Here is a 115,343-nt window from a genome sequence, read left to right on the forward strand (position 1 = left end):
CCTTGAAGACGACGAGGTAGATAGGCTGGGGGTGGAAGTGCAGCAATGCATGGAGCTGACCAGTACTAATCGGTCGAGGGCTTATCCAATATGCAAGTTATAAATCGCACATTTCGTTTCGGATCTAGTTTTCAGAGAATAATCTCTGAAATGAAAATCGGTACATCACAGAATGTGTGTATGATTTTCAGTTCTACAATGATTTCAAGAAGCTATGCTTCGACAAATCGCGTTTGGTGGCGATGGCGGAGGGGTTCCACACGTACCCATCCCGAACACGACCGTTAAGCCCTCTAGCGCCGATGGTACTTGGACCGCAGGGTCCTGGGAGAGTAGGACGCCGCCAAGCAATCAAAAGACACGATCGTAGATAAGCGATCGTGTCTTTTTCTGTTATTATGATCATGGGAATGAATATAACTCCTGTAGGCTGTTTTATATATCTTGGTCTTAGAGATAAAACTCATTTTATACATAAAATACTGGCCTTCCCATCATCCAAGCTGTGATACAATAGGTGGGGTCTATATAGAAACGGAAACACGCATGAGTACGAGGAGGAACTGAATCACGATGAAATCAGCCCCGTTTATTGCCGTGGAGGGTCCGATTGGTGCGGGGAAAACAACGTTAGCAACGATGCTTTCTCAGGAATTGAACCTTCCGCTGGTCAAGGAAATTGTAGAAGAGAATCCCTTTTTGGCTTCCTTCTATCAGGATATAGATGAGTGGAGCTTCCAGCTTGAAATGTTTTTTCTGTGTAACCGGTTTAAGCAACTGGAAGACACAGGCGTGCACTACATTAAGAAGAATACACCCGTCATTTCGGACTATCATATCTATAAAAATATGATTTTTGCCGATCGTACCTTAAAGGGCACGAAACGGGACAAATACCGTCAAATCTATCACCTCTTAACGGATGATCTGCCGAAACCCAATCTGGTGCTCTATATTGAGGCTGAGCTCGATACATTGATGAACCGGATCAACAAACGTGGACGGTCTTTTGAGCAGGATATGGACCCCGCTTATATGGAGCAGTTAATTGCAGATTATAAAACAGGTATGGACTACCTGGCTAGCAGCCCGAATCCGCCAATTATCATTAAGGTGAATGCGGAGCAGCTCGATTTTGTAGAACATCCCGAACATTTCAAACAGATTGTTAATCAGGTAAAGGAGTACATCACATGAACAATTATGGCATTCCGGCCAATGCATTAATTACGGTAGCAGGTACCGTTGGGGTGGGCAAATCCACTCTGACAGCGGCACTGGCAGACCGTTTGAGCTTCAAGACTTCGCTCGAGCAAGTCGACCACAATCCATATCTGGAGAAGTTCTATCATGACTTTGAACGCTGGAGCTTCCATTTACAGATTTATTTCCTGGCAGAGCGTTTCAAGGAACAGAAGAAAATCTTTGAACTGGGCGGTGGATTTGTACAGGATCGTTCCATCTATGAGGATACAGGTATCTTTGCACAAATGCATGCGGATCAGGGCACAATGTCGGTTACGGATTTCGAGACGTACAGCAGTTTGTTTGAAGCTATGGTGATGACACCGTATTTCCCTCATCCGGACGTACTGATTTACCTGGAAGGCAGCCTGCCATCCATTCTGAATCGGATTACGGAACGCGGACGGGAGATGGAGATTCAGACCGACCGTTCCTACTGGGAGCATATGCATGAGCGCTATTCGGTATGGATTAATCAATTTACGGCCTGTCCGGTACTGCGTTTGAACATCGATGAGTATGATGTGAATGACCCAGCATCGGTGGATGCCATTTTGGCGCAGATTGCTGCTGTCATTAATCCCTCCAACGCGACGCAATTATAAACATTAACTTATCTAAGTATGTTATTCATAGGTTAATAAAAGAGTTATTAAATTAATAAGATTAAATGAGATCCCCTCTCTGCCAATTCAAGGCTGATAGAGGGGTTTTTTTGCGTTATTTTGAGATAAAAGCATTGGTGCAGAACCTATTTTAATGATTATAAGATATTAGAAATTTGTTGAATAAAAGGAGTATTTGTGGTTTCATAGGAAAGGTGAATTCTGGAAAATAAGCATAAGCATGACTCAGGAGGGAAAGACAACGTGGAAGAGAAACAAGGGATCAAGATCGGCATGCCAATCGTTGGTGGATTATTGGCAGCAATTGTAGGAGGAATTGTGTGGGCAGTAATCGCTGCCATGACGGAAAGGGAGCTAGGGCTCATTGCTATCGTCATTGGGGCGCTCACAGGCTACGCGGTTGTATTGTTCTCGAACAAACGGATCGCGACGGCACATAAAGCCATTGCAGTTATCTTTGCACTTATCGGCATTTTACTTGGGAAGTATCTGACGGTGGTGTATTTTACTTCCGGTTGTTCAGCGATGCGAGCATGATGAATCTGGTGTTCGATGGTGAGATGGTAAGTGCATTTGTAGATACCTTTACGGATTATTTCAGCGAGCCAGTTGACCTGTTATTCATCGTACTGGCGATCGTATCGGCATGGCAGATTCCAGGACGGATGGCGAAGACCAGTCTGGCATCGGATGCTTCTTCGTCTGATCACGCTCCTAGAGCTTAACCGATGGCTAGCAGGAAGCAAAACCTGTGTAATACAGGGATTGCTCCATTAAAAAAAGTACTCAGAGTGAATAACTGTAAATGGCTTATTCACATTGCGGCTGAGATACTAAAAGAGGGACGTGACGCCTTAGGGCGTGCGTCCCTTTTTGTGTAAACTGAGTAATTGTTGAATCCTGGGCTGTCCAGCACATTGCATGAACACGGAAAAGATGTGACAGAACGGAGTTCTATTTAATACGAGCATATTGCCTATAACGAGAGAGCAAGATTTCATTAGCAAAGCAATAGAAAGATCGAAATGGAACTACTTGTCTACAACGTATACCTGATTGCGAGGGGAATCGGATAATGTTATAGGTGGAATCAATGTAGGCCTAGATTAGCTGTTTCGATCAGCAAACACAGCCATGGCATCCCTCATAAATACAGCCAAGCCTTCGCCGAATTGATCAATATTACGTGTAAAACGTTCGTCGTCTACGTACATTTGGCCTAACCCTCTGAAGACTTCAGGAGAATAATTGCCCATGTTGTTCAGATAGCTGTACCATTCCGAGATTCCGGCTTGAGCTTCGGCACAGTTTGGATCCGTGTGACGAATTGCTGCAAGACGAGAGTAGATTGAATTCATTTGATCGGATAGAGCTTCTTGCTCCCCAGTAGACTGGATGTGTAACTTTTGATTAGCATGATCCACTGCTTGGTCTCCCCAACGTTCCCGCGCTTCCTGCTCATACGGATTATGACTGAAATTAAACCCTTCAAATTGTTCTTTGGCTGTCATCTTAATTTCTCCTCTCACGTGTTGAACCGATTTATCAATGGTGGCGATCATTTGGTCCAACCGCTGGCGTTTCTCCAGCAAAATACGGCGATGCATATTCAGGGCTTCTTCTCGATCGAACGATGGATTGTTTGTAATCTCCTTGATATCTTTCAGAGAGAAATCGAGTTCTTTAAAAAATAAAATCTGCTGCAGCATTTCCAGATTGGCATCTGAATACAGTCGATATCCGGCAGAAGTCACTTCGTCCGGTGTTAACAGTCCGATCTCATCATAATGATGCAGTGTGCGCACACTGATCCCGACAAGTTCGGCCACTTCTTTTACTTTCATGGCCATGATGGAAACCTCCTTACACTACCGATTGTACAGCGTCACGTTACGTGAGAGTCAACAGGTGAAAATGAAAAAAATAAGATGCAGGCACGGAAGCTGCATCTTGAGAATAACTGAGTGTGCTGCACCATCTATCTGGTGCAGCACACGGGCTGGCGGTGCAGGGAGCGCATGGCTACGCCTGCATCCCGCGCACCGCCGCAGCGAACTGCGCAGCCGCTGCGCGCACCTCGGCCGCGCCCGCGATGGCGGAGATGACGGCTACGCCGTCGGCTCCTGCCGCCATCACGGCGGCCGTGGTATCGGGCGTAATGCCGCCGATACCCACCACCGGAACTGCGATGCCTGCGGCGCGCAGTTCGGCAACCCCAGCGGGGCCCAACACAGCGTGGGCATCCGCTTTGGACCGCGTCGGGTACATTGGCCCGACGCCAAGATAGTCGGCGCCCGCCTGCACCGCACGGCGGGCTTCCAGCGCGGAGTGGGCGGATACGCCAAGCATCCGCCCTTCTCCGATGCGGGCGCGTACCAGCGCCGCGTCCGCATCGTCCTGGCCGACATGTATGCCGTCGGCCTCCACCACCACAGCCAGCTCCACATCATCGTTCACGATGAACGGTATCCCGTGCTGGCTGCACACCTCGCGAAGCCGCATCGCAAGCGTGATGCGTGCTTCGCCAACCAGAGCGCCAGTTCCTTTTTCACGGAACTGGAACAGCGTAATGCCGCCAGCGATGGCTTGGCGCAGCACTTCCACGGGGTCACGCGTCGTATTCACGCTGCCCATTACCAAATACACCTGCATCGCATGCCGTACCGCTTCTGCATCCAGTGGGCGCATTACTGTTCACCCCGCAGTCTGCGCTGATAGGCAAAATGATTCGTCGGCCCATGTCCGGCCCCAATCCCCAGCTCATCTTCGATGGCTGCCTGAATGAATGCTCGCGCGGTGGTGACGGCAGCCGGCACAGCTGAGCCTTTCGACAATTCGGCAGTAATGGCCGCAGAATACGTACATCCCGTTCCATGGGTATGCCTTGTCACTACCCGAACGTTCTCCAGATAATGAAAAGACTGACCATCATAGAGCACATCAACAATGATGCCATTTCCCTCATCATGACCACCTTTCACCAAAGCATACGTGGAGCCCATCTGCACGATCTGCCTTGCGGCTTCTTCACGCTGACTCAAATTCATAATAGACATTCCTGTAAGAAGCTCGGCTTCCGGAATGTTCGGCGTCGTGATCAGTGCATGAGGCAGCAGCTCCGTAATTAGCGCTAGAACGGCCTCCTGTTGCAGCAGGGGAGCGCCGCCTTTGGCAACCATAACCGGATCGATGACCAGATTGGACCAGCCGTATTGCCGCCATTTCTCGGCAACCAGTTTAATTATTTCAGCACTGTAGAGCATGCCCGTCTTCACGGCTGTAGGCTGAAAATCATCACCGGTCGAATCCAACTGTTGAGCAATACCTTCATATGAAATAGGGAAGACGCCCTGCACACCTGTTGTATTTTGGGCAGCAATAGCTGTAATCACAGTCATGCCGTATACACCGAGCTCCTGAAAGGTCTTCAGATCAGCTTGAATTCCGGCGCCGCCACCATTATCGGAACCAGCAATCGTCAAAGCCTGTGTAATACTCATTGCGCACCTCCATCAATCTGGCGAACCTGTGCCCGCTGCGCGAGAACGTCAGGTGTCACTTGAGCCAGTTGATTCAGCAATTCGATCTGGAAGCTGCCCGGTCCCAGGTCAGCGGTACGTTCCGCCGCAATCTCTGCTGCAACGCCATAGAAAACGAGTGCCTCCACAACACTGCTCAGCAAGTCGTCTCCTGGTTTCGCAATGGCTGCAAAAGCACCAATTATCGAGCTGAGTAAGCAGCCTGCACCCGATACTTGGGTAAGCAAGGCATGTCCATTACTCGTCAGGAACGTCGTTTGTCCATCCGTAATGACATCCTCGCGTCCGGTAATGACGACCACACAGCCGAGTTTTTGTGCTGCCCGTTCCGCTATTCCGATTCGATCTCCATCGCCTTGACCTGCATCCACACCTTTGATGCTCCAATGCTCACCGATGACATTCGCGACTTCTGCCACATTGCCACGCAATATCGTGAGGCGAAGCTCACGAACGAGCATCTGAACGGTTTCCGTACGATAGGCGGTTGCGCCAGCTCCAAACGGATCGAGCACAACAGGCACGTTATTTGAATTAGCCGATTGCCCAGCCAGGCGGATCGCCTCAACTACCTTTTCGTCCAGAGTACCAATGTTCAGTACAACCGCTCCCGACATCTTGGCAACATCTGCGACTTCTTCATGCGCATAGGCCATAAAGGGAGATGCACCTAGTGCGAGCAAACCGTTTGCCGTAAACGGAGCGACGACAATATTCGTAATGTTATGAACAAGCGGGTTTTGTGTACGAACACGTTCCAGATAAGACATATGAGTTCCTCCTTATAAATAAGCAAATTAATCAATAAAAGTGTCAGGGCAGGGTGGGCCATTAAATTCATGGGAACTAAAAGTTATTCTCGGATAGCTGGAAAGTCCATATAGAAAGCTTAATTAAAGAGTCCTTATCCTCGATAAAGATTCTAATCGTACAGTTATTGAATTCCGTAACTACTCATGTGGGCGACATCTGATAATGAATTTACAACTTTCAAATTTCCCTTGATCTCGTCCAGTAATCGATTTTACTTACTCACCCTGCAAGTTGATAAAAGCATCCTCAGCCTTTACGGAATCCGGAATCAGTTCACTTTGAACCAACCATGCACGTACATTTTCCCAAGAAGAGGCGTCCTGCCTGCCAAACGGCTGACCTTCTTCATTCATCAGTGGCAGTAAAATGTTTAGACTTTTGATTTCGATCTCCGGGTCAAGTGGAGACGTTTCGTTCTCATGTGCGAGCAGAATGTTCAGCGCGTCCTCGGGGTGCTCTGTTACATATTTCTGTCCTTCCTGCATCGCTTTGATGAAGCGGGTAAGCTGATCTTTCTTCGCTTCAATGCCCGCATCACTTGCAGTGAGGATCAGTTCATAATAATCAGGTACGCCGTAATCGACGGGATTGATCGCTTTCATGGCATGGCCTTCCTTTTCCAGAATCAATTGTTCATGGTTAATAAAACCACCCATAATGGCATCTGCCTGCCCGGAAGCAAGGGAAGGGATCAGGTCAAATCCCACATCCACCAAATTCATCTTGTCGGGATTACCGCCATCCTGGCTGATCATGGTACGCACCATTGCTTCATACAAAGGGATTGAGGAATAGCCGACCGTCCTCCCTTCAAGATCTTTTGGCGATTTCACTTTACCGTCTGCTTCAGTCAACAGATGCACGAGCGGATGGCGAACGACGGCTGCAATCGAACGTACAGGAATGTTCTCCCCACGCGCGAGCAAAATTTGCGGCTGGTAGCTTAGTGCAAGATCGATTTTCCCGGCGGCAACAAGTTTGAGTGCATCATTCGTATCGGCAGGCATCTGGATATCGACATCCAGACCTTGATCCGCGAAGTAACCATTCTCCTGAGCAACATAGATGAAGGAATGCACTGCATTTGGGTACCAATCGAGCATGATGGACAGCTTGTCTTTGGATGTCGATGGCCGTTCGGCCAAAGATGATTCTGTATCTTTTGCTTTGGAAGCTGAATCTGTAGCAGGTGTATTGGTACCCGTATTTCCACATCCGCTGATAATCAGTAACATAGATATGAGCAGAATGGGGAGTAGGGAGTAGATATGTTTTTTCTTCATAGCTTCAAATTCCTCATTTCCGTTTATCTGTTTTTGAAATCCGAAAGTTATCCAGTTTTTCTTCTACCTGCATGACGTGGTGTACTGAATCTTCTCTCCATCCATGCAATGAGTACAAACAGGGCGATACCGAGCAGGGATAACAGCACAATGGCGGCGAACATTGCATCCGTGTTCATATTGCTCGACATTCTGCGGCTGAAGTAACCGAGACCCTTGCTTCCACCGAGCCATTCACCGATCGTTGCACCGACCACACAATACACCACAGACATTTTCAGTCCCGAAAAGAAGGAGGGAAGGGCAAGTGGAATCTGGAGTTTGCGAAAAATATCCCACTTGCTGGCCCCCATCGTCAGCAGCAGTTCACGCTGCTCCGGATCACCCTGGCGCAGGCCATCGTAGGTGCTTACTACAATCGGGAAAAATGCGATCAGGAACACCACCGCGACTTTACTCCACAAGGTGTAGCCAAACCATAGGATGAAGACGGGGGACAAGGCAATCAGCGGGATCGTCTGACTGATCACGATGAAGGGATATAACGCTTTTTCAATCGACCGATTCATATACATACCCGTTGCAAGTGCAATTCCGGCACCAATGGACAAGCCAAAACCAACGACAACTTCCATCAAGGTAGCGGGCAGATGTGTAGCCAACAAGAGGCGGCGATGTTCATACAGCGAAATGGCAATCGCCGTCGGGGCTGGAATGATGAAGGAAGGCACCCACCCCATACGCACAATCCACTCCCAGATGACAAGCAGCAAGATCATGAGCAAAAGAAACAGACCATAACGGGCAAGCCAACCTCTTATGCTATGCTTCATGCTATCTCTCAAGTTACCGTCTTGCATGCAATTGTTCCTCCAGTTGTCGTCTCATCTGAACGAGAGCCGGTTCGTAGATCATGTCCGAATGTCTTGGACGTGGCAAAGGTACCGACAGATCCTGCAGCTGTTGACCTTGGCCCACCGGAGTTAACAGGATAATCCGATCACTGAGCAGCAGGGCTTCTTCAATGTCATGTGTGATGAACAACACGGTTTTGCCCAGGCCTTCCCATAGCTCCAGCAGCCAGCGATGCATATCCCGTTTGGTCAGGGCATCGAGTGCGCCGAATGGTTCATCCAGAAGCATAAGTTGGCCACCTGTCAGCAAAGTACGAAGCAGCGCGACACGCTGGCGCATGCCACCTGAAAGCTCGTCCGGGTAAGCATGCGCGTGGCCGGATAAGCCAAATCTGTCGAGGCCAGCCAGGATATCTGCTCGAATCCTTATCTTATCCTGCCGACCTGCAGCCAGTTCAGAGGGAAGCATGCAATTCCCCATGACGGTTCTCCAGGATAACAGGAGGTCCTTTTGTGGCATGTAGGCCACCTGCCCCAGTCGCTTTCCTTCTTGAACCCAAGGAATGTCAATGGTTCCGTGTGTTGGCTCAAGCAAGCCTGCCAGCAGCTTGAAGAGGGTACTTTTACCGGAGCCGCTGGAACCGATGAGCGAAACGAATTCTCCTTTGGCTACAGTCATCGACACATTGGAGAGCACGGGGGAATCCCTTTTTCCCGGGAAAGCGTAGCTCATGTTGTGAATGGTTATATCGTTATCCATCTCGTTCCGTCCCCCTTGTATTCATAATTCAACTTCAAACCGCGGGATCTTTAATTACACCTTCTGATCTGCTCGCAGAACGCGAAAAAGACCCACCCATTTCCGGAGAAATGAGTGGGTCTGTAAGTTCAATTCACATTAAATTTCATCATCAACATGAAAAAATCCGCTTACTGAGAGGCCGCTCCACTTCCCTCCGCTGGTATGATCCAGATCAGGTTCAAAGGGTCCGAATCGTTCGATTCGTCTCAGCCGCAAGGCTCCCCTAGTGCAATGTTCAAGATATGCAGTTGTGTGTTCAGCATATATCACATGCAAGTGGAATGTAAAGAGGGCGGCTTAAAAGAAGTGTGCGTAATGTGAGTTAGGAAAGTAACTAGGATCTAATCGTTTGAATGTAACAGTGAATCAAGCTCCCCGATCAGACGGGCAATCTGCTCCGGTGTACCAATCGTAATCCGAAGCCAGGTAGGCATACTGAATTCGGCACCGCCGCGGACAGAGATGCCTCTGTTCAACAATTCTTTGGTAATCGGGCCACTATCCTGCAACAGATCAACCATGATGAAATTTGTTTCGGAAGGGATGTAGGGTAAGTTCCACTGATCAAAGGACTGCATTAACGTTTCCCTTCCTTGACGATTGTAGTGCAGGCAGTGAGAAACAAATTCATGATCATCCAGGCTGGCCAAAGCAGCGGCTTGGGATGTGGCTGTCAGACTGATGGGCAGCTTGACCCGGTTAATGCCTTCAATAATGCTTTCATTCCCGATGCCATATCCAATTCGCAGGCCAGCAAGTCCATATATTTTGGAGAAGGTCCGCAAAATAATCAGATTATTATACTGCTCCAGCAGCTTAACCGTATCAGGATAATCTTCACTTTCCGCGAATTCATAATATGCTTCATCCAGGACAACCACGACATGGGAGGGAACATGTTCGAGTAAACCATGTAGGGCATCTGCCGTGAAAATGGTTCCGGTTGGATTATTCGGATTGCACAGCCAGATGATTCGGGTAGAAGCATTGATCCGTTGCCGGAATTGCTCCAGGTTCAGTGAATGGTTGACCAACGGCACTTCATGGATGACACCGCCTGCCAGCAGTGTAGCGCCCTTATACCAGTTAAAGGAGGGCACTGGAATGAGTGATTCCTCGCCGGGATTAAGATAGGCTTGGGCGGTAAGGGTAAGGAGCTCGAATGAACCACTGCCAAATACCAGTTGGGAGGTACGCACACCCAGACGGTCCGCAAGTTTGTCACGCAGCAGTTGGCTGGAACCGTCGGGGTATTGAGCCAAAAGATCGGAACCCAGCGATCTGACCGCTTCCGCTGCCAGGGGAGAAGAACCGAACGGATTCTCGTTCGCTGCAAGTCGATCTACACTTTCCAGTCCCAACTCCCGCCGGATCTGTTCCATGGATTTGGCAGGCGTATAAGCCGGAATTTGAGTTAAAAGGTCTTTAACAGGTGGAGAGGGAACGGGTGAGAGGGATTGCATAATCATGCCTTCTTTCCAGTGGAATTAGATCGAGAATGATATCTGTTTCTGGGCAATCTGCTGTGGTGTCTCTTGTGGCGGAGTCAACAAGCGATTCAGAATCAGGTTTTCAAAATGAGCAAACCCGCTGTCCCGAACGCGTGGCCGCTCCAGCGTAATTCGGGTATCCATCGTTATATGACCATCCTCAATTAACAGCACTCTGTCTGCCAGCGCAATCGCCTCACTGACATCATGCGTGACCAGAATGACAGTCAGATCTTCTTCTACCCACAAGCGTTCGATTAATTGCTGCATCTCAATTCGTGTCAATGCATCCAATGCACCCAGCGGTTCATCCAGCAGCAGTAAGCGTGGATGACTTGCGAGTGCCCGTGCCAAGGCGACACGTTGTTTTTGTCCGCCAGATAATACCCCCGGCCAATCACCTTCACGCTCTCCAAGTCCTACATTGCGAAGCGACTGGCGTGCATCTTCCTTGTTCTTGTCGGGGATGCCCAGTCGTACATTGTCGAGCACGGATTTCCAAGGCAGCAGCCGGGCTTCCTGAAACAGAAACCGTGTCTCGGGTGCTGTACTGCCAAGCTTTCTGTTGCCCAGCATAATGCTCCCGGAAGAGGGGGGTTCCAGCCCGGCGATCAGACGCAGCAAAGTACTTTTGCCACAGCCGCTTCGTCCAACGATGGCTACAAATTCCCCTTGTCTTACATTGACGTTGATGTCGGATAGAATCGTCCGCTGATCATACGATTTCTGAACCCCATCTACTTGAAGAAAAGGACTGATCTGACTTGTGCTCATGGATCAATTCACACTCCTTTGCTTTACTTGCGGGATAGGGCCGGGTTCCAGCGCAGCCAGCGCCGTTCCAGCCATTTGGCGATGGTATCGGACAGCTTGCCCAGCAGGGCATATAGCAGAATGCTTAAGACAATTACGTCCATCTGCATGAATTCCCGCGCGTTCATCGCCATGTATCCAATCCCCGCATCCGCCGCAACCGTCTCGGCTACGATAAGTGTCAGCCACATAATGCCAAGTGCATAACGAATGCCCACCAGAATGGAAGGCAGTGCACCAGGCAGGATAATGTCCTTATAAAGGGACCAACGGCTGAGGCCATATACTTTGCCCATTTCAATCAGACCCGGATCGACCGATCGTATGCCGTGGAACGTATTCAGATATACCGGAAAGAATACACCCAGGGAAACGAGGAATAATTTTGCTTCTTCACCGATCCCGAACCACACAATAACGAGGGGGATCAAGGACAGATGCGGAATGTTGCGGATCATCTGCACCGAGGAGTCGGCGATCTTTTCCGCAAGGGAGGAGATGCCGTTCAGCACACCCAGCAGGAAACCGAGACCCCCACCAATGAGGAATCCTCCCAAAGCTCGTCTGGCGCTAATACTGATATTGTTCAGTAGTTCACCGTTACGAAGCAGACGAATGAAGGCCTCCAGTACCTGAGCGGGTCGGGGCAAAATATTGGCTGCAACAACTCCAGATGCAGTCAGCCATTGCCACAGAGCCAGAATGAGTAGTGGTACAACAAAAGGAATGAACTGGTTAAACCATGCCCGGTTAAAGGTTTTGGACCGCACGTTATGCCTACCTCCTTGCTTCCTTCGTTATTGGCTACCTGGAGCTGGAAGTTGATCTTGAAGTGCATCACTCCAGAATGTGCTCACATCGACTGCCTGCTCAAAAATTCCCGCTTGCTGAAACGTATCCGCTACGTCCTGTTCAGACTTGATGGCCTCTTCAGTAATGGCAACAATACGTGATGGGCGTTGTGCTTCTCCATCCGTGTAGGTTTTAAGGGCTTGATCCACGGGCTGGTGGGTGTTGTCTGCTGTAATTTGAGCCCACGCATCCTTATTGGCACGAGCCCAATCATTGAATTTGTTGATTCGCTCCAGATAATCGGCAAGGGCCTCTTTCTGTTCCGCATTTGCAATAGCCTGATCGGAGGCGGCTACAAGGAAGCTGCCTGACAGGATATCTTTGGCGCTGGCGAGCGTTGTTGCTTCATTCTGATGTGCGGAGATGATGGCATTGCCGTAACTGGCAAGTGCATCCACTTTCCCGCTTATCAGGGCGCTGAGTCCATCGGCTGTTGAAAGTTCGACCGGACTGATGTCACTCCAGGTTAATCCGGCTTCTTCCAGCATTTTGAGCAGGAAATAGTGGGCCGTTGTATTTTTTACGAAAGCAACTTTCTTGCCTTTCAGGTCAGCAACCGATTTGATCGATGAATCTTTGGGAACAACGACCTCCTGATTTAAGGTGCTGCCTTGTTGTACCGCAATAATTTTGAAGCTTCCACCATTGGCAGCCTGAGATGCAAAAATGGGCGGAATTTCACTGGTTACACCAAAGTCCAATTGATTTGCAGCCATCGCTTCGAGGATCAGGTTACCTCCCTGAAATACGTTATAAGTGACTTTATAGGGGGTGTCATCGAGTCCGGCGGCTTTCAGTCCCAATTCGAGATTGCCCCATCCGGTCTGACCAACACGAATGGTAACGTCTCTATTCGAAGCAGCTGATGCCGCTGTCGGTGTTGTGCCTGTACCCGCAGCCTGATTGTCAGTTCCAGCAGAGCAGCCGGAAATCAGCAACAACAGAAGCGCGCTCAGAAATGCAGTTAAGGCAAGAGTGTGCTGGCGGTTTGGACGGATCATAGGGAGGAAACCTCCTTGGTGTATGAGCTGTTCTCATTGGACTCAACGGACTCAGTGAATTTAGTGATAGATACATTGGACTCAATAGAATTACTGGATTCAATAAATGCCTGGCCGATACGGTCTGCCTGAAGAATGGCTTCAGTTACCTGCGCTGTGCTAACTCCGAAGGAGAGGTGTGCCGCACTACCTTCCCGCAGCTGTAATCCTGCTGCAATGCGTGCAGCAGCTTCCTGAGGCTGTTGTTGTATGCCGAGTTGGGCAAGAGTGATAGGCAGATTCAGCTTATGTAACAGCGTGGTCAACTCATGAAGCTCATCCCCTGCTTTGCCTTCAAGAATCCACTGGGTGAAGAGTCCAAAGGCTACCTTTTCTCCATGTAGCGAAGCGTGTGTTTCGGGTAATTTGGTGAGGCTGTCATGCAGCCCGTGAGCAATCGCGGCATGAAGTGATCCATCACTAATGCTGCCTACAAGGCCGGCGAGTACAATAATGGCATCGGCAACATCACGGAATTGGGGTGTACTGCCGGTTGTATCGGTGGATTCATAGACTTCGATGGCGTGCGCTTCAAGAATATCGAGTGCAAGCTTGGCAGTGCTGACACTGTTTCGAAGAGTGAGACTGGTGGCGTTGCCACTTAGATTAACGGCGAACTCATGCCATTTTACGAGTGTGTCACCGATCCCAGCGGCCAAATACCGTCTTGGTGCACTCGCCAGAATATGAGAATCAGCCAGAACGAGATTAGGCGAACGCCGCAGGGGACGATAGCCTGCAGATTGGCCCTGTTCATCATAGAGCACGGTTAAGGCGGACCAGGCGGCACAGGTTGCGGCAATCGTTGGGACTGTTACAATGGGCAATTGGGCTTGCTCGGCCACCGCTTTGGATAGATCGAGCACTTTACCACCACCGACGCCGATAATCAGATCAACATCCAGATCAAAAGCTTGCTGCGTAAAAGTATCAATCTGGCCTGTTGTAACCTCACCATGAAACAACTGAACATGGAATTTGATCTTATGCTCCTCCAGTGAAGGAAGAAGGTAAGGCTTCACGGCTTCTAATGCAGACTCACCGGTGATAATGAGAACATGCTGCCCAAGCTGTGTAATTCGCGAACCACTTTGCTCAAGAATGTTAGCCTCGTGTACATATACTGCGGGTGCCTTAACAGTAATCATGAATACACTCCCCTTATAACTTATTATTCTTACGTTTTAACTTGGTTTTAAATTGTTTAAATTCTAGCATCGCGTCTCGGCAACTACAATGACCTGGACAATCAATACATCCTATACTTCGATTGAAAGAATCTATAGGTGAACGTAGTTAACGAATTCGATGAGAAAAAGGGAATTAACATCCTAGTCGATTTACCTTGTCCCTTGAACCCGATATAATAGTGGTGGCACACATGGGCCGGATCACAAATGAGGGTGGGACTGTTCTCCCTCTAAGCAGAATGGGGACCCCGAGTTGAAAACGTTCAAGAAAGTATATATTGAGATCACAAGTATATGTAATCTGGCATGCAGCTTCTGTCCACAGACGAAACGTGCCAAAAATTTCATTGACCCTGAAGTCTTCAACAATATATTGGATCAGATCAAACCCCATACCAAACATATTTATTTGCATGTCAAAGGTGAGCCGCTGCTTCATCCCAAAATTGATCTGTTACTGGATTCAGCGCATGAGAAGGGATTCAAGGTCAACATTACGACGAACGGTACGCTGCTGCCCAAGACCCAGCACAAACTGCTCGGCAAACCGGCACTGCGTCAGATGAATTTCTCCCTGCACAGCTTTGATGGTCATGAAGGTTCCACAGACCGTGAGGGCTATCTGGGCAATGTATTGTCATTTGTCCGGGAAGCAGTGAAGCACAATGTCATTATTTCATTCCGACTCTGGAATCTGACACAGGATAACTTCACGAATGCGCAGATGAACCGAAACCGGGAGACGCTGGAGGTTCTTGAACGGGAGTTCAATCTAGATTTCCGTATTGAGGAGAAAGTGGTGCCGGGGAGCGGTGTCAAAATTGCCCCCAATGTGTATCTGAATCAGGATCATGAATTCCAGTGGCCGAGTCTGGATGCACCCGAAGATGATGGTAAAGGTTTCTGTCATGCGCTTCGCAGTCAGGCAGCCGTGCTTGTCGATGGAACTGTGGTACCATGCTGTCTCGATGGTGAGGGTGTCATTAACTTGGGCAACGTTCATGAAAAATCGTTCTCGGAGATTGTGGATGGTGAACGAGCCAACAATCTGTTCTATGGTTTCTCCAAACGGGAAGCAGTGGAGGAATTATGTCGGAAGTGCGGATATCGTCAGCGGTTCGGCGCTTAAAGCGAAATTTAATAAATAAAATGAGATTCAAAATAATAGAGATCACGTTGTCTGGAAACAGATGAGGTGGTCTTTCGTTTTTTCTAGAACGATAAAGGAGCATATCGCCATAGATTACAAGTTGTAAAAGAAGCATAGCCGAAGTTGAGATCGGCACATTACACAATGGAGTACGATGCAAAAAATGCCGAGAACACAGGCATAATGCTATTATTTCTATATCTAAGCTAATGATTATTATCGTAACATTCCTTTTTTGGTAGGATCAGGGTAGGTTCCGAGCCAGAGGTGCACCTCTGATCGGTTCCTTGAGGACAAGCTTATGCTTGTACGCCAATTCATCAGAATAAGGGAGGATTTAAATTATGAAAAAAATGTTGACGTTGCTGCTGTCTGCGGGTCTGGTCGCTTCATTATTAGGTGCAATTCCGGCTTTTGCTGCACCTACTGTTGTAAACTCAACGATTATTGTAGCCAAGGGAGAAACTTTTGATGGCAAAGGCCAAACGTATGTAGCCAACCCTTCCACCCTGGGAGATGGATCTCAAGCGGAAGATCAGAAGCCGGTATTTCGGTTGGAGGCAGGCGCCACGCTCAAAAATGTGATTATCGGTTCACCTGCAGCTGACGGTGTTCATTGTTATGGTAACTGCACGATATCAAATGTGATTTGGGAGGATGTCGGTGAGGACGCTCTGACTCTGAAATCAGCCGGAACGGTTAACATCACTGGTGGTGCAGCTTACAAGGCCTATGATAAAGTATTTCAAATGAATGCAGCCGGAACGATTAACATTAAAAATTTCCGTGCAGACGATATTGGCAAGCTGGTACGTCAGAATGGCGGAACAACCTTCGCCGTGAACATGACGCTCGACAACTCAGACATTTCCAATGTCAAAGATTCTATTATGCGTACGGACAGCAGTACATCGCAAGGGAAAATTACAAATACCCGTTACTCCAAAGTACCGACCTTGTTTAAAGGCTTTGCATCGGGCAAAACAAGTCAATCCGGGAATACTCAATATTAAAACAGAGCTTACCGTTTCTCAATAATTTTCCTCTAAAGGATATGAAGCATAACAATTAAAGGGGATGTCCTCATGAATATGACGGGGACATCCCTTGTTCGCGTTATCTTGGTCTAATGAACCTGGCACCCGTTATTCGCTCTCATTTGCATCTTTCTGAGATGTAACGAATTACAGAGACGTTATTTCTTGAAGCAGAGGTATATGACGCATAAATGAGACATATAGTTAATCACTCTTTCTTCTAGTTTAAACTGATTTTTTCTTATCGGGATTGTCACAAATACCCATGTGTTGTACAGTAGAAGCAATGAAATAAGTGAACCGGGTGCTCAATGAAGTTGGGCTGAGAGAGCGGCCTTGTGCTGCTGACCGTATATCTGATCTGGGTAATGCCAGCGTAGAGAACATGAATTTGCGATGAGCAATGGTAAGCGATAAGGGATAGAACATAAATGTCAGCGTTTCTTGGTTGCAACGGGATTTCTCTGATGTGACGGGGATGGTGTCGTTTGTTTTCTTCTTTCTCTATATCTGCCTAATGCGTTGCATCGTGAGAATTGTAAACTGTGCGTATGGCCTGCCTGTGAACCGGGGAGGCTTTTTTTGTTTGTTTTATTGTTTTTTTTATAAATCTAGGGAAACAGAGGAAGGAAGTAGAGAACATGTCAACAGCAGTAGGCAGCAACAGATTGAAGTTAACCGATATTTTGGTAACGATTGTGATTGCAGTGGTCTTCGGGGTGATCTACAAAATATGGGGACCTACATATGATCTGATGAAGCCATTCGGCGTTCATGCGGAGCAGATGATTTACGGTATGTGGTTCATGGCGGGCACCTTTGCCTTTGTAATCATTCGGAAGCCAGGTGTAGCCATTCTGGCAGAAGTTGCGGCATCCACGGTGAGTGCTTTTCTCGGAAGTGAGTGGGGCATGTCCACACTGGTATACGGGCTGCTGCAAGGGCTGGGAGCGGAGATTTTCTTTGCCGCATTTCTGTATCGGAAAAGCAATCTGTTCGTTACCTGCCTTGCGGCTATTGGTGCAGCAGCGGCTTCGCTTGTACTCGATTATCAGTATGGGTACATTGATTCCCTCTCGGCTTGGAACTACACGCTGTTTATCGGATTCCGCTTCATTGGAAGTATTCTGATTGCGGGTGTATTCACCTATTATCTCGCCAAAGCGCTGGAGCTTACAGGTGTAACACGATCCCTTAGACCGGTGTCGAAGCAGGATTATGAGGCGCTGGACTAGATGAATGAAGTGGAGAATGTGCAAGCGGTAGGTGTTACGAATCTAAGATGTAAGTTCCCTGGAGAGAAGGCCTTGGTGTTCCAAGGCTTGTCTCTCTCTGTGCGTCAAGGGGAGAAAGTGTTGTTGCTTGGACCAAGCGGCTCTGGCAAATCAACCTTGTTGCAAATTCTGAGTGGTCTGATTCCGCGATCTGTGGAGATTCCGATGAAATGTGATGACATTCAGGTGCCTGAGCAGCCCGGTATTGTTTTTCAAGATCCGGATACCCAGTTCTGTATGTCATATACGGATGAAGAGATTGCTTTTGTACTGGAAAACCGGAATATTCCACGCGAGCAGATGCCTGCTCTTATCCATCGATATCTGGAACAGGTGGGGTTATGCTTTGAACATAACCGAACACTCATTCAATCCATGTCACAGGGGATGAAGCAGCGTCTTGCGATGGCTTCGATTCTGGCCATGGAGCCAGACGTACTCTTTTTGGATGAACCAACGGCACTGCTGGATGATGAAGGAACCTCTCAAGTATGGGAAACGGTGAAACAGATTGCACAGGACAAAACACTCATTATCGTAGAACATAAAATTAATGAAATCGTCGAGTGGGTGGACCGAATCATCGTATTGTCGCCTGAAGGAAAGATTGTGGCAGATGGCCCGGCGAATCAGGTGTTTACAGATGAGCGGAATATGCTCAGGGAATACGGAATCTGGTATCCAGGGGTTTGGGAAGAACGAGGGCAGACGAAAGCACAGACGTTGGTCACAGGAGAGTTTATTCGTTATGGGGCAACAGAAACTGAAAGTATAGATTATAAGGAGAGGGAAACCTCTGCGCTGCCCCAACCAGCACTGGAAATGCAGCAATTCACCGGATGGCGCGGAAAAACGCCATTCATTCAGGTGGAGCAGGCCAAGGTATGGCACGGAGATTGGGTGGGGATTGTCGGGGCTAACGGGGCAGGTAAAAGTTCATTATTGCTGTCCATGATGAATATTCTAAAAACGACAGGTCATTATGGTGTGGAAGGACAATCGGCCGGAAAAACCGAGCAGCTTGCAGATCACATTGCCTTTGTATTCCAGAATCCTGAATTTCAATTCGTGACCAATACAGTCCGGGATGAAGTGGGATTCTCCTTGCTGAGCGGTAAGTTAACTGCCGCAGAAAGAGGTATTCGAACCGATCACATGCTGGAGCAATTCGGACTGAGTGAGCTGTCCGGTAGGCATCCATACCAATTGTCGATGGGACAGAAACGACGACTGAGTGTAGCATCAGCTCTAGTACGGGAACAGCGTATTTTGTTACTGGATGAACCTACCTTTGGACAGGATGCTCGGAATACTTTTGCCATGTTATCACAGCTGGAGCGGTTGCGGCGTGAAGGGACCGCCATTGTGATGGTTACACATGACCGTGAAATCGTGAAGCGTTATTGCACCCGGATCTGGACGGTGCATGAGGGGAGGTTAACGGATGCAGCTCTCGTTTCCTCATCGTGAGACTTGGCTTCACGCGGTGAATCCGGGGTTGAAAATGATTTTCCTGACATTGCTGTTTGTCTTCGTCATCCTTATTCACAACCTGAATGTAATGGCTAATGTGGCAGTTGTCATGCTGTTACTGCTGGGCTGGACAGGTCACGCATGGCCCAGATTATTGCTGTATGCATCTCCGTTCATTCTGGTATTTATATCAACTTCCACAGGTATGATCATGTTTGGTAAAGGGGAGACCACCTGGTTTCAGTGGGGATTGATTCATATTACCGAAGAGAGCTTCTACCGCGGGTTGCACCTAGGATTTCGTTCCCTAAGTATGGCGGCAGCTGGATTGTTGTTCGGTCTGACGACCAAGCCTGTGCGTCTCTTTTATTCCCTCATGCAGCAGTGGAGGCTCCCACCCAAGTATGCCTATAGTTTTCTGGCGGCTATGCGTATGATTCCGATTTTGCTGGATGAATTCCAGACGCTGCGTTATGCCATCCGCATTCGGGGAAGGAGGCAGCATGGCTCCCGCTGGAATGTATACGGCATACTGAAACGATATGCAATTCCACTACTTGCCCAGAGTATTCGCCGTGCGCAACGTATGGCGGTGGCGATGGAAGCAAAAGGATTCAAGGAAGGCGGGAGCCGGACCTATTACATTCAGATCGGGTATTCCCCAGCAGATGTATGGTTTATGGGGTATTTTATCATCATGTTAACGGCTGCTTATATATTGGGAACCACATTCCCTTATAATTCAACCCTATTGGATGTAAGGTGAGACCTGTAATTATTTCGTACCTTGTAAATATATTTGGGAGTAACAGTAACTTTTCCTAGTTCAAAACGTCTTAAATGGAAATAACTTCAAATGATTGGAGTGGACTGACGTGAAGACGGGGCGTAAAAGGCAATGGACGGGCTACCCGTGGAATATCGTTGCTGGTGTCTTAGTTGTGCTGGTTACGGGGGGACTGCTGTTGTACAACCATGCCAGGGGGCTGGAGGGGCAAGGTTCGGGTTCAGTAACGCAAGTGCTATCGGTGAAGCTTAATTATAAAAAGGGGGATAAGGTCACAGTTGCAAAGGGAGTACCTATTTACAGCCAAGTGGTCGAGAGCAGTGTTTCCCCTGATCGGATGGACATAGACGGGTATAGCTCCGCTCAAGGGAGCTTGCAAATCGACGCTGTTCGCGGGGAATGGGTCAAACTAAAAGGTAGCGATTACACTGAATTCTGGATACCTGGCTGGTATACCTCCAAAGAAAGCCGAAGCCTGACGAAATCCATTCCACAAACGTTCAAGCTTCAATCGGGCAGCAAGCTGTACCTGTTTCCCGGAAGTCAGGCAACATGGTCTTCAGGGGCATTCCTGAAAGAGCAGGCGTTCATTGTTGCAGCGACGAAGGACTGGTATGGCGTGTCCATTGCCCCGCGCGTCTGGAACAAGGAATCGTCCACTTATCGTCCAGCATTGCTTTGGGTTAAGGCAAAGGATGTAGCACAGCATACCAAGGTAGCGGATGGCTGGTTCAGTAGACAATTGGCGATGCCCACGTCCACTATACGTCATTTGATAGATATTGTGCTGAATTCAAAAACGACCTCAAAACAGGTGGCGCAGTGGCTTGGCGAACCGGATTGGCAAGAGCATTCCGGCAATTTAAACGATACGGGTTATGCCATGAGCATAGGAAAGACCTGGCGGTACGAGCGAGCAGATGCTCATTTTCTCGTGACATTTAACAAGAACGGCAGGCTGGTTCGTACGCGCTGGAATATACCCCAGGACGATCGAAACGGTGTAGTGTCTAATTGGGAATTTGGTGGTTCAGATGAATATCAGTTCACGACTAAAATCTATGGCACAATGCTGCCTGCCACCTTACCCTGGAAATCGGTATGGACCAATCAGGGGGATATTAATTACACCTTTCTACAAGCAGCAACGGAGGATGTGCTCCTGATGAAAGGGGATGACGGTGGATTTAGCGGGGGGTACTACGAAGGTTCCATATATGCTCTTGACCGACATTCCGGCCAGAAATTATGGGCGATCAATGGTGGGTTTGGAAGACAGCAGGCAGAGGTGGATGCGGGACGCCAATACGTTACAATCTACACCGATTATGACCCTGACAAGAAAAAATACGTGGATCGTATACGCCATCTGGGCTTGAAGAACGGAAAGGTCGAGTGGGAGTATATCCCCAAGCAAAATTTCAGATTGAATGGGATCACGGCAGCGAAGAATGTCGTCATTGTGGACAGCGCGGTTGTTGAAGGCTCAAGCAATAGCTGGTTAACGGTGCTGGACAGTGCAAACGGAAAAACATTATGGAAGCGAAAACTGACGACCGGTTATGAATTATTGAATAAGAGCGCGGAAGATCCTTATGTCATGTATTGGGAAAAGGATAAACTGATTGCAGCTGATCCGCGATCAGGCCGCACCGTGTGGAGCATTGCAGCAGGGAAGTCAACGATAGAGCATCCCGAACGGAATCCTTATTTTGACGGAATTGCTCGTATCGATCCGTTTGTGCCCGCACAGCCAGAACGCTGGATGCTGCTGGATGACCAGTGGGTGCTGGTTGATCTGAACAACGGACAGAAGCTTGCACAATTTCCGGCCCGGGTTGGACAGCAAATTGAGGTGCTGAATGACGGCATGGTGCTCATTCGAGAGAACAACAACGGGGAAATGTATGGTGAATACGAGGATTACATAACCACCTTGTATGATCCCAAGACCGAAAAAAAATGGTGGACGCAGAATAACAAGATCGAACGCGCACTTGTGGAGGGCGATCAATTATATGTAATCAAGAACGGTTATCCGGCAGCCCTTGCCTATGATACAGGGGAGACCCGCTGGACTGCACAAAACACGATTGCTGCCTTTCAATACCCTACCAATCAGGGGAGTTACGTGGTGATTGAAGATCAGCTTTTGCTACCGATGGGTGAGGATCTCCTGATCATGGATAAAAATGACGGTACCTTGATCGGCCGTGTGCATGACGTCGTGATGGGAAACCCGGAACATCGTGATCGGGATGCTAAGAATGGAACCATGAACCGGCTTGGAAATGAAGTCTATATTGGGTCGTCCAACGGACGGTTTAGTATATATGATGCTAATGATTTGCACACAGATATCTCACCTTAAAGCTTGTTTCATGTCGAATGATGATTTATTATGAATAAACAGGATTGCTCGCGCTCCGGTTATCGGCTGTGCGGGCTTTCTTCATGTGTTCTTGAAGGACCATGTACGATCAATCGCAGGAGGAATCTCCCATGATTTCATTATACGGGGTAAGCAAGCGTTACAACGAGCGTGGGTCCCGTGAAGATCAGGGATTCGAAGCGTTAAGCTCGGTTTCTCTAGAAGTAGGCCAGGGAGAGATCCACGGCATTATCGGCTCTAGTGGTGCAGGGAAATCCACACTTCTGCGCATGCTCAATGGATTGGAAAAGCCTGATGACGGCGAAGTCATTGTGAATGGGCAGCATTTGACCCGGATGAGTGAGCCGAGTCTGCGTCAGGTACGGAGGTCCATTGGCATGATTTTTCAGCACTTCAATCTCGTCAGCAATCGAACGGTAAGTGGCAATGTCTGCATGCCTCTGGAACTCGCTGGCGTCTCTCGGACAGAGCGGGTTGCACGAGGACTTGAGGTATTGAGATTTGTCGGACTTGAAGATAAGGCCAACCAGTATCCTGCGCAGTTAAGCGGAGGGCAAAAGCAACGTGTTGCCATCGCCAGAGCACTTGCCAGCCGCCCGGATGTGCTGCTCTGTGATGAACCAACATCTTCGCTTGATCCGCAGACCACGAGTGGAATTCTGGATGTGCTGCGTCATGTCAATGAAACGCTGGGGGTAACTATTGTACTCGTTACACATGAGATGGAGGTTGCCCGAAAGCTCTGCGACCGGATATCGGTGATGAAAGAGGGACGGATCATCAAAACGCTGTCGGAAGCGGAAGTAAGAAGCATACCGGCACCGAAGCCTGATCTTTTAACATCCTTGTTGATGGGTGAAGATGTATCCATGAGCGGACGAAATACCTCTATTCATGGCGATCAGGAGGACCATAATGATGATACCTGAGTCCGTTGTGAAGTATCAGCATGAAATTTGGCAGGCCATCGGAGAGACGTTTGTCATGGTGGGGATCTCTATCACGGCAGCCGTGTTAATCGGGCTGCCTCTGGGCACACTGCTGTATTTGTTCAGAAAAGGGCAACGTTATCAGAATCGACCTCTGTTCACGATTCTGGGAAGTCTCGTCAACATCATTCGTTCCTTCCCGTTTCTGCTGCTAGTGGTATTTATGATTCCGTTCACACGTCTGATCGTTGGAACATCCATCGGGACGCTCGCAGCAACCGTGCCGCTCTCGGTCATCGCCATTGCGTATTACGCCAGACTGGTAGAACAGGCCTTGCTTGATGTCCCGAAGGGTGTGGTTGAAGCTGCTTCTTCCATGGGTGCATCGACCATACAGCTTGTGGTGAAATTCCTGTATGTGGAGGCCCGCTCAAGTCTTGTACTCGGCTTAACAACGGCAACCATCAGCTTTATCTCTTACTCTACGGTCATGGGTATTGTCGGTGGTGGCGGTGTTGGTGATTTTGCGATTCGTTACGGTTATCAGCGATTCGAGACGGAGATCATGGTATTTACGATTATCATTATGATTATCCTGGTACAGATGATCCAATTTACTGGCAGCAGACTGTCCCGCTGGCTCGATCGCAGATCCTGAAGAAGGACAAGCAGTGCAGAAAGATTGAATTACAGCATGAACAATACAGATTACATGATGAAGGGGTTTATATCAGATGAAAGCAAAACTAATGCTCATGCTGCTGGCAGTGACGCTCGTAGCAGCCGGATGCGGCAAAAAAGAAGAAACACCTGCGGCGGAAGGAAATAAGGAAAGTACTCAAGCCGGACAAGAAGTGACGTTGAAAGTAGCTACTTTGATTCCGCCAATGACAGATGTGCTGGATATTGTGAAACCATTGCTGAAAGAAGATGGCGTTAATCTGGAAGTTGTTGTACTTTCCGATAACGTTCAACCGAATACTGCACTGGCGAACAAGGAAGTAGACGCAAACTTCTTCCAGCACGTCCCTTACATGAATCAGTACAATGAAGCAAATAACGCTAATCTGGTGGCTGTGCAGCCGATCTACAATGCCATCTACGGAGCATATTCCAAGAAGTATAAATCCATTGAAGAATTGCCTGAAGGTGCAATGGTAGCGATTGCCAACGATCCGTCCAACATTGGACGCTCGCTGGTCATGATGGAACAGAACGGCCTGATCAAGCTGAAAGAAGGCGTCGGTTTTAATGCAACGCAAGCAGACATCACGGAGAACACGAAGAACTTCAAGTTCAAAGAAGTGGATCTGTTGATGCTGGCCCGCATGCTGGATGATGCGGATCTGGTTGCCATGACGCCAGCCTATGCGAGTCCGCTGGGGCTTACACCCAAGAAGGATGCGCTGTTCACTGAGAAGGATGATTCCCATTTTGCCATTACCTTGGTTGCGCGTGAAGATAACAAGGATTCGGAAGCCATTCAGAAGCTGGCGAAGCGTATGGCGGGTCCAGAAGTGAAAGCCTTCTTTGAAGAGAAGTATGCAGATATTGCGATCCCGGCTTTTAAATAACATCCGTTAATCTGCAACTGAAATGATTGTACAGACAGGTTCAAAACAAACAAACAAACATGAAGACCCAGGCCTCATCGCCCTGGGTCTTTTTTTGTTCATTTGTATTACGGAGTAAAGGAGAAGATCAGCATCAGCTTTTGTCTGAGTCGTGTTCTACCTTTGGCTCCATGAGGCGAATCAGTTTCCGCTCTGTAGCCGTGTCTGTTGCAGGTGTGTAGATACTGCACCGCAAATCGGCATTTCCCTGAACCTGGAGTGAGGTAAGATCAAAAAGCATTTTGCCAGCTCTGGAATGTCTGAATTCAATCAACACATCCGGGGCGCTGCTAACATTGCTTTGTTTCCAGAGGGGTTGAAAATCAGGATATCTGTCCATCATGTCATCCAAAAACAAGTTGTACCATTCATCATCGACATATTGACCGTAATAAGCACGGAAAATAGCCAGGAATCCGCTGACAAAATCCTCCCAATTGACGGCCAGCCTCCGAAATTCCTTTCGTTCAAACAACAAGCTGATCATGTTCCGCTGTTCAGCCGGAATCTGTTCAAAGTCCATAAACACATGCCGTGCTGCGTCATTCCAGCCCACAATGTGACAGCGTCGGTCTGAGATGATTGTGGGACAATTGCGAAGTTCCTGCAATATTTTCTGCAAAGAGGGATGAATTTGGAGTGGCTTCTCATCCAGGATATGAAGTTCCGAATGGTAATCCAAACCAAGGGAAAACAAATACTTCCGTTCATCTGCTGTCAGCCTGAGAGCTGAGGCGATGTTATCCAATACGGAATGAGATACCTGAATATCTCGGCCCTGTTCAAGCCAGGTGTACCATGTTGTGCTCACACCTGCCAATTGGGATACTTCTTCTCTTCTTAATCCAGGTGTTCTTCGCCGGGAGCCCGCGGGTAATCCGACGGATTCCGGCGAGATTTTGGAACGCTGGTTTTTTAGAAAAGCGGACAGTGCCTGTAGCCTGACATCATGGTTCATTCCATCACCTTCGTTCCTGAGTTTATCATGGTAGTCATTATACTATTATAATTGACAACTTGTAATAGGATAATACGAATGGCAATATAAGTGCATAACTTAACTAAACAAGTATGGAAAGAGCACTAAAGGAGGATGCATTATGGAACGTGTTGTTATCACTGGAATGGGGATTATCTCTCCTTTGGGGAATGATGTGCATACATTTTGGAATGGATTGGTGGAAGGCAAATCAGGAGTTTCGCCAATTGAAGCGTTTGATACAACGTCCTATAAAACGAAGATAGCAGGGGCAGTCCGTGATTTTGACGGAGAAGAACGGTTTGGACGGAAGGCAGCACGGCGTATGGACCCGTTCGTGCAATTTGCTATTGCGGCAGCAGATCAGGCTTTATCTGACTCCGGTCTCGAGATGGATCATGTGGACAGGGAGCGAGTAGGCGTGTATATCGGTTCTGGCATTGGCGGAATCCAGACCCTGATGGAACAAGGTAAACTCCTGTCTGAACGCGGGCCTGCAAGAGTCAGTCCAACACTGGTACCCATGATGATATCCAATATGGCGGCGGCTATGGTGAGCATGAGATTTGGCTGTTGGGGACCCACTCTCTCGCCAGTGACAGCCTGTTCGATCGGCAACACCGCGATAGGTGAGGCTTTCCGGCTGATTCGTCACGGTGGAGCAGACGTGATTTTTGCTGGAGGAACGGAGGCAGCTGTCACCGAAGTATCACTGGCAAGCTTCGGCAATGCGACGGCGCTATCTACACGAAACGAAGCGTACGAAGGAGCGAGTCGACCATTTGATGCAGGCAGAGATGGTTTTGTCATGGCTGAGGGTGCCGGGGTCTTGGTTGTGGAGTCTTTGTCCCACGCCCTTGCGAGAGGCGCAAACATCCTTGCGGAAATCGTAGGTTATGGCGCTAGTTCAGACGCGTATCATATGGTAGCAACCCATCCGGAAGGACGTGGTGCATACTTGGCCATGAAAGCCGCTCTGGCGGATGCACAGCTTCAGCCACATGAGATTGATGTCATTAATGCTCATGCTACCAGTACGGAAGCGGGTGATCTTTCCGAGACACGAGCAATTAAGCAGCTGTTTGGTGCGGAAGCTTATCATATTCCGGTAACAGCAAACAAATCGATGACCGGACATATGCTGGGTGCGGCTGGTGGGGCGGAAGCCATATCGCTCATTCAAAGCTTGCGTAGCGGCATCATTCCACCGACAATCAATCAAGAGCAGAGCGATCCGGAATGTGATCTTGATTATGTTCCCAACGTTGCAAGAGAAGCTGACCTGAAGATCGGGATGTCCAACTCATTTGGCTTCGGTGGTCATAATGCGGTCATTATTTTGCAGAAATATCCATCGTAAACTTACAGAGAGCAGTGACGCCCGAAGGCGCACTGTTCTCTTTTTATTTGCTGTGCGAAGACTGTTCCGGCTACGAAAGTGCAATAAAGGTCATTAGTTCGCTAGTTGCATGTAAACATGAGAAATGGCCCATGAATATGGTCGGGATATTCGTTAGAATATTCAATAGGGGCACATATGTACGTATATTTGAATGGATAACGAAATAGGCCGATGCTTAAGTTTGGCCCATTTTCCATGGTGGTATAGATATAAGGGCTGATAGAGGCTTCTTCTAACATAAAGCTATACATAGGAGGTTAAGCAGTGAACGTATGGATTACGGTGAAAAGTCTGGGTAAACGCAAGCCGGCACTTGCCAAACAAGCTGCCGAACTTCCGGAAACAACCGATACGCTGAGAAAGCTTATTAAGAACATGGTGGCTGAGCAGCTCAAGGCTCTTCAGGACAAGAAGAGTGAAGCGGAATGGCTTGCCTACCTGATGCCCGAAGATATTCAAGAACAGGGAGCAGCAGGAAAAGTAGGCTTTGGCACGATCTATAACGAAGGGGTTCCCGATGTAGAAGGCGCCATGGATACAGCTGTAACCGCATATGAAGATGGGTTATTTAAGGTATTTCTCAATGATGAAGAGTTGCAGGCATTGGATGAGCCGTTGATGATAAAGGAAGACGATAACGTGGTATTTATTCGCTTTACAATGCTTGCCGGGCGTCTGTGGTAGAGAGTGATGACGAGGAGGAAAATAGAATGAATCAGGAAGATAAAGTTCAACAGTATCAACAAGAGTTGCAGGAAAAAGTAAAATCGTTGAAGGGTGTGGAGCAGGAACTCGCAGGCTATGTTGCAGAGATGGCTGGATTCACCTATTTGCGCGAAGACGAAAAGGCCTATTTGGATGCAGAGCAGCAATTGAAACGTATGTCTGCTGAGACGAAAACTCCATTGTTCCGTCCATTATTGGATGTATTGGAGCAACTGGTCAGTAAATCCTTCTTGGCTCGGTTCCGTTACATTGCAGAACGTGCCGCGAATTTTCCTTATAGTAAACATTATGAGCGCAGACCATTTCGTACAACCGATCCCGAACAGCATATTGGACAGGTTCTTCGTAAAATGATTGCCTTGTTCCGTATGGAGATGCATGGCTTCTCTCTGAACGAATATGTATCCATTCGGGAGTACAAGTTTGATTATCTTCATGAGATTAGAGCCGTTTTACCGGATTGTATTGCCTATGAACTGGATCATGAAACCGGGGATATGAAGCAGGCGCTGCATGATATTATCTATGGCGACAATCAGAATGCATTGCTGACCACTGAAATGATCAAAGGTATCTTTATGAGTGATCAGGTGGATGCTTACCAGATGGTTGGAGAATTGCTGGTAGCAGCCAGACTGCAGGAGGGTTTGCGCCAGAGCATTGTGGAACGGATGGATGAAGGAACGCTTGAGGCGTATATATACATATTAAAAATAATCATCGACAACAACCTGATTCGGTTCAGTTCGGTAGTGAGAGCGCTCGCCGTATGGACAGGGATCGGAATTGAAGCGGCGAATCAGCGTGTTGCTGCGCAACTAATTACACAAGCACATCAAGCATTGACTGATCCTGCGGTGCGAGAGGAATGGCAGGAAAGCGCCAATGCAAACCAATTATTTATCAGTCTCTGGGCAACGGCAGTCATTGAAGAGAATGAGTTGGAGCGAAAAGTCATCCAGATCATGGATCACGGGAAAGTATATCAGCAGATTGTTGCACAATACGTACTTGCTAACAGTCAGAACAGAGGGCTGCGCTTAAACATGGCACGTCAGTATCTTGAAGTACAGGATCTGGAGTTGCTGCATTGGGTGATTGAGAATTATGATGCCATGTACATGTTTAACTGGAGCTTTGAAAATGGGGAGAATCAACGTAGTGTTCACGTCTGGCCGCTGTCTGTTTTTGAAGATAAAGCCGTGCGTCGGCGTGACTTTGATCTGTTTAAACAAATGCTGGCCTACATTCCGCAGGGAGGTGCAGGTGGGCCATCCGGTGTTCTTGAATTTGTTCAATATCGGATCGATCCGGATGATATAGTGAAAAAAATGCTATACCTTGCTGCGTATGACATGGACCCGGAATGGATTGGCGAGGTCATTGCGCTCAAAGACAAGCTAAGCCCGGATTTGCGAGGAGAATTGTTGTCCCAGTTTGTCCATCATCCCGAGAATGAAGTACAAAGACAGTTTATTTTTGACAGTCTGTCGGATAAGAGCATGAACAACCGTGAGAATGCTCTGCTCAAAGCCAAGCTGCTGACGCTTACGCTCGAAGAGATGCTGCAAATGGAGGCGTTGCTCAAACTGAAAACGGGATCGTTGCGTCAGAAGACCATTCAGGTGTTATTGCTTCAGCCAACCGATCAGCTGATGGTATCCCTGAAACGACTTGTACAATCCAAAACTGAACTGCAACGATTGGGTGCGCTGGAACTGTTGACCGAGATCTCCGCAGATCCACAACGCACGGAGCAGCAGGAGCAGATGCAGCCAATCATAGCGTTAATCAAGACTCCAACAGCCAAGGAGCAGAAGCTGCTGGACAAGCTTACAGAGCAGAGCAGCAGGTATACGGCGGCTAATGGATTCGGCCTGTATGATCCTTCATGGGAAAATCCACTGCTTCAGGAAGAACGTGATCTCGGGGGCTTCAAGCCGAAGGACATGTTTACCCTTTCCCTGGAAAAAGCGAAGCAGTTTCTTGAAGGGTTGGATGCGTTGCTACATGAGCACAGGGAATATGAATATGAGGCAGAATATTATGCGGGCTACAAAGAAACCTTGCTTGTAGGTGCGACATTGCGTGCTATGGTCTTCATTCCTTATGATCAGCGGCAAGATATAAAATTATTGGAGCAGTTCCCTCTCCATAACATATGGGGAGAATATGTTCAGAAGAGTGGTCTGGATAGTAAAGAACTGCTGCAAATTTTGTTTGCGATCCGTTTGGAGGATTTGAACAAGAAGTTGGATAGTTATTACCGTTACTACTCCACCATATACGAATATAGTGAGTTGGAGAAACACTGGCTGCTGGAAGGATGGCGCAAGGAATTTGCCGAAGAGGTCTATCCGGTTCAATATATCCAGGACATGAAAAAGATGGTCAGTGAGCTTCGTTACGCAGATCAGGTGAAAACGCTGATGGAGGCCGTTTATGAGGACAGTGATAAGTCAGATACATTTGAAATAGCTGAGCGGACACTCTATGCGCTGATGAAAATGATGCCTGAGGAACAAATGGAAAAGGAATTGGGCATGCTCGCTCTTTTGTCTGGCCCATGGTTCTATATTGTCCGGGATCGTGTATATGACGATAACAGTTTCATGCGATACTTCCAGACGCTAAGCCAATTCGACCGATTAAATAAGGAAAGTAACCGAGGTTCCTTCCTCACTCTGAACGATTACCTGCGTGCCTATGAATTGGACTTCATTGATGTACAGGAAGTCTACAAGCAGCTGCTTGTGGGAGAGTCTCGTGCCCTGTTTATTCGGGAATTGACATCCAGTCGGTCCGACTGGATTACGGAGAAACCGGTATTGGCAGAACTGCGAAGAACCGTTGTTGAACGAATTTTGGAGATTGAGTTGACCCGAGGAGAGCTTTCAACAGAAGTAAGTACGCTGGCCATGAAGCTTGAACGCATTGAAGGTATGGAGCATTGGGTGCATCTCGTTGCTGCCATGGATCAGGATACCTTTGTCCGTGGATATATCTACAGCTACGGTGACAATACGACACGTAAAGAAACGTTCAGCCATCTGATCCAGGTTTGCCATCCACGTGATGGAGAGGACGAAGTACTGTTGGGACAATTGCTGGCGAAGCATCCCATCCAGGAGAAGAAGCTCCTGGAAGCCGCAATGTACGCACCGCAATGGATGGAGATTGTTGCGAAGCATCTCGGATGGGAAGGACTGCGCAGTGCAGCCTGGTACTTCCATGCTCATATCAATGAACGGTTCACTGCTGAAAAGGAAACCATTGTGGCGCATTATTCTCCAATTTCACCTCAGGACTTTAACGAAGGTGCATTTGATATCGCCTGGTTCGAGGAGGCATATGAAGCCGTCGGTGAGGAACGGTTCAGTCTGTTGTACGATTGTGCCAAATATATCTCCGGGGGAGCCAATCACCGCAGATCACAGTTGTTCGCGGATGCGGCACTTGGGAAACTGAAACTTGAAGATATGCGTCAGTCCGTGGAAGATAAGCGTAATAAAGATCATTTGTTGACCTACAGCCTGATTCCATTTGCAGAAGAACGGGAACAGGACCTGCGTGAGCGGTACGACTTCATTCAGAAGTTTCTGATGCAGAGCAAACAGTTTGGTGCACAGCGCCGTGCCAGTGAAGGTCTGGTATCCCAGATAGCGCTGGGCAACCTTGCCCGTAATGCAGGATATGCCGATGTTACCCGGCTGATGTGGGATATGGAAGCTCGCAAGCTGGATGAGATGAAATCCTATTTTGAGCCGCATGAACTGGATGAGGCTACTACAGCCCAATTGGTCATTGATGAAGAAGGCCAGCCGGAACTACTCATCGTAAGCAAAGGCAAAACACTCAAATCTGTACCTGCTCGGTTCAAGAAAGATGGATACATCACCGAATTGAAGGAATTAAAAACAGATCTGGTTGATCAGTATCGCCGGGCAAGACAGGAATTGGAGCGTTCCATGACGGCAGGAACATCCTTTACGAGTGAGGAAGTTTCAAGTCTACTGCAGAATCCGGTTCTTCGTCCACTGGTTCGCACGCTTGTGTTCCAAGCAGATGACAAGCTTGGAAGATTCGATGTAACGTCCGGTGGGTTGGTTACTCCGGCTTCGGATGATTCGACAAGCACGATACAAACCTTGGCGGCACATGATCGCCTACTGATTGCGCATCCATTGCATCTGTTCCAGAGTGGAAGCTGGAGTGAATTCCAACGGGATCTGTTCAACCGTCAGGAACGTCAGCCATTCAAGCAGGTGTTCCGTGAACTCTATCTTCCAAATGAGGATGAGCTGGCTAATGGAACGGTATCCCGTCGGTATGCAGGTTATCAGATTCAGCCGAAAAAAGCAGTTGCTCTGCTTAAAGGACGTCAATGGACAGTCAGCTATGAGGAAGGACTGCAAAAGGTAAGCTATGAGCATAATCTGATTGCCAATCTCTATGCCATGGCAGACTGGTTCTCACCCGCAGATACAGAAGCGCCTACTCTGGAGACGGTGCAGTTCTATGATCGAAAAACGTATAAACCTGTTGCGTTGAAGGATGTACCGCCGGTCTTCTTCTCGGAAGTCATGCGTGAAATTGATTTGGTGGTTAGCGTTGCACATGTTGGCGGAATAGATCCGGAAGCCAGCTTGACCACGATTGAGATGCGTCATGTGATTGTGAATGAGTCACTGCGTCTGTTGAAGGTCGATAACGTACGTCTCGATGGAAATTACGCTCGAATTGATGGTGAACTGGGCGAGTATGCTGTTCATCTTGGCAGCGGCAATGTGTTCAAACAGGCGACGGGCGCGCTTCATATCGTTCCTGTGCACAGTCAGCATCGAGGCAGAATATTCCTGCCATTCCTTGATGAAGATCCGAGAACGGCTGAAATCTTATCCAAAGTGATGTTATTGGCTGAAGACAAGAAGATCAAGGATCCGCAAATCCTTGCACAATTGCAGCATTGATTAGTAATGTTGAATGATGCTGCAGCCAAGCGGCATTAGATTGACGATGCCGAGTGAACTTATCGAATATCAGGCAGCTAGAGCACCAGGGTCAAGGTGACTTTAGCTGCCTTTTATTTTCTGTTTTTTTGGTAAGGAATCCTTAAATAGCAGTAAAATTTGGCTCAAGATTGGTAATGGTGGGTACAGATTGAGTATTGGGCATGGTAAAATATAAATAGAGTTATATAAAATTTCATGTATTAACCAAGTCCAATCGCAGGATCGGATGTTTACATAATTGTTTTCTAGGAAAAGGAGAATACGTTGGACATGTTAATCACTTCATATCGTGAACAGGATCATGACAAGTTGGTCGAGATTTGGGAGAGAGCCGTTCGGGCAACACATACGTTTTTAGAAGAGCATCACATCCAGTTCTATAAAAAAGTAGTGAGCGACGTGTTGCAGCAAAGGCAAGTCGAGGTATGGGAAGCGCTGGATGCTGGCAATGAACCCGTTGGTTTTATCGGTTTGGATGATAACTTTATTGAGATGTTGTTTGTAGATGTCAGTCAGCACGGGCAGGGCCTGGGGCGTCTTCTGATCAACCATACCCTTAACATCAAAGGTCGTCACCTCAAGGTGGATGTCAATGAGCAGAATGCTGGAGCAGCCCGATTCTACGAGAAAATGGGATTTGTACAAATGGGTCGTTCCGAGTTGGATGGTTCCGGTAATCCGTTTCCGCTGCTGCATCTGGAGATCAAGGCAGATCAGGCTGCAAGATAAAGAACGGTGGACCACGAAATAGGAGGAATATGACGAAGAGGAGCGTGCAGGATGACACAGATTAAGGTAACACCGGAACAACTGGATACAGTCAGTGGGCAATTCGCCCAGGCACATCAGCAATTGTCGGAGTTTATGTCCACATTGGATAGCCAGATCCGTGTCATGCGCAGCAATTGGGACGGAATGGAGCGGGAGCGCTTTTATAACGATTATGCAACGGCCCAAGCAACAATGAAGTCTGTTCTTGAGCTGGTCTTGTCCATCCAATCCGAACTCAAGAAAATTGCCGAGCGTTTCCGCACCACGGATGAAGATGTTGTGAACAAGGCTCTTATGGTGGCTTTGGCTGCGGCACAGACTCTTACGTCCCTCGGTAAACATAAAGGTGATGGCTCGGGCAAAACGTCAGGTCCTCCGGAGAATATGGAGGATTGGGATAAGAAGGACGCCGAGGATTACAAAAACTATGAGGAAATGTTGAAGAAAGCCGAGGAAATGGGTGACGAGAAACTGGCGCAGCAGCTTCAGGCCAGCATGAACGTTATTCGGCTTCAATATGAGGACGAAATCTATCAAACCGATCCGAACACAGGCAAGACGGTGAAAATTACCGAGGATTCGATTGTAGGTACGTATCAGGTTAAAAGCGACAAGGGTGAAACGACCAGCATCAGCTTGGATAAACAGGGTAACGTCGTGGATTACAACAAGGATACGAAAAAATACGAGTATTGGGAACAAACCCATACGACCAGTCAAGGGGAGCATCTCTTTGGCAAAGGAGCACAAACGGCTACAGCTTATGGAATCGGCCTGCTGTTGACCAGCAAGAGCGGATCTGCCTTTACAGAACATGCGACAGGGCTCGGTTCCTCCTTTGTTGCGGACAAGTTCCTGTTCTCCGTGCCGGAAGAAGGCGAGACGCGTACGATGATCTACCGAACCAACAAGGATACAGGCAAAATCGAGAATATGATTGTGGTCACGCGTGGCGACAACGATATTGAATATATTCCGTGGCGTGAGTATAACTAAGCTACGGAGCCAAGCCTTGTAGCCCCATTCGGGTACAAGGCGGGTAGAACCGAGGGCAGATATATAGGGAACCTGCCCATAAACAAACACCCGCGCAACCTTCATCACAGGATGGAAAGGTTGCGCGGGTGTTTGTGGTCTGGCTTACCGTCCAGCCAAGGTCAGGTGACCGGGCCAGTAAGGGGGCTTTTTTTGCCCAAAGATTAGTGTGTCTCTTCGTCCAGAAACGGTTTGTTCACCGCATAATACATGAAGCCCATCAACAGCACGCCGCCCACCAGATTGCCGAGCGTGACCGGAATCAGGTTATGAATAACCCCGCCGAATGAGATCGTCCCTGGATGGTTCAGTACCAGCGCAATCGCAAACGTACACATATTGGCGACGCTGTGCTCATATCCCGAGATGAAGAAACAGAAGACAAAGAGCATCATGGCGAACATTTTCGCACCATTCTCCTTCATGAACATTGGCACAAAGAACGCCAAACATACGAGCCAGTTACACAGAATGCCCCGGAAGAAGAGCTGCATGGCTGGTGCCTCCATCTTGTGCTCTACGACACTCAGCAGAAAACCATTCACCTGAGATGAATCGAACAGACCCGTCAGGTAGATTAACAGGGCAAATACCGCTGCACCCATCAGATTCCCACTGTAACTCGCGATCCACAGCTTCACCACTTCGAACCATTTCAGTTTTTTGCGTAAGGCAGCATAAGTGTAGTAAAACGTATTTCCAGTGAACAGATCACCGCCACCATAGGCAATCAGAATAATTGCCGCGCCAAACGTGAGGGCAGCCATAGGGTATGTAAAAGGGGAATCCTCCATATAAAAGAAGTTACCCGTCTTGAACGCCACGATGACGCCAAACCCGATAAACATGCTGGCAAGCATGGAGCGTGCAAGGTACCTGATCAAGCTTTGTTTGTAAATCTTGTGTTTCTTCAGCGCCAACTTCTCAACGTTGCGTAAACCTTCCGTTTCCATAATTCGCCTCCTGTTTTCCTGATGTCTTGTTTACATTATAACGAAAATATGGAAGTTGGGGAGGGTTGGCCTGGATTTGTGATGTTTATTTAATAGGATAAGAACTAAGGGCTGGGCGGAAGAATGATTGGACGAGCAGCCAGCACCTCCTCCACAATCTGTTCGGGTGTCAGGTCTCGATCATCCCAGAAAATCAGATTGCTGATCTCCGCGTAAGGCATCTCTTGCTCTAACTCGGTTAGCATCTCATCCAGTTCATTTTCTGTTCCTTCGGCATTCATCAGTTTGCGAACCCTTTCGACCAAATGCAAATGGTTAGCCATATCGATACCTCCTGAATGATTCATAGAGTGAACAAACTAGTCTTTCATGGGTTGATCCAATGGATCATACGTAACGATCACCGGTAAAAATTTGGGCTCAAGCATCAGGCTAATGAGTTGTCCGTTTTGATCAGCATAAGAAATGAGATAGCTTCCAAAATGAGATTCATAGATGAAATCCCTGTATTGAAAGGATCGTTCGGGGTACTTTATGTTCACATATAGCGTAGTTACCCCGCGGGCAAAGGTTGCTTTCAACATCGGAATTTGGGCCAAAAGTATAATCGCGACAAGAACAATTGCTGTACGTTTAGCGAGACGGGTCAGATGGATTCACCCCATTATCGTAAAATGATTTTACCTAATTAATGAAGGTCCATCTAAAACCAGATGTCACTCCACGAGTATAGCAAGATTGCCAAACTGCTCTCCCTTTTCCATACGTTCGAATGCTTTCACTGTGTCCTGTAGCGGATATATACCATCGATCACAGGATGTATATCATGTTTCTCCACCCATTGCAGCATCTGAATAAACTCTTCACGGCTGCCCATGGAGGTGCCAATCAGGCTAACTTGCGGGAAAAAGATCGAGCGGATTGGAACAGCCAGATCATCTCCCGAGCTTGCGCCATACATCACGATACGGCCACCTGGTCTGATTATATCAAAATATTTTGGGAACATGGCTTGTCCGATGCTATCCAAGATGAAGTCAACAGGATCAAGATCATTCTGCAGACTCCAGTCTGCATGACTGTCTAGAGCTTGGAAAGCGCCCAGACGCAGGGCCTCATGTCTCTTGGCTTCACTTCTGGATGTAACGGTTACCTTGGCACCCGCAGCTACGGCCATGAGCAGGGCATAGGTCGCTACACCGCCGCCAATACCGGGAATGAGGATATGTTCACCCTGCTTAAGTCCGCCACGAGTGAATAAGGCGCGGTATGCTGTCAAAGCCGAAAGGGACAACACCCCTGCTTCCACCCATGATAGATGAGAGGGTTTGGGCAAGGCATTTCTAGCAGGCAGCGTAATATATTGTGCGAGAGTTCCATCCGTAGGGCCTCCTACAATATCGGGCACAATAGGTACTTCAACAGCGTGGTCCCAACCGAGAGTAGGGTGAATAATGACCTCATCACCTACAAATAAGTTCTCTACATCATCTCCAATTGCTATGATTACACCTGCTCCATCGGAACCAAGAATGAGTGGTGTGTCCTGGGATGTACGACCTGCCATGATGAACAGATCACGATGATTAATTCCAGCAGATTTTAGTTGGATCTGTACTTCACCGGCTTCGGGTGCTCGAGATGTTGACTCTGTATATTGAAGACCTTCAAGGCCGCTATGGCCGGAATGTATAATAGCTTTCATTTTCAAAATTCCTCCTTGTGTATATAAAAACTTCACTACTGAGCCTCATTGTACAGATGGGGCAGATTCACGTAAAATGAACAAAAATGAATGTCAGTATCAATTCAGATAATAGATAACAAGCAGGTGATCAGTGCATGGATGCAGGAGATTTGAAAATATTTCAGACGGTTGCCCGCGAAGGCAGTATCAGCAAAGCAGCATTAGCGCTGAATTATGTGCAATCCAATGTAACAACACGAATTAAACAGTTGGAAGATCAGCTGCAAGTACCGCTGTTTCATCGCTCCAACCGGGGCATGTCGCTCACACCAGCGGGTGAGAATTTACTGGGATATGCGGATAAAATATTACATTTGTTATATGAAGCGGAGCAGGCAACGCAGGTCGGGAATCCACCTGCTGGGATACTCCGTCTTGGCGCGATTGAGACCGCAGCCTCCAGTTTTCTTACGCCGCTGCTCGCTGAATACCGTTTATGTTACCCCGAGGTTCAGCATTCATTAATTACAGGGGGTACACATGAACTCAATCAGAAGGTCATTCAACATGAGCTGCATGGAGCTTTGATATATGGCCCAGTCGACCACCCTGAGCTGGACTATATGAAAGTGTACGACGAAGAGTTGGTACTGATTGCCGAACCCGGAACCCATGAACTGCATGATTTATTGTGCAAACCGATGTTGTTTTTTGAAATAGGCTGTACACATCGTGCGCAGGCAGAAGCCTTTTTGAAAGATCAAGGCGTGCACACTCTCAATGTCACGGGATATGGAACACTGGACACCATTATGAATGGCGTATCTGCCGGGTTGGGTGTGTCATTGCTCCCACGCTCCTCGGTTATGAAAGCAGAAGGGAGAGGCGAAGTTACAGTGTTTTCTTTGCCTGATCCGTATCGCAGGTTGGAGGTAGGATTTGTGCATTCCCGGAGTGAGCATCAATCCGGAGCGCTGGGTGCACTGGTGCAGATGATAACGAAGCAAAAAACCAGAACAATAAAGGAGTAAATAACCTTGAAGAATACAGAGTTAACATTAGCTGAAGCCTTTAATCAGGCAGAGTTTATTATAGGCGGTCACGGAAGTCGTAAAGTCAAAGTACTTCAGGAAGCGCTGGAGCAGGTGGATGGGGAACAGTATAGTGATCATTATGGCAACGGCAAAATCATTGATCGATTCCAGCAGCAGATGGCTGACGTTCTGGGTAAGGAATCAGCTGTATTTTTCCCCAGTGGTACGATGGCCCAGCAAATCGCCTTACGTATCTGGTGTGATCGCAAAGGCATCAAGCGAGTAGCCTATCACCCATTATCTCACCTGGAAATCCATGAGGAAGACGGACTGAAGGAACTGCATCAGATTGAATCCATTTTGCTGGCGGATAAGGACCGATTGATTCGATTAGAAGATGTGGAGGGGATGAATGAAGAGATTTCCTGCCTGCTGCTTGAACTGCCCCAACGCGAGATTGGTGGACAATTGCCTGCCTATGAAGAGTTGGAAGCAATCTCGGCTTATTGCCGTGAACGCGGAATCAAGCTTCATCTAGACGGGGCACGTCTATTCGAAATCACGCCTTATTATCAGAAGACACCCGCCGAGATTTGCAGTCTGTTCGATAGTGTCTACGTGTCTTTTTACAAAGGCATTGGTGGAATTGCTGGGGCTATATTGGCAGGGGATACGGATGTTATGCAAGAATCTAAAATATGGAAGCGTCGGCATGGCGGTGATCTGATTGGCCTATATCCATATATTCTTAGTTCCCAATATTATTTCAATGAACGGATTGGCAAAATGGGGCTTTATTATGAGCAGGCGAAGGAACTTGCTTCCTTGTTAAATGCGTGTCACGGTATACGTACATTGCCAGAAGTACCCGTCTCCAATATGTTTCACGTACATTTTCCCTTGGCCCAAGCCGAGGTGGAGCGTATTCTAGCATCCATGACCCAGCAATTCGGGATAGGGATTACTTCATACTTGCAGCAGACCAGTGCTAATAGCTGTGCCTTTGAATTGTCAACGGGGGATCGTTATCAGAATGTACCCAAGGACAAGCTGCATTCAGCGCTGCAATGGCTGGATGAAGAACTGCGGAAACATGTGAACTAAAATATGCCATGGTTATTATGTTTTATTCTGCCTTATCCACTTGCTGGATAGGGTATTTTTGTTGCAGGAAAAGAAAGATAGGTGACGAAAGGTACTTTAATGCAGCAATAACAGTAATAATGTAGCTTCTGGTATCATCGTGTCGTTAATAGTGAACATATTTTTGGACCAAAATTTCATTGATTTTCATTTATAGAGGAGGAGTTCAAGTGGAGTCGAAAGAATTGGAACCCATTCGTGATCTTTTGGTTGAAGCTTACAATACAACAATGGGAGAAGGGTGTACTCCTGAAACGCAACAGAGCATTGAGGATTTTGAGCAAAAGTATAACGTGAAATTGCCCGCAGTGTATCGTGAGCTCTTGCTTGAATTTGGTGCATGCAACTTCGGCGATCCTGCCTTGTATTCGGTGAAAGAATTGAATTGGGCATATCCCGAGTTCCTGGATGTATATCGTGAATATGAGAAGGAATACGAGTTGCCCGCTGATCTGCAACCATTTCCAATTGGTGGGTTTGGCGAAGGAAGCATTGCTATACTGGATCAAAATTCTGGCAAGGTCCTGATGTTAATCCACGATGCGGGAGAACTGCCTCTTCGTGAGATTGCCGTGGACTTTAATGAATTAATGACGATGCTGGCTGAATCAGCTGTTTGGGTTCAGGAACAGATGAAGTAACAGGCTAGTCGGAAGGGAAGTACACCAGACGTATGGATATTCGAAAACTACGATACTTTATCACCGTGGCGGAGGAGCTTCATTTCCACCGTGCGGCTGAGAAATTAAATATGACGCAACCGCCGCTGAGCCAGCAGATTCAGAATCTGGAAGAAGAGCTCGGCGTGAAGCTGTTGGAACGCACAAAAAAAATGGTTCGTCTCACGGCAGCCGGTGCCGTGTTTCTGGAACAGGCGAGGCTGATCATGGCCCAACTTGAGCGATCCATCCAGCTTACGCAGAAGGCTGACCAGGGGATCATTGGACATTTAACGGTTGCTTTTGTGGATTCGGCTTCAGGGAGTATTATGGTCGATGTGTTGAGAAAATTCCGTGCGGCGTACCCGCAGATTGAACTTACGTTGCGTGAGATGACCTCGTCCCAACAATTGCAGGCACTAGCAGATGGACAGATCCATATTGGATTTTTGCGGTATCAGGATCACAACGGAGATTTGTCGTTCCGGGTCTGTCAGACGGAAACATTACTCGCAGTGCTGCCAGACCATCACCCTTTAGCTTCACAGACTCAGGTGTCCATAACAGAGCTGGCAGACGAAGATTTTATTTTATTCCCACGGCATCTGGGTTCTCCGTTCCATCGTCTCGTTCTGGATTATTGCAGGGAGCATGGTGTAGATCCTCGTATTACACAGGAAGCCATTCAGATGTACACGATTGTGAATCTCGTTGCAGCGGGTATGGGTATATCCATCGTTCCTTCTTCAGTAGATGTGTTCGAGCGGAGGGGGGTGGTATTTCTACCATTAGCAGAAAGTCCGCCCTCCGTACCGTTGTACACGGCATGGCGGACGGACATGAATCAGGAAGTGATTTCCCGTTTTATGAATATTGTAGATGAAATCGTTGATGGGAATATAAGTTGAGCTAAAGATTATTACACTTGCACTACGATGACCGAACAACCTGTTCTAACCCGTCTTGGCAGGATCTCTTTCAATCCACTCACCCAATATTTCATCAATGCGGGACAGGATGTCCCGATCCAGTTGAACACCAGAGGCTTTCACATTCTCAAGGACTTGCTCTGGACGGGATGCCCCAATAATGACGGATGACACATACGGATGCTGAAGAACCCAGGCGACGGCAAGTTGAGGGAGCGTCAGCCCGATGTCTTTCGCGAGTGGAATAAGCTGCTGAACAGCAGTCAGAACGTCGTCACGTAACCACCGACCAGCAAGATTATTGAAAAAGGGTGCTCCAGCCTCGGCAGCTGCACGTGATCCGGCTGGCAGCGCTTCGTGCGGAATATATTTACCAGATAGTATGCCCTGAGCCAGGGGAGACCATGTAATGTGGCCCAGACCTGCTTGTGTACTTGCTGGTACAACTTCCTGCTCAATAACCCGCCATAACATGGAATACTGTGGTTGGCTCGCAATAAAAGGCACGCGAAGCTCCTTAGCTAATGCGGAACCTTCTTCAATCTGAGCCGCAGTCCATTCGCTAACTCCAATATAGTGAACCTTGCCCTGACGAACCAGATCGGCAAACGCAAGGAATGTTTCCTCCAGCGGCGTATTTGGATCATAACGATGAGCATAATAGACATCGATATAATCAGTTTGCAATCTTTGCAATGAAGCGTTGCAGGCCTCCATGATATGTTTGCGGGAAAGTCCTCTGTCGTTGCGACCCGAGCCGGTTGGATGACAGACTTTGGTACACAGCTCAATACTTTCTCTTCGAGTCTCCTTTAGAGCATGTCCTAACACCGTTTCTGCCTTGGTGTTGGAATAGACGTCTGCCGTATCAAATGTCGTGATGCCTGCCTCCAAAGCAGCCTGGACACAAGCTTTTGCGGTTCCATCATCCACTTGTGCTCCATGCGTAATCCAGTTGCCCAGTGAAATCTCACTGACGGTTAAACCGCTGTTTCCCAATTTGCGATATTCCATTCGTGACGCCTCCCTAAGTAATCTGGACTCCATTGTAGCAATGGCAGATTAATAGGTGAAATATCTTTTAACCCCATCTTTGATATGAAAAAGATATCACTGAGTTTTCTCTTGTAACGAAAACGTATGGTTAAACGCGCTCATTGTTCTTGCATGTATTTGCGATATAAGGCTGGCGTAATCTCCTCGAATTTCTTAAATATTTTGATAAAATAACCCGATTCATTGAACCCCAGTTCATCACTGATCTGTGACACGGGCATGTCCGTAACTTCCAGCAATTGCTTGGCCCATTTGATTTTGAGTCGTGCAATATAAGTCGTGAAGTTCTCACCTGTTTCCTTAGCAAACAGCCTGCTGAAATAACTTGGACTCAGGTGGCACAGATCGGCCATTTGTTTAAGCGAGACTTGCTCACTCTTGTGACTGTGAATATATTCAAAAGCAGGTTGGAGCACCGGGCTGGAGCTCTCTGTATCACTTGCACTATTTTTAAGATAGGCATCCGCAATCGCATTGGTCATTTCTTTTTTGATCGACTCAATATTACGAATGGAGTATCCGGGCAGAATAGTGGACAGATTCAGAGACTCCTGATGACCCGAAGCTTTCTCGAACATTTCCACCAGTAAATTTTTGTTTAGTGCTTCCTCCACGATGTAGTTACAGAGTAAAGAAAGCATGTTGGAAATTTTCACAACCTCTTCATAGGTCATGACAGGCAACTGGTCATAATCGTCCTGTAATTCCTTTAGCTTTGCAGCATGCATAGGCACGTTCTTGGACGTGACGATCTGTTCCAGTTCCGTCCCTTTCTCCGGGTCAGCGAGCTTCACCTGTCCTGCCATTACCGCACCGATATATTTTCCATCAATGGTGATTGGAATCGCGATATCCACGATATTAAAATGACACAGATATACATAAGGTTCGTTCAATCGAACGGCTTCCAGACCACCACGAGAATCACATTTCTGGCAGTAGGGGAGCAGTTCGGGATCTTTGCGAACATTTTGGCAAAAGGCCTGACAGCTGCTATGGCTGGTTACGGGAATGCCTTTATAATCAACGGTTAGAATAGCCAGCTTGGTCACAGTGGCAAGAGAATCCTGTAGACGCTTCCATTTATTCAGGTCGAGGATTTTATTGATGTGCAGATATTCTTTAATCATGGGTGGAACCCTCCATAGCTAACCTGATGAATGATTTCGTTCGTTAAAAGTTAGCAAGTTGTACATATTAAGATGAGTTAATGACGGGTAATGTATAGATGATGTCAAAAATTAACCTATCGCATGACAATAAGATACCATGATTCCGTTGAAAAGCAAAAAATTACGATTGCAAATTATAATAATTTGTTATCAAAGTCCACTGTAAACCTCACATGCATGGTATATATTTAGGTTAATTGTGAGTATTTAAAATTTAATGTTTAAGTTCATCTAAGAATTACATCAGATAGCCTTGTTGAAGGTTTGCAGGACATTTATGCAGTAAACGAAAACGAACTTATATCATCCATAGGAGGTTTATATCATTATGAGAAAAGCATTTATTAGTCCAACGAAATATGTGCAAGGCGAAGACGAATTGTTGAACCTCGGTTACTTTGTGAAATCCTTTGGTGAATCTGCATTGCTGATCGCACATCCGGATGATGTACAGCGTGTAAAGGCGAAGCTCGATGCAACGGCACAAAAATTCAATATTACGTTTGTTGAAAGCGGTTTTAGAGGGGAATGTTCCCGCGAGGAAGTTGCTCGTCTCCAGGAAATTGCGAAAGAAAAAGGATGCACATGTACAATTGGCCTCGGTGGCGGTAAAGCGATCGATGCAGCCAAATGTGTGGCAGAAGGCGAAGCGCTAATCATCTGTCCTACCATCGCAGCAACGGATGCGCCAACAAGTCACTCTGCTGTGTTGTATACGCCGGAAGGTGCTTTTGATGACTATGCGTATTTCAAACAAAGCCCTAGTGTTGTTCTCGTGGACACAACGGTTATTGCAAACGCACCAACACGTTTCCTTGTATCGGGTATGGGTGACGCGTTGTCTACGTACTTCGAAGCAAGAGCTACAGCAAAGTCGTACTCTCGTGTTAACGCAAGTCTGCCGATGGGTTCCCGTGAAGGATACACGCCATCCGCAGTAGGTACGAATGCAGCACTTGCTCTCGCAAAACTTTGTTATGAAATGCTGCTGACGGATGGATTGAAAGCAAAAGTAGCCAGTGACAGCAACGTCGTGACTCAAGCGCTGGAAAACATCGTTGAGACAAACATTCTCTTGTCTGGACTTGGATTTGAAAGTGGCGGTCTGGCTGCAGCCCATGCGATCCACAACGGTTTGACTGTTCTGGAGGGTACACATCACTTCTTCCACGGTGAAAAAGTATCATTCGGTACGATTGCACAACTCGTCCTTGAAAATGCACCAACCGAAGAGCTGCATGAAGTCATGGACTTCTGTCTCACAGTGGGACTGCCTGTAAGCTTGGCGGATATCGGTGTAGATACCATTAGTCAGGAAGAGTTGTTGAAGGTGGCCGAGATCGCATGTATTCCGGAGGAATCCATTCACGCTATGCCGTTCCCGATAACTGTTCCTGAAGTGGCTGCTGCCATTGCGGCGGCTGACCGTATGGGACGGGACTACAAAGCAGCTCGCCGGGAGGCGAAATAAATGAAGAAAATCATCAATCAGGCTGAAAATGTTGTCATGGAAATGTGCAACGGCATTGCGCTGGCGCACCCGGAGCTTGAATTTTTGAAAAAATATAAAGTCATTAAACGCAGAGAGATTAATGGGGATAAAGTTAGCCTCATCAGCGGCGGTGGTAGTGGTCATGAACCTGCCCATGCAGGTTACGTTGGCAAAGGCATGCTGGATGCTGCGGTCTGTGGAGATGTATTCGCATCTCCTTCCCAGATTCAGGTATATCAGGCGATCAAGTCCACAGCCAGCAAGAAGGGCACGCTGCTAATCATTAAGAACTACAGCGGCGACATGATGAACTTCAAGAACGCGGCGCATCTTGCCGAGGAAGATGGCATTGACGTGCAATATGTACGGGTTGAGGATGACATTGCTGTTCAAGACAGTCTGTATACGGTAGGGCGCCGCGGCGTTGCCGGAACCGTACTGGTACACAAAATCGCTGGAGCTGCAGCCGAAGAAGGCCGCAGTCTGGCAGAGGTGAAATCCGTTGCTGAGAAAGCAGCCCAGAACGTTCGCAGCATCGGATTTGGATTCACATCCTGTACCGTGCCTGCCAAAGGAACACCGACATTTGAAATCGCTGAAGATGAGATGGAATTCGGTGTGGGAATTCATGGTGAGCCCGGCATTCGCCGCGAGAAATTGGTATCTGCGGATGAGCTTGCAGGACGTATGGTTGAAGCACTGCTTGCAGACATGAAGCTGGACAACGATGCTTCCGCTGAGATTGCTGTGCTTGTCAACGGATTTGGTGCTACACCTTTACAGGAGCTCTATCTGCTCAACAACTCGGTTCAGCGTGAGCTGGCACAGCGTTCAGGACTGGGTGTAGCCACTACGTTTGTTGGCAATTACATGACGAGCATCGATATGGCAGGCGCATCGGTAACCATCCTGAAAATGGACGATGAATTGAAAACATTGTTGTTTAAGGAAAGTGATACACCTGCTTTCAAAGTATCTGGCCCTCCAGTAGCGCAAGTGGCATATTCCGAAGCATTGGAAGCCGTCGTAACTGAAGATGCGCCAGTATCCTATGAAGTGGAAACACCTGCAACGTCTGCGGTGATCAACAACAATCAATTCTCCCTGGATAATATCGTCTACCTGATCGATAAGATGAGTGAAATCATTATCAAGAACGAAGTACCATTCTGTGAACTGGATTCCCATGCGGGTGACGGCGACTTTGGTATGAGCGTAGCGAAGGGCTTCAGACAGCTCAAGCGCGAATGGAACCATATCGGGAACGAAGAGAACAAGAATATCGGTTCATTCCTCGATGCATGCTCTCTTGTCATTATGGAATACTGTGGCGGTGCATCCGGCCCAATCTGGGGTTCGGCATTCCGGGCAGCAGGCAAAGCCGTTGGTGACAAGCAGCAATTGAACGTTGCAGAGTTCGCTGACATGATGCAGGCGGCAGTACAAGGGATTCAATCTACAGGTGAACGTTCCTTCGGACGTGGTGCCGTTGTAGGTGACAAGACATTAATTGACGCACTTGTCCCTTGTGCAGACTCATGGACGCAAAGTTCGAAGTCTGGAGCTGACTTCAAAACGGCGTTTGCCAAAGGTGCCGAAGCGGCAGTAGAAGGCGCGAAGAAAACAGAAGACATCGTGGCACGTATGGGCCGCGCGGGTGCTGTTGGCGATCGCAGTCTGGGCTACCCGGATGCTGGAGCGTATGCGCTGGGTGTTATTTTCACAGAGCTATCCCAGGCAATGAAATAAATATGGAGTGCAACGAGATTACACTTGGTCACTCCGATTGCAGACCATACTTGATTTAGACACTCAGGAACTACACAGACAGAAAACCTTTCGATCTCTCTTACCCCCGGATTTCAATGATTTTCCCCTGAAGGGAGAAATCCGGTGATAAAGGAGTACGCTCCGCTTCTTCAGGTCCTTTCTGTCTGTTTCGCTCTTGTGTCTATACCAAATTAATATGACTGCATCTCGTTTTTGTGTAATTATAAGGTTCAATCCATATCCAACGTTTCATTAACGTGGATAGTGGATATAAGTATGGAGACCGATCTGTAGCTTGGCTTACAGAGCGGTCTTTTTTGATATGGAAAAGCGAAGATGTGAGTCGGAAAATTTGGCTTGGAGGTTCCAGATAGTGTAATCTGGAGAGTATGGACAGCCATTTGAACGAGAAGGGATCGGGATGATTCGATGACGCAAAAAATCTATTATGACTCCGCGTACACACGGGAGTGGCATACACAAATTACAGGCAGAGTGGACAAAGAAGATGGTATATATGTCACGCTGGCGGAGACGGCTTTTTATCCGCATGGGGGTGGACAGCCTTGTGATCTGGGGCAGATCGGCGGCATTGATGTGTTGGATGTGATTAGTGAAGATGGTGAGGTGCTGCACAAACTGGAGCGTGCGACGGAGCAGAATGACGTGGATTGCCATATCGACTGGCAGCGCAGATTCGATCATATGCAGCAGCATAGCGGGCAGCATTTGCTGTCGGCTATTACGCTGAAGCTGGCAGATGCGATGACGCTCAGCTTTCATCTGGGCACAGATTACATCACGATCGATGTGGCAGCCGAACTGGGAGCGAATCAACTGGCTGCAATTGAAATGGAAGTTAATCAGCAGATATACCGGAATGCCAGAATCAGCAGTTCATGGGTCACTGCGGAAGAGGCGGCACGTCTGCCGCTGGTGAAGCAGCCTTCCGTAACCGAAGATATTCGCATCGTGGAGATCGAGGGCGTGGAATATAACGCTTGTGGTGGAACACATGTGTCAGCCACAGGAGAGATCGGAATTATTAAACTGTTGAAAACCGAGAAAGTGAAGGGCGGCACCCGGATTTATTTTAAATGCGGATACCGTGCACTGAATGAATTCAGCGCCGCGCAAAGCGTGCTGACCGGAATTACAGCCAAATTGAAGACCAGCCGGGAAGAGCTTGCGGATCGGATCGACAAAATGGAAGCAGAGCAAAAGCAGCTGCAAGCAGAGCTGAACGCTGTGAAATCTTCCAATGACGCTTATTATGCACAAGAGCTTTTATCTGCACGGGAAGGGCTTGTCATTGCCCAAATCTTTGAAGACAAATCGCTCAAGGATATGCAGAGTCTAGCGACCAAGCTGACATTAGAACATGAGGGACTTGTACTCTTTGCGAGCATCTCGGAGGCCAAAGTTGTATTAGCACAGAACGGGCAGCCGCCGGAGTGGGCTTGTGGACCTTTCTTCAAGGGCAATCTCGGAGCCTACCAGGGCAAAGGTGGCGGCAGCGAAAAAATGGCTCAGGCGGGTTTTGCCAGCAGCGAAGATGCGCTCGCATTTTATGAATTTACGAAGGACCAACTGGGACATCACTAATCTACCATCCCACTGATCGACATGATGGAGCTTGTAGAACGTGAAGAAGGATCAAAAGCATAGGGGGTACCCATAGATGACAGAACGCATTCCGTGCATACGAGAGGGGTGCCCAAATACGATTTTGCCAGCAACGGCTGCCAGAACAGGTGGGTACTGCATGCCTTGCAAGCAAGAGATGGAGCGCGAGGCACATCAGAGATACATTGAAGCCAATCGGCGCGACGTGGACTTGTATGAGGGAATCATGGACCCTGTGGAGATTTTGAAAATCATGCATACACGTCAGGATCATGATCCACTAATCCGTTATGTGGCATACGAGCATTCCAAAGAACAGGTGTATCTGTCCTTGTCTACGGAGCAGCAAGCCCTCATGATCGATTATGCGATGCAACTGATTCGTACGGGGGATGACGATACAGGTAAAGATATTTTGGTGTATCTGGTCTGTTACCATGATACGTCGTTGTCTGCACAGATTCCTGAGCTGTTGGAGCACGAAATCTATTATCCTGTCATTTTGTATAAGAGCGCCTCGGCTGAAGTACGTGATCAACTGTTGCAGCGGGTGAACACCGATGATGAGAATCGGAATAATCTGTTGCTCATGCTCGCCTATATTGGAGATGAAGTGGTTGTACGTCAGTTCCAGCAATGGAGGCAGTCTCCGCCTCGCTGGGCAGATCAGCTGCATGTCGCACCTGAGCACTATACTACCGAAGCCGGTTGGGAGTTATCGAATGAAGGCCAGCGCAGGGATTTATTTATCACTCCAAGTTATTCACTCTATAAAGTAAAAGAGAATGAAGGGGCTGACGACACATCTATTGGCAATTCGATCTCCATGCTGTTGACCAGTACCGATAACTGTGAGTGGTGTGGCGGTCCGTTAACGACCTTAATTGATCTGGATGTACAGCATCCAGCACTGCAGGATGTTGCATGGAATAGTGAGCGGCTTCAAGTGCAGACTTGCGTTATATGCAGTTGTTATGGCGTCGTTTATATGGAGATGGATTCAGTAGGTGAACCGTGCTGGAGTGCGCATAATGTGATGCCGATGGGAGCGGATGATCTTGACCCGGACGACTATGTTCAGCTTGCACCGGATGCAGGCCGGCAGTTTTGGATTGCGACTGCACCACGTCATGCGTTCCATGGCAGTGAGTGGGCGATGGAGCCTTCTACATCCCAGATTGGGGGCCATCCCGGATGGGTTCAGGATGCGGAGTATCCGAATTGTCCATGCTGCTCTTCTAGGATGAGGGCCGTTGGACAAATGGACTGGAACGAGGTTGAGGAATACGGGGATGGCATGTATTACATGTTCATTTGCGAGCCGTGTCAGATGACGGCGGTAACTTATCAACAATCCTGATGAGGGAACTCTAATGATCTGTTATTGCATAGATGCGATTTAAATTTGTATTGACAGCTGCATACCCAAAAGGGGCTATCCCATATGTATTAACATTCTAGGAAGCCCCCTCGTATGATTAGGTCAACCAGATATGCTGGTTGGCCTTTTTAATAGTTGCTATAGTCGGTTGAAAGAAACTGAGACACCTTATATCTCAATTCCAGCTTAAAGTTCTGCGGATGCTTGTGTCAGAAGTGCAGCCAGCCACTCATAGTCAGGCGTATCTTTTTCCTTAATCTTAATTGTTTTACGTTCCGCTGGGCCTTCAAATATCCCATCTGGCAGCTCAAGTCCGGTTGCATTGAAGATCGTGAAGGATACTGCCGGCTTGGAAGGGGAGATGACCGCTGCATATTTACCGTTTTTCAGGAAATGCGGTTTCTTATATTGCACACGTTCCTCTACTTCAGGGATGGATTCATGTACCAACTCCCGCAGTTTACTTGCAACCTCGGCTTGCCAGGGAACCGGGATCTGTTCGATAAATTCAGTGACTTCCGCATTCATATTCATGCTTGTCCACCCTCCACATTGATCTGATTGTGTATTTCCCATTCCGGTCTTAGAATTCCCATCAATAAGCGATCAAAGCGTTTTCCATCACGATAAACGGCTGATCTAGCACGACCTTCCAACTGAAAGCCGACCTTCTCATAGGCACGGATGCCCTTGGCATTATAGGCGATGACATCAAGACCGACCCGGTCCAGATTCAATTCATGGAAGGCGTACCGCAAAATAAGATTCAACGCTTCCGTGCCGTATCCCTTGTTGCGATGCTCTGCGAGTCCAATGCCAATGGCAAGTTGTCCGCATCGGTTGTTCCATTCAATGCTGTGAATGACAACGAATCCGATCAGTCGTTCATCCTCAAGCGTTCGAAGCCGAAAGTAAACTTCCTTGTCCTTCGTCTCGCCTTCATCTTCAAGCTGCTTTTCCGAAAATGGAATGGCAATATCCGTATCCACATTTCGCAAATATTCGGGATCTTCATTCCATTGCAGCATGGTCTGCACATCTTCTGCACGGGGCGGAGTCATTTTCAATCGTTTGCTATAAAACAGATTTTCAGTCGATAGTGTCATGATGGTCTCCTTTTCACAAATTAAGTTTGCTTCACCTCAGTACGACAATTAGCTATATGCTTTCTACGCAATATTCCTCGCTCCTTTGTAATCAGATAGCCTCACTATAATGGAAATTTAAGGGTATCACAATAGACATTTCATTTGTGTTTTTGAAGCTGTTGTCAGAAAACCTGCCATGGTAGTACTATATAATCATTGGACATGTATTCAGTGTAAACAACACACAACAAAATTGTCGGCAGGAGTGGTAGATATGGAGATCAAAGTAGACGATTTGAGCGGTCATCAAGTCATTGGATTAATTGCAGAACATTTGCAGGGTATGGCAGCAGATTCGCCGCCGGAAAGCATTCACGCTCTGGATCTGGATGGGTTAAAGAAACCTGAGATTACATTCTGGTGCGCATGGGAAGCGGAAGAGCTGCTGGGCTGCGGGGCCATGAAGGAATTGAATTCGGAGCATGCAGAATTGAAATCGATGCGTACAGCATCAGCCCACCTGAGAAAAGGCGTAGCAAGACAAATTCTTGCCCATATTATTGAGGTTGCCAAGAATCGGGGATATAAACGAATCAGTCTGGAGACAGGTTCGATGGATTCTTTTATTCCGGCGCGTAAGCTGTATGAGGACTTTGGGTTTGTATACTGTGAGCCATTCGCAGATTATAGTTTGGACCCGAACAGCGCTTTTATGACGAAGGAATTATAAATTACACGATAGGCAGTAAACATAGCAGGAACACAGAAAACCAGCATTCTGTTGCATACAGACCGCTGGTTTTTTTGCGTTTAATGATTGTTTCGCGAAGTGCTAGACTGCAACAAATCATACATATTGGAGATCGTAAGAAGAGTAGAATGTATTCAAATGAACGGATTGAATTGCATACAGATTGCTTTGTATCATTGTGGGGTATAAAACATAGGTCATGTCAGCATTCGTTTGGGATGAATTGGCCGTACGGAACTGCTGGGCTGATCCATGAACAATAGGGTATACTGGAAGTTATGTTTCAGAAAACATAACAGAAGATTACAGACGTTTTTTACATCAGGAGGACTTGAATTGGCTCAGACAGAAGGAACATTGCAGAAGAAACTTAAACCAAGGCATATTAGCTTTATGGCTATGGGCGGTGTCATTGGAACCGGAATTTTCAAAGGAAGCGCCGAAACGATTGGACTTGCAGGTCCAGGAGTCATTGTAACGTACATTTTTGCAGGCTTATTGTTACTGGTTGTCATGGCTGCGATGGCGGAAATGGCTACAGTGTACAAGAACAAAAATATGAAAGACTTTGTGCAGGAAGCGTTCGGCAGCAGAGTCTCCTTTATCATGGGATGGATGTATTGTTTCCTCTGGTTGTCGGTTTGTGTAATTGAGGTCATCGCAGCAGGGAGCTTTTTGCAGTACTGGTTCTCGGAAGTACCGCTGTGGATGCTGAGCTTGGCATGTGCGGTGTTTATTATACTGATTAATCTGCTGAGTGTAGGGGTATTTGGGGAATTTGAATTTTGGTTGGCTGGTATTAAAATCGCCATGATTATTATTTTTATTATCCTTGGGGCGGGTCTGATCTTCGGGATCATTCCAAGTGACAATACGCCTTATCTGCATAATTACACGCAAGCAGGCGGTTTCTTCCCTAATGGATGGTCATCGATCTTCTCAGCATTATTGGTTGTCATGTTCTCGTATGGAGGATCTGAGCTGATTGGCTTAACCTTAACGGAGACGGAAAATGCGGACAAGGTGATGCCCAAAATTGTAGGGAACTTTATGCTGAGAATCATTTTATTTTTTACGCTGCCGATTCTCATCATCTGTGGGCTCATTCCGTGGAATGAGCTGGGGCCTGAAAGCAGTCCGTTTGTACAGGTGCTGGCTTCCACGGGACTTCCGGGTGCAGCACATATTATGAACTTTATTCTGGTGACCGCCGTTCTGTCTGCTGCGAATTCGGGCATTTACGGCGCATCCCGTATGATGCATTCCATGGCGGTAGGTGGTGAAGCTCCCAAGGCATTATCACATACGAATCGCAACGGCAGTCCGGTAAATACACTGCTGGTATGTGCTGTGATTCTGCTTGGGGGCTCCATGCTGGGGCTATTCGCACAAGATCAGCTCTTCCGCGTGCTGCTGGCGGTTCCGGGGTTTGTCGTGATGCTCGTATGGATCTGTATTGCCACCTCACAGCTGAAGCTGCGGAAAAAATATCCGGTGCAACCGACATTTAAAGTTTGGGGATTTCCTTACGTAACTGGAGCTGCTGTGCTGTGTCTCGGCGTTATTGCAGTCATGTTCGTGTTTGATGAAGGCAACCGTTTCAGCATAAGCATCTGTCTAACTGTACTCGTATTACTGATTCTCTGGTCTCTGATTCGATTCCGGAAGACAAAGGGACGGGTTTTATAATCCTGTAAGAGTATAATATTTGTACAATATCAAAACATCCTGGCGCTTGCGTCAGGATGTTTTTTTGTCGAAAACGAGAAGCAGACAGCTCATTTGAGTTGGGTGAGATGTTTAATTCATACAATCAGCGGACGATCGATATCAAAATTGTTATGATAATGTCGAAGGCTTTTTAATAGTTTTTTTTGAAATACTTCGATATGATAAATCTATTTCGAATCTTTTCTCCGATGACAGGAAGGAATACGCAGTCATGAGAAGACAATTACTTGTTCTAATTGGTATGGTCGGCGTTTTTGCTGGAGCGACCTCAATCTTTATCTATGAATGGCTTCATCCCAACGTGCACTATCCGGAGGCGAGGGAAGGCGTACTGGATGCCAGACAGTGGGATTTTGCTGAACAGGGGATCATCCCGCTTCGCGGGGAATGGGAATTCTACAAGGATCAACTGCTGACACCCAGCGACTTCGCCAATCGGGGCGCGAATCAGCAACTAAAACCGCACATTCTTCCTGTTCCCGGAGGATGGAAGGGAGAAGTGTCGGAAAGCGGCTATGGTGCGGGGACGTACCGTCTGCGACTGTTGGTAAACGATCCCGAGGATTATGGACTTAGAGCCAAAAAGATTCGGATGGCGAGTCGTATTTATATGGAAGACGAGGAGCTTGGCGGTACTGGACAACCCGGATTATCGGCAGCCGAATTTGTGCCCAGCAATTTTCCGTTCTTTGGAATGATCAAGTCCGAAGACCGGACCATTGAGATTCTTGTCCAGGTGTCGAGCTATCGGTACTTGCAAGGTGGACTTGTGCAAGCACCTGAGTTTGGACTGGCAACGGATGTTATGACCCGGCGGGACAATGCCCGAATGGCTGACGTCATCGTTATCACCACGTTGTTCGTTTTTGGCATTTATTTTGCAGGCATGTTCAGGCAATGGCGGCGGGAGCCTTATCTAATTTTCTTTAGCTTGTTCTGTCTGACACTAGGATTGTTTTTCAGCATCGACAACGAGATCGTTATGGCGACTCTGTTTCCCTCGATGTCGTTTCTGCTGCTGCAGAAGCTGCTCTTCATTCTTCCGTATCTGGCGATCATGTTCTTCATTCACTATGTACGCATTTATCTAAACGAGAGAAGCGGATATTTGTTCAGGGGAGTTCGCTGGTTTTCCTATGTGTATCTGGTTTTACTGATTGGGTTTCCCAATGATCACCTTTTGTATCTGTTGTGGCCTGGCGTATTTTTGCAGATAGTGGCCTTCGGGTTTATCTTTGCTTCAATTTTTCGCAATCGCCATCACGGGGTCAGAATTTACTATATTTTGCTTGGTGTGTTCTTTTTGATTATTAGTTGGATTTTCGCACTGACCCGTTATCAATTGGCGCTGGACAGCCCGTATTACATCATCGTTACGCTACTGCTAGTCGTGTTGTCACAATCATTCCTGATGGGGGACCGGATTCGTGAGGCTCTCCTGCGCAGTGAACGCCTGGCTGATCAATTGCTTATCTATGACCGGCAAAAAGATGAGTTTCTGGCCAAAACGTCGCATGAGCTTCGCACGCCTTTACATGGTATCATCAATCTGTCTGAAGCCCTGCTGGAGAATAAAGAAGCACCGCTTGCAGCGGAGCATCGTGAGAACGTCAGGTTGCTTCACCTGATCGGAAGGCGACTTGCCGGACTGGTGAATGACATCCTTGATATGAATCGGATTCGGTACGGTCAACTCTCCGTGCAAACGAAACCTGTAGACCTTTACATATCAACCGATTTTGTTATGGAGACCTTATCGATCTCGCCCGTTAAGAGCGGAGTCAGGCTTGTAAATGAGCTGCCTCCCAATCTACCTCTTATCATGGCTGATGAGAACCGGCTTCGGCAGATTTTGCATAATTTGTTGGAGAACGGATTGAAGTATACGGATCGTGGAACGGTCTCCATCTCAGCGGAGAGAAGGGCTAATATGCTGGCGATATCCGTTAGCGACACCGGAAGGGGTATTCCTCCGGAGATCATGGACGACCTGTTTCAGACGTTCTTTCAATATAATGAGCAGGGTGCGCATTCGCGGGGCGGTATTGGACTGGGGCTTGGCATATCGAAGCAACTTGTCGAGTTGCAGAGCGGACATATGCAGATAGAGTCTGAGGTCGGCAAAGGTTCCAGGTTTACATTCATGTTGCCAATTGCACGGCGCGGGGAGAACCAGGTGGCGGCCACTATTGAATACGCTGGACATAACGAGTATAAGAATTATACGGAGTGTGAGGCACATATCAAGCCTGAAGAGAACCCAGCGCTGCTCCCTAGGGTTCAGCTAGCTGTGGAGGTGCCAGATGAGGCGCTCCATATTCTGATTGTCGACGATGAACCCTCCAATCTGAAGGTCGCCATGGACGTGGCAGCTTCCATGGGGTACACGTATACGGCTGTGGGAGGCGGCGAAGAGGCACTGGGGGTGTTAAGGCGCAAGAAGCCGGACCTTGTTCTACTCGACCTGATGATGCCCGGCGTATCGGGATTGGACATCTGTAAGGACATCCGGTCGATTCACGGGCTGGCTGAGCTTCCGGTGCTGATGCTGACCGCTTCGGGGCAGACGGGGGATATTCTGGCAGCCTTTGCAGCAGGGGCCAATGATATTGTGCAGAAGCCTTTTGAGCTGGCAGAACTTAGAGCACGAGTGCAATCGCTTCTGGCGATGAAAAGCTCCTCTGAGCAGGCGGTACGCCGGGAGATGGACTTTTTGCAGGCCCAGATTCCGCCGCATTTTCTGTACAATAGCCTAAATGCACTAGTTGGGCTCAGCTATAAGGACGTGGACAAGCTGCGGGAAACGATCCACCATTTGACCACCTATCTCCGCTCCAAGTTCACATTTATCTTCCAGGGTGATGCAGTACCGTTAGAGAGGGAACTGGAATTGGTACGCGCCTACCTTGCCATTGAGCAGCTTCGCTTCGGTCAACGGCTGAACGTGAGCTACACAATCGATGAAGATGCGCACGGTATGGTGCCCCCACTTACCCTCCAGCCTATAGTCGAAAATGCCGTCCGTCACGGGATCGGACAGAAGCCTGAAGGAGGGACCGTGAACATTATTGTCACCCGTAGCATTAACGGTGTGGAGATCGTTGTCGAGGATGACGGGGGTGGAATGGACGAACAAACGCTAAGATTACTGGAGCAAGGCAAGACTGGGGGAATCGGCATTGGTAATGTGAACCGCAGGCTACAAATGAGATACGGGCGGACTCTGGAGATTCATAGTCGCTTGGGCGAAGGAACCCGAATTACAATTTACTTGACGGAGGAGCCTTATGTGGAAAGCCATTCTGATCGATGATGAAGAGATCGCGCTTGACGTCATGGATATTATGCTGGCCGAAGTTGGCGGTGTGAAGGTTGTCGGCAGGTTTCAGCTGGTCGCCGAAGCGCTCGAACAATGTGGCGCGCTGCAGCCGGATTTAATCTTTTTGGATATCGAAATGCCTGGAGTAAGCGGGCTGGAGGTTGCGGAGGAGATCACTGCGTGCTTTCCCTTTGCTAAGATCGTTTTTGTAACGGCACATGATCAGTATGCGATTGATGCGTATGACACCGACGCCATCGGATATTTGCTTAAACCGGTCGCCAAGGACAAGCTGGCCAGGACACTGCACCGTTATTCCAATCTCCAGGCCAAAAATCGGATTCTAAGTAGCAGTCCTCTAGATCTTGACAGGGGAGTTGCCAACGTTGGTTCAAGCGAATTGGACACTGTCGTTGAAGGTAAGGTATTGCTTTCGCTTAAAGTACTAGGCAGCATGGAGCTGTATGCTGCAAACGGAAGGCTATTAACGTGGAGGACCAAGAAAACGAAGGAGTTATTCGCATTCCTCTGGCATCATCGCGGACAGCCCGTTTACAAATACGCCATATTGGAAAACTTATGGCCGAATGATGCGCCGGAGCGCGGGCAAAAATTGTTGCACACTTCCCTGTATTATTTGCGGAGTCTGTTTAAGTCGGTGGGCTATGGCGAAGTAGTAAGGTACGGCGACGAGCGCTACTGGATTAATCCGGTGTTTATCCGAAGCGATCTTGAAGAGTTGCTTGGTCGAATGAAGAGGGGAGTTGCCGGAACCGAAGCCAAGGACATGCTTCATCTATATAGCGGCAATTACTTCGAGATGGAGCATTATGAATGGGCGGATACTTACCGAATCGAGTTGCGTTCCATCCTGATGTCCTACTTGACGAATGCTCTGAATGGGGCGACGAACGAGCCACGGATAGCGATGCTTCGAAAGCTGATCGATCTGGAGCCCAGTCGGGAGGGTTACTACGATCTACTCATTGACTCCTTGAGGCATGCGGGAGATCTGGGCGGAGTCGGAAATGTGCAGGCTTTGAAGAAGCGAATGCTGCTGGAGGAAAATTAGAGTGTGACAAAACCGATCACAAAAAAAGTATGGGTCTTAAGGTTTACGCCTTTAGACCCTTTTTTTGTCGTTTTATGGGTGGAATGTTGTGAAAATGTTGAGAAGTAATTTGCTAGACTAATGCTGTTGATTGATAGATATCGGACAGCGGTCAACGGATTTGGGATGGGAGCAAAATGAGGGGGAGTGAAAGAAAAGATGATGACATTCAGAAAATGGATCTCGGTGATATTAGCGTTCCTAATAGTAGGAATGCTGGTTCCGCAGTATGCAATAGCCGAGTCGTCCGCATGGGAACTTCGAAGTCCTCTGCCGACGTCTCAGACGATGAACACGGTGGCCTATGGAAATAACATCTTCGTGGCAGTGGGCGAGTATGGAACGATTGTTACTTCCACAGACGGTGTAAGCTGGGCGAGTCCCAAGAGCAATACGTTATTCACTTTGTATAGCGTTGTATATGGCAATGGGAGATTTGTGGCAGTGGGAAGCAGTGGAACGGTTCTCACCTCAACCGATGGAGTGACCTGGCAAAGTCAAAAGGTGGGGAATACCAATATGTTGAGTGTTACTTTTGGTGCCGGCAAATTTGTGGCAGTAGGAGAAGCGGGATTAATACTGCTGTCAAGTGATGGTTCCACCTGGGTTAGCCAAACCAGTAGCGCAACGGGCTATCTCTGGGACGTAACCTATGGTGGAAACTGGTTTGTTGCTGTTGGTTTATCTGGTACGAGGATTGTCTCGAAAGATGGAGTGTCCTGGAAGGCGTACAACAGCACCAATGGAGATTCATATATCGGCGTGACTTATGGGAACAACCGCTTCGTGGCAGTTGATAACCAGGGAGCTATCGTATATTCGCAATCTATCTCGGATTCATCATGGACCTGGGCAATAGGCAAAAATAAAGGTAGTTCCGCTTCAGAGGGCTTTTCTGATGTCAGCTATGGCAACGGAAAGTTCGTGGCGGTAGGACATGGTGGTAAGGTGTACACTTCTTCCGATTCAGCCAGTAGCTGGCAAGTGCAGACTAGCGGCACGGGCAATAATCTTAACGGTGTTGTCTATGGCAGCAACAAATTTGTGGCAGTGGGCATTCGGGGAGCCCTCTTTAGCTCGGCAGATGGGACGATATGGACGAATCGGCTTCAAGGCTCCAGGCAAGCCATCAGAGAAATTAGTTTCATTAATAACCATTTTGTAGCGGTCGGTCCTTACGGAGAGTTGTTTTCCTCTACAGACGGTACATTCTGGGACAGAAAATTGATCGACTCCTCCGTTGGTTTAACAAATATCGAGTATGGTAATGACACTTACGTAGGGGTGGGGTTTAATGGGGCACTCCTTACTTCGACGGACGGAACAGTCTGGGCAAACAGGGCGTCAACCTGGACAGATGCTATATATGGCTTGAGTTATGGGGCTGGGAAGTTTGTAGCGACAGGTAATGCCGGTAAAGTTTGGACTTCGGCTGACGGAGTAATCTGGGCCTCCATTACGAGTCCTACATCGAATACGCTAAATGATACGATATACGCACATGATCGGTTTGTGGCGGTGGGGGTGGGAGGAACGATTATAACTTCGCCTGACGGGGAGAACTGGACGCTCCAAACGAGCGGTTCCCAGGTGAATCTGAAAAAATTAAGCTACGGAAGTGGAAAGTTTGTGGCAGTTGGTGAGTCCGGGACAATCCTGACTTCTGTCAACGGAATGGATTGGGTCGTGCAAGCAAGCGGGACAGCGAACACGCTTAATGGCGTGGGTTACGGCAATGGAACTTTTATAGCGGCAGGAAAAAGTGGGTTACTCTTAACATCAACGAATGGTACGAATTGGACAACTCAAGCGAGCGACAGGCAGGAAGAGCTTAACAGTGTAGGCTATGGTAACAATACCTTTGTGGTGGTTGGGCAAGATGGCATTATATTAAAGAAAATAGTGGAAGCAAACAGCATGATCAATCCGTTGGAGGAAAACTTCGACAAAAATACTACATCAGCGGGTTATGTCAATGTGAATGTTACGCTGACGTTGAACGGAAACATGTTAACCGGTATTGATAATCAGGCATCCTTATTGACTGCAGGCGAGGACTACACAGTTAGCGGTAATATAGTTACCATCAAAAAGGCGTATCTAGCGACACAAGTAGTAGGGACGACAAGTCTGAATTTCACGTTCAGCGCAGGAACATCCCAGACGCTGGACATTTCAATTCGTGATACGACACCGCAAGTTGCTACTGTCAGCTACGGATCAGGCGCTCATGGCACGATCAGCGGAACGAGTGAACAGGTGACAATTGGTGGGCATCCGGTGGCAGTTCCAACAGTGACGCCTGCAAGCGGCTACCGATTTGCAGGATGGAGCAGTGACGGTGGAGTTACGAAGTTCAGCAGTCAGCAGGTAGCGGCTACTAAGATAACTGCGGATGTTACCTACACGGCGCATTACACGTCGTTTGTCATGGGTGACGCGGATGGGGATGGTGTAGTTACGCCTGCTGATGCGCTGTTGTTGACAATGCATATTAAGGGCAAGATCACGCTGACGCCGGAGCAGTTGCAAGCGCTCGATATGAATGGCGACGGACAATGGGACGAAGCGGATATAAAAGCGATTCTCGCCATTGCCGCAGGAAAGGGCTGATTTTATGCTTTGGAAGAGATTAATATCGATTTTACTGACGGTTAGTATGATCTTGCCTTTTGGTACGTTTGTCAGCGCTGGTGCACCAGCTTCTAACTCGATGAAGGTGAGTGGTGGTGAAGGCTACCCTGGAGATACCGTTGACGTGGAGGTATACCTGATACCGAATCTTATCATCAACGAATACGATATTTCGATTGGTTTTGACACTTCTTCGTTGGAACTTGTGACTGGAAATGAAATTACGAATAATCTAGGTGTGAGTTCAAATGGAGATAGCTTCAATTCGGATTTCTCCAGTGATGGGACTATCAATGTACAAGCTGATCTGGTGAACTACTCGATTTTTGATGAAGCGAAGGTATTCACTCTTCATTTCAAGATCAAGGATACCGCACAGCCTGGGGAACTGACGCTGAGTGTACCTACGCACAATCTCTATGAAGGGGGGACACTTTCGTCGACAACGGTTGAAATGGGCAAAATTCAGGTTAATGCTGTAAAGCATACTGTGGCGTTTGATGCACAGGGAGGTAGCGCCGTTGGCAGCATTACAGATGTAAGCAGCGGCACAACGATCAGTGAGCCGCCAGCGCCGACAAAGGCCGGTTATACCTTCGCAGGCTGGTTCAAGGAGGAAGCAGGCACGAATGTCTGGAACTTCGCAACAGATAGGGTAACGTCCGATGTGACGCTATACGCAACATGGACGGCTGTTCAGTTGGCACAATATACCGTTACGTTCGATTCAAAGGGAGGCAGCGTTATTGACAGCACTGCCAATGTGAGTAGTGGAACGACGATTAGCGAACCGCCAGCGCCGACGAAGGCCGGTTATACCTTTGCAGGCTGGTTCAAAGAAGAAGCAGGCACAAATTCCTGGAACTTCGAAACGGATATGGTAACGTCCGATGTGATGCTATACGCAACATGGAAGCGTCATGCAGCAGAGATTCAGATCGGCTCGGTGAGCGGAACGCCCGGAACTACGGTAAAAGTACCTGTCTCCGTAGCCAACTCAACATATGGAATCGGAGCCTATGGAATACAAATTGATTTTGATACAGAAGCGTTGGAAGTAACGAAGATTGAAGGGGAAACGGGCAATAACTTCGACTCCAACTTCGATAACGTAGCAGGTTGGTTGAAAGCGATGTGGGCAGACAGCGATGCAGGTGACACACCGATTGCATCGGGAGAAAAACTGTTCACCGTCAGCTTCAAGATCAAAAGTGGAGCAACAACAGGGAGCAAGAAATTAACAGTAGAAACGGAAGAATTGAGCCATTTCTCCATAGCTAACTCGTTCGCGGTTGGAATGGAAAAAACACTGATGCCTGGTAAGGTTACGGTTAATGATGGACCGGTGCAATACACAGTGACGTATGATTCGCAGGGAGGTAGCACAGTTCCTGGGCTTACCCAGGTGAACAGTGGCACCACGATAAGTGCTCCGACAGAACCAACAAAGGTTGGCTTTATGTTTGCGGGATGGTATAAGGAAGTAGCGGTAACGAATGTGTGGAACTTCGCAACGGATAAAGTAATATCTGATGTGACGTTATACGCAAAGTGGACGAGTAGTACTTCCAACAATTCAAATAACTCTGGTGCGCCTTCAACAAACTCAAGCACAACAACAGTTGAGAAACCTGCTGGTCTGCAAATCATCGTCGATGGTGTCTTGAAAGATCAGATTGCGACAGGTTCCCTCACTAAAGAGAACGGTAAGACTGTACTGAGGGTCACAGTCGATCAAGCCAAACTGGTTGATCAGCTGAAGCAAGCAGCAGACAAGTCCACCGTAGTCATTCCCGTGACTACTAATGTGGAAAAGGTATCGGTGGTATTGACTGGCGATGCTGTGAAGAGCATGGAAACCAAGCAAGCCGTTTTGGAGGTTCAAACGCCAGGCGGAATCTACAAACTTCCTGCAGGGCAAATAGCCATCGACAAGATTTCCTCGACACTTGGGATACAGGTCAAACTGTCCGACATTGTCGTTCGTGTAGAGATTGCCAAGAGTGATGAGGCTACGGTCCTTCTTGCAGAGAAGGCAGCTGTTCAAGGAAACTATGCTGTTGTAGCTCCACCAGTCACTTTTAATGTAACGGCTTCCTACAATGGCAAAACGGTAAACGTAGAACAATTCAGCAGTTATGTGGAACGAGAAATTCCACTTCCCGCAGGTCTTAATCCAAGCAGGGTGACAACGGCTACGGTGCTCAATCCAGACGGCAGTGTTCGTCATGTGCCTACGTTCATCACGACTAGAGAAGGGAAATATTATGCGGTCGTGAACAGCCTTACCAATAGCGACTACTCGCTGATTTGGCATCCAAAGACATTCGCGGATGTAGAAGGTCATTGGTCGAAACAGGCTGTAAACGATATGGCTTCACGAATGATCATCAAGGGGATAGATGAGAATCATTACAATCCGAATGCGGTCATTACACGGGCGGAATTCGCAGCGATTATGGTGCGCGCGCTGGGATTGGCCGACAATGGAAGCCAAACCACATTCATAGATGTGAAGTCCAGCGAATGGTATGCAGGAGCTGTTGCGAAGGCTGTGGAATACGGTTTGATCGAAGGCTACCAGAACCAGACATTTGCGCCTGCTCAGACGATTAGTCGTCAGGAAGCATTGGTGATTATGTCCCGGGCAATGAAACTCACATCGATTGAAACGGAAGGGGCAGATGTGGAGTCTGTGCTATCTCCGTTTGCAGATCAGACGGCGATTTCTTCTTGGGCCAAGTCGGCAGTAGCCTCAGCTGTGAATAACGGACTTGTGGAGGGCTCAGAAGAAGGTTTGATGCCGACAGGCAAGCTTACTCGGGCCGAAACTGCGGCGATTGTTCAGAGACTTTTGATCAAGGCCAAGTTGATCAATAACGGCGATTCTATCTAAAGTTAATCGAAAAAATTAAGACAGTTCAAAACCAGCCTCTTTTCCGATTAAGGTGGAAGTGAGAGCTGGTTTTGTCTGTTTATCGATGAATGGCATTCTGATTAGGAAAGGGACAAAGCATTAGACTCGGAGAAGGCCGTTATCTGGAAATCATCTTCCTGTGGGTGACCCGATATTTTCTTGCCTAATTCGACAACTTCATATACTATTTTCACATTACATAGTGCTTCAAGCATGTAGTTTTTGGGTAGTCGTAGTCGAAAAGGCTTACATACAGGTGTGAGAGGAAGAGGATTGGATGGTCGTTTTTTTCAAGAAACGTTTGGTTGTTCGCATTGTTGCCATTGTTACATTGGTCATTGTGATTATATCTGCGGGAAGCATGCTGCTTCAGCTGGCGAATATGAAGCTAGCCGCGCAGGAGGCCATATCGAGTTATAATATTCAAATTGCCGAGAGTTATGTGAAACAGCTGGATGCAGAGCCGTATGTGGAATTTGCCAAAGATCCCAAGGAAAATGACGCATTCTTGAAGATTCGTAATGAGCTGGATGATTTTCGTGTGAGCATCGGTGCGATGTATGTGTATTTTGTAAAAATAGATGATACAGGCACACCTCTCATTATGGTGGACGGCATGAAAGATGCAGATAAAGCATCACCGATCAATGAAGTGACGGATATCCCAGGTGATGCAGTCCAAAAGCTCCTGCAAGGGAAAACAGCCAGTTCCCCTATCATTCATAATGAGGAGTATGGTGAATATATTTCCTCATACGCTCCGATTTTGGACAGTAATGGAGCTTTGACAGGTGTGATTGGAATTGATACGGCTGTGTCGGTCATTGGAAGTATTGAGTCAGATATTATGAAATCCAGCATTCCGCTGTATGCCCTGTTATTATTCATTACGCTTGCAGGCATCGCGGTTGTATTGTGGTTCATCGTAAGAGGCCTGCGACCGCTGAAACCGTTGAAGGCAAGCGTCGAACAAATGGCGCAAGGTGAGCTGGCGGAAGCTAACCGAATCCTGACAGCCTATCGGCTGCAGAGTGAGGATGAGATTGGCAGCACATTCAAGGCGATGATTCATATGTCTGGGGACTTAAATAAAATGATCGGCGACATGGTCGAGGGTGTTTCGGTAACCACTGATATTCTCGCGGAATCAACGGAGCAATTCAATCGTGATGCAGAAGACATGCTTGAGATGAATAAGAGCGTTGACCAGTCCGTGCAGCAGATCAGACAGGGAGCACATACCCAGAAGCAAGGTGCTAGCGACAGCGCTAATGCGATGGAAGAGATCGCAAAAGGCATTACCGATATTTCAGAGTCCTCTACAGCCGTGTCCGACGCTGCAACAACTGCACTTGCTACGGCACAATCAGGTAAGCAGAGCATGACGCAAATGAAGAAACAGATGGAGAGCATTTCGGCTGTATCTGCTGAAGTTGTAGCCATGGTCCAAGTGCTTAACAACTTCTCGCAGCAAATCGGTGGTGCGCTTCATACGGTGCGGGATTTTGCGAGTCAGACCAAGCTGCTGGCGCTGAATGCTTCAATTGAAGCCGCTCATGCAGGGGAGCATGGGAAGGGATTTGCCGTTGTAGCGGATGAAGTACGAAAATTGGCGGAGGCTTCAAGCACATCTGTGCAGACGATATCCGATTTGTTGCTCGGTATTCAGAAGGAGTCCCAGCATATCGGATCACAGATGGATGTTACCTCGCAAGAGATCGGCCAGGGGGTGACGAGCACAGCAGAAGCAGAGCTTGCCTTCACGCATATGGTTGAGGCGTTTCGTGTGGTGACACGCCGTATCCAGGAGGTTTCCGCAGCAGCGGAAGAGATATCGGCGGGTTCCGAGGAAGCGGCAGCATCGGTCAACACCATCTCGCAAATTTCATCCGGCGTTTCAGATCATTCAGATGACATTTATCGCTTAACAGGGGAGCAGTCGAGCATGTTCCAGAAGGTGGCACAAACGTCCACGCTGCTGAGGCAGCAAACGATTGAGATGAGCGAAGCTGTAAGAAAAGTAAAGGTATGACCGACAAGAGCCATGCAAAAATTCTGTTGGAAATCGGCTGTTAATAGTGTGGAAAATGGAGCGAATAGCATTTGCTGCTCGATTCCAATTCTTTAGATTAGAATAACGCTAAAAAGGGATACCCTCGGTCGTATTAATGACTTATGGGCAACCCTTTTTGTGTTATCCACGCTTATTACCATTTGCGAGAATTATGAATCATAACGGTAGCAAATTGCTTTGCCTCCACCACTCTCGGAACTGAATTCCGGGTCTTCTACAAAACCGAAACGTTCGTATAATCGGATCGCGTTGACCATCTGGCCGCCCGTATATAAATACACCGTATTTTTGCCCATGTCTTTGGCAGATTCAACACATTGTTGAAGCAGTTCTCTGGCAATGCCGTGACCTCTCCATTTGGGATCAACACCCAACAGTCGAATAAACGGATAATCAATAGGCAACTCGAAGTTCGGGTAAGCCTTATGCGCTGTCTCAAACAATTGCACCGTTCCGACAATCTGATTATCAATTTTGGCAATCCATAATTGCTTGATATAAGGATTGCTCGGCGATTCCCGAATGTCCTTCAAATAATGTTCCCATTGTTCCTGTGTTTGGAACGTGTCCCGGTACTCGGAGTAACTTTCAATGAGAATATGTACAATTTCTTCATGGTCAGCTTCTGTAGCGGGATGAATCTTTACTGCCGTTGTCATCTCAAGTTCTCCTTCTGATCTTGGTTTGATAAGAGATATAGTTGACTTGAATTGTATCACACCCAATGGTACTGGATTAATTCAAATTTTCTATATATGACTCATGAAATTCTATGAGTTGGTATAATCCGCACAAGCACATCCAAGGTTCGCACGTATAAGGTTCATTATAGGCGATTGAGCTGTGTGGAATACAAATTATTGCGATATTCGGTGGGTGTATTGCCTTCGTATTGTTTGAACATGCGCAGGAAAAGTTTGTAATCCGAAAAACCGCATTGCCCCGCAATTTCTTTCACACTGGCATTGGTATTGAGCAGCATCTGCTTGGCCCGGCGAATCCGTTCCGTGAGGATATAGGTTTTGAGCCCAATGCCTTTCTCACGTTTTACCATTTTGGAGATATAGTCCTTGTTAAAATTAAAAGTCTCGGCAATCTTACCAACCGTAATGTCGGTATGCAGATGAATATCCACCCACTTGCAGATGTGGTCAACGATCGCATTGTGCGGCCGATAACCCGCCTGTGTATTGCGTTCCAGTTCTTTGAGCAGCAGCAGCAATGCCGCGTCTGCTTCTTCCGGTGAGAACGATGAACTATGCAGCAATTGCTTGAACAGCTGATTGGCGGTGGACGGAACCTGAATAGTCGCATGGGTGGGATACTGGTCGAACTCTTTCTCAATCGAATCATAATGAACCCAGTAGAAGCTGACGGGAGCATCGCTAACCTGATAGCCGTAATGGGTGCGTCCAGCTCTCAGAAACAGCAGATCATTTGCACGAATCACGAACTGCTCGTCCTCCTCCGCAATGTACATCTCGCCTTCCAACATCAAAATGACCTCGTGAACAGGCATGCTGCGCTTCATGTGGCTCCAATTACCTTCGGTTATGAACTTGCCGCACAGGTAATGTTCCAATGGCTTTTGCATAGGACGGATTTCTCCACCTTTTCTTGGATTATGAGTCTGATGTAGTTGTATTTTATTTGATAATATGAGGATATTCAAGGCCTGTATGAAGAAAGTTCGTAAGGGACACATGAATTTCAACACGGATTTTACCCTTTGTACAATTATATAAGTACTTCTAAATATCCACTACATACCGAGGAGGAGCTAGTAGAATGATTGAAACCAAAACGGGATTTCTGGGACCGGAGCATGTAGATCTGTTAAATGGCGTTTTTCAAACGTCACAGGAAGTTGGAGAAAAGTATTTGTTATCACTGGACATTGATCGTTTTCTGGCACCATGTTTTGAGGCCCATGGGTTATCGGCGAAAAAGGAACGATACGCGGGTTGGGAGGCACGCTCGATTAGCGGACATTCCCTCGGACACTATCTGTCTGCCCTGGCTGTGACCTATCAGGCGACAGGTAATGAAACGTTAAAGCAAACGCTGGACTATGCCATCAACGAGCTTGCATCCATTCAGCTGACAACGGGCAGCGGGTATGTCGGCGGCTTGTCCGAAGAAGCTTTCCGTATTGCATTTCGGGCAGAGCATATTGGTGGTTTTAACATCGGCGAATACTGGGTGCCTTGGTACAGCGTGCACAAAATCTATCGTGGTCTGACTGATGCCTACAAATTAACGGGCAATCAACAAGCCCTTGAGGTGGTAACACGGTTTGCTGATTGGGCGGTGGACGGTCTAAGCCCGATGACAGAAGAACAGATGCAGGTCATGCTTCTATGTGAACACGGCGGTATGAACGAAGTGTTTGCACATTTGTATGGAATCACCGGGAAATCTTTATATCTTGAGATAGCCAACAAATTCACACATCAATTGATCCTCGAACCGTTGGAACACAAGCAGGACGATCTTCAGGGCAAACATGCGAATACGCAGATTCCCAAAGTCATCGGTGCAGCCGAAATCTATAACCAGGATCATAACCACGAGAGCTACCGGACAGCGGCGGAGTTTTTCTGGGATACCACGATCCATCATCGGTCTTATGTATTTGGTGCAACGAGCATTTCGGAGCATTATGAAGCGAAAGGCATGGAGAGTCTGGGCATTAAAACCGGAGAGAGTTGCTGTACCCACAACATGATGCATCTGACGAAGCAGCTCTACACCTGGAATCCCGACAGCGCATACATGGACTATTATGAAAATGCGATCTACAACCATATCCTGGGCACACAGGACCCGGACACAGGCAACAAAACGTATTTTGCATCAACACTGCAAGGCCACTACAAAATCTACGGTACTCACGATACCGCCTGGTGGTGCTGTACAGGATCTGGCATGGAGAACCCGGGCAAATACGCCGAGGCGATCTATTTCGAGGATGAGCAGGATCTGTACGTTAACCTGTATATTGCTTCCCAGTTGGACTGGAGATCCCAAGGCATATCGCTGAAGCTCGAAACCGACTTTCCTTATTCGGAAAAGGTAACCCTTACGATCACCGAAGGCAGCGCCTCGGCCAATCTTAGACTACGTGTGCCCTCATGGCTGCAGGAGCCAATGACGGCAACGGTCAACGGGGATACGGCCCATCCGCATACCCGGATGGAACCCGGATACCTCGACATCGAGCGTACATGGACCGCTGGCGATGTCATCACCATCACGCTGCCGATGTCGCTCCACCAATACACGTCCAGGGACGATGCACACAAGGTGGCATTCCAGTACGGCCCAATTGTACTGGCAGGGGCTCTGGGAAGCGAAGGGCTGCCCGAGGATACCATCGTGGACGAAACGGCACTGAACCCCAAAACCGCACCTGTACCTGTAATTTGGACAGAGCAGGAGGATGTGCGTGAATGGATCAAGGTTGTAGACGCAAGTACGTTAACGTTTGAGATCAGCAAGGATGTCACCTCGGACGGCAATCCGGTGAGGCTGATCCCGTTCTATGATGTGCATCATGAGTTCTATACGGTCTATTGGCCGTTCAACGATGAAGGGAATGCACTGGAGAAGGAATTGAATGATATCACCATCGACAGGGTGCAACCTGACGGTCAGCAGGATGAGATTGGACATCAACTGGATAGCAATTGCCGTGCAGAACAGCATAACGGTTCATATACAGACAGCCGCAACAAGCTGCATATGTGGCGAGAAGCATATGGTGTCAGCGGGGCTTACTTCAGCTACCAGCTGGCGGTGGATGGTTCTGCACCGAACTATGTATGCGTGGCATACTGGGGCGGGGATCATTCTCCTTTTGAACGGGAAGGAACACGGCATGAAAGAATATTTAGTATCGCCGTCGATGGAAATGTGATCGGTGAACAGCGGATTCATATGAACAAGATCGGTGAAGTGTTCTTCGTTACCTATGACATCCCTCAGACGGTTACGTCAGGTAAAGACAGTGTGCGAGTTGCATTCCAAGCGTTGGACGACAACGGATGTGCCGGAAAAGTGGTGGAGGTACGTACAACGCGCAGCAAACCGGAATCTATCTTTTCGTAAAAGAGGCATTGTATGAAATTGGGCAAACACAATGGTATAATAATAGTAAAATGCTGATTAGGTAAAAGAGGAGGATGGAAGTGTGGCAAAACCTGATAATAAAGGCATCTATAGTTTTCAGGATTGGTTAACTTGGGAGGGGAATTGGGAGTTAATTAACGGCAAAGCTTTCAATATGTCTCCAGCCCCCACCTCATTACACCAGTTTATTGTGGGTGAGCTGCACTTCTCCTTGCGTACTTTTTTTCAGAGGAAATGTATCGTCTTTGTTGCTCCCTTTGACGTGTATTTCAGCGAGAATGAACAGTATGACGTACCTGATCATGTTGTCCAACCGGATTTATCGGTGGTCTGTTCCAAAGACCAAATAACCAAAAACGGCTGTCAAGGTGCACCGTCTCTAATCATAGAAGTATTGTCTCCATCAACTGCGCTGAAGGATTTTAACGAGAAGTTTAATCTGTATCAGAAATATGGTGTGAATGAATATTGGATTGTAGACCCTGGCAATCAGACCGTTCATGTGTACACATTGGAAGAAGGCAGTTACCAGAACCGTCATCTGTACACGGAGCAAGAAACGATTCAATCGGTGTTATATCCGGAACTGGAAATTCCGCTTCGGAATTTATTCAAGCTGAATTAGATTAGACAACAACATCATCACTCCGGCGCAGGCGTCGGGGTGTTTTTGTTTTTTATCGTATCGAATAAGCCCTATATAAAAAATGACACGCACTGCAAATTTCCACGTATTACCTGATAACATTTCTTTTTCCGCCACCGATTGTTCAAGGGTACCAGGCTCATTTCCCAGAGGTTACAAAATCTTATCCACGTTGTCCCTCTAAAGATGAAATGGGATAAGCCCAAGCCACGTATATTATGAATATCCATATAAATCCACCCGAATGCGGCAACATCATGTACAATGAAATAAAGTTCCAATGGTAAATATCGACATAAAGGTCCAGCACATAGCGCGAAAGGAGGTCTGATGATTTACATGATAAAGTACATAAAACTGCTGGGGCTGATCTTCGGCGTTGTGGTCATGAATGTTCTATTGTTCTCACCAGGATTCATCGGACTGGAGTTTGGCGGGGGAGCATTTACAACAGCGCTCTCGGTGACATTTCTGTTCGGCAGCGTGATGGCCCTCTTCTATGGAAGCTACACCTTGTTGTTCAGACAGCCTGTAGTCTTGCCCGTGAAGAATATCGAAACCCATGAAGATTATGTGGAAGCGTTATCCTTTTATCGACGCATTAAAGTACTTGAGGAAGATATCACACTGGGATTGTCTCAACTAAGCCGCATGAAGAAAAAGAAAGAAACCCTCCTGAACGTGTTGAATCAGCGATTTGATCCGGGGGAACTGAGTTACAAGAAATTTGCTTCGGTCACCCTCGAGGTGGAGAAGCTGTTATACCTCAACATCCGAAGTGTACTTAACCGACTCAATGTGTTCGATGAAGCGGAGTACGCCAGCCTGATGAAGTCCAAATCCGCTACACTTCCCCAAAAGCTCTTTCAGGAAAAGACCAAAGTATATAACGACTATCTGAGCTATGTGAAAAACTCGCTTCATACCAATGAGGAAATTCTTTTGAAGCTTGACCAATTGATGCTGGAAATCTCCCGCTTGGACAGCTTTGAAGCAGGAGATATTGAACAAATGCCATGTATGCAAGAAATTGACCAATTAATCAAGCACACCAAATTATACAGACAGTGAGGGGTTGTACGTATGGCTAAGAAGGGAAAGTTTTTTTTTATATCGATCGTGATGCTGGTACTCGTGTTTGGCCTCGTATATGCAGGGATTACGCTGACGTCGAACGTTGGTAAATCCAGTACACAGGTAACGACAGAGAATGCAGGCAAAGAGTTAGGCAAGTTGTATGCGGACATTGCGCCGGCAACGGCTGAACCTGTGAAGGGACAGATTGATCTCGATCCGGTGGATGTGGCTGAATCACTGCCGGACATCTCCAAATTTCCGATCACGGTCGAGAATACAACGAATGATTATGTAGAGATCTTTTCTTCCATTGAAAAGGCGGGAACCGGAGCAGATGGCTGGTTGACCGAGGTCACCGAAGAGTTCAACAAGGCTAACATTACCGTTGGCGGCAAACAGGTTTCAGTGAAATTACGTAATATCGCATCCGGTACGGCTGCTGATTATATTAAGTCTGGTAAATATGTGCCTGATGCGTACACTCCCTCGAATGAGTTATGGGGCGAGATGGTAGCTGCAAGCGGAGTAAAGACAGACCTGGTATCCAAAAGACTGGTGGGGAACGTTCCTGGTATCGTCATCTCGAAAGCCAAATATGATGCGCTGGTCGACACGTACGGATCGGTTAATGTAAAAACCGTGACCGAAGCGATTGCCAACAATGAGCTCGCGATGGGGTACACCGATCCGTTCGCCAGTTCCACGGGCCTAAACTTTCTCGTGACGGCACTCAACACATATGACAGCTCCAATCCGCTTGGTGAGAAAGCGATTGAGGGTTTTGAGAAGTTCCAAGCGAACGTACCGTTTACGGCGTCCACAACCATTCAGATGCGTGAGGCAGCCAAGTCAGGGCGACTGGACGCATTTGTACTGGAGTACCAGACTTACGTAAACACCGCAGATCTGAAAAGTGGATATGTCTTTACCCCTTTTGGCGTAAGACATGACAGCCCGCTGTATGCACTGGGGCAACTGCCGCAGAACAAGCAAGAGATCATTAAGAAGTATGCAGAATTCGTAACCCAAGCGAAGTATCAGCAATCGGCTGAGGAATTCGGCTTCAACGGCTTGCAAGACTACAAGTCTGAATTGAACACAGTGGATGGTGGCACCTTGTTGTCCGCTCAGAAAGTATGGAAAGAGAAAAAGAACGGCAGTAAACCGATTGCCGCCGTATTTGTAACCGACGTATCCGGGAGTATGGACGGCGAACCGCTGAACCGACTCAAGGAATCATTGCGCAAAGGCCAGAAGTTCCTTGGCACAGATAACAGCATCGGCCTCGTCTCCTACTCTAGTGGAGTAACGGTGAATCTGCCAATTGCCAAGTATGATACGAATCAGCAGTCGATGTTTGTTGGTACGGTGGATAGCCTGCAAGCGGGTGGCGGTACGGCAACCTTTGATGGGATCGTCGTGGCGATGAAGATGCTTGAAGATTATATGGCTACCAATCCAAATGTGAAACCACTGATCTTTGTCCTAAGTGATGGAGAGACCAACGAAGGTCATACACTGAAGGATATTCGTGATCTGGTTGAGACGTACAAAGTGCCAATCTACACGATTGGTTATAACGCCGACATCAAAGCTTTGGAGAGCATCTCCAGCATTAACGAAGCGGCAAGCATTAACGCGGATACAGACGATGTTGTATACAAAATCGGTAACCTGTTCAACGTGCAGATGTAGCACGGGGATTGCACTCAAATTGACCTAATGTAAGGTACATTATTCCATTTTATATAGCACGTAATTGAAGGGGGAACTTGGATGTCGTTTTCGATGGAGATACCTAGCCAGAAGGAAATTCAGAAGGTAATAGAGGAGGAAATAAAGCCCGTACCTGCCGAGGTGGCGGAACTGCAGCAAGTCGCAAATGCCAATGTGGAGATGATCATGACACTGGATCTCGAATCGTTGGAGAAACGAAAGGAGATTCTGCAATCCATTGATGGCTTTGGCATGAATACGATGAGATCCTCTTCCGAGAAAAACGCGTTGCTTCAAGTCTCCGTTGGACATCTGTCCAAGACGGGAGACGAGGGCGGTCAGGTCGCCAAAGGCTTGACCGAGCTGCATATGCAACTGAAGGATCTAGACCCCAGCGTGGTCGATTTCGCCAAGACCGGATTCCTTGGCAAATTGTTCAATCCGCTACGGGCTTATTTTCTCAAATACCAGAAGGCTGACGCGGTCATCGCCGATATTGTGACCTCGCTGGATAAAGGCAGAGCGACCTTGAGAAACGACAATACAACACTGGAAATTGAACAGCAAAATCTTCGGGAGCTCACCAAACGACTGCAAAAGGAAATTCAGCTTGGGGTGCTGATGGATGAGTCGATTGACGCACAGATCGAAGCCGCCAAGGTGCGTAATGAGGACCCGGAGAAAGTTCGCTTCATTACCGAAGAAGTGCTGTTCCCGCTACGTCAGCGGGTCATGGATTTACAGCAAATGCTGGTGGTGAACCAGCAGGGCATCATGGCGATTGAAGTTGTCATTCGCAACAACAAGGAATTGATCCGCGGTGTGGATCGGGCCAAAAATGTAACGATCTCGGCATTGAAAATTGCCGTCACTGTTGCGAGTGCACTGTACAATCAGAAGATTGTATTGCAGAAAATTGAACTGCTTAACCGGACGACCAACGACCTGATCGCAGGTACGTCCAAAATGCTGAAAGATCAGGGCATTGCCATCCAGAAGCAAGCTTATGAGGCCAGCATTTCCGTGGATACGATGAAGCAGGCCTTCACAGATGTGCTTTCCGCGCTCGACTCTATCAGTCTCTATAAGCAGGAGGCTTTGCCACGGATGCGGGAGACCATTAATCAGTTCCGTGAACTGGCGGATACCGGAGAGCAGCAGATTCAGCGGTTGGAGAAAGGGCAGAAGCTGGGGCTGTAGTTTGAAAGGTAGTCAGAGGGGTATAGTGGAAGTTCGTACATGAGATCAAAAAACGGTTGAACACAGAAAAGATCTGGTTCAACCGTTTTTTTTTTGCCTTTCTGCTGCTTAGGTCAAATCACGTTGAACATGGAGGACGTAGGGGATCAGCAGAAGAAGCAGAGCCAGTGAAGCTATCAGGGCAAGCAGCAGGCTTCCTTGGGTTAATAGCAATGCTCCCAGAGCTGCACCGATCACAAAAATAACCCAGGACAGGGCGAGTACTGCCCATTCGGAAGCAGGAGCCTTACCCCGAACGGCTTTGGCCAGTGCCTGTCCAATACCGAATAATGTGCCTGTCACAAATCCTTTGCCCACATCAGCATGAGCAACCATCTGGTGCATGGTGTTTTGCATGCCCATGGCGATGGCAATCGGGAAAAGCACACTCTGGGTATGGAGGAATAGCAAAAATACAATGCCGCCGGCAAACAGCAGGGATTCAAAGCCCAAGATGCCCGCCAGTCTCCATTTTCCCGATCGATCTGTGATCAACGTACCGATAAAGGCGCCTACAACGAATAAAAAAATGACCAGACCTATATTCGTTAATACAGCGGAGTCTCCTTCAAATAGCGCGATACCAAGCTTGGTACTGTTACCACTCATGAAAGAAAGATAGATTTTCCCCAGCTGCAGATAGCCGACGGCATCAATGAAACCGGAGATCAGCACAAGTACACATGACAGTAGAAGCCGGGAAAGACCCGGCTCCAGTCGTTCTACGGTATGTCCCACACGTTTGCGATCACTGGTCGAATCGGAAGCAGAAGCCATGATGTCCAACCCCTTTTCCATGATACTGGAGTGGTTTCGTGATATATGACAGAAGGATCACTAACCCAAACCTATATTCAATAGGTACCGGTAGTGGTTGGACTATGACTTCGATTTATTCGGGTCCGGTGCGATAAAAAGAGTGTCATCCGGAAGTTGTGCGGCTTCCTCTTTGGACATTTCCAGATTAGTGGACAGCACATCATCCGGGTTGCCTGCGAGCCACTCGCTCAGATCAATAGCTTCATAGTGTCCGCTGTTGAACCCAATTAACACACGGCAGACCTCATCTCCCGTATTTTTGATATAGTGACCTGCACCCATCGGTGCATAGCCCACATCGCCTGCTTCGAATTGCTCTGTCACCGCATGACCTTCTGCCAGAAATACCGTCATTTCGGCAGTGCCGCTAATGTAATACTGCCATTCGTCGGCGTTGGGATGCCAATGCATTTCTCGTAATGCGCCTGGTTGCAGCTCGATCAATGATCCGGCCATCGTGGTGGAGATGGGGAAATCTTCGACAGTAACCGTGCGCTGGGTTCCGCCGCCTGGTGCACGTCTGGGCTGTTTGGCATGCAGCGGGTATCGGTGGGGAGTCGTCAGCTCCGAATTGCGGCGATAAGTTCCGGAAGAGGAGCTGTCATTAGGGACAGGCCCTTTGACGAAATAGGCTTCTCCCTGAGGCAATTTCGCTGCACGCTCTGGGGTAATTCCAAGATTCTGGGCAACAATGTTGTTCGGTGTATGAGACAGGAAATCGGTAATGCTGAACGTATGATCTTCCGAGAAATCACCATTATCAAATATCAGAATAAAATGGCATTCGTCCGGTCCCAATCCCTGAATGGAGTGTCCGTAACCACGTGGAAAATACCATACATCTCCTGGCTCAAATGTATCGGTGTACGCATGTCCGTCCGGGTGAATGACAGTGGTGCGACAGGAGCCGCTGATCACATAAGCCCATTCTGCCGCATTGGCATGCCAGTGCAATTCACGCATGCCTCCCGGTTCGAGGCGCATGGATACGCCCGCTATTCCAATGGACGCAGGAAAATCCCGAACGGAAGCACCGCGGGTAATACCGCCTGGGCCCGTACGGGGTTCTTTTTGTTCAAGCCGATATTTGAAAGATGTCATCATGATTCCTCCTCATATTATATTAGGTACACATGTAAATAGTTAAATATGGCGTTCATATCTTTTACCCATATTTTGCGAAACTATTCAATTGATTCCTGATTAATATGAGGCAAAAGAGAGACTTTCATTCAAACTTTATGCTGATTTGTGTGTACATATTGTACTTAGGGTGCCTTATACGAGGTGTGATACGCTACATTTCCAGGTTTGTAATTAATGATTTTAAATAACTCATCTGCCATATAAGTGGGACTATGCTTGAATTCCTGCCGAATCCATTCAATAATCATGCCAAAGATCGCATGGGATTGATAACTTGCCAGCAGCTCGCGATTGATATGGGACGGAAATATTTCGTTGAGGTCCTGAAGAGCAAGGTCACGCAGAACATCGCAGATCATTTGCTGAAAATTGGACGATGCCTCCGATTTAACGACAAGGGTGTAGAATTGCGCATGCTGATGCACATGTTCAAAAATTTTGATTGCAGAAGAGGGCATATGACTTACTTCAAATATTTCTTTATCCAGATAGGGCTCACGATAGGATAAGACCAGATCCTTAATGATGTCATCAATAATCTCATTGAACAGGTCTTCTTTGTATTGATAGTGTCTGTAAAAGGTGCCCCGATTCAGATCTGCCAGCTGCACAATATCGGTAATGGATATTTCTTTGAATGACTGCTTTTGCATTAATTGAATGAGGGCATCCTTCAGGGCCGCTTTGGATTTCTTGATTCTTCGATCCATGGAACTCGGAATTTCGGTCATATGCAGTACTCCTCGTAAATAGGTATTTTAAGATATAGTACATTCGGAATTAGAAGTGTTGATTAACGTACAATTGGGCAAGCTTTTACTGATTGAACAGGAATGCTATGACTTATTATACTAAGGATAAGAGTTAATGAACATTTGTTTGTTAACTTATTGTGAACGAATACATGGAGGATGATACAACATGAGACTTCAAGATAAAGTGGCTGTAGTAACAGGTGCGGGTTCTGGTATGGGCAAAGCAATTGCAACACTGTACGCGCAAGAAGGTGCTAAGGTGGTTGTATCGGATATCAATGAAGCTTCAGCGAAGGCGGTTGCAGAGGATATCAAGGCAAATGGTGGAGAAGCGACGTTTGTGGTTGCGAATGTGGCGAAGGAAGAAGATATTCAGAACCTGATCGATACGACAGTTAACACATATGGAACCGTGGACATTCTGGTCAATAATGCAGGCATTATGGACAGTATGGAACCAGCTGGTGACATTGTGGATGACAAGTGGGAGCGTATCTTTGCAATCAACACAACAAGTGTCATGCGTGCTACCCGCAAAGTGCTGCCAATCTTCCTGGAAAAACAAAAAGGCGTTATCGTCAACATCGCTTCAGCCGGCGGATTGCATGGTGCACGTGCAGGCGCGGCTTACACGGCTTCCAAACATGCAGTTGTGGGATTCACTAAAAATACAGGCTTCATGTATGCTCAACAAGGTATTCGCTGTAATGCAATTGCTCCGGGTGGGGTTGAAACCAATATTGCTTCCACAATGACAAACATTAACCACTTCGGTGCCAGCAGACAACAGCTGGGAATGGCGATCAATCCGCGTGCAGGTAAAAGTGAAGAAATTGCACAGGTGGCCCTGTTCCTTGGATCGGACGAATCCAGCTTCGTGAACGGAACAGTCGTAACGGCAGATGCAGGATGGAGTTCATACTAATCCGTCGTCCATAACTGAAATATGCAAAGAAGCTCATACCAGTGTATGGGCTTCTTTTTGCATGTCCGTAACAGGCGAGAATGTGGAGCATTAGGCAATAGGACAAACGTTTGCACAAACATGTCTACGCGTTCCCGGATAACGTAAATAGGGAAGAATCCCGAACAATCAAGCGGTGCGGAATAATCACTGGATTCTGAGGCAGGTGTTCACCGTTTAGAATTTTTAACAATACCTGAACCGCAGTATAGCCCAGCTGATAAGTTCCGATATCAATGGAACTAAGCGGCGGCGAAGCAAGTTCCGATAAAGCAATATTGTTAAAGCTCACAACACTTATATCTTCAGGAACGTTATATCCCAGCTCGGCCAGAGCACGAAGCACGCCAAAGGCAACATTGTCGTCGATGACAACGAGGGCGGTTGGTCTGTCGGGTAGCGACATGAACAGGGACATCGCCCGGAAGCCGCTTTCCTGTAGGAATTCTCCTTCCACGATCCAGTCATTGTTAGCATTAAGACCGGCTTTTTCAAGCGCATTTTTGTATCCGAGCAGGCGATCATGAGACAACGTCAAATCTGGTGGTCCGCTAACAAATCCCACTCGTTTATGCCCTTGGGCAATCAGATGTGTGGTTGCATCGAATGCTGTCTGTACATTGTTATTGTCCACCATCGGTGCATCGGGATGCGTTTCACTGCGGCCAATCAGCACAAAAGGAAACTTTTCCGCCTCCAAAAACGAAATAATCGGATCTTCCCTTTTGGAGCCAAGCAGCAAAATACCATCCACGCGTCGCCCATGTACCAGGCGGGATATAGCATTCAACTCATCGCTGGAAGACGTTTCGGTGGAGAGAAGAAGTTCATAATTCATGCGGGTGGCATGCGTAATGATTCCCCGAAGCAATTCTCCGAAAAAGTAGTTCTGAAACAGCTCTTCAGCAGGTCGGGGCAGCATGATACCCAGGGTTTGAGTCGTTTTGGAAACAAGGCTTTTGGCCATCATATTTGGATGATAATTCATTTCTTTCATGATTTGCTTCACTTTGAGTGACGTTTCCGAACTGATTCTGGGATGGTTGGAAATAACCCGTGAGACCGTAGAAGGGGATACACCCGCCAATTTGGCAATATCTTTGATTGTAATCATGTGAAAAATCCCTTCTGTACAAGCATTTCAACATGTCTCCTATGTTAATTCAAAGACTTCGATAAATCAATTGCTAACTGCATCATGGTGAAGAGGGGAAAGCAAAACAAAGGAAGACGGCGGGAGATCAAGCAAATCGGAAATTACAGGAACATAAGCCATAAAAGTGAAGGAAAATGGACGAAAATGACTTGTGCAAACGTTTGTGCAAATAAAGTTCGCTATTGTATGATGTGATTGTTATTATAGCGCTTACATGACTTGAATCAACATACTTCCTAGAAAATTCATCCCGATTACATAAGGATTGTACCCATCTGAGGTTAATATGAGCAAACGTTTGTATTACGTTCAAACGGATATAAGCCGAACTTCGGAATACAGGAACAGTACACAGAAAAACGGGTGAAAAGCGCGAGTACAGCATCGATCATGACTACGAAAAGGGGGAAATTCAATGAGAAAATGGCAGCAAGCAGCACTTGCAGGATTCATGGCACTCACACTTACCGCGTGTTCAAGCGGAGGTGGAGGCGCTGCGCCAACCACAACAGACAGCGGTGAGACTGGAGAAACCACAGTAACCGCGGAAAATATTCAGCCAGAAGAGGGCGCAAGCCTTGTCATATGGGAGGATAAAAATCAGCGCAGCTTTATCGAAGAACGGGCGAAGAAATTTGAAGAGAAATACGGCGTTTCTGTAAAAATCGAGGAATTGCCGCCGACGGATCAAGTGACCAAGCTCACTACGGACGGACCCGCGGGATTGGCTGCGGATGTGGTCGTTTTCCCACATGACAAGATTGGTAGCGCTTCAGAAGCTGGACTGATTTTGCCGAACGATATTTTTGAGCAACAGACTACACAATCCACTAGTGACAATGCGGTTAAAGCCGTAACCTTCAAAGACATCTTATACGGCTATCCCTACAGCGTAGAAACCTATGCGTTGTTCTACAACAAAAAGCTTTATCCCGAAGCACCGAAATCATTTGATGACATTATCAGCTTTGCCAAAACCTTTAATGACACCAAAAACAATAAGTACACTCTGATGTGGGAGCTACAGCAGTTCTATTACAACTTTGCTTATCTGGCTTCCCAGGGCGGATATATCTTCGGTGATGAAGGCATGAACAGCGAGGATATTGGCCTCAACAATGAGGGAGCCATCAAGGGCGGTCAGTTCTTGCAAACGCTGAAATCGGAAGTACTGCCTGTGAAGATGGGCGATGTGAACTATGACATCAAGAAAGGTCTCTTCTCAAGCGGGAAACTGGCCATGGATATTAACGGACCTTGGTCCATCGCCGATTATCGCAATGCTGGCATTGACTTCGGTGTTGCGCCACTTCCGGCGATTGAAGGCAAACCGATGACCTCCTTCTCTGGAGTCAAGGCCTATTACGTCAATGCATTTACAACCTATCCGAATGCTGCCAAGTTGTTTGCAGCTTATCTCTCCAGTGCCGAATCCCAGATGGTCAACTTTGAGATGAACGGCACTCTCCCAGCCAATAAAGACGTGGCGGCAGATCCGAAAATTCAAGGGGATGAAATCACGAAGGCATTCCTTGAGCAATTCAACAACTCTACCCCAATGCCTTCGCTTCCTGCCATGGATAGCGTATGGGGTCCCATCAGTGCAGCAATTACCGACATATGGGATGGAGGCAAGGATGTGAAAACCTCTCTGGATAACGCAGTCAAACAAGTCAAGGAGAGCCTTGCAACTGTCCAATAAAAAAGAAAGAGCAGGTGCAGAGGAAGTCAACATGTCCTCTGCACTCTGCTATAACTGATCGGTAACTTCGCTTGCCGGGAAGGAGTAGGAATGAATGAAACAACAGCATGTTCCAGTCACTGTTAAACCGAATCGAGAAAGACAGCATCGCATGACAGCGGCTGTGTTGTCCCTTGTCCTGCAAGGACTTGGACAGTTGTATAACCGTCAATGGATTAAGGGAATTTGTTTTCTGATCCTAGAGGGAGTAGGACTCGCTTATCTGATTCCCCGTTTGAATCAGGCTGTATGGGGAGTATGGACGCTGGGCGAGCAAACGCAGCGTTTCGTCAAGGTCAATGGATCAACGGTGCTGCAACAGGGAGACCACTCCATCTTTTTGCTGCTCAACGGAATCATAGTACTTTTGGTATTTTTCGTTCTTCTTCTTCTATATATTTTCAATATTCGGGATGCGTACATCACGGGAAAATTAAGAGAGGAAGGCAAGCAGGCCACCGGAGCTTCTGCTTCCCTGAGATATCTGCTCGATAAACAATTTCCGTATCTTTTCCTATCCATCCCTGCGCTCGGAATCCTGTTTTTCACCATTATGCCGATTTTATTTACGATTACCCTGGCCTTTACCAATTACTCGGCACCGGATCATATTCCGCCCGCCAAGCTGGTGGACTGGGTCGGTTTCAAGACTTTTACGGATCTAATTCAGCTTAAATCGTGGAGCCATACCTTCTTTGGAGTATTAACATGGACCGTGATCTGGGCCATTCTGGCAACGGTGACTACGTATTTTGGTGGGGTGCTGGTTGCACTTCTCATCGAGCAGAAGGGTATTCGCTTCAAAAAGCTGTGGCGGACGATCTTCATTCTTCCGTATGCCATTCCGCAGATTATCTCACTGCTTCTGATGCGTAACCTGTTCAACGGACAGTTTGGTCCCATTAATACGTATATGAAGGCTTTTGGCCTTGAGGGGTTGCCATGGTTAACCGATCCATTCTGGGCAAAAGTTACAGTCGTCATTGTAAACATGTGGATCGGAATCCCGGTCAGCATGGTGCTCATACTGGGCGTGCTAACGGCGATTCCACGGGATTTGTATGAAGCGGCTGAGGTAGACGGTGCGTCTGGCTTTCAGAAGTTCCGCATCATTACGCTTCCTTTTATCATGTTCGCTACGACACCGGTGCTCATTATGCAATTTGCCGGGAATTTCAACAACTTCAATGTCATCTTCCTGTTGACGAACGGTAATCCGCTGCGTGGTGATTATCAGTATGCGGGATCAACCGATCTTCTCGTGACCTGGTTGTACAAACTGACGTTGGATAACAACAAGTTCAATATGGCTTCGGCGGTCGGTATCATTATTTTCCTGATTATTGCGTCGTTCTCCATCTGGAATTTCCGTCGTTCCAAATCGTTCAAGGAGGAGGACATGATTCAATGAAAAAGCGCAACAATCCCATGCGTCTGACGATCAGCTATGTGCTGCTGGTTATCATTGCCATCGTATCGGTGTATCCCGTCTTGTGGATATTTCTCTCGTCACTGCGTCCAGGTGCGGCCCTATTCAGTGAACGTCTGTGGCCTGAAGCGTTCACGCTGGCACATTATGGGGAACTGTTTAATAACCCGTCGTTCATGTATGGAACATGGTATCTGAACACGTTGAAGATCGCCTTTTTCACCATGATTTTCTCAACGCTCATGGTCACTTTAGGCATGTATGCCTTATCCCGGTTCCGGTTTCGCGGTCGCAAGACCATTCTATCCACCATGCTGATCCTCGGGATGTTCCCGAGCTTCATGAGCATGATTGCCATTTATATTATTTTGCTTCAGATCAAATTGCTGGACACTCATGCCGCGTTGATTCTGGTCTATTCGTCTGGGGCCGTGCTGGGTGGATTTATTGTCAAAGGGTTCTTTGATACCATCCCGCGCAGTTTGGATGAAGCAGCACGAATTGATGGTGCCAGTCATCTGCGTGTGTTCACCAGCATCATTCTGCCGTTGTCCCGGCCGATGCTGACCTATGTAGCCTTAACCAGCTTCACTGGTGCATGGATGGACTTTATCTTTGCCCGGCTGGTACTTCGGACAAAAGAGAACTGGACACTTGCAGTTGGCATGTGGGATCTGGTTAGTCGTTATCAGGACAGTAACTTTACGATGTTTGCTGCCGGGGCGGTACTGATCGCTATTCCGATTACGTTGTTGTTTGTATTCCTGCAACGCTTCCTGGTGCAGGGGCTGACCTCTGGCGCCTCCAAAGGATAAAAGGATAAGAGGATAAACACCCAAATCGCATAGACAGCCTGTAGAACATACCCAGGCCACCAATCAGGCGCTTCTGAGAGGTTCCATTCATCGCTGGAACTGCTCCGGAAGCGCCTGCCTGCTGTTTGAGATCCGAACGACAAGAGGAGGAAAAGATCGATGGGAACGCTACAGTCCCCAGAACCGGAATTGGGACCGAACGGGGCTCTTGCTGCTGCGGAAAGTCAGAAAATGGCCAACAGGGCGCTTTGGCGCAATGTTGCTTATCGCAGAATTTTGTGTGGCTATGGCATCTCCGTATTTGGTGATTGTTTCAACGGCATTGCTATCAGTCTGTGGGTATTGCAGACCACGGGAAGTGCGAAGAGTATGGCAGCTGTACAAGTATGTAATATGGTCGTCAGTTTTTTGTTCGGATCATTCGCGGGTACGTTTGCCGACAGACTGGATCGCAGAACATTGATGCTGTCGTCGGATTTGTTTCGTGGGGCTATGGCGTTTATCATCGCGGTGAGTCTGTTTGTGCTGCACGCTCCTTTCCCAATCGTACTGCTCATGCTTTCCCTTTCGATGTTTTCCAGTCTGTTTCAGGCGCCAGCATTTCATGCTTCGGTAACCAGTCTGGTGGGGAGGGAGCATCTGCAACAAGCTACAGGAACCATCCATCTGGTCGATAATATTGCCCGGATCAGCGGACTGGCCGCAGCGGGCATTGCAGTTTCTGCATTTGGAGGATTTACGGCTATTATGATTACGGGTGTGACCTTTCTGCTGTCTGCGTTATGTGTGATGTTGGCTGGGCGTTTTCCGGATGTACAACGCTCTTCCATGCATAGAGGATCGTTCGTAAAGGAGTGGGGCGGTTCATTTTCCTACATCTTCTCTCATCCCCTGATTCGTTCAATCGTTATTCTTAATCCGCTGCTGATTCTTTTCTTCATGTCAGCCATCATGCTTGTTCAGGTCATGGCCGTCAAAGTATGGCAGGCGAATCCAGTCCAGTTCGGACTGATTGAGACATGTATTCCACTGGGGTACATGCTGGGTTCCGGGATTCTGATTGCCTCAGGCAATCGGCTGAAACGAAGGGGGAGATGGGTGTTCATCGGTCTGCTGGTTCTCGGCCCACTGTATATGCTGTTAGCCAATGTATCTTCTCCTTTGGTGGCCTTGCCGCTGATCATTGCTGGGGGAGCCATGTTTGCGTGCTGTACGATGTTAACCCAGATCATGATGCGTGCCGAGGTTCCCGATGAGCTGCAGGGGAGAATCTACGGGGTGCTTGGAACCATAACAAGTACAGCCCCAATCCTGGGATTAACGGTGGTTTCCGTTTTGGCTGATCAGTGGGGTGCCCAAACCGTGCTGGAGAGCCTGGGGGCATTGCTGTTGGTGGTAGGAATTATTGCGGCAGCAGGACTAAAATCCATTCGGACCTATCGATAGTAAATGCATGCCATAGATAAGGACGAGCCTAATCAAAGAACCCGGAAGCAGACGCTCGTCGCGTCTGACTCCGGGTTAAGTGATAGGACGGTGAAGGAATTAAGGCTGCCAGTCCACTGTAACGGTTGCGGTTCCACTGGTTGGTGTGGTGAAGGTATGATTATTGCCATTTTCCCACGTAATCGTAGAGCCGTTCTTTTTGAAAAACTTGAATTCCAGATTCGTTCCGGCAGGCACGCTCACGTCATAATACCAGGTTGGATAAGAATAGATCACCTGATTGAAGACCGGACCAATGGCGAGAGGGCCTGTAGACCAGTTCCCCAGCTCCGCAACATTGCCTGTCAGATAGAGATTCTGACCGAGTGAAGTAGATGCATTGTTGATGACAAACCGGACGGAAACCTGGTTGCCACTAAGAATCGTGAAATTGTTATAAGTGTTGCTGTTGACTCCGCTCGCTGCGACTTTAACGGCATAGTTGCCGGCAGCAACAGCAGGGATGGTCACTTTGATCTGAGTATCTTCCCATGATGTGATGGCTGAACCGGTAACAGCGGTTGTACCGAAATAGACCGTGCCTTTGGTAGTGCCAAATCCACGACCATCAATGGTAACGGTATTACCCGCTTTACCCATTACAGGGCCCACATGCCCGATAGTTGGCGTAGTGGTATTGGCTGTATACTGCCAGACCGCTGTAGCTCCTGCTGCCAAAGTGAAGTTAGTGACGTTACCTCCTGTAGAGGTAATGTTATTACCGCTTAATGCACCTGCAAGAACATCGTTGTATGTACCCGAAGGGAGTGAAGTGGTCAGGCCACTGATGGATGTGGAAGTCGAAAGATTGCGGTTAACCGCTACGACAGCCACGTTGTTGCCGAATTTACGCTCATACACATACACATAGTTGTTAATCCAGCGCTGCTGGGTTGTTCCATAGGCGATGGCTGGATTGGTTTTGCGCAATGGAGCCAGCTTGCTGATGACGTTAAAAGCGGTTGTTGTTTTGGAGAACGAAGGCATTTTGGCACGGTTATTAGGGTCGCCGTTACCTGTCAAATACTGCTCAGTGCCATAATAGATGGCTGGTACGCCCCGCGAGGTAAGTGTAAATGCAAGAGCTTGTTCCAGGCGACGGTTGTTGACAGCACTTGTTTTGAAGCGATCCATGTCATGGTTATCAATGAAGGTCACTTGGTCATTTACCTGGGCATAATCAGCGGCAGTGCTGGTGATCATGGAATCCAGGGCAACCATTGTGGATGTGTTATCACGGAACACGTTACGTACTTCATTGTTGAAACGGAAGTCGAGCAGACTCATGCCGGATTGGTTGGCAAAGTTGGTGTTGTCCGCATCGGATGCGGATGAACCCAGGAACCATTCACCAAACGTGAATACCGGTTTGTAGCCATAGATGGAGGACATCCAGTTCTTTTGCCATCCCATCGGCATATGCTTCACCGCATCTACCCGGATTCCGTCAATGCCCATATCCAGCCAGAGCTTGATCGCATCCTTGAAGTAGGTGTCGATGGTGCTGTTATTGTGGTTCAGGTCAGCGAGATCATAGAGATTTTTGTAGATACCGTTCTCCAGTGTGGAGAAGTCGGAGCCGCCATTGTGGTGGAAGTATTTATTCGTATCATTGGTGTAGCCACCAAGCAGAGTGCCGTTATTGTATAACTTTCCATTCTCTGCGAACGAGGTGTCGGTTTCCATGGCAGGAGAGGTATGGTTAGGAGCAAAATCGATGATGACTTTAATGCCTTTGGCATGTGCCGTATTGATCAGGTTCTGGAAATCAGTCATCGTACCGAAAGCAGGATTGGTCTTCTTGAAGTCACGTGCCCAATAGCCGTGATAAGCCGTATTGTTGACACCGGAATAGTTAATGAGTGAGTAAATGTTCTCCACAGGCTGGGAAATCCAGAGTGCCGTAATGCCCAGATCGGAAAAGTAGTTGTCATTAATCTTGTTGATCAGTCCTTGCCAGTCGCCCCCGCAATAGAGCTTCAGGTTAGAACAGGAGGCGTCATAGGCCGCCCCAGTAGGGTTGTTGGAGGGATTTCCGTCCAGAAAACGGTCGGTAAATACTTGATATATAACATCGGTGCTGAAGTTCTGCTTGTTGGTAACAGCCGTATCAGCATCTGCGAATACGGAGGCCGCCGGGAATATGGGCAGTGCACTTCCGGCCAGCAAGCTGAAGCTCAGCGTGGTACTGAGGATGATTCGCTTGGTCCATTTGAACATTGGTAATCCACCCTTCGTTTATTATATAAATTGAACTAAAGAATATTTACACTTACCACTCCAATGACGGAACAACCTTCCGATTGCTGTTATCCCCAGATTTTTTTGATGCCCTTTTCAAAGGGGGAAATCCGGGGATAAAGGCGAAGCGTATGCTTCCGATGCAGCTTTCCTTCAGAAAGCTTTTAGGCGAACGTTTCACTTCTTCAGGTTATTTCTGTCCTCTCCGTTCTCGTGCAAATGTGTAGTTCAATTTATATAGATTTGTGATCTCTTTTTTGATTAGAAAAGCGCTTTCAATTTAGACGTTGACTAGTTATTCTTAACGATATCCCCCCTTTATGAATGCCAACAACCCCGGCACCTCCTGCTGGAGTTACCGGGGTTGTCCTAAACCGATTGGGTTTAAAAGCATGGCCCTCTAGTTATAATCACAACGTTATGATAATTAAATAATGGTTTGGTTGTCAATAACTTTTTCCTGAGCATTTTTTTTCTATTTCTATATTTACAAATCAGGCTCAACAGATTTAAACTATTCGCAGACCCACCAATATAAGGGCTATGCATTTTAGAACATTTCGGTGTTTTAAAACAACCCCGTCTCTTTAGAGACGGGGTTGTTTGTCGATGTAGCGGAGGGAAGAAACGAAGCAGGACTAACAAGAAAATCCCGGTAGTAGATGGGAAATCTATAGGAAAGGCGGTTGATGGATCAGTGAACACTCATTCTGTTATCGAATGTGTGGAAGGTTTCAAGGCATCCAGGCTGGACAACACGAGAAAGATTTTTGTCTATTTGCCACCAGGCTATAAGGAGCATGTGGATCAACGCTATCCGGTGTTATACATGCATGCGGGTCAGAGGTCCTTCGGCTCTTCGACTGCGGGAAATGAAACGTGGCACGTAGATCAGGCGGCAGACCAACTGATTGATCAAGGCTTGATGGACGGGCTGATCATTGTCGGAATTGCCCATGTTCGTCCAGTTACACACAATGAATTCTATCATTTCATTGCGCCTGCAAGAGAAGCGGTGAGTGTGGGCTGCTCAGGCCTGGATTATGAACACTTTATCATTCATGAACTGAAACCGTTCATTGACGAGCATTACCGCACACTTCCAGACAAGGACAATACGGGACTGCTTGGTTCTTCTGCAGCGGCACTCAGCACCTTCCATATAGGAACACGTCATCCTGAAATTTTTGGCAAACTGATCATGCTCTCTCCCTTTTTCGTGGACGTGCAGCTGGATGAAACGTCGGAGAGCAGGTTACAGGAAGAGGATATGTACCTCATGCCTGAGGGCAGTGCTCCCATTCAAATGTGGATGGATATTGGGGACGCAGAAGGATTGTTTCTGCCTTCCCAGGTAAGGAATGTCGTCCATCAGATGCTCGAACTGGGATATAAGCCTGGCAAGGATATCGCATTTCTGGAACAGCAGGATGCAGGTCATCAGGAAGCGGATTGGGGAGAGCGGGTTCACCTTCCGTTTCTGTACATGTTTGGCCGAATCGGCAATCCAGTCTCTCTGGAGCTGATGGGAAGGGACGTTATTGGATTGAAGGGCGGCATAAGCGGGCACATCAATGCGCTGCTTCATTACGACAGCGGGTTCACCATGAGTGTGCTTGAAGGGGATTATAGGTCCGATCACCCTGATGTTCTTGAGGTTCGACCCAATGGGGAACTGTTTCCTGTCAAGATAGGTCATGCAGTGGTTAGCCTGACGGTGGGAGAGTTGTCGGCATCACGCATGTACACGGTTGTGGAAGAATTATCGGGTCACGTGACTGTCTGCATGAGTGCCGAGGTACCCTTCCAGGACATGTATGATGACTCGATCTACGGAGGCATGGGCATGAAGCTTCTGCACACCGGAGGTGGTCATTATGAAGGCTATTTCGAGGTTCCACGTGACAGCGGATTTCGGTTCAGGTTCACGCGAGGCTTCCGGCAGTTTGAAACCGATGCAGATGGCAAGGCACTGCCCAATCGGGTGTTTCGTGCCCATGATAACCTGTCTCTTCATTACAAAATTCAGTCTTGGGGCAGCACGGCTGCCAAAGCCGGGAACAGGAGGTAGCCATGATTAGTCAACCATTTCAACCAACGATGGATATTCCGTATTATTATCCCTGTAATTTTCCTTTGATTCACGAAATCCTTCAGCGTCAGGGCTCGATAAGCAGTCTCGGCCTGTTAGCTTCCAGCCGCTTATATAGTCTGACTTCCTGTTCAGATCGTGGCCTGATCAAGCCTTACTTTCATAAGCTGGATTATGAGGAGCCGATGTGGGAAGTGTTTGGAGAACGGGAGTTTGACAGCTTCGAACAAGGAAAGGCCTATATTCGGGAACGGCTTGAAAATGAGGGGCCTTTGGTCGTTACAGGCACAAGTTACTGCTTGCCTTATGGGGATGATTATCGAAATCCCGAATATATTCATAAACTCGTTAAACAAGACTCACGCCTGCATCTGGTCGATCATTGGCTGGCTGTGTACGGATTGGATGAGGAGCAGTTCTATGTCTATGACCCCGTTCCCTCCAAATACATGGGAGCTGTGTCATCACCTGATTTCCAAGAGTTCTGGAAAGGAAACAAAAATATCTCCGAGCTCGAAATAGCCCGGCGCAAAGAAACATTACGAACATATGGCACGATGGAGATCCGTGCAGTGGAAACACTCGACTCCGCAGGCTATCGGAACATGCTGCGCTCTGCGCTGGCGACACAGGCCCATGAATTCATCGCGGGCAGAACGATCTGGGAGGGCAATCGAAGCTATTATTTTGGACAGGCTGTCACATCACAATTGTTACAAAGATTGCACCCGGATGCCGAGGTGGATCGGGAACAGGAGAAAGCCATCTCCGCGTTCCTGTTCGACATGCGCTGGAGCCGCTACTTTTTCCGCGATTTGCTGGAGGAGGCCGCCCAATGGCTCGATTCTCCTCATGATCAATATGTTGCAGAATTCGGCGCAATGATAGCCCGGTGGGAACAGGCGCATAAGCTGTTGCAGATCGCCAGAATGAAACGAAGCCCTGAATGGCGGGAGCAGTTAACGGATATTATCGAACAATTGGCGGCGGACGAATTACGCTGGTACGAAGCGCTAATGACGACACATCAGCATGCTGATCGCTTCAGACAGACCTCATCGACTGCGGAGAATCCCGCGCCTACGCCTTCACATCGGGAAGTCATTGAGCGGATTGTGCTGGACAGCTGCGATGAGCTGAATCGGTACCATAACGCGCCAATTCCTCTAGAGCATGGCTTGCAGGCGCCCCTATATGGAAGACAGGGGAGACTGGACTCCCTTGAACTTGTAACTTTACTTGCGGTTGTCGAGCAAAGTGTTGAAGATACGTTTGGTGTAGGGATAAACCTCGCGGAAATGGTGGCTGCTTCCATGCCAGAAAGTCCTTATCGAACGGTGGAATCGCTGGTTGAATATCTGGAGGCGCAATTGAAACAGTGCTCGAAGGATGATAAGGGATGAATATCACTTTTCTTCTGGAACGGTTCGCTGCGTATGACCATCGCCCTGCGTTGATATGGAAGGACGAGCAATATAGTTATAACTGGTTATTGGATCAGATTCACACCTTTAGCCAATGGATTTCCAGAGAAGGGATTGAAGGGACAACCGTTGCGCTTGAAGAGGATTATTCTCCTTATGCGGCAGCGGCATTGATCGCTCTACTGGAGCGAAATTGTATTGTGGTTCCGATGGATCGACACTTGGTTGAGGGCAAACGGAATGAGTATACAGCGCTCGCTCAGGCAGAATGGCGCATGAGTGTTAGGGAAGGGGAAGCTATAGCCAGACGTTGCTCCGTGCAAGGCTCTCGGTCCCCGATTTTGGAAAGGCTGAGTCAGGAAAAGAAAGCAGGTCTGGTGATCTTCTCATCCGGATCGACAGGACGAAGCAAAGCTGCTGTTCACAGCTCGGATCGTCTGTTGCACGGGTTCAGGCGGCAAGTTCGGCCGCTCTGTACGATCCCTTTCATGATGTTTGACCACATTGGCGGATTGAATACGATGCTGCAATCCCTGTCCAGCGGCGGCTGTTTATGCGTCATACCGGATCGCTCCCCCCTGGAAGTGTGCAAAACCATTGAAAAGTACCGTGTTCAGGCACTGCCAGTCTCACCAACGTTCCTGAATTTGCTGCTTCTTAGTGGAGTCTATCGGGAGTTCGATCTATCCAGTCTCGAAGTGGTTTCCTATGGTTCAGAGGTTATGCCGGAGGCACTGCTTACCGCATGGAATAGACAGTTTCCGAATGTGCGCACGGTGCAGGCTTATGGCATGTCGGAGCTTGGTATTCTGCCGACACGCTCCAAAGATTCCGGTTCATTGCTATTTACAGTTCGTGATGGGGAAGTTCGTTATCGGATTGTGGACGGGTTGCTTGAGATCCAAACGAAAACGGCCATGATTGGGTATCTGAACGCTCCGTCTCCGTTCACGGAAGATGGCTGGCTCCAGACCGGGGATGAAGCGGAGATGGAGGATGGTTACATTCGCATTTTGGGTCGCCGCTCCGAGATCATTAATGTTGGCGGACGTAAGGTTTATCCTGCGGAAGTGGAAAGCATTTTGGAGCAAATGGAAACCATCGAAACAGCAGTCGTGAGCGGGGAACCGAGTGGAATTATGGGGCAGATGGTAAAGGCCACGGTCAGACTTACAGGTGAGCAGACTCTTACGGAACTACGCAGACAAATCTGGGATTTTTGCCGAGACAAGCTACCCCAGTACAAAATCCCGCAAAAGATTGTGATTACTCAGGAGACATTAACAAGTTCAAGAATGAAGAAAATAAGAATTCCCGGTCCTATCTCCTCCGTTCGGGATGAGGTTGCGGCAAGCATGGAGGAGGATATGGAAGGGACACAATACTGATTGAACGAAGTAATAAAGTGACTCATGAATGCCAATGCAGCAGGGGACATCATGAGTTGTAATAGGAGAGGGGAACCTTCGGATGCATGACGCACCGATGGTTCCCCTTTTTTCACTTTGAGAGATAAACATACACAGTATTCTTGCGAATGATCTGGGATAGCATCGAGAAGGGCTGTTCATTAATGTAATTGTTATGCCTTAACGTGTGATTTGACATCCAACTGCAACAGGGAGAAACCGTACGCTTCCAAGTCCAGCTTCAGCTTGTTCTGCTGAGTTTCCCGAGTTGTGGCTGAGAATACATTACGCCAAGTTCCTTGGTGTAATGGCAGCTCCATACTGCGCGGTTCTTCGCTTGCATTCAGGACGAGTACAAATTGTTCCCCGGTCTCCTGATCCTTGCGTCCAATGGCAATGCACGGGTCTCCGGCTTCCGCGTAAATCATGGTGATGTCCGCACTGCGCAATGCAGCGTGTTGTTTACGCAGGGCAATGGCTTGGGTGAAGAAATCGAGCAGATCCTTGTTCTGCTTCTGTTCGTCCCACTCCATACATTTGCGACAACCTGGATCATAGCCACCATCCAGCCCTACCTCGTCGCCATAGTAGATACAAGGAGCACCTGGGTACGTAAGCAGCAGAATGACAGCCAGCTTCATCTTGCGTACATCCCCTTCACATAGGGTGAGCAGTCTTGGCGTATCATGACTGCCGAGCAGGTTGAAAGCTGCTTCGGTTACAGGCTGTGAATACGCAGCAAGCAGTTTGCCAATCTCGTTGGCGAATCCGAGGCCATCCAGCTTGCCAAGCACAGCGTAATCCATGACTGAATTCGTGAACGGGTAGTTCATGACTGCATCGAATTGGTCCCCTTGCAGCCACATGATGGAATCATGCCAGATTTCGCCGAGCAGATAGGCATCCGGGTTAAGTGATTTGACCGTTTGGCGGAATTCACGCCAGAATTGATGGTCTACCTCATTGGCAACATCCAGCCTCCAACCATCGATACCCATATCCTGAATCCAGTAGCGGGCCACCTCCAGCAAATATTCTTTAACCTCGGGATGCTCTGTGTTCAGTTTAGGCATAAGAGGTTCAAAGGCAAAGGTATCATATGTGGGAATACCATCCTCGATACGTGCCGGCCATTCTCTGACATGGAACCAATCTGCATAACGGGAAGCCGCCCCTTTTTCAAGCACATCCGCGAATGGAAGGAACTCTCTGCCTGAATGGTTAAACACTGCGTCCAGAATTACCCGTATGCCGCGTTCATGACATGCATCCACAAGTTCCTTCAATTTCTCATTGGTGCCAAAGTGCGGATCGACCCTCAGGTAGTCTGCGGTATTGTACTTATGGTTGGTTGTAGCCTGGAACACCGGGCAGAAATAAATGGCGTTAATGCCAAGTGCGCTCAGATGGTCGAGGTGGTCCAGAACGCCTTGTAAATCACCTCCAAAAAAATTGACAGGCGTCGGTTCACCGCCCCAAGGTTCAGCGTTTTTTGGACTGATCGACGGATCACCATTGGCAAAACGTTCAGGAAAGATCTGATAGAACACAGCATCCTTAACCCAAGCAGGTGCCTCGAAGAAATCCACCGGATTCATAAATGGAAAATCGAAAAATTCCAACGGATGATCAGGCAGAGTCTGTTCGAATCCCCGTTCCGTCATCCAGACCGATTCTTCTCCCTCGATCAGTTGGAAGCCGTAGCGTAATCTGCGGTAGGGTGGTTGCGCTTCCACTTCCCAATAATCGAACAGGGCATCACGGGCAAAGATTCGCATCGGAAGGTGGAGAACCGTACGATCCCATGCATATTTATCCCCGATGATGGCGATAACAGCATCCAGGTCGCCCCGCTTGGAACGGAGCCTCAGGTGCATGGTGGAACGGTCATATACGTAGGACCAATTCATTTTGGGACGATGATAAATAGCTTCAAGTAACATAGCATTCACTCCTTATCTGGGATGGATCATATGGCTATAAACGCAAAAAAGGCACAACCCCAATGTTCACGAGGTTGTACCTTTCGGCAGCATAGCCTTTTGATTATAGTGCTATTATACGAACTAAATTGGAAAAAGAAAACACTTTTTTTTCCTGGAATCTCAATATATCGAATTCGAAACGCAGGGTGCTTTTCGCTTCATATATGAGGTAAAGGTGACTTGAATTCACCGTTTAAATTTAGGTACTATTTTTTAAAACTCATACCCGAGTTTATTGGCATAGGCAGACAATTCTTTTTGGAACTTCTCGATATTTTTCTTGCCAGTATCAATTTTGGCGTTGGCTTGTTTCAGGACAGCGCTATTTACCGTTGTTTTGGAGACCGCTTTTTTCGCGAGTTGGAATCCTTCCAACTGAGTATAGCTTCCTTTGATCAAGTTGGCATGAATTTTTTGCAGCTCCGTATTTTGTGGTTTAATCAATTTCAGCTTGGATACATATTTGGTGTAGTTAGGAATCGCTGTGTTGGTCAATTTGAGGAAAACGGACTTGCGATTGGAAGATGTAATGTAAAATCCCCCGCCCAAAGCATCGAAAGCTTTCTCCTCATATACGGATGCGCTATCCAGTTGATCCATGTAGTTCAAGAAATCTGCTTCGTCGGCTGTAAGTTCCGGCTCTTCTTCTGTTGTGTCAACTTCGGAGTATGCGTCTTCCGAATATGTAGTAGTTGAGTCATCCGCAGCAGCGGCATAGGACCCTGCAGGTGCAAATACCCCGCCAAGCAAAACAAAACTCATAATGATGGATAGTACCCATGATTTCTTCACGTTCTAATTTCTCCTATCTATATATGTGATATTATTCCAATGGATAATCTAACATAGCGCGACAAGAAATTACAGGAATCGATTGACAGTAAATTGGTTGTTTTATATTGTTTCATGCATTTTCATATTGGTACACCATCATAGAAAGCTGTAATGACGGGGGTGATTAAGTAGGTATAAAGAGATATCTCGATGTTTAAACGTGTACATTTGTTCGGGGAAAATGAGGCATCTGGTTCTTTCAGAATATTTTCAGAAAGGATATATATGAAAAATCATAATGAATTTTGGTTTTATTTATTAATACTTTAAACCTATTTCCGTTTATAACGGTACGCCCGATAAATAGCATTGGAGTTGATTCATACATATTGGAGGAATAATTCATGAGTAGAAACAAACGATTTACCAAAATGATAATCCTGGCGTTAAGCATAAGTCTTGTGCTCTCGCTTGGGCTAATTCATCCCGTTCAAGCGGGTGGATGGACGCAGGATTCCTTTGAGAATGGGGATGCCCAATGGACGTCCACGAGTGGCAGTTGGTCTGTCGTTCAGGATCAGGGAAACGCAGTATATTATCAATCGGGCAAGAGCGAGGGCAGAAGTTCGGCGGGAGATGCGGAGTGGAGTAACTATGCCATTGCAGCGGATGTGAAAGTCGTCGATTTCAACGGATCGACTCGCACGTATGTAGCAGGCCGATATGCGGATGCCAACAATTATTATGCAGCGTCCTTGTACAACAGCAGTGGCGGGAAACTTGAAATTCGGAAAAAAGTGAATGGTTCTACCACAACGCTCGCCACAAAATCCGATTATAAGCTGGATGTGGATAGATGGTATAACGTCAAACTTGAAATGAACGGTTCATCCATTAACATGTACGTGAATGGTGTACTGGAGCTGTCTGCTACAGATACCGACATGACCAAGGGGAGTGCAGGGTTGGTGACCTTGAAGTCTCTTGTCATGTACGATAATGTGAATATCTCGAATATCGGAGATCCAACACCAGTCACACCACCGACCGATCCAACAACGGAACCATCCACGGGTACACCAAGCGATCCGTCAACAGAAACACCACCGACCGATCCTGGAACTGAACCTACGGAGCCAGATCAGACAACAGAATGGGCTGCGTATAATTTGACTGGTTTTGCCGCAGCGAATACGACCGGTGGTGGTATCATCTCGGATACTGATTTACGTTATATGCGGGTATATACCGCCAGTGATCTGGCTCTGGCCTTGAAGAAAGGCTCCAAAACCAAAGTAATTGAGATCATGAATGATCTGGATCTGGGATGGAACGAGCTTCCTGCGGCAGCTCAGGCTGCTCCTTTTAGCGCACATAATAATGCGCTGACACATCCTGTTCTGATGAAGACAGGGGTTAGCAGAGTGAGCATTGATAACTTCGATGGCCTGACCATTTTCTCGGCTAATGGAGCAACAATCAAGCATGCAGCGTTCACGTTCAAACGGAGCAACAACGTAATTATTCGCAACCTGGCATTCGATGAACTTTGGGAGTGGGATGAGGCTACCAAGGGCAATTATGATAAAAACGATTGGGACTACATTACCGTTGAGAATAGCAGCAACGTCTGGATTGATCATGCCACATTCCACAAAGCATACGATGGACTTGTTGATGTGAAAAAGGGCAGTACAGGCGTCACTATTTCCTGGTCATCCTTTGTAGGGGACGATCAAGGTCCTAATAGCTGGGTCACCCAGCAGATCAATGCGCTGGAAGCCAATAAATCGGCCTACCCGATGTATGCCTATCTGAGAAGCAATGCTGTTGGCATGAGTATGGAACAGATCATCGCAGTGGCGGCGAGCCAGAAGAAGGGACATCTAATTGGCGCTACAGAGTTCGCAAGTGACAATGCTGATCTGGAAGTCACCCTACACCACAATTACTACAAGGATATCCAGGATCGTATGCCACGCCTGCGTGGAGGGAATGTGCATGCATACAATATCGTCATGGATAATGCCTCTACCTGGGATTTGAAGAAAAACATCACGTCCAGTATGTCTAAAGCCATCTCGGCTAAAGGATATCATTTTGGAATTACCAGCAATGGTGCAATTTCTACGGAAAGTGGTGCGGTGCTGTTAGAGAATTCGGTCATCCTTGGCGTGCAATATCCGCTGCGTAATAATCAGGCCGATGAGTCGAAAAGCAATTACACGGGGAAAATTGCAGCGATAGATACGATCTATTCACTGGACGGAAGCAGCTTTAGAGGCAACAGCGACGATGCCAAAAGTCCACTTTCACCAGTACCGGCATCCTTGAAGCCGTTCTCCTGGAATGGATTAGCTGCGCTGCCATACAGCTACACGGCAGAAGATCCTGCCGGACTTCAGGCAAGACTGAAGTCTACATCCGGCGCAGGGGCAGGACAACTGTCTTGGGCTCCAGCCCAGTGGCTGGCAACGAGTTATAATTAATTTCATAAACTAAAATAGTAGCGACCAGGGGCTGCCTTTGAAGTAGATCTTTCTACGGATGAGGCAGTTCTTTTCTATTGTCATATCTATTTTGAATGTAGTTTTTTTCGATATAAATTCTCTAAGAAGTGACGTACAGAGGCGGTCAGGTGATATAATCAAGTGAAGTGTTATTGTCTCACCAAGTATTTTCGAAAAGGTTTTCGGTAAGTGGTCTATTTTTGTTTGTAACCGCAATCATTAATACACACAGAAAGTGAGAGCTGAGATGAATCAGAAAAAGCTTTTTACGGATGGATGGCAATTTGCGAAAAGTAAGCTGGATGTTACGGAGCCTGTGGGGTTACCGTTTGAACCAGTTGAGCTTCCTCATGATTGGCTGATCTATAATACGCTTGAACTGTATGAGGACAGCATCGGATGGTATCGCAAGACTTTCCCATATACGAAGGATGAGCAGCAGCTTCTGCTTTGCTTTGACGGGGTGTACATGGATTCTTCCGTATATGTGAACGGGCAACTTGTCGGGGAATGGAAGTACGGCTATTCGACTTTTGAGCATGAGATCACGAGTGCTTTGGTGGAGGGTGACAACGAAATTGTAGTCAAAGTTGTGCATCAGAGTCCCAACAGCAGATGGTATTCGGGAGCCGGAATTTATCGCAATTTGTGGCTCAAAACGAGAGATCGGAATCATATCGTCACAGACGGTACCTATGTATCGATTCAGCAGCAGCCAGAAGGCTGGCAGGTTGAGGTGGATACGGAGCTGAGTCTCAATCAGAACGCACAACTTGTGCACACGATTTGGTATCAGGGTAATCAGATCGTATCCAGCAAAGAGGACGTTACAGCTACAGCGGGTCAAGACGCTGGACATGGAGAGATACAATCCAACAGCCAACAGCTGACGGTCGATCTTCCGAAGTTATGGAGCCCGGATGAACCGAATCTGTATGATCTGGTAACGGAACTACAAGTAGCTACAGGTGAGCAGGGCTATGAGACGATCGAGACCGTCACACAGCGGATTGGTTTCAGGGATATCAAGCTGGATGCAAACGAAGGATTCCACCTGAATGGGGTCAAGATGAAGCTGAACGGCGTGTGTGAACACCATGATCTTGGGGCGCTGGGGGCTGCTTTTAACCTAACGGCGCTGCGCAGAAGATTTGTGCTGTTGAAGGAAATGGGCGTTAACGCCATCCGTACCGCTCATAACATGCCTGCCAAAGAGTTCATGGAACTTGCGGATGAGATGGGTATGCTGATCGTTTCGGAAGCGTTCGATATGTGGGAGAGAGCCAAAACCCCTTACGACTATGCGAGATTTTTCCCGGAATGGGCACATACTGATGTGAAGAGCTGGGTGAAGCGTGACCGTAACCATGCAAGTCTGATTATGTGGAGTATCGGTAACGAGATTTACGACACTCATGCGGATGAGCGGGGGCAGGAAGTAACCCGCATGCTGATGGATTATGTATTGGAATTTGATCCAAAAGGGAATGCAGGCGTGACGATCGGTTCGAACTACATGCCGTGGGAAAACGCACAAAAATGCGCCGATATCGTGAAGCTCGCAGGTTATAACTACGCGGAAAAATACTACGACAAACATCACGAAGAACATCCGGACTGGATTATCTATGGTAGTGAAACGTCGTCTGTGGTGCAGAGCCGTGGGGTCTATCACTTCCCATTCGAGCAATCCATACTGGCAGATGATGATGAGCAGTGTTCGGCACTTGGGAACAGTACGACAAGTTGGGGCGCGAAGTCGGCAGAATACTGCATTTTGGCAGAACGAGATACGCCGTATTCCTTGGGGCAGTTCCTGTGGACCGGATTCGATTATATTGGAGAACCAACACCGTATCATACAAAGAATTCGTATTTTGGACAGCTGGATACAGCAACGTTTCCGAAAGATTCCTACTATATCTACCAAGCAGCCTGGACGGATTACAAGAAAAGTCCGATGGTTCATCTGTTCCCTTACTGGGATTTCAGCCCGGGTCAGCTGATCGATGTACGCGTGTGCAGTAATGCGCCGAAGGTTGAATTGCAGCTAAATGGCAAGACAATCGGCACGTATGATATCGACCATGCAAAGGGAACCCAGTTGGCAGGCTGGTGGAAAGTGCCATATGAAGAAGGCGAGCTCAAAGCCATCGCTTATGATGAACACGGCAACGTAATTGCAACGGATGTGCAAAGATCCTTTACAGATGCGAAGAAGATTCGTCTGCAAGCCGATCGGGAGCAGCTGCAAGCAGATGGTACAGATCTTATTTTCGTGGAAATTCAAGTGGAAGATGAAGCGGGCAATCCGGTGCAAAATGCCAACAATCGTGTGCAGGTCCAAGTGACAGGTGCAGGCCGTCTGTTGGGTCTGGATAATGGAGATAGCACAGACTATGATCCATATAAAGGACTGAGCAGAAGGCTGTTCAGCGGCAAACTGATGGCAATTATCGGGGCAACGAACGAATCGGGAACCGTGCGGATTGAGGTGACTTCGGAAGGGTTGGAAAGTGCAGCTGCCGAGTTCGAATCACGAGCTGTTGCAGGCGCAGGAGATCGTACCTTAGGTGATTCCGAGGCCGCTGCAGGTCAGGAGCATATCGTACTCATGAGTAATACAGAACGTCCGGTTCTAACGGGCCACGTGCAGGAGATTCCTTTGCGAAAAATCGAGATTGTCAGCGAAGGTGGACAGCTATTCGATGAATCGAAACAGGAGATGACGGTGAGCGCCAAGCTGTATCCGGAGAACACATCCTACCGCGATATCGAGTGGGCAGTGGTGAACGATGCGGGTATCGAATCTAACATTGCCAAGGTCGAAGCCAACGGTCTGGAAGTCAACGTATCCGCTCTGGGCGATGGGGAATTCCGTCTTCGTGCGACGAGCAGTAATGGTACCGATAAAACAAAACTGATTTCTCAACTGGAGTTCAAAGCAACTGGTCTGGGTACGGCTTACAAAGATCCATACGGCTTTATTACAGGCGGGCTGTACGATTACACCAAAGGGGATGTCGGTAACGGCAATGAGCGAGGGGTAGCGACAAGCCGGGACGGGGAGACACATGTGGGCTTCCGCAATATCGACTTCGGGCCGTACGGCTCCGATACCATTACGATTCCAATCTTTGCGTTGTCCAGTGAAGAGTACTTCATTCAGATCTGGGAAGGTATGCCGGATGAAGAGGGAAGTACACTGCTGGCAGATGTGGTGTATGACAAAGAATCCAGATGGAATGTGTATCAGGAAGAGACGTATCATCTGTCCAAGCGGCTGAGCGGGATTACGTCGATCTGTTTTGTGCTGAAGCAGAAGATTCATATCAAAGGCTTCTCATTCGAGCGCCAAAGCCGGGCATTTGAACAGAATACGGCTGCATCATGCGATCACCTCTACGGGGATACGTTCAAGATCGAGGGTGATCATGTCGAGGGGATCGGAAACAATGTGTCGTTGGAGTTTGAAAATATGGACTTCACAGCAGAAGGCACGTCCAAGCTTGTGATCTATGGACGTTCAACAATCGATAAAAACACGATCCATATCCGCTTTGCAGGTGAGGACGGACAGAGCAATCAGCTGGTCGAATTCACACAGTCCGATGGATATGAGGAGCGGGTGTTTGAGCTTGAGCAGGTTAAAAGTGTGCAGAAGGTGACCTTTATTTTCCTGCCGGGTAGTCAGTTTGACTTTGGCTGGTTCCGGTTCGAGAAGTAGAGTAACAGATATAGTAGTTCAGATATGGTAGTTCGGGGATAGAGATGATTTATACGATTTATATCAATCCCCTTTAAGTAAACGGTGTTCTTTAAGAACAGGACGTTTACCTGAAGGGGATTTTTTTGTATGTTAAACGATTCGTTTAGCTTCCTGAATCTTTCTTATCAGCATCGTCAATGGTCAGCATCGCTTTCTCTGAATCCCAGGACAGGTTCAATCCCAAACCACGCAATACCTCAAAAGGTACTGTAGTTGCTCCCGAGTAGTTATTTATGGGTTCAGGTATCTGCATGACTCGCTCCTCAGATGCATCTGAGGAAGTTATAACATACTGTGTCTCGTTAGGTCGGATTGTGATTGTCCGATTGTCATAATTCAACGTATAGTGGTTCGGGCTACCTTTCACCTGATGAATCTCAAATTTTGCTCCAAGTGCTGTGGCGATGGCTTTAATTGGCAGTTGCACAGTCTTAGGCGTTTCAACAGCGGCATACATTGACTGGAATAGCTCACCGTTCAGATATACATCTGTGCCAATTTTGGCTTGAACGGGTTTGTAGACCATTCCTCCAGATGACGTTGCAGGTGCACCCGCTTCCTCGTATTTATCACTTCCCCAGCCCCAGACGGTTCCATCCGAGGATAGGGCAAGACTGTGGTAATATCCTGCTGAAATATCGGTAATACCGGATAAATGGTTTACTTTTCCTTCTTTGCCGTTCACGCTTCTTCCGTAGCTGTACACCTCACCGGATGTCGTGAGTAATAACATATATTGCGTATTTCCATCCATCTTCTTCACCTTGAAGTCGTAATGAAAGGCGAATGTTTTCCCTGTCTCGTCCACACCCCAGACTTTCCCGTTCTTATCCAGTGCAAGCAGGGACGTATTTGTTCTTGTGATCGAAGATATGTTGGTCAGACCTTTTATCTTGGTAGGTTTGGACAGGACTTTATCGGGTTCTTCGGGCTCGTTCCACGTCCATACGGAGCCATCTTTCTTCAAAGCATATCCATGCAGACCTGCGGATCCAACCTGAATAACATCTTTTAGTCCGCTAATCGCATGTGGTTTACGTATGAGATCATCTGAATTGATTCCTTGAGCATTAGGGCGCTGCCATGACCAGACTGTCCCGTTCTGGAGAAGGGCGACATTGAAAGAACCAGTCACTACATCCTTCGCAGAGTTGATGCTTTCGACTTTGCTTGGTAGTTTGCCAGCACCCCACTCCCAGACCGTTCCATCTGCCTGAACGGCTGCGTTGATTCCACCACCGGCGGCTGAAATAGCTATTACATTAGATAGTTCCGGTACGCGGATGGGACTAAATGTATGACGATATCGAATGTTCTCGCTCACACCCAGCTCTCCAAACAGATTGCGGCCCCAGGTCCAGACCGAACCATCACTTCTCAAGGCGACTGTGTAATAATAAGCCCCCTCTACAGCGGTATAGTGGAGTTTCTTCTCTGTGTTTGCTGCATTCGATTGAACAGAAGTGTTACTGGTGGAATGCTGTACGTTAGTGGCTGCATGAGTAATTGGCTCAGCTGTCAGTTCCAACAACAAGCTGGACGCAACTAATGCTGTAGCCATTGCAGTGGCGAATCGTCGGGACGATTTACTTTTACTATTAGGTCTATGATTCAAGCGTGAAGTGGAGCGTGGTTTTTCTTTTGCTATGTCATCGGATGGGTTAATCGAACGCATGGGTATCGCCTCTTTTTCAGATGAGATGGACGTGAATGATGCATTGTTATATAGACACTTTATGGAGGGATGAAGTTACATACAAATGATAAAAATTCCTTTATATTGAAGATCCGTGCTGAGTGTGTTTACGTTATTTCTAACAGCACATAGGTAACATGTACGGAGAATTTAGCGTCTTAATTCATGAGGTGATTGGATGAAAAGAGTACTGCTCACGCTTTTGTTAGCGTTAATGATGTTAACAGCCTGTGAGGCAAATGATCCGACAGTGGGTTCTCCAGTAATCATGAATTCATTTCCGGAGATTATTGAGCCCCATAACCCTGAGCAAGCGGAGCAAAGTGGGGATGTCGTTGTGCTTCTGGAAGGCATGCGGAACAAGGATAAGTGGAAAACATTTGTGAAGAATGTGAAGAACAAACAGCAGGATCAGGTTCGTGTGACGAAGTATACCATTGAAGGTGGGCCCATCATCTATGAATTGATTTACGATGGTTCAGCCATTCAATCGACTTATGATGACTCAAGGGATCTCTATGGCTCCAAACAGGGGATTACGACCAACACCTGCGAAGGGATCGGTACGATGAAGAGTGAGCAAGGACGTGTTTTTAACGTGTTAACCGGTTGTGAGAAGGAAGGCAGTACCTTTTCTATTCCCAAGTGATGAGAGCGGTATCTAACCGTAAATAGTTGAGCTATGTAATTATTCATGCTATAAATCAAAAAAGATCCTGCGAAGCCGAGGCTTTTCAGGATCTTTTTGCTGCCATATGGAGAGTGAGAGCTGATGGTTTATGCATACAAAGCATTGGATAGTTCGATCAGATTACCGTCAGGATCACGTATATACACCGAACAGATTGGCCCCAGTGCACCTGTTCTCTTGACTGGTCCTTCTTCGATCTTCGTGTTCTGTCGTGTTAAATGCGCAATGACTTCCTCCAGCGGTGTGCTGACCAGAAAACAAAGATCTGCTGAACCCGGTGTGGGGATATGAGCTTTGGGTTCAAACTCTTTGCCACGTTCATGCAGATTGATTTTTTGCTGTCCAAACTGTAATGCTTTTCGGCCTTGGCCGAATTCGACTACCTGCATACCTAAAACATTCGTATAAAATGCAATCGTTGCTTCCAGATTTTCCACGGTTAACACGAGATGATCAAGTCGTTCTATTTTCATGGATAAGCCTCCTTTAAAATGGATTATTAGCTCCTGTGAGACGAGGGTTGTTATAATAGTATGTCATTTATTATACCTTAGAGATTAGTGTGATAATCGGTTAAATCAACGCCGAGCCTTCGGACATATTAGTGGAAAAGTAGAATATGAAGGGGAGAGCGTGCAAGATTAGACCGATAATCACAGCGACGATGATACTCTTTTTGTTCAATTTACAGGCTTCTTTCGGAAAATAGAGTCTAGCAATATGGGGATATAACCTATATATTAACCAATTGATCGAATTTTGGAGGAGAATGCACGAATGCGCAATATATCTGCCTAAGGATCTTTACCAACTTCCAGTTAGACTATGTGAAAATGAATCCTCCGTTTGATTCCAATCCCCATTCTAAATTGTTAAAATTTAGGTACATATACTACGGTCAGGTTGGCGGTGAAGATAGAATGCAGCGTATTCAGGTACATCCCGATGTATTAGAGGAAAAAGCCCGGCTCGTCCAGCAGAAGAAGCTGGAACTGGAGCGAATGGTACGTGAACTGGAAAAGTCAATTTACCTGTTGCAGTCCGAATGGTCTGGTGTCACTGGAGAGCGGTTCTTCTGGGATTTTATGCAGGTGAAAGAAGTTTTTCCTGCTACACTGGGTCTTTTGGATAAAATTCAGAATGAATTTATTTTTATAGCGAAGAATTTCAGAACAGCCGATGGTTCGGGTGAGGTTGCTCTATATATACCTGAAGAACTGAAACGAAATTTCGGTGTTGGACTGCTGGACAAGTCGGTGGGAGAAACAGTAACCGGAATGGGACAGACGGCGGAGGCGCTCTTTTATGATCCATTCGGCACGGTCGCTAGTGTGGCCTATGGGCTGACTTTGGGTAAGGTGGTCGATGTTGGGCGAGGCATTAAGTTTGCTTGGGATGCAGCCTGGGGAAACGGAACAGCCAGGGATGATGTAAGCCAATTTGTGGATGAGCAGAAGAAACAGGTGAATGAGAGTGGGGCCGGGTATTATAGTGGTTCTGTGATGGGTCAGGTATTGGCCTATGCCTTTGTTGGCAAGGCGCTTCGTACTGTTGAAAATAAGCATAGCGATCTGGGAGGATCAGGTGGGGGTAAGCTGCATACTAATGGAACTCCAAGTCCTACACATAACGCTAATGGAGATAGAATTGATAATGCTGAGGTTTCAAAAGTAAAAGAGCCTTCTTCAGTCTCTGAGTTTATGAGGCAGGAGGATTTAGCATTTGATATGTATGGGGCATTCAAAAAACTGAAAAATGATACAAGCGATATTGCTAGAAATACAGGGTGGAAGGAATCTGATATTCAACAAATTAAGGATCATTTATTTTTCGAAAAGCATAAATTTGATAGTGGAGAAATCAAGTCTTTTGACCCGAATTATCAGCAGGCTTTAGCTTGGGAGCGATTAATGAAAGGAAGCTATAATAAAAATGACATCTTATTACTCAATCATGAATTATTTGAATCCAATTATATAAAAAAATATGGAGTAACCTACGAAAAAGCACACTCTGAATCACAAAAACATTATAATTGGTCAGATAGCGTATATGAATAATATTAGGGAGGTAGAACATTGGCTACTTATGTTCTGTTAGTTAAAGAAGAAGAGACAAGGGATTTTGTAGTATATAAATTTGGCCCGGATGAAAATTCATTAGGGAAAATTAAGTTAAGTAAGTCGGATGGGGAATGTGAAGAAATCGAAAAGGTTCCGGGTTCAACCACAAATTTCTATTTCTTACGCGCAGCTTCAAAATTAATTAGAATCTTAAAAGAGAATGATGGTATTTTCCCAGATAGAACATCCTACGCCTCTTAAGGGTCTAAGTTCATTTACACTTCAAACAGCATGTTTTTACAATTTACCAACAATCGTGTACTCTAAAAAATCCAAACTTTTTGATTAGAGAAATTTAAAAGCTTATTCCAACTTTTTCGAAGGAGGAATAAGCCTTTTTTATAGAAAAGAGGAGTGTCCTGCCATTCATAGGCAATAAAGAGCGCTCTTTTTTATATACAAACAACTAATGCATATAAAATGATATCACTTACATATCCACAACCATCCTAACTCTCGCGAGGTATATAGGAACAGCTTATCAACACAATCACCAGACAGGAGATTTGGCGCCGAACCCGGATTAGAGCAGATTCGAACGTGTAATGAGATTATTGCTACTCTAAAAGGCACGCTTGAGGAAGAAGAGTACAACGAATTGCAACTGGATGAGCAGGGGAATTACTGACCCATGTGTATTCCAAGTTGAACAGTATTCGTGTGGTCTGGGATACCAAATAGTAACGGTACCACAACAGGTAATTGATTCCGTAAATGAAGCTTTTTAATAATGGCTATTTTAAACTTTTTTTTGTTAATATTTTATAATTACGAACAAGAGTTCTATAATAAGGGCAATATAACTGTTCGGAGATGATTTGCCCATGGATTTAAAGGAACTGAAAAAGCTTGCTGATACGTTGGACGATAATGGTAAGCGAGAACCCTCTGCAACGAACGAGGCGACCTCATATGTGGGTTCGTTTTATTGAATGCATGATTGAGGGCTTTTCTCTGAGAAAATGTGTGGAGCAGTTAAACGATGAAGTCACGCATGTCACCTTGTTTTACTGGCGGCATAAAGATTCTTTCCGCTCTGAAGCAGATTCCAACCGAAGCATTTCAAGATATTGTTGAAATGGACGAGACCTACTTTCTTTACTCGGAAAAGGGCAAGCGAAATATTGCCGAACGCAAGCCACGTAAACGTGGCGGCAAAGCGAAATATCGTGGTATAAGCCACGATCAAGTGTGCGTGCTGGTTGCCCGTGACCGTCAGAAAATGACTTACTCTGGCGTACTTGGGCGTGGACGTACTCGGACTACAAAATTAGACGAAGTGATTGGTGGTCATCTATCTGACTCAAACGTGTTATGCACTGATTCATGGAGGGCATTTAGCTCCTATGCGAATTCAAAAGGCATGACTCATTACCAATTCAAGTCGGACGGAAAACAACGTGTGAAAGGCGTGTACCATATCCAAAACGTAAACAGCTACCACAGCCGATTGAAGAAATGGATGGATTGCTTCAATGGTGTTGCAACAAAGTATTTGCAGAATTACTTGGCGTGGTTTCGTTACTTAGACAGCAAGGAATATGAGAATACCGCATCGAATAAGAAAAATATGTTGGTCAAATCGTGCCTGTTTACTGTGACCGACACGAACACCAAACTTCGGCTTTCTGCTTATTCTTGTTAAGCTAACGGGCAGTTATACGTAACTTTCAGGGAATGTAAACATCTAAATAACGTAAGGAACGAGGAGGCAGACAATTCATGGGAGGAACTAATGTATGGGATGCGGAATGGGAGGTTAACGAAGAGAAGGCGCGGACGCTGATCGGCAGACAATTCCCTCAGCTGTCATCGAAGCAAGTGAAGCGATTGGGCTGGGGCTGGGACAATACGGTTTTTCTCATCGGTGACGAGTACGTGTTCCGGTTTCCAAGAAGAACGATTGCAGTTGGCTCGATTCGTATGGAAGGGAAGCTGCTGCCCAAGCTGGAGGCATATATGACCATGCCCTATCCGAAACCGTTGTTTTATGGCGAAGCAAGTGACGAATACCCGGCACCATTTCTTGGCTATGCCTACGTGCCAGGAGATTTCCCAATCGGTTTGACGGAAGAACGCCGGGCTTTATCGGCAGAGACGCTGGCGAAATTTTTGCGAAGATTGCATGAGTTTCCGGTGCAGGCGGCGCTGAAGTGTGGAGTTCAGCAAGATCATCGAAACTTGACGGACATAGCATCGCGCAAAGTGAAATTGGAGGGCTTTCTATCGAAGGTTGTTGAACACTTGTCGCCGGAGGAGTCCGGTGTGATCGAAGCGTATATTAGCAGGCTGCAAAAGGACCGTGTCGAGGCGGTGAATGCACTGCTACATGGCGATCTTCATTTCAAAAATATGCTTGTGAATGAGAACGGGATCGTTTCCGGCATCATTGATTGGGGCGATCTGAGCGTAGGTCATCCGGCTTGCGATTTGAGCGTTGCTTATAGCTTTTTACCACCTTACGCTCGCGGCGTGTTTTTCGAAACGTACGGAGGAGCGGACGAGGAAACGAAGCTGCTGGCGCGGCTGATCGCGGTATACATCCCCATACTGATCTTAATGCAAGCGGTCGATGACGGGAATGAAGCGATTGCGGCAGAGGCGAAATCCAACATCATGCGGGCACTGTCGGATTAGGCTCATTATTTCGTTGCGGCTATGGGGCTATGGCTATCCGCACCATTTTTGGTTTAAAGTCCGCGATAAGGTTCGATCCGCCTTCTCTGATGCCGCTTTATGTTGAGGAACACGAAATTCAACAGAGTAAGTCGTTGCGCTAACGGGACACGATAGCAATAAACCGCCTTTTCAACGATGGCGGTTTTCTTATGGTCAAATATCAATATTAGAATTTAACATAGCCTTAATAATAAAGTAAATATAAAAAAACAATAAATATATAGGGAAAACAAGCACAGGAATGGAAATAGAGCTTATTTTAAGAAATGATAAGATAATCTCAGCATACCCAATATACTGAATTGGAGGGTAAATTAGTGATGATAAAATATAAATATAAATTAAAATATATGGATGAATTTAATATGGTTGTATTGGATTTTGACGAGGAAAAATCACTAGAGTTCGCTAGTATGATAAGTGATCCCTTAGGATCTGATATAACTTGGAGATTTAAAGATTTGAAAAAAGATATTGAGAATTATTTTGATTTATTAAGGGGAGGAATCCCCGAATATAGACATGGAGGAAATGCATCCAGCGTCATATCACATAAAGATTACACAATAATTGAAGATCCATTTTATGATGAGGAAGAAGATGAAATTGAACCGATTTGTAAGTTAGAGACAGTTGAATTCGTAAAAATAATATTACTATGGGCTTACGAAACTTACAAATTTAAAAGTAAAAAGGGAGTGATTGCTTTAAAGGAGGCAGAAATGGTTATGAAATGGGTTGAACAAAAGATGTTAGAAGTTGAGAGTATAGAAAATGAATCTATACAATAGCTGATATAAAGCTCATCCCTGATCATGCCGACTTATCTTTTATCGAGTGCTGCTCGGAACATATGTAGAAAAGAGAAACTTTTCTTTGATAAGGATGAAGAAACTTACAATAGCGAAGGTGCATTAAAATATACTCGACTATATATAAGTGACACGCCATTCAAGGAGAATTACTCAAGGACGCTTAGCTTTAGTGTATATGATGAACCTTATGAATTTCAAACCGTTACTTATGACTGGGATGATACGCAAAATGAATATTTTAAAGCAGTAGTATCTGATGATTTTGATGATAATGAGGATTTATTATTTAAATTCCTTTTTGCTTTTCTGAGCGAATTCCCCGATGCAAGAGTATGGATTGAGAAAGATTGGTTTTACAATTTGAAAAATATGAAAAAGATAAAGGCATCCTACAATAATAATTGGTGCTATATTGATCGCAAGAACATGTAAAAAACCAACATGTCCATTAATTGAGAATGCTTACAGGCACTTCTACCAGACAAAAAGTAGAGGTGCATTTTTATGGAATTTAATAATGGATGGTGTTTTCTGGATGATACTTTGTATGGAGCTTACAGTTAATGTCTGTGGATATTAAGTCCAATTACAGTTCCTACAGAAATATACATATGGAGAAATTTGGTAGCCATGCCGTTCAGATGCAATAGAGAGGGCGCCACCCTTTTCAGGTTTTGGGCTTAGTAAGGATACTAGCAAGTACTACGATTATGAGATTGATTACTAAATGTTGAGGTGAAACAGAATGTTATTGGAAAATGCAGTATCCAAACTAAATAGTATAAATTGGGGCTCAGTAGGTACTGTTATCTCTGAGGAGGATACTAACCTCGGCTATGAATTTCTCAGAAGAATGGCTCAGTTTTTTAAAGCGGAGCAGCTGAAGCCTATGCCACCTGCATTTACAAATGTGGCGAAACTGTTAGGAGATCAAGAAGAGGAATTAGATATTTCAGCTTATTGTAGTTCAGAGGCTGTTGCTTATTTGAATCAAAACTCATATGTGAAAAGAATATTTGAATACTATTTACAGTTGGCGAAGTACGCAGAGAATAACACGGGCATTAGTCAATATCTAGACATTTATGAACCGTTAATTAAACTTTTTGAAAGGGGCGGCTCTTTTACCATCAAACCACTCTCTCTAGAAATTATACAAGTCTCACATTTCCCACTAAACAATTGGTATGAAAAATTTGTGGAGAAAGATCCGATTGATATTAATAATCTGTAGATCATTCAGGTTAGTATGTCAAATAAACGTATTAGGGAAGAGCACTTCTACACACAATCGTAGAGGTGTTCTTACTATAAAATCTAGGAGAACAAAGTGCCATGATACTAAAAAAACGACTTTTAATAATCGGATGTTGTATTGCCTTTGTGATCTTACTTGTTCTAACTTATAGCTTTTATAAAGAGAAAAGAATGTATGAACAGTATCTAACGATGAATGTCCGCCAAGATATCGTTGATATGAAGAGTGCGATCATAAATAATGATATTTTATTTAACCGAATACTTACGAATGAAATAATAACAAACGAGATGGTTGAGGATGGAGAACAAGCCAGCCAGCTCTATTACAACTTTACAGATATGACGCAGATTATAGATAAGTATAACTTGATGAATCTAAGTTTCAGCGAAGAAGCCAACTGGCTGCTACAACCCGCAGCATTATTTACAAACGACTTAGGCCAAGATGACATTTTGCCACCTACACTTCACCGCATGCGAATGACGTTCGAGAGGCTGGATATAAACAGTTATCCTGTAACAGCTGAACTTAAAGCCAGGATCGAGGAGTACCGGCAGTTAAATCATCGATGGCTGAACATTGTTGGGGACTTTGAATCCAAGGAAATTAACGAGAATGATTGGCCCCAAATCTTGAATGATCTGGAGCAAGTGACCCGAGCTTATTTTAGTGAGAAAAAGGTCAATTTCGTGGATGATGACGTTTGGAGAGACGCTTTGAATCCAAGATACGAATGATGTCCTAAACTGAACTCTAATGCTAATTATCGGAGTTACTCGGCCCATCATTTTGCAGATTCATTTTAAACTTGGTGTTGATAGTTATTCTGATCAGTAAGGACTTTTCCATCAACTAATCTAATGATGCGGTCGCATCGCTTGGCAACCTCATCATCATGCGTCACGATGATAATCGTTCTGCCTTCATGGTGTAATTGTTGCAGGAGATCCATTATTTCTTCGCCGGTTCTTCGATCCAAATTTCCAGTGGGCTCATCGGCCAAGATCAATTCAGGCTCTCCCACCAAGGCTCTGGCGATGGCCACCCTCTGTTGCTGACCCCCGGAGAGTTCATTTGCCTTTTTTAGACGATGCGATGCTAACCCGACTTTTTCAAGATAATGTGTGGCTTTGGCTACTCTGTCTTTATGTTTTCCTTTTCGAAAGGTCAGCGGCAGTATAACATTATCCTGAACTGTATAATCTTTGAGCAGGGCAAAATGTTGAAAAACAAATCCAACCATTTGATTTCTTGTCCTATGAATATGACGAGACGAGATTCGTTGCAGAGGTTGAGCGTCAAAAAGATATTCGCCTTCGGTAGGATGATCCATAAACCCCAGTATATTGAGTAAGGTACTTTTACCGGAGCCTGAGGGTCCCATGATGGCAATCAACTCTCCGCGGTGTATAGTAAGATTGATATCTTCCAGGGCAGGGGCGTCAGGGGATTGGCGACGATACGCTTTGGTGATGTTTTTTAATTGAATAAGTTCCATCATTCCATGCCTCCTATGAGCGATTTTATATCCTGTTTTCGTATATATAAATAAATGATGAAACTGGAAACGACGATAATGAAACTAAAGATGATAAAAATGATGAATAGAATGGAACCATCTAATTTGAAGTCTAACGGACTAAGCATATTTATCTCTTTGGAGATTTGGAGCAGTTCTTTATATTTCCATTGAAAATGGATTAGAGACAACCCGAAGCCAATAACCCCGATCAGGATATTTTCAATCGTAATCTGACCTAATATGCCTAAAGGACGTTCACCCAAAGCGAGTTTGATGCCAAATTCTCTTTTGCGAATCATCAGCGAGACGATCGTAGTTACCACGATTCCAGTGATTGAAAACAGGACAAAAGCCAATCCAAGTATGGTTTGAAAGGTCTCCAGATACATATTTTGTTCGATGTTTTCATGAACGGATGCACCCAAATTCTTCAGAGTCAGATTGACTTGATTTGAACTGAAGATGTTATTTAACTCATCCACATTGGCGTTAGGGTTCAACGTGAGGATGGTTGTCTGTTGTAATCTTGATGAGATGGCATCATTACTATCAAAACGATCTGTGGGCATAGGCATTATGAATGCCTTATCCAGCTTTAAGTAGACGTTGGATGTGTTGCTATACACCAAGTATTTATTAGGCAAGAAGCCGACAATTTTGTATTTATGATTGATGAGGTCGCCGAGGCTGTAATACGACTTGAAGAAGGAGCCGACCAATATGGGCATTTGCCCTTGACTATTTTTTCTGAAATCATGCGAAGTAAATCCGGTGCCAGCTGCAAATTGCCCATTAAGAAGTTCATTATATTGCTCATCAATCATGATTCCAGTAATAAAGGGCTCGTTCAGCCCCGATGTCATAGAGCTCCGGGTCAGCTGATCCATTAACCTTCGGTCAGGGTTCGAAGACGTATCCAGTAGTAAAATCTCCTCGGCGTACGTACCTAATGAAATGACGTCGGGATGCTGTTCCAATTGACTGTATACCTTGTCCACTTGTTCCTTAGATAGTATATGAGCAGAAGCACTTCCTTTTGCAGGCACAACAACATATGTGCTTTTCAAATCGAGCAGGGAGTTAAAGTTCATGTCATATAGATTTAAAAAGATATTGCTGCTTCCAGTGATGGTGGACAAACCATATGTAAACTGGATAAGTAAAAGTATGGATATCACCCATCTGTTTTTCAATGCTCTGAGCGCATCTTTGATTCTATACATGAGGGTCTACTCCTTTAAGGCTTGCGCTGGTTCTGTTCTGAGAATGAGCAGAAGCGGAATCATGGCAGTAATGACTGCCGTAGCAAGGGTGATGAATGTGCCAAGAATGATATGCATGTAATTCAACTGCACATCGTAGCTTGTGGCATCAATGATAGCGAAACTGGTACGGCTGAGGGCCCATTGAATACAAAATGAAAAGCCGGATGCCACTACTGCGCACACAAGCAGTTGACTGTACAGGTGAGCAATAATTTGCAAATGGCTAGCTCCCAAAGCTTTGCGCAACGAGATTTCTTTTCGCTTCAAGTAAATCCACAGATAGCTTATATTTATACAGTTAATGAGCGAAATGATAAAAAGTTTATATGGATAACTTAATACTTCGTTTACACCCGCCCTTGATTTTTTTTCTACCTCATAAGACTTTGTTATGTTCTCAATCGTTGCCCTAACCTCAGGGGTAATTCGCTGTACCTCTGAAATAAACTGCTGAATCTCTTTAGTTGTGTCTTGATCCGATCTGAATAGAAGTTCAATGGCTTTTTTTTGTTCTATTTCGTGTTTAATAACATCCGGCAATCCCTCAAAGGAAGTGAATATTGTATAGTTGAATACCGATATAGACTCTTTGCCAGTGTTGTCTCCCGCAATCCCCGTAACATTGTATTTTTTATCGAATAGTTCCAGTGGGCCAACGTGTTTGGATATCATGGTTCCAGTCATTACCGCATTGGCTGTTTCGGAAGATATTCCGGTACCTTCAAGTAACGGAGGCGACCAGTTGTGATTCAACATTCCGACGACTTGAACATTGCCTAACTCAGGATGAAATATGGTTATGTTCTGGGTGATCACACTTGTATTCGACGTAATTGATTCAGCAATAGCTTGAAGTGAGCTATAATTCACTTGATTCATGTTTGTCAAAGTTGCTGAATAGTAATGTTCGTATTTTCCATTCTTGGAATAGTAAAAAATCTTGTCGTAGTATTCTTGAGTTGAAAGAGAAATGAGGATCGGCAGTACAGTTAATACAAAGCCGATAAAAAGCATCACAAAAATCTTTTTGTTAATCCATATATCGTTAAAGATATGTCGCATGTTTTCCTCCAATAGTAAGGAAAACGTGAATAAGGTGTCAGCCTTATTCACGTTTTGGATAATATGAAGTAAGATCGGGAAGGATCAGCGGAAATTTATGCTTTTCGTACGGTTTGCTTCATCTACTGCGCTGACCCAATCATGCCAGGAAGTACCGCTAGTTGCAGCTCCTGCAGTAGTCATGATAAGAGTTACTTGATCCGTTGGCGAAGCTTCTTTATTGCGAGACTCATAAGTACCATCGTTAGTTCGGGCTGAGACATGTATTGATTTGATAAATGGTTCATTGGTTTGAGCAGTGTACGCGGTAACGATAAATCTTCCGCCACTACCTGTAGTCGTTGCGTACGAATCAAAACTGAATGATGCAAATGAGGCCGCAGATATAGCACCTACCGTGCATGCAGTAAGTGCAAGAGTAATTATGGATTTTTTCAATAGACTCTTCATGATTATGGAATCTACTCCTTTTGATATATTTGTGGCCACATCCAAATATTAACTTATAAGATAGTTGAAAAACAATAATTTTACAAAAATTTTACAGTTTAATACTGGTTTTACATTTGTGAATAACAAATCAACTAATGAAATCACCTACATATCCACAACCATCCTAACTCTCGCGAGGTACATTCATGAAACAAGGCATATATGAACAGCTTATCAACACCATCACCAGGCAGGAGATTTCGGCGCTGGACCCGGAAGTGTATTACATTGGGACCGAGAAGTTGGATGCAGAGGAAGCGCGCAAGCTGCTGTCCACGTATTTGGCAGCGGTGACCCGGCGGGCGCTCAAGATTGTGCGGGAACAGACGGAAGATAAAACGGCAGTATTGGCACAGATCCGAACGTGTAATGAGATTATTGCTACCTTGAAAGGCACGCTTGGGGAAGAAGAGTACAACGAATTGCAACTGGATGAGCAGGGGGAAGTGCTGACCCATGTGTATTCCAAGCTGAACAGCATTCGAGCGGTCCGGGATAGCAAAATCGTTCGTCCTGATACGCCAATCTCCCAAAGTTCATTATTCACAGGCGCGAAGTCCGAACCGAGTATGTTATTGGAGCTGCAAAAGGAGATCGTGACCGCCGATCGGATCGACTGGTTGGTGTCATTTATCAAATTCAGCGGGCTTCGCCTGCTGCTGGAACAGCTCCAGCAATTTACGGCTAGCGGAGGCAAGCTGAGGATCATCACGACGACTTATATGGAAGCAACCGACCTCAAGGCCATTACTGAACTTA

94 protein-coding genes, 2 rRNA genes, 2 pseudogenes and 2 riboswitches (1 of these 100 running past the window's edge) are annotated in these 115,343 nt (G+C 47.0%); of the genes and pseudogenes, 61 read left to right on the top strand and 37 right to left on the bottom strand.

Annotated elements, in window-relative coordinates:
• The 6 genes from CRO25_RS10705 to CRO25_RS10730 all read left to right on the top strand — a co-directional run.
• A 23S ribosomal RNA gene (locus CRO25_RS10705) occupies positions 1-89 on the top strand; the annotation flags it as partial.
• Positions 90-232: 143 nt separating this feature from the next.
• Positions 233-349 (top strand): 5S ribosomal RNA (gene rrf / locus CRO25_RS10710).
• Between the two features lie 224 nt (positions 350-573).
• A complete protein-coding gene (locus CRO25_RS10715; protein WP_063568458.1) occupies positions 574-1,197 on the top strand; it encodes a deoxynucleoside kinase in 624 nt (207 codons plus the stop codon).
• Positions 1,194-1,850 carry a deoxynucleoside kinase gene (locus CRO25_RS10720; protein WP_079694951.1) on the top strand — a complete coding sequence of 219 codons (657 nt, stop codon included), beginning with the start codon at positions 1,194-1,196 and terminating at the stop codon, positions 1,848-1,850. The genes CRO25_RS10715 and CRO25_RS10720 overlap by 4 nt, the downstream gene beginning before the upstream one ends.
• A 264-nt stretch (positions 1,851-2,114) precedes the next feature.
• Positions 2,115-2,408, top strand: coding sequence for a hypothetical protein (locus CRO25_RS10725; RefSeq protein WP_079694952.1), 294 nt, complete (start codon positions 2,115-2,117; stop codon positions 2,406-2,408).
• Positions 2,405-2,596 (top strand): hypothetical protein, encoded by a 192-nt coding sequence (locus tag CRO25_RS10730; protein ID WP_079694953.1) that lies wholly within the window; start codon positions 2,405-2,407, stop codon positions 2,594-2,596. Before CRO25_RS10725 ends, CRO25_RS10730 begins: the two co-directional genes overlap by 4 nt.
• 381 nt (positions 2,597-2,977) lie before the next feature.
• Here the strand turns inward: CRO25_RS10730 and CRO25_RS10735 are convergent, their stop codons facing one another.
• The 12 genes from CRO25_RS10735 to CRO25_RS10790 form a co-directional block, all read right to left on the bottom strand.
• On the bottom strand, positions 2,978-3,721 hold the full coding sequence (locus CRO25_RS10735) for a MerR family transcriptional regulator (protein WP_079694954.1): 744 nt from the start codon (positions 3,719-3,721) through the stop codon (positions 2,978-2,980).
• A gap of 172 nt (positions 3,722-3,893) precedes the next feature.
• Positions 3,894-4,559, bottom strand: a complete 666-nt coding sequence (gene thiE, locus CRO25_RS10740; protein ID WP_079694955.1) for a thiamine phosphate synthase — start codon at positions 4,557-4,559, stop codon at positions 3,894-3,896.
• Positions 4,559-5,371 (bottom strand): bifunctional hydroxymethylpyrimidine kinase/phosphomethylpyrimidine kinase, encoded by an 813-nt coding sequence (gene thiD, locus CRO25_RS10745; protein WP_079694956.1) that lies wholly within the window; start codon positions 5,369-5,371, stop codon positions 4,559-4,561. Before thiD ends, thiE begins: the two co-directional genes overlap by 1 nt.
• On the bottom strand, positions 5,368-6,180 hold the full coding sequence (gene thiM / locus CRO25_RS10750; RefSeq protein WP_079694957.1) for a hydroxyethylthiazole kinase: 813 nt from the start codon (positions 6,178-6,180) through the stop codon (positions 5,368-5,370). The genes thiD and thiM overlap by 4 nt, the downstream gene beginning before the upstream one ends.
• Before the next feature lie 258 nt (positions 6,181-6,438).
• The gene (locus CRO25_RS10755; protein WP_079694958.1) at positions 6,439-7,506 is read right to left on the bottom strand and encodes an ABC transporter substrate-binding protein; all 1,068 of its coding nucleotides are present in this window, start codon (positions 7,504-7,506) and stop codon (positions 6,439-6,441) included.
• Positions 7,507-7,553: 47 nt separating this feature from the next.
• Positions 7,554-8,366, bottom strand: a complete 813-nt coding sequence (locus CRO25_RS10760) for an ABC transporter permease (protein ID WP_372828767.1) — start codon at positions 8,364-8,366, stop codon at positions 7,554-7,556.
• Positions 8,353-9,120: an ABC transporter ATP-binding protein gene (locus CRO25_RS10765; RefSeq protein WP_079694959.1), complete on the bottom strand. Its 768-nt coding sequence runs from the start codon at positions 9,118-9,120 to the stop codon at positions 8,353-8,355. Before CRO25_RS10765 ends, CRO25_RS10760 begins: the two co-directional genes overlap by 14 nt.
• Before the next feature lie 174 nt (positions 9,121-9,294).
• A riboswitch (TPP riboswitch) is annotated at positions 9,295-9,397 on the bottom strand.
• Between the two features lie 106 nt (positions 9,398-9,503).
• Positions 9,504-10,631, bottom strand: coding sequence for a histidinol-phosphate transaminase (hisC, locus tag CRO25_RS10770; protein ID WP_218670776.1), 1,128 nt, complete (start codon positions 10,629-10,631; stop codon positions 9,504-9,506).
• Between the two features lie 18 nt (positions 10,632-10,649).
• Positions 10,650-11,426 (bottom strand): ATP-binding cassette domain-containing protein, encoded by a 777-nt coding sequence (locus tag CRO25_RS10775; protein ID WP_079694961.1) that lies wholly within the window; start codon positions 11,424-11,426, stop codon positions 10,650-10,652.
• Between the two features lie 23 nt (positions 11,427-11,449).
• Positions 11,450-12,235 (bottom strand): ABC transporter permease subunit, encoded by a 786-nt coding sequence (locus tag CRO25_RS10780; RefSeq protein WP_063568384.1) that lies wholly within the window; start codon positions 12,233-12,235, stop codon positions 11,450-11,452.
• Between the two features lie 27 nt (positions 12,236-12,262).
• Positions 12,263-13,318 carry an ABC transporter substrate-binding protein gene (locus CRO25_RS10785; RefSeq protein WP_079694962.1) on the bottom strand — a complete coding sequence of 352 codons (1,056 nt, stop codon included), beginning with the start codon at positions 13,316-13,318 and terminating at the stop codon, positions 12,263-12,265.
• Positions 13,315-14,505: an iron-containing alcohol dehydrogenase family protein gene (locus tag CRO25_RS10790; RefSeq protein ID WP_079694963.1), complete on the bottom strand. Its 1,191-nt coding sequence runs from the start codon at positions 14,503-14,505 to the stop codon at positions 13,315-13,317. The genes CRO25_RS10785 and CRO25_RS10790 overlap by 4 nt, the downstream gene beginning before the upstream one ends.
• Before the next feature lie 295 nt (positions 14,506-14,800).
• On the opposite strand from CRO25_RS10790, the gene CRO25_RS10795 reads away from it, so the two are divergent.
• From CRO25_RS10795 to CRO25_RS10835, 10 genes and pseudogenes are all read left to right on the top strand, one after another.
• Positions 14,801-15,676, top strand: coding sequence for a radical SAM/SPASM domain-containing protein (locus CRO25_RS10795; RefSeq protein WP_064640556.1), 876 nt, complete (start codon positions 14,801-14,803; stop codon positions 15,674-15,676).
• Between the two features lie 365 nt (positions 15,677-16,041).
• Positions 16,042-16,710 (top strand): pectate lyase, encoded by a 669-nt coding sequence (locus CRO25_RS10800; protein ID WP_079694964.1) that lies wholly within the window; start codon positions 16,042-16,044, stop codon positions 16,708-16,710.
• Positions 16,711-17,023: 313 nt separating this feature from the next.
• Positions 17,024-17,134: riboswitch (TPP riboswitch) on the top strand.
• A gap of 241 nt (positions 17,135-17,375) precedes the next feature.
• Positions 17,376-17,969: an ECF transporter S component gene (locus CRO25_RS10805; protein WP_079694965.1), complete on the top strand. Its 594-nt coding sequence runs from the start codon at positions 17,376-17,378 to the stop codon at positions 17,967-17,969.
• A gap of 90 nt (positions 17,970-18,059) precedes the next feature.
• Positions 18,060-18,410, top strand: a pseudogene (locus CRO25_RS34270) (ATP-binding cassette domain-containing protein); the annotation flags it as partial.
• A gap of 21 nt (positions 18,411-18,431) precedes the next feature.
• A complete protein-coding gene (locus CRO25_RS10810) occupies positions 18,432-19,478 on the top strand; it encodes an ATP-binding cassette domain-containing protein (RefSeq protein WP_372828773.1) in 1,047 nt (348 codons plus the stop codon).
• Complete coding sequence (locus CRO25_RS10815; protein ID WP_079694967.1) at positions 19,453-20,247, top strand: energy-coupling factor transporter transmembrane protein EcfT; 795 nt, start codon at positions 19,453-19,455, stop codon at positions 20,245-20,247. The genes CRO25_RS10810 and CRO25_RS10815 overlap by 26 nt, the downstream gene beginning before the upstream one ends.
• 109 nt (positions 20,248-20,356) lie before the next feature.
• Positions 20,357-22,639, top strand: a complete 2,283-nt coding sequence (locus CRO25_RS10820) for a PQQ-binding-like beta-propeller repeat protein (protein WP_079694968.1) — start codon at positions 20,357-20,359, stop codon at positions 22,637-22,639.
• Positions 22,640-22,770: 131 nt separating this feature from the next.
• Positions 22,771-23,589 carry a methionine ABC transporter ATP-binding protein gene (locus CRO25_RS10825; RefSeq protein ID WP_079694969.1) on the top strand — a complete coding sequence of 273 codons (819 nt, stop codon included), beginning with the start codon at positions 22,771-22,773 and terminating at the stop codon, positions 23,587-23,589.
• Positions 23,576-24,247: a methionine ABC transporter permease gene (locus tag CRO25_RS10830; protein WP_079694970.1), complete on the top strand. Its 672-nt coding sequence runs from the start codon at positions 23,576-23,578 to the stop codon at positions 24,245-24,247. The genes CRO25_RS10825 and CRO25_RS10830 overlap by 14 nt, the downstream gene beginning before the upstream one ends.
• A 76-nt stretch (positions 24,248-24,323) precedes the next feature.
• Positions 24,324-25,163 (top strand): MetQ/NlpA family ABC transporter substrate-binding protein, encoded by an 840-nt coding sequence (locus CRO25_RS10835; RefSeq protein WP_079694971.1) that lies wholly within the window; start codon positions 24,324-24,326, stop codon positions 25,161-25,163.
• Positions 25,164-25,296: 133 nt separating this feature from the next.
• Here CRO25_RS10835 and CRO25_RS10840 read toward each other — a convergent pair whose 3' ends face one another.
• Entirely contained in the window at positions 25,297-26,160 is an 864-nt protein-coding gene (locus CRO25_RS10840; protein WP_079694972.1) for a helix-turn-helix transcriptional regulator, read from the bottom strand.
• 142 nt (positions 26,161-26,302) lie between these two features.
• Here CRO25_RS10840 and fabF point away from each other — a divergent pair, with 142 nt between their 5' ends.
• The 5 genes from fabF (at position 26,303) to CRO25_RS10865 (ending at position 35,088) form a co-directional block, all read left to right on the top strand.
• A complete protein-coding gene (gene fabF / locus CRO25_RS10845; RefSeq protein WP_079694973.1) occupies positions 26,303-27,541 on the top strand; it encodes a beta-ketoacyl-ACP synthase II in 1,239 nt (412 codons plus the stop codon).
• A gap of 306 nt (positions 27,542-27,847) precedes the next feature.
• Positions 27,848-28,267 carry a hypothetical protein gene (locus CRO25_RS10850; RefSeq protein ID WP_079694974.1) on the top strand — a complete coding sequence of 140 codons (420 nt, stop codon included), beginning with the start codon at positions 27,848-27,850 and terminating at the stop codon, positions 28,265-28,267.
• 26 nt (positions 28,268-28,293) lie between these two features.
• A complete protein-coding gene (locus CRO25_RS10855; protein ID WP_079694975.1) occupies positions 28,294-33,279 on the top strand; it encodes a DUF4132 domain-containing protein in 4,986 nt (1,661 codons plus the stop codon).
• 312 nt (positions 33,280-33,591) lie between these two features.
• Positions 33,592-34,050 carry an acetyltransferase gene (locus CRO25_RS10860; RefSeq protein ID WP_079694976.1) on the top strand — a complete coding sequence of 153 codons (459 nt, stop codon included), beginning with the start codon at positions 33,592-33,594 and terminating at the stop codon, positions 34,048-34,050.
• A gap of 51 nt (positions 34,051-34,101) precedes the next feature.
• Complete coding sequence (locus CRO25_RS10865) at positions 34,102-35,088, top strand: WXG100 family type VII secretion target (protein WP_072735047.1); 987 nt, start codon at positions 34,102-34,104, stop codon at positions 35,086-35,088.
• 203 nt (positions 35,089-35,291) lie between these two features.
• Here the strand turns inward: CRO25_RS10865 and CRO25_RS10870 are convergent, their stop codons facing one another.
• From CRO25_RS10870 to CRO25_RS10880, 4 genes are all read right to left on the bottom strand, one after another.
• On the bottom strand, positions 35,292-36,080 hold the full coding sequence (locus tag CRO25_RS10870; protein ID WP_053784134.1) for a formate/nitrite transporter family protein: 789 nt from the start codon (positions 36,078-36,080) through the stop codon (positions 35,292-35,294).
• A gap of 104 nt (positions 36,081-36,184) precedes the next feature.
• Positions 36,185-36,403, bottom strand: coding sequence for a hypothetical protein (locus tag CRO25_RS10875; RefSeq protein ID WP_256863622.1), 219 nt, complete (start codon positions 36,401-36,403; stop codon positions 36,185-36,187).
• 36 nt (positions 36,404-36,439) lie between these two features.
• Entirely contained in the window at positions 36,440-36,664 is a 225-nt protein-coding gene (locus tag CRO25_RS33020) for a hypothetical protein (RefSeq protein ID WP_143806529.1), read from the bottom strand.
• 132 nt (positions 36,665-36,796) lie between these two features.
• Positions 36,797-37,786 carry a zinc-binding dehydrogenase gene (locus CRO25_RS10880; RefSeq protein ID WP_079694978.1) on the bottom strand — a complete coding sequence of 330 codons (990 nt, stop codon included), beginning with the start codon at positions 37,784-37,786 and terminating at the stop codon, positions 36,797-36,799.
• Between the two features lie 137 nt (positions 37,787-37,923).
• On the opposite strand from CRO25_RS10880, the gene CRO25_RS10885 reads away from it, so the two are divergent.
• The 4 genes from CRO25_RS10885 to CRO25_RS10900 all read left to right on the top strand — a co-directional run bounded on the left by CRO25_RS10885 (position 37,924) and on the right by CRO25_RS10900 (position 41,512).
• On the top strand, positions 37,924-38,799 hold the full coding sequence (locus tag CRO25_RS10885) for a LysR family transcriptional regulator (RefSeq protein ID WP_079694979.1): 876 nt from the start codon (positions 37,924-37,926) through the stop codon (positions 38,797-38,799).
• 6 nt (positions 38,800-38,805) lie between these two features.
• Positions 38,806-39,906, top strand: coding sequence for a low specificity L-threonine aldolase (locus tag CRO25_RS10890; protein WP_079694980.1), 1,101 nt, complete (start codon positions 38,806-38,808; stop codon positions 39,904-39,906).
• A 209-nt stretch (positions 39,907-40,115) separates the two neighbouring features.
• Complete coding sequence (locus CRO25_RS10895) at positions 40,116-40,586, top strand: SMI1/KNR4 family protein (RefSeq protein WP_072735051.1); 471 nt, start codon at positions 40,116-40,118, stop codon at positions 40,584-40,586.
• Positions 40,587-40,618: 32 nt separating this feature from the next.
• Positions 40,619-41,512, top strand: a complete 894-nt coding sequence (locus CRO25_RS10900) for a LysR substrate-binding domain-containing protein (RefSeq protein WP_079694981.1) — start codon at positions 40,619-40,621, stop codon at positions 41,510-41,512.
• A gap of 45 nt (positions 41,513-41,557) precedes the next feature.
• Here CRO25_RS10900 and CRO25_RS10905 read toward each other — a convergent pair whose 3' ends face one another.
• Together CRO25_RS10905 and CRO25_RS10910 are read right to left on the bottom strand one after the other, a co-directional pair.
• Positions 41,558-42,547: an aldo/keto reductase family protein gene (locus CRO25_RS10905; protein ID WP_079694982.1), complete on the bottom strand. Its 990-nt coding sequence runs from the start codon at positions 42,545-42,547 to the stop codon at positions 41,558-41,560.
• A 140-nt stretch (positions 42,548-42,687) separates the two neighbouring features.
• Positions 42,688-43,719: a PocR ligand-binding domain-containing protein gene (locus CRO25_RS10910; protein ID WP_072735054.1), complete on the bottom strand. Its 1,032-nt coding sequence runs from the start codon at positions 43,717-43,719 to the stop codon at positions 42,688-42,690.
• 370 nt (positions 43,720-44,089) lie between these two features.
• Here CRO25_RS10910 and CRO25_RS10915 point away from each other — a divergent pair, with 370 nt between their 5' ends.
• From CRO25_RS10915 to CRO25_RS10930, 4 genes are all read left to right on the top strand, one after another.
• Positions 44,090-45,232 carry a glycerol dehydrogenase gene (locus CRO25_RS10915; protein ID WP_079694983.1) on the top strand — a complete coding sequence of 381 codons (1,143 nt, stop codon included), beginning with the start codon at positions 44,090-44,092 and terminating at the stop codon, positions 45,230-45,232.
• Positions 45,233-47,002 carry a dihydroxyacetone kinase subunit DhaK gene (dhaK, locus tag CRO25_RS10920; protein ID WP_079694984.1) on the top strand — a complete coding sequence of 590 codons (1,770 nt, stop codon included), beginning with the start codon at positions 45,233-45,235 and terminating at the stop codon, positions 47,000-47,002. It begins immediately after the preceding gene.
• A gap of 450 nt (positions 47,003-47,452) precedes the next feature.
• Positions 47,453-48,628 (top strand): alanyl-tRNA editing protein, encoded by a 1,176-nt coding sequence (locus tag CRO25_RS10925; RefSeq protein WP_079694985.1) that lies wholly within the window; start codon positions 47,453-47,455, stop codon positions 48,626-48,628.
• Between the two features lie 76 nt (positions 48,629-48,704).
• The gene (locus tag CRO25_RS10930; RefSeq protein WP_079694986.1) at positions 48,705-50,009 is read left to right on the top strand and encodes a DUF1963 domain-containing protein; all 1,305 of its coding nucleotides are present in this window, start codon (positions 48,705-48,707) and stop codon (positions 50,007-50,009) included.
• Positions 50,010-50,216: 207 nt separating this feature from the next.
• Here CRO25_RS10930 and CRO25_RS10935 read toward each other — a convergent pair whose 3' ends face one another.
• Positions 50,217-50,558, bottom strand: a complete 342-nt coding sequence (locus CRO25_RS10935) for a DUF1801 domain-containing protein (protein ID WP_064641114.1) — start codon at positions 50,556-50,558, stop codon at positions 50,217-50,219.
• 2 nt (positions 50,559-50,560) lie between these two features.
• On the bottom strand, positions 50,561-51,136 hold the full coding sequence (locus CRO25_RS10940; protein WP_079694987.1) for a GNAT family N-acetyltransferase: 576 nt from the start codon (positions 51,134-51,136) through the stop codon (positions 50,561-50,563).
• Between the two features lie 256 nt (positions 51,137-51,392).
• Between CRO25_RS10940 and CRO25_RS10945 the strand changes: the two genes are divergently transcribed.
• From CRO25_RS10945 to CRO25_RS10975, 7 genes are all read left to right on the top strand, one after another.
• The gene (locus CRO25_RS10945) at positions 51,393-51,848 is read left to right on the top strand and encodes a GNAT family N-acetyltransferase (RefSeq protein ID WP_079694988.1); all 456 of its coding nucleotides are present in this window, start codon (positions 51,393-51,395) and stop codon (positions 51,846-51,848) included.
• A 357-nt stretch (positions 51,849-52,205) separates the two neighbouring features.
• Positions 52,206-53,558, top strand: a complete 1,353-nt coding sequence (locus tag CRO25_RS10950) for an amino acid permease (RefSeq protein ID WP_143021545.1) — start codon at positions 52,206-52,208, stop codon at positions 53,556-53,558.
• A 253-nt stretch (positions 53,559-53,811) separates the two neighbouring features.
• Positions 53,812-56,913 (top strand): ATP-binding protein, encoded by a 3,102-nt coding sequence (locus tag CRO25_RS10955; protein WP_079694989.1) that lies wholly within the window; start codon positions 53,812-53,814, stop codon positions 56,911-56,913.
• Positions 56,888-57,991: a response regulator gene (locus tag CRO25_RS10960; protein ID WP_079694990.1), complete on the top strand. Its 1,104-nt coding sequence runs from the start codon at positions 56,888-56,890 to the stop codon at positions 57,989-57,991. Before CRO25_RS10955 ends, CRO25_RS10960 begins: the two co-directional genes overlap by 26 nt.
• A 198-nt stretch (positions 57,992-58,189) precedes the next feature.
• A complete protein-coding gene (locus CRO25_RS10965) occupies positions 58,190-60,643 on the top strand; it encodes a X2-like carbohydrate binding domain-containing protein (protein ID WP_079694991.1) in 2,454 nt (817 codons plus the stop codon).
• A 4-nt stretch (positions 60,644-60,647) separates the two neighbouring features.
• A complete protein-coding gene (locus CRO25_RS10970) occupies positions 60,648-63,560 on the top strand; it encodes an InlB B-repeat-containing protein (protein ID WP_079694992.1) in 2,913 nt (970 codons plus the stop codon).
• A 298-nt stretch (positions 63,561-63,858) separates the two neighbouring features.
• Positions 63,859-65,613, top strand: coding sequence for a methyl-accepting chemotaxis protein (locus CRO25_RS10975; RefSeq protein WP_079694993.1), 1,755 nt, complete (start codon positions 63,859-63,861; stop codon positions 65,611-65,613).
• Between the two features lie 191 nt (positions 65,614-65,804).
• Here CRO25_RS10975 and CRO25_RS10980 read toward each other — a convergent pair whose 3' ends face one another.
• Together CRO25_RS10980 and CRO25_RS10985 are read right to left on the bottom strand one after the other, a co-directional pair.
• A complete protein-coding gene (locus CRO25_RS10980; RefSeq protein WP_072735062.1) occupies positions 65,805-66,314 on the bottom strand; it encodes a GNAT family N-acetyltransferase in 510 nt (169 codons plus the stop codon).
• A gap of 167 nt (positions 66,315-66,481) precedes the next feature.
• Complete coding sequence (locus CRO25_RS10985) at positions 66,482-67,249, bottom strand: AraC family transcriptional regulator (RefSeq protein WP_101749457.1); 768 nt, start codon at positions 67,247-67,249, stop codon at positions 66,482-66,484.
• Between the two features lie 194 nt (positions 67,250-67,443).
• Here CRO25_RS10985 and CRO25_RS10990 point away from each other — a divergent pair, with 194 nt between their 5' ends.
• Together CRO25_RS10990 and CRO25_RS10995 are read left to right on the top strand one after the other, a co-directional pair.
• Positions 67,444-69,765, top strand: coding sequence for a beta-L-arabinofuranosidase domain-containing protein (locus CRO25_RS10990; RefSeq protein WP_079694994.1), 2,322 nt, complete (start codon positions 67,444-67,446; stop codon positions 69,763-69,765).
• 82 nt (positions 69,766-69,847) lie between these two features.
• Positions 69,848-70,411 carry a Uma2 family endonuclease gene (locus tag CRO25_RS10995; protein ID WP_079694995.1) on the top strand — a complete coding sequence of 188 codons (564 nt, stop codon included), beginning with the start codon at positions 69,848-69,850 and terminating at the stop codon, positions 70,409-70,411.
• On the opposite strand, the gene CRO25_RS33680 is transcribed toward CRO25_RS10995, so the two are convergent.
• Positions 70,394-70,549 carry a hypothetical protein gene (locus CRO25_RS33680; protein WP_179132139.1) on the bottom strand — a complete coding sequence of 52 codons (156 nt, stop codon included), beginning with the start codon at positions 70,547-70,549 and terminating at the stop codon, positions 70,394-70,396. The two genes, CRO25_RS10995 and CRO25_RS33680, sit on opposite strands and share 18 nt — an antisense overlap.
• Positions 70,550-70,771: 222 nt before the next feature.
• Here CRO25_RS33680 and CRO25_RS11000 point away from each other — a divergent pair, with 222 nt between their 5' ends.
• From CRO25_RS11000 to CRO25_RS11010, 3 genes are all read left to right on the top strand, one after another.
• Positions 70,772-71,503 carry a hypothetical protein gene (locus tag CRO25_RS11000; RefSeq protein WP_063566066.1) on the top strand — a complete coding sequence of 244 codons (732 nt, stop codon included), beginning with the start codon at positions 70,772-70,774 and terminating at the stop codon, positions 71,501-71,503.
• A gap of 12 nt (positions 71,504-71,515) precedes the next feature.
• Entirely contained in the window at positions 71,516-73,204 is a 1,689-nt protein-coding gene (locus CRO25_RS11005) for a VWA domain-containing protein (protein WP_079694997.1), read from the top strand.
• 81 nt (positions 73,205-73,285) lie between these two features.
• Entirely contained in the window at positions 73,286-74,425 is a 1,140-nt protein-coding gene (locus CRO25_RS11010) for a toxic anion resistance protein (RefSeq protein ID WP_063566020.1), read from the top strand.
• Between the two features lie 108 nt (positions 74,426-74,533).
• Here the strand turns inward: CRO25_RS11010 and CRO25_RS11015 are convergent, their stop codons facing one another.
• The 3 genes from CRO25_RS11015 to CRO25_RS11025 all read right to left on the bottom strand — a co-directional run bounded on the left by CRO25_RS11015 (position 74,534) and on the right by CRO25_RS11025 (position 77,160).
• A complete protein-coding gene (locus CRO25_RS11015) occupies positions 74,534-75,262 on the bottom strand; it encodes a YoaK family protein (RefSeq protein WP_079694998.1) in 729 nt (242 codons plus the stop codon).
• Positions 75,263-75,343: 81 nt separating this feature from the next.
• Positions 75,344-76,384 carry a cupin domain-containing protein gene (locus tag CRO25_RS11020; protein WP_079694999.1) on the bottom strand — a complete coding sequence of 347 codons (1,041 nt, stop codon included), beginning with the start codon at positions 76,382-76,384 and terminating at the stop codon, positions 75,344-75,346.
• A 167-nt stretch (positions 76,385-76,551) separates the two neighbouring features.
• Positions 76,552-77,160 carry a TetR/AcrR family transcriptional regulator gene (locus tag CRO25_RS11025; protein WP_072735068.1) on the bottom strand — a complete coding sequence of 203 codons (609 nt, stop codon included), beginning with the start codon at positions 77,158-77,160 and terminating at the stop codon, positions 76,552-76,554.
• 190 nt (positions 77,161-77,350) lie between these two features.
• Between CRO25_RS11025 and CRO25_RS11030 the strand changes: the two genes are divergently transcribed.
• Positions 77,351-78,109, top strand: a complete 759-nt coding sequence (locus CRO25_RS11030; RefSeq protein WP_063566017.1) for an SDR family oxidoreductase — start codon at positions 77,351-77,353, stop codon at positions 78,107-78,109.
• A 124-nt stretch (positions 78,110-78,233) separates the two neighbouring features.
• On the opposite strand, the gene CRO25_RS11035 is transcribed toward CRO25_RS11030, so the two are convergent.
• Complete coding sequence (locus CRO25_RS11035; protein WP_063566016.1) at positions 78,234-79,262, bottom strand: LacI family DNA-binding transcriptional regulator; 1,029 nt, start codon at positions 79,260-79,262, stop codon at positions 78,234-78,236.
• Positions 79,263-79,719: 457 nt separating this feature from the next.
• Here CRO25_RS11035 and CRO25_RS11040 point away from each other — a divergent pair, with 457 nt between their 5' ends.
• The 4 genes from CRO25_RS11040 to CRO25_RS11055 all read left to right on the top strand — a co-directional run bounded on the left by CRO25_RS11040 (position 79,720) and on the right by CRO25_RS11055 (position 84,735).
• Complete coding sequence (locus tag CRO25_RS11040; RefSeq protein WP_063566015.1) at positions 79,720-81,006, top strand: maltose ABC transporter substrate-binding protein; 1,287 nt, start codon at positions 79,720-79,722, stop codon at positions 81,004-81,006.
• Positions 81,007-81,100: 94 nt separating this feature from the next.
• Positions 81,101-82,456, top strand: a complete 1,356-nt coding sequence (locus CRO25_RS11045) for a carbohydrate ABC transporter permease (protein ID WP_079695000.1) — start codon at positions 81,101-81,103, stop codon at positions 82,454-82,456.
• Positions 82,453-83,289 carry a sugar ABC transporter permease gene (locus CRO25_RS11050; protein WP_024628944.1) on the top strand — a complete coding sequence of 279 codons (837 nt, stop codon included), beginning with the start codon at positions 82,453-82,455 and terminating at the stop codon, positions 83,287-83,289. Before CRO25_RS11045 ends, CRO25_RS11050 begins: the two co-directional genes overlap by 4 nt.
• Before the next feature lie 159 nt (positions 83,290-83,448).
• Entirely contained in the window at positions 83,449-84,735 is a 1,287-nt protein-coding gene (locus tag CRO25_RS11055; RefSeq protein ID WP_079695001.1) for an MFS transporter, read from the top strand.
• A 99-nt stretch (positions 84,736-84,834) separates the two neighbouring features.
• Here CRO25_RS11055 and CRO25_RS11060 read toward each other — a convergent pair whose 3' ends face one another.
• Positions 84,835-86,994 carry an alpha-amylase family glycosyl hydrolase gene (locus tag CRO25_RS11060; RefSeq protein WP_079695002.1) on the bottom strand — a complete coding sequence of 720 codons (2,160 nt, stop codon included), beginning with the start codon at positions 86,992-86,994 and terminating at the stop codon, positions 84,835-84,837.
• 718 nt (positions 86,995-87,712) lie between these two features.
• On the opposite strand from CRO25_RS11060, the gene CRO25_RS11065 reads away from it, so the two are divergent.
• Genes CRO25_RS11065 through CRO25_RS11075 form a run of 3 tightly spaced genes read left to right on the top strand, consistent with a single transcriptional unit; the run spans position 87,713 to position 91,919 of the window.
• Positions 87,713-89,086, top strand: a complete 1,374-nt coding sequence (locus tag CRO25_RS11065; RefSeq protein WP_079695003.1) for an esterase family protein — start codon at positions 87,713-87,715, stop codon at positions 89,084-89,086.
• Between the two features lie 2 nt (positions 89,087-89,088).
• A complete protein-coding gene (locus tag CRO25_RS11070; protein ID WP_079695004.1) occupies positions 89,089-90,510 on the top strand; it encodes a hypothetical protein in 1,422 nt (473 codons plus the stop codon).
• Entirely contained in the window at positions 90,507-91,919 is a 1,413-nt protein-coding gene (locus tag CRO25_RS11075; protein WP_079695005.1) for a fatty acid--CoA ligase family protein, read from the top strand. The genes CRO25_RS11070 and CRO25_RS11075 overlap by 4 nt, the downstream gene beginning before the upstream one ends.
• 194 nt (positions 91,920-92,113) lie before the next feature.
• Here CRO25_RS11075 and CRO25_RS11080 read toward each other — a convergent pair whose 3' ends face one another.
• Complete coding sequence (locus CRO25_RS11080) at positions 92,114-93,883, bottom strand: alpha-glycosidase (protein WP_079695006.1); 1,770 nt, start codon at positions 93,881-93,883, stop codon at positions 92,114-92,116.
• Between the two features lie 255 nt (positions 93,884-94,138).
• Positions 94,139-94,717 carry a hypothetical protein gene (locus tag CRO25_RS11085; RefSeq protein ID WP_063566008.1) on the bottom strand — a complete coding sequence of 193 codons (579 nt, stop codon included), beginning with the start codon at positions 94,715-94,717 and terminating at the stop codon, positions 94,139-94,141.
• Positions 94,718-95,103: 386 nt separating this feature from the next.
• Here CRO25_RS11085 and CRO25_RS34135 point away from each other — a divergent pair, with 386 nt between their 5' ends.
• Both CRO25_RS34135 and CRO25_RS11095 read left to right on the top strand, forming a co-directional pair.
• A complete protein-coding gene (locus CRO25_RS34135) occupies positions 95,104-97,188 on the top strand; it encodes a family 16 glycoside hydrolase (RefSeq protein WP_306291808.1) in 2,085 nt (694 codons plus the stop codon).
• Between the two features lie 268 nt (positions 97,189-97,456).
• On the top strand, positions 97,457-100,936 hold the full coding sequence (locus tag CRO25_RS11095) for a glycoside hydrolase family 2 TIM barrel-domain containing protein (protein ID WP_079695007.1): 3,480 nt from the start codon (positions 97,457-97,459) through the stop codon (positions 100,934-100,936).
• Positions 100,937-101,081: 145 nt separating this feature from the next.
• On the opposite strand, the gene CRO25_RS11100 is transcribed toward CRO25_RS11095, so the two are convergent.
• The gene (locus CRO25_RS11100) at positions 101,082-102,653 is read right to left on the bottom strand and encodes a stalk domain-containing protein (protein ID WP_079695008.1); all 1,572 of its coding nucleotides are present in this window, start codon (positions 102,651-102,653) and stop codon (positions 101,082-101,084) included.
• A 199-nt stretch (positions 102,654-102,852) separates the two neighbouring features.
• On the opposite strand from CRO25_RS11100, the gene CRO25_RS11105 reads away from it, so the two are divergent.
• A complete protein-coding gene (locus CRO25_RS11105) occupies positions 102,853-103,323 on the top strand; it encodes a DUF4362 domain-containing protein (protein WP_079695009.1) in 471 nt (156 codons plus the stop codon).
• 128 nt (positions 103,324-103,451) lie between these two features.
• Here CRO25_RS11105 and CRO25_RS11110 read toward each other — a convergent pair whose 3' ends face one another.
• Positions 103,452-103,838: a VOC family protein gene (locus tag CRO25_RS11110; RefSeq protein WP_079695010.1), complete on the bottom strand. Its 387-nt coding sequence runs from the start codon at positions 103,836-103,838 to the stop codon at positions 103,452-103,454.
• A 447-nt stretch (positions 103,839-104,285) separates the two neighbouring features.
• On the opposite strand from CRO25_RS11110, the gene CRO25_RS11115 reads away from it, so the two are divergent.
• The 8 genes and pseudogenes from CRO25_RS11115 to CRO25_RS11150 all read left to right on the top strand — a co-directional run bounded on the left by CRO25_RS11115 (position 104,286) and on the right by CRO25_RS11150 (position 110,980).
• Positions 104,286-105,425, top strand: coding sequence for a WXG100 family type VII secretion target (locus CRO25_RS11115; protein ID WP_179132141.1), 1,140 nt, complete (start codon positions 104,286-104,288; stop codon positions 105,423-105,425).
• 18 nt (positions 105,426-105,443) lie between these two features.
• Positions 105,444-105,689: a hypothetical protein gene (locus CRO25_RS11120; protein WP_063565997.1), complete on the top strand. Its 246-nt coding sequence runs from the start codon at positions 105,444-105,446 to the stop codon at positions 105,687-105,689.
• Positions 105,690-106,361: 672 nt separating this feature from the next.
• Positions 106,362-107,133: pseudogene (locus CRO25_RS11125) on the top strand (IS1595 family transposase); the annotation flags it as partial.
• A 77-nt stretch (positions 107,134-107,210) separates the two neighbouring features.
• The gene (locus CRO25_RS11130) at positions 107,211-108,125 is read left to right on the top strand and encodes a phosphotransferase (RefSeq protein WP_079695012.1); all 915 of its coding nucleotides are present in this window, start codon (positions 107,211-107,213) and stop codon (positions 108,123-108,125) included.
• Between the two features lie 362 nt (positions 108,126-108,487).
• The gene (locus CRO25_RS11135; protein WP_079695013.1) at positions 108,488-108,958 is read left to right on the top strand and encodes a hypothetical protein; all 471 of its coding nucleotides are present in this window, start codon (positions 108,488-108,490) and stop codon (positions 108,956-108,958) included.
• Between the two features lie 24 nt (positions 108,959-108,982).
• Positions 108,983-109,414 (top strand): hypothetical protein, encoded by a 432-nt coding sequence (locus CRO25_RS11140; RefSeq protein WP_072735082.1) that lies wholly within the window; start codon positions 108,983-108,985, stop codon positions 109,412-109,414.
• A gap of 313 nt (positions 109,415-109,727) precedes the next feature.
• A complete protein-coding gene (locus CRO25_RS11145; protein ID WP_072735083.1) occupies positions 109,728-110,216 on the top strand; it encodes a hypothetical protein in 489 nt (162 codons plus the stop codon).
• 101 nt (positions 110,217-110,317) lie between these two features.
• Entirely contained in the window at positions 110,318-110,980 is a 663-nt protein-coding gene (locus tag CRO25_RS11150; RefSeq protein ID WP_079695014.1) for a hypothetical protein, read from the top strand.
• Between the two features lie 65 nt (positions 110,981-111,045).
• Here CRO25_RS11150 and CRO25_RS11155 read toward each other — a convergent pair whose 3' ends face one another.
• The 4 genes from CRO25_RS11155 to CRO25_RS11170 all read right to left on the bottom strand — a co-directional run bounded on the left by CRO25_RS11155 (position 111,046) and on the right by CRO25_RS11170 (position 114,530).
• Positions 111,046-111,741, bottom strand: coding sequence for an ABC transporter ATP-binding protein (locus CRO25_RS11155; protein ID WP_079695375.1), 696 nt, complete (start codon positions 111,739-111,741; stop codon positions 111,046-111,048).
• The gene (locus CRO25_RS11160; protein ID WP_079695015.1) at positions 111,741-112,988 is read right to left on the bottom strand and encodes an ABC transporter permease; all 1,248 of its coding nucleotides are present in this window, start codon (positions 112,986-112,988) and stop codon (positions 111,741-111,743) included. The genes CRO25_RS11155 and CRO25_RS11160 overlap by 1 nt, the downstream gene beginning before the upstream one ends.
• Before the next feature lie 6 nt (positions 112,989-112,994).
• Complete coding sequence (locus CRO25_RS11165; RefSeq protein WP_079695016.1) at positions 112,995-114,092, bottom strand: ABC transporter permease; 1,098 nt, start codon at positions 114,090-114,092, stop codon at positions 112,995-112,997.
• Between the two features lie 84 nt (positions 114,093-114,176).
• Complete coding sequence (locus CRO25_RS11170) at positions 114,177-114,530, bottom strand: hypothetical protein (RefSeq protein WP_143806531.1); 354 nt, start codon at positions 114,528-114,530, stop codon at positions 114,177-114,179.
• A 200-nt stretch (positions 114,531-114,730) separates the two neighbouring features.
• Here CRO25_RS11170 and CRO25_RS11175 point away from each other — a divergent pair, with 200 nt between their 5' ends.
• On the top strand, positions 114,731-115,343 hold the beginning of the coding sequence (locus tag CRO25_RS11175; protein ID WP_079695018.1) for a DUF3427 domain-containing protein. It continues 2,525 nt past the right edge of the window; 613 of the gene's 3,138 nt are visible here — the first part of the coding sequence; its start codon is at positions 114,731-114,733; its stop codon lies off the right edge, out of view.

The sequence above is a fragment of the Paenibacillus sp. RU5M genome (assembly GCF_900221055.1).
GTDB classification, from domain to species: Bacteria; Bacillota; Bacilli; order Paenibacillales; family Paenibacillaceae; genus Paenibacillus; species Paenibacillus marchantiae.

Excerpts from the sequence above, each read along its gene's own strand:
- CRO25_RS10715 (WP_063568458.1), top strand. The coding sequence starts at position 574 with ATGAAATCAGCCCCGTTTATTGCCGTGGAGGGTCCGATTGGTGCGGGG.
- CRO25_RS10720 (WP_079694951.1), top strand. The coding sequence starts at position 1,194 with ATGAACAATTATGGCATTCCGGCCAATGCATTAATTACGGTAGCAGGT.
- CRO25_RS10730 (WP_079694953.1), top strand. The coding sequence starts at position 2,405 with ATGATGAATCTGGTGTTCGATGGTGAGATGGTAAGTGCATTTGTAGAT.
- CRO25_RS10735 (WP_079694954.1), bottom strand. The coding sequence starts at position 3,721 with ATGGCCATGAAAGTAAAAGAAGTGGCCGAACTTGTCGGGATCAGTGTG.
- thiE (WP_079694955.1), bottom strand. The coding sequence starts at position 4,559 with ATGCGCCCACTGGATGCAGAAGCGGTACGGCATGCGATGCAGGTGTAT.
- thiD (WP_079694956.1), bottom strand. The coding sequence starts at position 5,371 with ATGAGTATTACACAGGCTTTGACGATTGCTGGTTCCGATAATGGTGGC.
- thiM (WP_079694957.1), bottom strand. The coding sequence starts at position 6,180 with ATGTCTTATCTGGAACGTGTTCGTACACAAAACCCGCTTGTTCATAAC.
- CRO25_RS10755 (WP_079694958.1), bottom strand. The coding sequence starts at position 7,506 with ATGAAGAAAAAACATATCTACTCCCTACTCCCCATTCTGCTCATATCT.
- CRO25_RS10760 (WP_372828767.1), bottom strand. The coding sequence starts at position 8,366 with ATGCAAGACGGTAACTTGAGAGATAGCATGAAGCATAGCATAAGAGGT.
- CRO25_RS10765 (WP_079694959.1), bottom strand. The coding sequence starts at position 9,120 with ATGGATAACGATATAACCATTCACAACATGAGCTACGCTTTCCCGGGA.
- hisC (WP_218670776.1), bottom strand. The coding sequence starts at position 10,631 with ATGATTATGCAATCCCTCTCACCCGTTCCCTCTCCACCTGTTAAAGAC.
- CRO25_RS10775 (WP_079694961.1), bottom strand. The coding sequence starts at position 11,426 with ATGAGCACAAGTCAGATCAGTCCTTTTCTTCAAGTAGATGGGGTTCAG.
- CRO25_RS10785 (WP_079694962.1), bottom strand. The coding sequence starts at position 13,318 with ATGATCCGTCCAAACCGCCAGCACACTCTTGCCTTAACTGCATTTCTG.
- CRO25_RS10790 (WP_079694963.1), bottom strand. The coding sequence starts at position 14,505 with ATGATTACTGTTAAGGCACCCGCAGTATATGTACACGAGGCTAACATT.
- CRO25_RS10800 (WP_079694964.1), top strand. The coding sequence starts at position 16,042 with ATGAAAAAAATGTTGACGTTGCTGCTGTCTGCGGGTCTGGTCGCTTCA.
- CRO25_RS10805 (WP_079694965.1), top strand. The coding sequence starts at position 17,376 with ATGTCAACAGCAGTAGGCAGCAACAGATTGAAGTTAACCGATATTTTG.
- CRO25_RS10810 (WP_372828773.1), top strand. The coding sequence starts at position 18,432 with ATGGAGCCAGACGTACTCTTTTTGGATGAACCAACGGCACTGCTGGAT.
- CRO25_RS10815 (WP_079694967.1), top strand. The coding sequence starts at position 19,453 with ATGCAGCTCTCGTTTCCTCATCGTGAGACTTGGCTTCACGCGGTGAAT.
- CRO25_RS10825 (WP_079694969.1), top strand. The coding sequence starts at position 22,771 with ATGATTTCATTATACGGGGTAAGCAAGCGTTACAACGAGCGTGGGTCC.
- CRO25_RS10830 (WP_079694970.1), top strand. The coding sequence starts at position 23,576 with ATGATGATACCTGAGTCCGTTGTGAAGTATCAGCATGAAATTTGGCAG.
- CRO25_RS10835 (WP_079694971.1), top strand. The coding sequence starts at position 24,324 with ATGAAAGCAAAACTAATGCTCATGCTGCTGGCAGTGACGCTCGTAGCA.
- CRO25_RS10840 (WP_079694972.1), bottom strand. The coding sequence starts at position 26,160 with ATGAACCATGATGTCAGGCTACAGGCACTGTCCGCTTTTCTAAAAAAC.
- fabF (WP_079694973.1), top strand. The coding sequence starts at position 26,303 with ATGGAACGTGTTGTTATCACTGGAATGGGGATTATCTCTCCTTTGGGG.
- CRO25_RS10855 (WP_079694975.1), top strand. The coding sequence starts at position 28,294 with ATGAATCAGGAAGATAAAGTTCAACAGTATCAACAAGAGTTGCAGGAA.
- CRO25_RS10860 (WP_079694976.1), top strand. The coding sequence starts at position 33,592 with ATGTTAATCACTTCATATCGTGAACAGGATCATGACAAGTTGGTCGAG.
- CRO25_RS10865 (WP_072735047.1), top strand. The coding sequence starts at position 34,102 with ATGACACAGATTAAGGTAACACCGGAACAACTGGATACAGTCAGTGGG.
- CRO25_RS10870 (WP_053784134.1), bottom strand. The coding sequence starts at position 36,080 with ATGGAAACGGAAGGTTTACGCAACGTTGAGAAGTTGGCGCTGAAGAAA.
- CRO25_RS10875 (WP_256863622.1), bottom strand. The coding sequence starts at position 36,403 with ATGGCTAACCATTTGCATTTGGTCGAAAGGGTTCGCAAACTGATGAAT.
- CRO25_RS33020 (WP_143806529.1), bottom strand. The coding sequence starts at position 36,664 with ATGTTGAAAGCAACCTTTGCCCGCGGGGTAACTACGCTATATGTGAAC.
- CRO25_RS10880 (WP_079694978.1), bottom strand. The coding sequence starts at position 37,786 with ATGAAAGCTATTATACATTCCGGCCATAGCGGCCTTGAAGGTCTTCAA.
- CRO25_RS10885 (WP_079694979.1), top strand. The coding sequence starts at position 37,924 with ATGGATGCAGGAGATTTGAAAATATTTCAGACGGTTGCCCGCGAAGGC.
- CRO25_RS10900 (WP_079694981.1), top strand. The coding sequence starts at position 40,619 with ATGGATATTCGAAAACTACGATACTTTATCACCGTGGCGGAGGAGCTT.
- CRO25_RS10905 (WP_079694982.1), bottom strand. The coding sequence starts at position 42,547 with ATGGAATATCGCAAATTGGGAAACAGCGGTTTAACCGTCAGTGAGATT.
- CRO25_RS10910 (WP_072735054.1), bottom strand. The coding sequence starts at position 43,719 with ATGATTAAAGAATATCTGCACATCAATAAAATCCTCGACCTGAATAAA.
- CRO25_RS10915 (WP_079694983.1), top strand. The coding sequence starts at position 44,090 with ATGAGAAAAGCATTTATTAGTCCAACGAAATATGTGCAAGGCGAAGAC.
- dhaK (WP_079694984.1), top strand. The coding sequence starts at position 45,233 with ATGAAGAAAATCATCAATCAGGCTGAAAATGTTGTCATGGAAATGTGC.
- CRO25_RS10925 (WP_079694985.1), top strand. The coding sequence starts at position 47,453 with ATGACGCAAAAAATCTATTATGACTCCGCGTACACACGGGAGTGGCAT.
- CRO25_RS10930 (WP_079694986.1), top strand. The coding sequence starts at position 48,705 with ATGACAGAACGCATTCCGTGCATACGAGAGGGGTGCCCAAATACGATT.
- CRO25_RS10935 (WP_064641114.1), bottom strand. The coding sequence starts at position 50,558 with ATGAATGCGGAAGTCACTGAATTTATCGAACAGATCCCGGTTCCCTGG.
- CRO25_RS10940 (WP_079694987.1), bottom strand. The coding sequence starts at position 51,136 with ATGACACTATCGACTGAAAATCTGTTTTATAGCAAACGATTGAAAATG.
- CRO25_RS10945 (WP_079694988.1), top strand. The coding sequence starts at position 51,393 with ATGGAGATCAAAGTAGACGATTTGAGCGGTCATCAAGTCATTGGATTA.
- CRO25_RS10955 (WP_079694989.1), top strand. The coding sequence starts at position 53,812 with ATGAGAAGACAATTACTTGTTCTAATTGGTATGGTCGGCGTTTTTGCT.
- CRO25_RS10960 (WP_079694990.1), top strand. The coding sequence starts at position 56,888 with ATGTGGAAAGCCATTCTGATCGATGATGAAGAGATCGCGCTTGACGTC.
- CRO25_RS10965 (WP_079694991.1), top strand. The coding sequence starts at position 58,190 with ATGATGACATTCAGAAAATGGATCTCGGTGATATTAGCGTTCCTAATA.
- CRO25_RS10970 (WP_079694992.1), top strand. The coding sequence starts at position 60,648 with ATGCTTTGGAAGAGATTAATATCGATTTTACTGACGGTTAGTATGATC.
- CRO25_RS10975 (WP_079694993.1), top strand. The coding sequence starts at position 63,859 with ATGGTCGTTTTTTTCAAGAAACGTTTGGTTGTTCGCATTGTTGCCATT.
- CRO25_RS10980 (WP_072735062.1), bottom strand. The coding sequence starts at position 66,314 with ATGACAACGGCAGTAAAGATTCATCCCGCTACAGAAGCTGACCATGAA.
- CRO25_RS10985 (WP_101749457.1), bottom strand. The coding sequence starts at position 67,249 with ATGCAAAAGCCATTGGAACATTACCTGTGCGGCAAGTTCATAACCGAA.
- CRO25_RS10990 (WP_079694994.1), top strand. The coding sequence starts at position 67,444 with ATGATTGAAACCAAAACGGGATTTCTGGGACCGGAGCATGTAGATCTG.
- CRO25_RS11000 (WP_063566066.1), top strand. The coding sequence starts at position 70,772 with ATGATAAAGTACATAAAACTGCTGGGGCTGATCTTCGGCGTTGTGGTC.
- CRO25_RS11005 (WP_079694997.1), top strand. The coding sequence starts at position 71,516 with ATGGCTAAGAAGGGAAAGTTTTTTTTTATATCGATCGTGATGCTGGTA.
- CRO25_RS11010 (WP_063566020.1), top strand. The coding sequence starts at position 73,286 with ATGTCGTTTTCGATGGAGATACCTAGCCAGAAGGAAATTCAGAAGGTA.
- CRO25_RS11015 (WP_079694998.1), bottom strand. The coding sequence starts at position 75,262 with ATGGAAAAGGGGTTGGACATCATGGCTTCTGCTTCCGATTCGACCAGT.
- CRO25_RS11020 (WP_079694999.1), bottom strand. The coding sequence starts at position 76,384 with ATGACATCTTTCAAATATCGGCTTGAACAAAAAGAACCCCGTACGGGC.
- CRO25_RS11025 (WP_072735068.1), bottom strand. The coding sequence starts at position 77,160 with ATGACCGAAATTCCGAGTTCCATGGATCGAAGAATCAAGAAATCCAAA.
- CRO25_RS11030 (WP_063566017.1), top strand. The coding sequence starts at position 77,351 with ATGAGACTTCAAGATAAAGTGGCTGTAGTAACAGGTGCGGGTTCTGGT.
- CRO25_RS11035 (WP_063566016.1), bottom strand. The coding sequence starts at position 79,262 with ATGATTACAATCAAAGATATTGCCAAATTGGCGGGTGTATCCCCTTCT.
- CRO25_RS11040 (WP_063566015.1), top strand. The coding sequence starts at position 79,720 with ATGAGAAAATGGCAGCAAGCAGCACTTGCAGGATTCATGGCACTCACA.
- CRO25_RS11045 (WP_079695000.1), top strand. The coding sequence starts at position 81,101 with ATGAAACAACAGCATGTTCCAGTCACTGTTAAACCGAATCGAGAAAGA.
- CRO25_RS11050 (WP_024628944.1), top strand. The coding sequence starts at position 82,453 with ATGAAAAAGCGCAACAATCCCATGCGTCTGACGATCAGCTATGTGCTG.
- CRO25_RS11055 (WP_079695001.1), top strand. The coding sequence starts at position 83,449 with ATGGGAACGCTACAGTCCCCAGAACCGGAATTGGGACCGAACGGGGCT.
- CRO25_RS11060 (WP_079695002.1), bottom strand. The coding sequence starts at position 86,994 with ATGTTCAAATGGACCAAGCGAATCATCCTCAGTACCACGCTGAGCTTC.
- CRO25_RS11070 (WP_079695004.1), top strand. The coding sequence starts at position 89,089 with ATGATTAGTCAACCATTTCAACCAACGATGGATATTCCGTATTATTAT.
- CRO25_RS11075 (WP_079695005.1), top strand. The coding sequence starts at position 90,507 with ATGAATATCACTTTTCTTCTGGAACGGTTCGCTGCGTATGACCATCGC.
- CRO25_RS11080 (WP_079695006.1), bottom strand. The coding sequence starts at position 93,883 with ATGTTACTTGAAGCTATTTATCATCGTCCCAAAATGAATTGGTCCTAC.
- CRO25_RS34135 (WP_306291808.1), top strand. The coding sequence starts at position 95,104 with ATGAGTAGAAACAAACGATTTACCAAAATGATAATCCTGGCGTTAAGC.
- CRO25_RS11095 (WP_079695007.1), top strand. The coding sequence starts at position 97,457 with ATGAATCAGAAAAAGCTTTTTACGGATGGATGGCAATTTGCGAAAAGT.
- CRO25_RS11100 (WP_079695008.1), bottom strand. The coding sequence starts at position 102,653 with ATGCGTTCGATTAACCCATCCGATGACATAGCAAAAGAAAAACCACGC.
- CRO25_RS11105 (WP_079695009.1), top strand. The coding sequence starts at position 102,853 with ATGAAAAGAGTACTGCTCACGCTTTTGTTAGCGTTAATGATGTTAACA.
- CRO25_RS11110 (WP_079695010.1), bottom strand. The coding sequence starts at position 103,838 with ATGAAAATAGAACGACTTGATCATCTCGTGTTAACCGTGGAAAATCTG.
- CRO25_RS11115 (WP_179132141.1), top strand. The coding sequence starts at position 104,286 with ATGCAGCGTATTCAGGTACATCCCGATGTATTAGAGGAAAAAGCCCGG.
- CRO25_RS11130 (WP_079695012.1), top strand. The coding sequence starts at position 107,211 with ATGGGAGGAACTAATGTATGGGATGCGGAATGGGAGGTTAACGAAGAG.
- CRO25_RS11135 (WP_079695013.1), top strand. The coding sequence starts at position 108,488 with ATGATAAAATATAAATATAAATTAAAATATATGGATGAATTTAATATG.
- CRO25_RS11140 (WP_072735082.1), top strand. The coding sequence starts at position 108,983 with ATGCCGACTTATCTTTTATCGAGTGCTGCTCGGAACATATGTAGAAAA.
- CRO25_RS11145 (WP_072735083.1), top strand. The coding sequence starts at position 109,728 with ATGTTATTGGAAAATGCAGTATCCAAACTAAATAGTATAAATTGGGGC.
- CRO25_RS11150 (WP_079695014.1), top strand. The coding sequence starts at position 110,318 with ATGATACTAAAAAAACGACTTTTAATAATCGGATGTTGTATTGCCTTT.
- CRO25_RS11155 (WP_079695375.1), bottom strand. The coding sequence starts at position 111,741 with ATGGAACTTATTCAATTAAAAAACATCACCAAAGCGTATCGTCGCCAA.
- CRO25_RS11160 (WP_079695015.1), bottom strand. The coding sequence starts at position 112,988 with ATGTATAGAATCAAAGATGCGCTCAGAGCATTGAAAAACAGATGGGTG.
- CRO25_RS11165 (WP_079695016.1), bottom strand. The coding sequence starts at position 114,092 with ATGCGACATATCTTTAACGATATATGGATTAACAAAAAGATTTTTGTG.